This window comes from Mesorhizobium sp. WSM4830 (genome assembly GCF_055811495.1).
The window spans coordinates 219,980-331,886 of record NZ_JBVVQI010000001.1; the positions used below are offsets into that span (position 1 = coordinate 219,980).

The 111,907-nt window shown below is 63.0% G+C and carries 108 protein-coding genes; 52 read left to right on the forward strand and 56 right to left on the reverse strand.

All coding sequences use genetic code 11. The features are described 5' to 3' along the window. Window positions 1-52: 52 nt before the first annotated feature. The 4 genes from AC0L2Y_RS01170 to AC0L2Y_RS01185 all read right to left on the reverse strand — a co-directional run bounded on the left by AC0L2Y_RS01170 (window position 53) and on the right by AC0L2Y_RS01185 (window position 5,875). Window positions 53-1,615, reverse strand: coding sequence for a hypothetical protein (locus AC0L2Y_RS01170; protein ID WP_473553185.1), 1,563 nt, complete (start codon window positions 1,613-1,615; stop codon window positions 53-55). 158 nt (window positions 1,616-1,773) lie between these two features. After that, window positions 1,774-3,756, reverse strand: coding sequence for an ABC transporter permease (locus AC0L2Y_RS01175; protein WP_473553187.1), 1,983 nt, complete (start codon window positions 3,754-3,756; stop codon window positions 1,774-1,776). Continuing rightward, entirely contained in the window at window positions 3,753-4,829 is a 1,077-nt protein-coding gene (locus AC0L2Y_RS01180) for a quaternary amine ABC transporter ATP-binding protein (protein WP_473553190.1), read from the reverse strand. The genes AC0L2Y_RS01175 and AC0L2Y_RS01180 overlap by 4 nt, the downstream gene beginning before the upstream one ends. Window positions 4,830-4,903: 74 nt before the next feature. Then, complete coding sequence (locus AC0L2Y_RS01185) at window positions 4,904-5,875, reverse strand: ABC transporter substrate-binding protein (protein ID WP_352489517.1); 972 nt, start codon at window positions 5,873-5,875, stop codon at window positions 4,904-4,906. A gap of 541 nt (window positions 5,876-6,416) precedes the next feature. Between AC0L2Y_RS01185 and AC0L2Y_RS01190 the strand changes: the two genes are divergently transcribed. Then, window positions 6,417-7,493: a D-alanine--D-alanine ligase family protein gene (locus AC0L2Y_RS01190; protein ID WP_473553193.1), complete on the forward strand. Its 1,077-nt coding sequence runs from the start codon at window positions 6,417-6,419 to the stop codon at window positions 7,491-7,493. 52 nt (window positions 7,494-7,545) lie between these two features. Here the strand turns inward: AC0L2Y_RS01190 and AC0L2Y_RS01195 are convergent, their stop codons facing one another. The 5 genes from AC0L2Y_RS01195 to AC0L2Y_RS01215 all read right to left on the reverse strand — a co-directional run bounded on the left by AC0L2Y_RS01195 (window position 7,546) and on the right by AC0L2Y_RS01215 (window position 12,865). Next, window positions 7,546-8,331: an SDR family oxidoreductase gene (locus tag AC0L2Y_RS01195; RefSeq protein ID WP_473553195.1), complete on the reverse strand. Its 786-nt coding sequence runs from the start codon at window positions 8,329-8,331 to the stop codon at window positions 7,546-7,548. Window positions 8,332-8,339: 8 nt separating this feature from the next. After that, window positions 8,340-9,104, reverse strand: coding sequence for an SDR family oxidoreductase (locus tag AC0L2Y_RS01200; RefSeq protein ID WP_473553200.1), 765 nt, complete (start codon window positions 9,102-9,104; stop codon window positions 8,340-8,342). Window positions 9,105-9,223: 119 nt separating this feature from the next. After that, window positions 9,224-10,732 carry a sugar ABC transporter ATP-binding protein gene (locus AC0L2Y_RS01205; protein ID WP_473553202.1) on the reverse strand — a complete coding sequence of 503 codons (1,509 nt, stop codon included), beginning with the start codon at window positions 10,730-10,732 and terminating at the stop codon, window positions 9,224-9,226. A 33-nt stretch (window positions 10,733-10,765) separates the two neighbouring features. Beyond that, window positions 10,766-11,704 (reverse strand): sugar ABC transporter substrate-binding protein, encoded by a 939-nt coding sequence (locus tag AC0L2Y_RS01210; protein ID WP_352484098.1) that lies wholly within the window; start codon window positions 11,702-11,704, stop codon window positions 10,766-10,768. A 150-nt stretch (window positions 11,705-11,854) separates the two neighbouring features. Further along, window positions 11,855-12,865: an ABC transporter permease gene (locus AC0L2Y_RS01215; RefSeq protein WP_473553205.1), complete on the reverse strand. Its 1,011-nt coding sequence runs from the start codon at window positions 12,863-12,865 to the stop codon at window positions 11,855-11,857. A 267-nt stretch (window positions 12,866-13,132) separates the two neighbouring features. On the opposite strand from AC0L2Y_RS01215, the gene AC0L2Y_RS01220 reads away from it, so the two are divergent. After that, the gene (locus AC0L2Y_RS01220) at window positions 13,133-14,095 is read left to right on the forward strand and encodes a sugar-binding transcriptional regulator (RefSeq protein ID WP_352466100.1); all 963 of its coding nucleotides are present in this window, start codon (window positions 13,133-13,135) and stop codon (window positions 14,093-14,095) included. Here the strand turns inward: AC0L2Y_RS01220 and AC0L2Y_RS01225 are convergent. From AC0L2Y_RS01225 to AC0L2Y_RS01240, 4 genes are all read right to left on the reverse strand, one after another. Beyond that, window positions 14,092-15,588 carry a xylulokinase gene (locus tag AC0L2Y_RS01225; protein ID WP_473553208.1) on the reverse strand — a complete coding sequence of 499 codons (1,497 nt, stop codon included), beginning with the start codon at window positions 15,586-15,588 and terminating at the stop codon, window positions 14,092-14,094. The two genes, AC0L2Y_RS01220 and AC0L2Y_RS01225, sit on opposite strands and share 4 nt — an antisense overlap. 20 nt (window positions 15,589-15,608) lie before the next feature. Next, the gene (locus tag AC0L2Y_RS01230) at window positions 15,609-16,931 is read right to left on the reverse strand and encodes an NAD(P)H-dependent oxidoreductase (RefSeq protein WP_352489525.1); all 1,323 of its coding nucleotides are present in this window, start codon (window positions 16,929-16,931) and stop codon (window positions 15,609-15,611) included. Between the two features lie 215 nt (window positions 16,932-17,146). Further along, complete coding sequence (locus tag AC0L2Y_RS01235; RefSeq protein WP_473553211.1) at window positions 17,147-18,253, reverse strand: mandelate racemase/muconate lactonizing enzyme family protein; 1,107 nt, start codon at window positions 18,251-18,253, stop codon at window positions 17,147-17,149. A 16-nt stretch (window positions 18,254-18,269) separates the two neighbouring features. Further along, entirely contained in the window at window positions 18,270-19,028 is a 759-nt protein-coding gene (locus AC0L2Y_RS01240; protein ID WP_473553213.1) for a GntR family transcriptional regulator, read from the reverse strand. A 255-nt stretch (window positions 19,029-19,283) separates the two neighbouring features. Here AC0L2Y_RS01240 and AC0L2Y_RS01245 point away from each other — a divergent pair, with 255 nt between their 5' ends. Together AC0L2Y_RS01245 and AC0L2Y_RS01250 are read left to right on the forward strand one after the other, a co-directional pair. Beyond that, the gene (locus AC0L2Y_RS01245) at window positions 19,284-19,895 is read left to right on the forward strand and encodes a TetR/AcrR family transcriptional regulator (RefSeq protein WP_473553216.1); all 612 of its coding nucleotides are present in this window, start codon (window positions 19,284-19,286) and stop codon (window positions 19,893-19,895) included. A gap of 59 nt (window positions 19,896-19,954) precedes the next feature. After that, on the forward strand, window positions 19,955-20,365 hold the full coding sequence (locus AC0L2Y_RS01250) for a cupin domain-containing protein (protein ID WP_352564771.1): 411 nt from the start codon (window positions 19,955-19,957) through the stop codon (window positions 20,363-20,365). Between the two features lie 320 nt (window positions 20,366-20,685). On the opposite strand, the gene AC0L2Y_RS01255 is transcribed toward AC0L2Y_RS01250, so the two are convergent. From AC0L2Y_RS01255 to AC0L2Y_RS01265, 3 genes are read right to left on the reverse strand one after another with little or no spacing between them, the layout of a single operon-like run. Continuing rightward, complete coding sequence (locus AC0L2Y_RS01255; RefSeq protein ID WP_352489529.1) at window positions 20,686-21,840, reverse strand: efflux RND transporter periplasmic adaptor subunit; 1,155 nt, start codon at window positions 21,838-21,840, stop codon at window positions 20,686-20,688. A 16-nt stretch (window positions 21,841-21,856) separates the two neighbouring features. Beyond that, window positions 21,857-25,036, reverse strand: coding sequence for an efflux RND transporter permease subunit (locus AC0L2Y_RS01260; RefSeq protein ID WP_473553220.1), 3,180 nt, complete (start codon window positions 25,034-25,036; stop codon window positions 21,857-21,859). Continuing rightward, window positions 25,030-25,305: a hypothetical protein gene (locus AC0L2Y_RS01265; protein ID WP_352720687.1), complete on the reverse strand. Its 276-nt coding sequence runs from the start codon at window positions 25,303-25,305 to the stop codon at window positions 25,030-25,032. Before AC0L2Y_RS01265 ends, AC0L2Y_RS01260 begins: the two co-directional genes overlap by 7 nt. A 253-nt stretch (window positions 25,306-25,558) precedes the next feature. On the opposite strand from AC0L2Y_RS01265, the gene AC0L2Y_RS01270 reads away from it, so the two are divergent. Next, complete coding sequence (locus AC0L2Y_RS01270; RefSeq protein ID WP_023716803.1) at window positions 25,559-26,140, forward strand: TetR/AcrR family transcriptional regulator; 582 nt, start codon at window positions 25,559-25,561, stop codon at window positions 26,138-26,140. A gap of 536 nt (window positions 26,141-26,676) precedes the next feature. Here AC0L2Y_RS01270 and AC0L2Y_RS01275 read toward each other — a convergent pair. From AC0L2Y_RS01275 to AC0L2Y_RS01300, 6 genes are all read right to left on the reverse strand, one after another. Next, window positions 26,677-27,699 carry a LacI family DNA-binding transcriptional regulator gene (locus AC0L2Y_RS01275; protein ID WP_473553223.1) on the reverse strand — a complete coding sequence of 341 codons (1,023 nt, stop codon included), beginning with the start codon at window positions 27,697-27,699 and terminating at the stop codon, window positions 26,677-26,679. A gap of 57 nt (window positions 27,700-27,756) precedes the next feature. Then, window positions 27,757-28,551, reverse strand: coding sequence for an ATP-binding cassette domain-containing protein (locus AC0L2Y_RS01280; RefSeq protein WP_473553227.1), 795 nt, complete (start codon window positions 28,549-28,551; stop codon window positions 27,757-27,759). A gap of 3 nt (window positions 28,552-28,554) precedes the next feature. Next, entirely contained in the window at window positions 28,555-29,541 is a 987-nt protein-coding gene (locus AC0L2Y_RS01285; RefSeq protein WP_352489534.1) for an ABC transporter permease, read from the reverse strand. A gap of 107 nt (window positions 29,542-29,648) precedes the next feature. Then, entirely contained in the window at window positions 29,649-30,581 is a 933-nt protein-coding gene (locus AC0L2Y_RS01290) for a substrate-binding domain-containing protein (RefSeq protein WP_352489535.1), read from the reverse strand. A 251-nt stretch (window positions 30,582-30,832) separates the two neighbouring features. Then, window positions 30,833-31,627 carry an SDR family oxidoreductase gene (locus tag AC0L2Y_RS01295; RefSeq protein WP_473553230.1) on the reverse strand — a complete coding sequence of 265 codons (795 nt, stop codon included), beginning with the start codon at window positions 31,625-31,627 and terminating at the stop codon, window positions 30,833-30,835. Between the two features lie 73 nt (window positions 31,628-31,700). Continuing rightward, on the reverse strand, window positions 31,701-32,858 hold the full coding sequence (locus AC0L2Y_RS01300) for a fumarylacetoacetate hydrolase family protein (protein WP_473553234.1): 1,158 nt from the start codon (window positions 32,856-32,858) through the stop codon (window positions 31,701-31,703). Window positions 32,859-33,083: 225 nt separating this feature from the next. Here AC0L2Y_RS01300 and AC0L2Y_RS01305 point away from each other — a divergent pair, with 225 nt between their 5' ends. The 7 genes from AC0L2Y_RS01305 (at window position 33,084) to AC0L2Y_RS01335 (ending at window position 40,594) form a co-directional block, all read left to right on the forward strand. Next, window positions 33,084-34,367, forward strand: coding sequence for an NAD(P)/FAD-dependent oxidoreductase (locus tag AC0L2Y_RS01305; RefSeq protein WP_473553237.1), 1,284 nt, complete (start codon window positions 33,084-33,086; stop codon window positions 34,365-34,367). An 84-nt stretch (window positions 34,368-34,451) separates the two neighbouring features. Beyond that, window positions 34,452-35,339 carry an ABC transporter permease gene (locus AC0L2Y_RS01310; protein WP_473553239.1) on the forward strand — a complete coding sequence of 296 codons (888 nt, stop codon included), beginning with the start codon at window positions 34,452-34,454 and terminating at the stop codon, window positions 35,337-35,339. Beyond that, complete coding sequence (locus AC0L2Y_RS01315) at window positions 35,336-36,214, forward strand: ABC transporter permease (protein ID WP_473553242.1); 879 nt, start codon at window positions 35,336-35,338, stop codon at window positions 36,212-36,214. Before AC0L2Y_RS01310 ends, AC0L2Y_RS01315 begins: the two co-directional genes overlap by 4 nt. Continuing rightward, window positions 36,199-37,269, forward strand: coding sequence for an ABC transporter substrate-binding protein (locus AC0L2Y_RS01320; protein WP_473553245.1), 1,071 nt, complete (start codon window positions 36,199-36,201; stop codon window positions 37,267-37,269). Before AC0L2Y_RS01315 ends, AC0L2Y_RS01320 begins: the two co-directional genes overlap by 16 nt. A gap of 179 nt (window positions 37,270-37,448) precedes the next feature. Next, the gene (locus tag AC0L2Y_RS01325) at window positions 37,449-38,057 is read left to right on the forward strand and encodes a cupin domain-containing protein (RefSeq protein WP_473553248.1); all 609 of its coding nucleotides are present in this window, start codon (window positions 37,449-37,451) and stop codon (window positions 38,055-38,057) included. After that, the gene (locus AC0L2Y_RS01330) at window positions 38,047-39,132 is read left to right on the forward strand and encodes an ABC transporter ATP-binding protein (RefSeq protein ID WP_473553251.1); all 1,086 of its coding nucleotides are present in this window, start codon (window positions 38,047-38,049) and stop codon (window positions 39,130-39,132) included. The genes AC0L2Y_RS01325 and AC0L2Y_RS01330 overlap by 11 nt, the downstream gene beginning before the upstream one ends. A 34-nt stretch (window positions 39,133-39,166) precedes the next feature. Next, the gene (locus AC0L2Y_RS01335) at window positions 39,167-40,594 is read left to right on the forward strand and encodes an aldehyde dehydrogenase family protein (protein ID WP_473553253.1); all 1,428 of its coding nucleotides are present in this window, start codon (window positions 39,167-39,169) and stop codon (window positions 40,592-40,594) included. 126 nt (window positions 40,595-40,720) lie between these two features. On the opposite strand, the gene AC0L2Y_RS01340 is transcribed toward AC0L2Y_RS01335, so the two are convergent. Further along, on the reverse strand, window positions 40,721-41,206 hold the full coding sequence (locus AC0L2Y_RS01340) for an SRPBCC family protein (RefSeq protein WP_473553256.1): 486 nt from the start codon (window positions 41,204-41,206) through the stop codon (window positions 40,721-40,723). Then, the gene (locus AC0L2Y_RS01345; protein WP_352489544.1) at window positions 41,203-41,553 is read right to left on the reverse strand and encodes an ArsR/SmtB family transcription factor; all 351 of its coding nucleotides are present in this window, start codon (window positions 41,551-41,553) and stop codon (window positions 41,203-41,205) included. Before AC0L2Y_RS01345 ends, AC0L2Y_RS01340 begins: the two co-directional genes overlap by 4 nt. A gap of 172 nt (window positions 41,554-41,725) precedes the next feature. On the opposite strand from AC0L2Y_RS01345, the gene AC0L2Y_RS01350 reads away from it, so the two are divergent. Then, window positions 41,726-42,079 carry an ArsC family reductase gene (locus tag AC0L2Y_RS01350; protein WP_473553674.1) on the forward strand — a complete coding sequence of 118 codons (354 nt, stop codon included), beginning with the start codon at window positions 41,726-41,728 and terminating at the stop codon, window positions 42,077-42,079. 191 nt (window positions 42,080-42,270) lie between these two features. Here AC0L2Y_RS01350 and AC0L2Y_RS01355 read toward each other — a convergent pair whose 3' ends face one another. The 3 genes from AC0L2Y_RS01355 to AC0L2Y_RS01365 form a co-directional block, all read right to left on the reverse strand. After that, window positions 42,271-42,627 (reverse strand): DUF488 domain-containing protein, encoded by a 357-nt coding sequence (locus AC0L2Y_RS01355; RefSeq protein WP_473553259.1) that lies wholly within the window; start codon window positions 42,625-42,627, stop codon window positions 42,271-42,273. Between the two features lie 57 nt (window positions 42,628-42,684). Continuing rightward, window positions 42,685-43,941, reverse strand: a complete 1,257-nt coding sequence (locus AC0L2Y_RS01360) for an aminopeptidase (protein WP_473553261.1) — start codon at window positions 43,939-43,941, stop codon at window positions 42,685-42,687. Between the two features lie 81 nt (window positions 43,942-44,022). Beyond that, window positions 44,023-44,937: a LysR substrate-binding domain-containing protein gene (locus AC0L2Y_RS01365; protein WP_473553263.1), complete on the reverse strand. Its 915-nt coding sequence runs from the start codon at window positions 44,935-44,937 to the stop codon at window positions 44,023-44,025. Window positions 44,938-45,034: 97 nt separating this feature from the next. Here AC0L2Y_RS01365 and AC0L2Y_RS01370 point away from each other — a divergent pair, with 97 nt between their 5' ends. From AC0L2Y_RS01370 to sbmA, 3 genes are all read left to right on the forward strand, one after another. Then, entirely contained in the window at window positions 45,035-45,238 is a 204-nt protein-coding gene (locus tag AC0L2Y_RS01370; protein ID WP_473553265.1) for a hypothetical protein, read from the forward strand. A 123-nt stretch (window positions 45,239-45,361) separates the two neighbouring features. Then, on the forward strand, window positions 45,362-46,516 hold the full coding sequence (locus tag AC0L2Y_RS01375; protein WP_473553269.1) for a YbfB/YjiJ family MFS transporter: 1,155 nt from the start codon (window positions 45,362-45,364) through the stop codon (window positions 46,514-46,516). A gap of 118 nt (window positions 46,517-46,634) precedes the next feature. Then, a complete protein-coding gene (sbmA, locus tag AC0L2Y_RS01380) occupies window positions 46,635-47,912 on the forward strand; it encodes a peptide antibiotic transporter SbmA (RefSeq protein ID WP_473553271.1) in 1,278 nt (425 codons plus the stop codon). 26 nt (window positions 47,913-47,938) lie between these two features. On the opposite strand, the gene AC0L2Y_RS01385 is transcribed toward sbmA, so the two are convergent. Next, window positions 47,939-48,931 (reverse strand): polysaccharide deacetylase family protein, encoded by a 993-nt coding sequence (locus tag AC0L2Y_RS01385; RefSeq protein WP_473553675.1) that lies wholly within the window; start codon window positions 48,929-48,931, stop codon window positions 47,939-47,941. Window positions 48,932-49,135: 204 nt separating this feature from the next. Between AC0L2Y_RS01385 and AC0L2Y_RS01390 the strand changes: the two genes are divergently transcribed. Both AC0L2Y_RS01390 and der read left to right on the forward strand, forming a co-directional pair. Next, on the forward strand, window positions 49,136-49,801 hold the full coding sequence (locus AC0L2Y_RS01390) for a tetratricopeptide repeat protein (RefSeq protein ID WP_023674063.1): 666 nt from the start codon (window positions 49,136-49,138) through the stop codon (window positions 49,799-49,801). Window positions 49,802-49,807: 6 nt separating this feature from the next. After that, window positions 49,808-51,241, forward strand: a complete 1,434-nt coding sequence (gene der / locus AC0L2Y_RS01395) for a ribosome biogenesis GTPase Der (protein ID WP_473553274.1) — start codon at window positions 49,808-49,810, stop codon at window positions 51,239-51,241. A 252-nt stretch (window positions 51,242-51,493) separates the two neighbouring features. On the opposite strand, the gene AC0L2Y_RS01400 is transcribed toward der, so the two are convergent. Next, entirely contained in the window at window positions 51,494-52,249 is a 756-nt protein-coding gene (locus AC0L2Y_RS01400) for an SDR family NAD(P)-dependent oxidoreductase (protein WP_473553278.1), read from the reverse strand. A gap of 189 nt (window positions 52,250-52,438) precedes the next feature. Between AC0L2Y_RS01400 and AC0L2Y_RS01405 the strand changes: the two genes are divergently transcribed. The 6 genes from AC0L2Y_RS01405 (at window position 52,439) to AC0L2Y_RS01430 (ending at window position 56,532) form a co-directional block, all read left to right on the forward strand. After that, window positions 52,439-53,011 (forward strand): L,D-transpeptidase, encoded by a 573-nt coding sequence (locus tag AC0L2Y_RS01405; RefSeq protein ID WP_473553281.1) that lies wholly within the window; start codon window positions 52,439-52,441, stop codon window positions 53,009-53,011. Window positions 53,012-53,209: 198 nt separating this feature from the next. Continuing rightward, complete coding sequence (locus tag AC0L2Y_RS01410; RefSeq protein ID WP_352503875.1) at window positions 53,210-53,344, forward strand: ABC transporter; 135 nt, start codon at window positions 53,210-53,212, stop codon at window positions 53,342-53,344. Window positions 53,345-53,492: 148 nt separating this feature from the next. Beyond that, a complete protein-coding gene (locus AC0L2Y_RS01415; protein ID WP_473553677.1) occupies window positions 53,493-54,065 on the forward strand; it encodes a hypothetical protein in 573 nt (190 codons plus the stop codon). Between the two features lie 201 nt (window positions 54,066-54,266). Then, window positions 54,267-54,854 carry a protein-S-isoprenylcysteine O-methyltransferase gene (locus AC0L2Y_RS01420; protein WP_473553678.1) on the forward strand — a complete coding sequence of 196 codons (588 nt, stop codon included), beginning with the start codon at window positions 54,267-54,269 and terminating at the stop codon, window positions 54,852-54,854. An 11-nt stretch (window positions 54,855-54,865) separates the two neighbouring features. Beyond that, window positions 54,866-55,645: a hypothetical protein gene (locus tag AC0L2Y_RS01425; protein WP_473553284.1), complete on the forward strand. Its 780-nt coding sequence runs from the start codon at window positions 54,866-54,868 to the stop codon at window positions 55,643-55,645. After that, window positions 55,642-56,532 carry an SDR family NAD(P)-dependent oxidoreductase gene (locus tag AC0L2Y_RS01430; RefSeq protein WP_473553286.1) on the forward strand — a complete coding sequence of 297 codons (891 nt, stop codon included), beginning with the start codon at window positions 55,642-55,644 and terminating at the stop codon, window positions 56,530-56,532. Before AC0L2Y_RS01425 ends, AC0L2Y_RS01430 begins: the two co-directional genes overlap by 4 nt. 197 nt (window positions 56,533-56,729) lie before the next feature. Here the strand turns inward: AC0L2Y_RS01430 and AC0L2Y_RS01435 are convergent, their stop codons facing one another. Continuing rightward, the gene (locus AC0L2Y_RS01435) at window positions 56,730-57,650 is read right to left on the reverse strand and encodes a LysR substrate-binding domain-containing protein (RefSeq protein ID WP_473553289.1); all 921 of its coding nucleotides are present in this window, start codon (window positions 57,648-57,650) and stop codon (window positions 56,730-56,732) included. Between the two features lie 120 nt (window positions 57,651-57,770). Here AC0L2Y_RS01435 and AC0L2Y_RS01440 point away from each other — a divergent pair, with 120 nt between their 5' ends. From AC0L2Y_RS01440 to AC0L2Y_RS01470, 7 genes are all read left to right on the forward strand, one after another. Further along, window positions 57,771-59,090, forward strand: a complete 1,320-nt coding sequence (locus AC0L2Y_RS01440; protein WP_473553291.1) for an MFS transporter — start codon at window positions 57,771-57,773, stop codon at window positions 59,088-59,090. Between the two features lie 107 nt (window positions 59,091-59,197). After that, window positions 59,198-60,382 carry a cell wall hydrolase gene (locus tag AC0L2Y_RS01445; RefSeq protein WP_473553295.1) on the forward strand — a complete coding sequence of 395 codons (1,185 nt, stop codon included), beginning with the start codon at window positions 59,198-59,200 and terminating at the stop codon, window positions 60,380-60,382. Window positions 60,383-60,637: 255 nt separating this feature from the next. After that, the gene (locus AC0L2Y_RS01450; protein ID WP_023716852.1) at window positions 60,638-61,036 is read left to right on the forward strand and encodes an AtpZ/AtpI family protein; all 399 of its coding nucleotides are present in this window, start codon (window positions 60,638-60,640) and stop codon (window positions 61,034-61,036) included. A gap of 70 nt (window positions 61,037-61,106) precedes the next feature. Then, window positions 61,107-61,865, forward strand: a complete 759-nt coding sequence (locus tag AC0L2Y_RS01455) for a F0F1 ATP synthase subunit A (RefSeq protein ID WP_352476629.1) — start codon at window positions 61,107-61,109, stop codon at window positions 61,863-61,865. Window positions 61,866-61,931: 66 nt separating this feature from the next. Next, entirely contained in the window at window positions 61,932-62,156 is a 225-nt protein-coding gene (locus AC0L2Y_RS01460) for a F0F1 ATP synthase subunit C (RefSeq protein ID WP_006206606.1), read from the forward strand. 81 nt (window positions 62,157-62,237) lie between these two features. Continuing rightward, the gene (locus tag AC0L2Y_RS01465) at window positions 62,238-62,819 is read left to right on the forward strand and encodes a F0F1 ATP synthase subunit B (protein ID WP_352469058.1); all 582 of its coding nucleotides are present in this window, start codon (window positions 62,238-62,240) and stop codon (window positions 62,817-62,819) included. Window positions 62,820-62,829: 10 nt separating this feature from the next. Next, the gene (locus AC0L2Y_RS01470) at window positions 62,830-63,321 is read left to right on the forward strand and encodes a F0F1 ATP synthase subunit B (protein WP_023674071.1); all 492 of its coding nucleotides are present in this window, start codon (window positions 62,830-62,832) and stop codon (window positions 63,319-63,321) included. A 203-nt stretch (window positions 63,322-63,524) separates the two neighbouring features. Here AC0L2Y_RS01470 and AC0L2Y_RS01475 read toward each other — a convergent pair whose 3' ends face one another. Then, window positions 63,525-64,220 carry a ribonuclease HII gene (locus AC0L2Y_RS01475; protein ID WP_473553299.1) on the reverse strand — a complete coding sequence of 232 codons (696 nt, stop codon included), beginning with the start codon at window positions 64,218-64,220 and terminating at the stop codon, window positions 63,525-63,527. A gap of 166 nt (window positions 64,221-64,386) precedes the next feature. Then, window positions 64,387-65,541, reverse strand: coding sequence for a PA0069 family radical SAM protein (locus AC0L2Y_RS01480; RefSeq protein WP_473553302.1), 1,155 nt, complete (start codon window positions 65,539-65,541; stop codon window positions 64,387-64,389). A 151-nt stretch (window positions 65,542-65,692) separates the two neighbouring features. Here AC0L2Y_RS01480 and AC0L2Y_RS01485 point away from each other — a divergent pair, with 151 nt between their 5' ends. Both AC0L2Y_RS01485 and AC0L2Y_RS01490 read left to right on the forward strand, forming a co-directional pair. After that, complete coding sequence (locus AC0L2Y_RS01485) at window positions 65,693-66,196, forward strand: glycosyltransferase (protein ID WP_352661321.1); 504 nt, start codon at window positions 65,693-65,695, stop codon at window positions 66,194-66,196. 184 nt (window positions 66,197-66,380) lie between these two features. After that, a complete protein-coding gene (locus tag AC0L2Y_RS01490) occupies window positions 66,381-67,355 on the forward strand; it encodes a phytanoyl-CoA dioxygenase family protein (RefSeq protein WP_473553304.1) in 975 nt (324 codons plus the stop codon). Between the two features lie 31 nt (window positions 67,356-67,386). Here the strand turns inward: AC0L2Y_RS01490 and moaB are convergent, their stop codons facing one another. The 6 genes from moaB to AC0L2Y_RS01520 form a co-directional block, all read right to left on the reverse strand. After that, complete coding sequence (gene moaB, locus AC0L2Y_RS01495) at window positions 67,387-67,929, reverse strand: molybdenum cofactor biosynthesis protein B (protein ID WP_352489568.1); 543 nt, start codon at window positions 67,927-67,929, stop codon at window positions 67,387-67,389. After that, window positions 67,916-68,818, reverse strand: a complete 903-nt coding sequence (locus AC0L2Y_RS01500) for a 4-(cytidine 5'-diphospho)-2-C-methyl-D-erythritol kinase (protein WP_473553307.1) — start codon at window positions 68,816-68,818, stop codon at window positions 67,916-67,918. Before AC0L2Y_RS01500 ends, moaB begins: the two co-directional genes overlap by 14 nt. A 26-nt stretch (window positions 68,819-68,844) precedes the next feature. Further along, on the reverse strand, window positions 68,845-69,030 hold the full coding sequence (locus AC0L2Y_RS01505) for a hypothetical protein (protein ID WP_473553309.1): 186 nt from the start codon (window positions 69,028-69,030) through the stop codon (window positions 68,845-68,847). A gap of 81 nt (window positions 69,031-69,111) precedes the next feature. Continuing rightward, a complete protein-coding gene (locus AC0L2Y_RS01510) occupies window positions 69,112-69,969 on the reverse strand; it encodes a S49 family peptidase (RefSeq protein WP_352456850.1) in 858 nt (285 codons plus the stop codon). A gap of 87 nt (window positions 69,970-70,056) precedes the next feature. Beyond that, on the reverse strand, window positions 70,057-70,857 hold the full coding sequence (locus AC0L2Y_RS01515) for a tRNA1(Val) (adenine(37)-N6)-methyltransferase (protein WP_473553313.1): 801 nt from the start codon (window positions 70,855-70,857) through the stop codon (window positions 70,057-70,059). Continuing rightward, window positions 70,857-71,081 carry a putative signal transducing protein gene (locus tag AC0L2Y_RS01520; RefSeq protein WP_023674082.1) on the reverse strand — a complete coding sequence of 75 codons (225 nt, stop codon included), beginning with the start codon at window positions 71,079-71,081 and terminating at the stop codon, window positions 70,857-70,859. The genes AC0L2Y_RS01515 and AC0L2Y_RS01520 overlap by 1 nt, the downstream gene beginning before the upstream one ends. Before the next feature lie 160 nt (window positions 71,082-71,241). On the opposite strand from AC0L2Y_RS01520, the gene AC0L2Y_RS01525 reads away from it, so the two are divergent. Then, a complete protein-coding gene (locus tag AC0L2Y_RS01525; protein ID WP_352489572.1) occupies window positions 71,242-72,258 on the forward strand; it encodes a polyprenyl synthetase family protein in 1,017 nt (338 codons plus the stop codon). A 37-nt stretch (window positions 72,259-72,295) separates the two neighbouring features. On the opposite strand, the gene AC0L2Y_RS01530 is transcribed toward AC0L2Y_RS01525, so the two are convergent. Beyond that, a complete protein-coding gene (locus AC0L2Y_RS01530) occupies window positions 72,296-73,732 on the reverse strand; it encodes an MFS transporter (RefSeq protein WP_473553316.1) in 1,437 nt (478 codons plus the stop codon). A 104-nt stretch (window positions 73,733-73,836) separates the two neighbouring features. Here AC0L2Y_RS01530 and AC0L2Y_RS01535 point away from each other — a divergent pair, with 104 nt between their 5' ends. Then, a complete protein-coding gene (locus AC0L2Y_RS01535; protein WP_473553318.1) occupies window positions 73,837-74,433 on the forward strand; it encodes a TetR/AcrR family transcriptional regulator in 597 nt (198 codons plus the stop codon). Window positions 74,434-74,460: 27 nt separating this feature from the next. On the opposite strand, the gene AC0L2Y_RS01540 is transcribed toward AC0L2Y_RS01535, so the two are convergent. From AC0L2Y_RS01540 to AC0L2Y_RS01550, 3 genes are all read right to left on the reverse strand, one after another. Beyond that, complete coding sequence (locus AC0L2Y_RS01540) at window positions 74,461-75,051, reverse strand: hypothetical protein (protein WP_473553321.1); 591 nt, start codon at window positions 75,049-75,051, stop codon at window positions 74,461-74,463. Window positions 75,052-75,136: 85 nt separating this feature from the next. After that, window positions 75,137-76,444: a YadA-like family protein gene (locus AC0L2Y_RS01545; RefSeq protein ID WP_473553323.1), complete on the reverse strand. Its 1,308-nt coding sequence runs from the start codon at window positions 76,442-76,444 to the stop codon at window positions 75,137-75,139. Window positions 76,445-76,676: 232 nt separating this feature from the next. Further along, entirely contained in the window at window positions 76,677-77,777 is a 1,101-nt protein-coding gene (locus AC0L2Y_RS01550; protein ID WP_473553325.1) for a helix-turn-helix transcriptional regulator, read from the reverse strand. A gap of 321 nt (window positions 77,778-78,098) precedes the next feature. Here AC0L2Y_RS01550 and AC0L2Y_RS01555 point away from each other — a divergent pair, with 321 nt between their 5' ends. From AC0L2Y_RS01555 to glyS, 3 genes are all read left to right on the forward strand, one after another. Beyond that, window positions 78,099-79,874 carry a tetratricopeptide repeat protein gene (locus AC0L2Y_RS01555; protein ID WP_473553680.1) on the forward strand — a complete coding sequence of 592 codons (1,776 nt, stop codon included), beginning with the start codon at window positions 78,099-78,101 and terminating at the stop codon, window positions 79,872-79,874. Between the two features lie 245 nt (window positions 79,875-80,119). Beyond that, on the forward strand, window positions 80,120-81,187 hold the full coding sequence (locus tag AC0L2Y_RS01560; RefSeq protein ID WP_473553328.1) for a glycine--tRNA ligase subunit alpha: 1,068 nt from the start codon (window positions 80,120-80,122) through the stop codon (window positions 81,185-81,187). A 447-nt stretch (window positions 81,188-81,634) separates the two neighbouring features. Further along, on the forward strand, window positions 81,635-84,223 hold the full coding sequence (gene glyS / locus AC0L2Y_RS01565) for a glycine--tRNA ligase subunit beta (protein ID WP_473553331.1): 2,589 nt from the start codon (window positions 81,635-81,637) through the stop codon (window positions 84,221-84,223). 29 nt (window positions 84,224-84,252) lie between these two features. Here the strand turns inward: glyS and AC0L2Y_RS01570 are convergent, their stop codons facing one another. Beyond that, window positions 84,253-84,684, reverse strand: a complete 432-nt coding sequence (locus AC0L2Y_RS01570) for a hypothetical protein (RefSeq protein ID WP_473553333.1) — start codon at window positions 84,682-84,684, stop codon at window positions 84,253-84,255. Between the two features lie 159 nt (window positions 84,685-84,843). Between AC0L2Y_RS01570 and AC0L2Y_RS01575 the strand changes: the two genes are divergently transcribed. The 3 genes from AC0L2Y_RS01575 (at window position 84,844) to AC0L2Y_RS01585 (ending at window position 88,025) form a co-directional block, all read left to right on the forward strand. Further along, the gene (locus tag AC0L2Y_RS01575; RefSeq protein WP_473553336.1) at window positions 84,844-85,824 is read left to right on the forward strand and encodes an L-threonylcarbamoyladenylate synthase; all 981 of its coding nucleotides are present in this window, start codon (window positions 84,844-84,846) and stop codon (window positions 85,822-85,824) included. 18 nt (window positions 85,825-85,842) lie between these two features. After that, a complete protein-coding gene (locus tag AC0L2Y_RS01580; RefSeq protein ID WP_473553338.1) occupies window positions 85,843-87,273 on the forward strand; it encodes an FAD-binding oxidoreductase in 1,431 nt (476 codons plus the stop codon). A 185-nt stretch (window positions 87,274-87,458) separates the two neighbouring features. Next, window positions 87,459-88,025, forward strand: coding sequence for a DUF6101 family protein (locus AC0L2Y_RS01585; protein WP_023674094.1), 567 nt, complete (start codon window positions 87,459-87,461; stop codon window positions 88,023-88,025). Between the two features lie 172 nt (window positions 88,026-88,197). Here the strand turns inward: AC0L2Y_RS01585 and ubiA are convergent, their stop codons facing one another. After that, the gene (gene ubiA, locus AC0L2Y_RS01590) at window positions 88,198-89,181 is read right to left on the reverse strand and encodes a 4-hydroxybenzoate octaprenyltransferase (protein ID WP_473553341.1); all 984 of its coding nucleotides are present in this window, start codon (window positions 89,179-89,181) and stop codon (window positions 88,198-88,200) included. A 156-nt stretch (window positions 89,182-89,337) separates the two neighbouring features. Between ubiA and purD the strand changes: the two genes are divergently transcribed. Then, window positions 89,338-90,615 carry a phosphoribosylamine--glycine ligase gene (purD, locus tag AC0L2Y_RS01595; RefSeq protein WP_473553343.1) on the forward strand — a complete coding sequence of 426 codons (1,278 nt, stop codon included), beginning with the start codon at window positions 89,338-89,340 and terminating at the stop codon, window positions 90,613-90,615. A 21-nt stretch (window positions 90,616-90,636) separates the two neighbouring features. Here the strand turns inward: purD and AC0L2Y_RS01600 are convergent, their stop codons facing one another. The 3 genes from AC0L2Y_RS01600 to AC0L2Y_RS01610 all read right to left on the reverse strand — a co-directional run bounded on the left by AC0L2Y_RS01600 (window position 90,637) and on the right by AC0L2Y_RS01610 (window position 92,720). Further along, entirely contained in the window at window positions 90,637-91,794 is a 1,158-nt protein-coding gene (locus AC0L2Y_RS01600) for a glycoside hydrolase family 25 protein (protein WP_473553346.1), read from the reverse strand. Window positions 91,795-91,932: 138 nt separating this feature from the next. Further along, window positions 91,933-92,424, reverse strand: coding sequence for a GNAT family N-acetyltransferase (locus AC0L2Y_RS01605; protein ID WP_473553348.1), 492 nt, complete (start codon window positions 92,422-92,424; stop codon window positions 91,933-91,935). A gap of 8 nt (window positions 92,425-92,432) precedes the next feature. After that, entirely contained in the window at window positions 92,433-92,720 is a 288-nt protein-coding gene (locus AC0L2Y_RS01610; RefSeq protein WP_352863215.1) for a type II toxin-antitoxin system TacA family antitoxin, read from the reverse strand. Between the two features lie 219 nt (window positions 92,721-92,939). On the opposite strand from AC0L2Y_RS01610, the gene AC0L2Y_RS01615 reads away from it, so the two are divergent. Further along, window positions 92,940-94,703, forward strand: a complete 1,764-nt coding sequence (locus AC0L2Y_RS01615; RefSeq protein ID WP_473553352.1) for an acyl-CoA dehydrogenase — start codon at window positions 92,940-92,942, stop codon at window positions 94,701-94,703. A gap of 53 nt (window positions 94,704-94,756) precedes the next feature. Beyond that, window positions 94,757-95,509, forward strand: coding sequence for a crotonase/enoyl-CoA hydratase family protein (locus tag AC0L2Y_RS01620; protein WP_473553354.1), 753 nt, complete (start codon window positions 94,757-94,759; stop codon window positions 95,507-95,509). A gap of 71 nt (window positions 95,510-95,580) precedes the next feature. On the opposite strand, the gene AC0L2Y_RS01625 is transcribed toward AC0L2Y_RS01620, so the two are convergent. The 3 genes from AC0L2Y_RS01625 to pdxH all read right to left on the reverse strand — a co-directional run bounded on the left by AC0L2Y_RS01625 (window position 95,581) and on the right by pdxH (window position 97,431). Then, window positions 95,581-96,039 (reverse strand): hypothetical protein, encoded by a 459-nt coding sequence (locus AC0L2Y_RS01625; RefSeq protein WP_473553357.1) that lies wholly within the window; start codon window positions 96,037-96,039, stop codon window positions 95,581-95,583. A 106-nt stretch (window positions 96,040-96,145) separates the two neighbouring features. Beyond that, entirely contained in the window at window positions 96,146-96,775 is a 630-nt protein-coding gene (locus AC0L2Y_RS01630) for a LysE family translocator (RefSeq protein WP_473553360.1), read from the reverse strand. A gap of 38 nt (window positions 96,776-96,813) precedes the next feature. Further along, window positions 96,814-97,431, reverse strand: a complete 618-nt coding sequence (gene pdxH / locus AC0L2Y_RS01635) for a pyridoxamine 5'-phosphate oxidase (protein WP_473553362.1) — start codon at window positions 97,429-97,431, stop codon at window positions 96,814-96,816. A 39-nt stretch (window positions 97,432-97,470) separates the two neighbouring features. Between pdxH and AC0L2Y_RS01640 the strand changes: the two genes are divergently transcribed. Both AC0L2Y_RS01640 and AC0L2Y_RS01645 read left to right on the forward strand, forming a co-directional pair. Then, window positions 97,471-97,932 (forward strand): RT0821/Lpp0805 family surface protein, encoded by a 462-nt coding sequence (locus AC0L2Y_RS01640; protein WP_473553364.1) that lies wholly within the window; start codon window positions 97,471-97,473, stop codon window positions 97,930-97,932. Window positions 97,933-98,032: 100 nt separating this feature from the next. Next, the gene (locus tag AC0L2Y_RS01645) at window positions 98,033-98,959 is read left to right on the forward strand and encodes a DnaJ C-terminal domain-containing protein (protein ID WP_473553366.1); all 927 of its coding nucleotides are present in this window, start codon (window positions 98,033-98,035) and stop codon (window positions 98,957-98,959) included. Window positions 98,960-99,035: 76 nt separating this feature from the next. Here the strand turns inward: AC0L2Y_RS01645 and AC0L2Y_RS01650 are convergent, their stop codons facing one another. Beyond that, on the reverse strand, window positions 99,036-100,211 hold the full coding sequence (locus AC0L2Y_RS01650; protein WP_473553367.1) for a YcaO-like family protein: 1,176 nt from the start codon (window positions 100,209-100,211) through the stop codon (window positions 99,036-99,038). Window positions 100,212-100,433: 222 nt separating this feature from the next. Here AC0L2Y_RS01650 and AC0L2Y_RS01655 point away from each other — a divergent pair, with 222 nt between their 5' ends. Next, on the forward strand, window positions 100,434-102,164 hold the full coding sequence (locus AC0L2Y_RS01655) for an adenylate/guanylate cyclase domain-containing protein (protein WP_473553369.1): 1,731 nt from the start codon (window positions 100,434-100,436) through the stop codon (window positions 102,162-102,164). Between the two features lie 10 nt (window positions 102,165-102,174). Here AC0L2Y_RS01655 and AC0L2Y_RS01660 read toward each other — a convergent pair whose 3' ends face one another. Then, window positions 102,175-102,753 carry a hypothetical protein gene (locus AC0L2Y_RS01660; protein ID WP_473553370.1) on the reverse strand — a complete coding sequence of 193 codons (579 nt, stop codon included), beginning with the start codon at window positions 102,751-102,753 and terminating at the stop codon, window positions 102,175-102,177. A 173-nt stretch (window positions 102,754-102,926) separates the two neighbouring features. Between AC0L2Y_RS01660 and AC0L2Y_RS01665 the strand changes: the two genes are divergently transcribed. From AC0L2Y_RS01665 to AC0L2Y_RS01680, 4 genes are all read left to right on the forward strand, one after another. Then, complete coding sequence (locus tag AC0L2Y_RS01665; RefSeq protein WP_473553372.1) at window positions 102,927-104,294, forward strand: S8 family serine peptidase; 1,368 nt, start codon at window positions 102,927-102,929, stop codon at window positions 104,292-104,294. Continuing rightward, complete coding sequence (locus tag AC0L2Y_RS01670; RefSeq protein ID WP_473553373.1) at window positions 104,285-105,454, forward strand: DUF1501 domain-containing protein; 1,170 nt, start codon at window positions 104,285-104,287, stop codon at window positions 105,452-105,454. Before AC0L2Y_RS01665 ends, AC0L2Y_RS01670 begins: the two co-directional genes overlap by 10 nt. Window positions 105,455-105,959: 505 nt before the next feature. Further along, entirely contained in the window at window positions 105,960-106,778 is an 819-nt protein-coding gene (gene fabI / locus AC0L2Y_RS01675) for an enoyl-ACP reductase FabI (RefSeq protein ID WP_352489596.1), read from the forward strand. A 31-nt stretch (window positions 106,779-106,809) separates the two neighbouring features. Next, window positions 106,810-107,412, forward strand: coding sequence for a histidine phosphatase family protein (locus AC0L2Y_RS01680; protein ID WP_473553375.1), 603 nt, complete (start codon window positions 106,810-106,812; stop codon window positions 107,410-107,412). 300 nt (window positions 107,413-107,712) lie between these two features. Here AC0L2Y_RS01680 and AC0L2Y_RS01685 read toward each other — a convergent pair whose 3' ends face one another. The 3 genes from AC0L2Y_RS01685 to AC0L2Y_RS01695 form a co-directional block, all read right to left on the reverse strand. Next, the gene (locus AC0L2Y_RS01685) at window positions 107,713-108,750 is read right to left on the reverse strand and encodes a GlxA family transcriptional regulator (RefSeq protein ID WP_473553376.1); all 1,038 of its coding nucleotides are present in this window, start codon (window positions 108,748-108,750) and stop codon (window positions 107,713-107,715) included. A 169-nt stretch (window positions 108,751-108,919) separates the two neighbouring features. After that, window positions 108,920-109,633 (reverse strand): haloacid dehalogenase type II, encoded by a 714-nt coding sequence (locus tag AC0L2Y_RS01690; RefSeq protein ID WP_352807798.1) that lies wholly within the window; start codon window positions 109,631-109,633, stop codon window positions 108,920-108,922. A gap of 29 nt (window positions 109,634-109,662) precedes the next feature. Next, a complete protein-coding gene (locus tag AC0L2Y_RS01695) occupies window positions 109,663-110,424 on the reverse strand; it encodes a class II aldolase/adducin family protein (RefSeq protein WP_352489600.1) in 762 nt (253 codons plus the stop codon). Window positions 110,425-110,549: 125 nt separating this feature from the next. Here AC0L2Y_RS01695 and AC0L2Y_RS01700 point away from each other — a divergent pair, with 125 nt between their 5' ends. Beyond that, the gene (locus AC0L2Y_RS01700) at window positions 110,550-111,443 is read left to right on the forward strand and encodes a LysR substrate-binding domain-containing protein (RefSeq protein ID WP_473553378.1); all 894 of its coding nucleotides are present in this window, start codon (window positions 110,550-110,552) and stop codon (window positions 111,441-111,443) included. A 165-nt stretch (window positions 111,444-111,608) separates the two neighbouring features. On the opposite strand, the gene AC0L2Y_RS01705 is transcribed toward AC0L2Y_RS01700, so the two are convergent. Further along, window positions 111,609-111,872, reverse strand: a complete 264-nt coding sequence (locus AC0L2Y_RS01705; RefSeq protein WP_023716902.1) for a DUF1344 domain-containing protein — start codon at window positions 111,870-111,872, stop codon at window positions 111,609-111,611. Between the last annotated feature and the right edge of the window lie 35 nt (window positions 111,873-111,907).

Genomic DNA, 111,907 nt, shown 5'->3' on the forward strand with positions numbered 1-111,907 from the left:
ACAACGAATTCTCACGCATTCCCGCTCTTCGAATGCGATAAGAGCTTCGCTTTCAGACGAACAAAAAGTCACTCGTCGTCAGCGGGTTCGTAAAGTTTGCGAGAGTAACTTGATCGACTCCCGCGGTAATGATGGTGTCGGTTCCACTTTGCGCAATTGTGAGATCATCGAACGATTGCACGCCCTCCACGCCACTAAACACAATGGTGTCGCCTTGGGTCTGGCTGAAGTCGTAGATGGTGTTTTGGGTTCCGACCGTCATTGAACCATCGTCCTTGAATATGAACTGGTCTCTGCCGCCCTGAGCCAGTTCGCTCAGTTGTCCGTCACCCCACATGTCGTTGATGACCGTGCAGCCGGGTGCCGCGCTCCCGGCGTACAGGGTATCGTTTCCACCCTTGGCCGAACCGGACATTTGCAGGGCGTCGCCGCACAGGAAGTTGCGGACCTGGCCGGTTTCGTTGTTGTCGCCCCCGGTAAGAATGTCGTTGCCGCCCTGGCCGGAACCGGACATGGCGAGGGCATCGCCGTACAACTCGCTTAGAACATCCGGACCGGAGCTCCTGTCGCCGCCGGTCAGGGAATCATTGCCGCCCACAGCGCTGCCGAGCATCGTGCCCGCATCGCCATACCCTAAGTTATGAGTGCCTTGCAGCACGGCCGTGTCGTCGCCGCCGCGAGCGTGGTCGGACATGTTGGCGCCCGCGTCACCGTAGAAACTTGTCTGGGACCCACCAGCGCTCGTGAAGTTGTCGTTGCCGCCTTTGGCAAAACCGGAAAGATCCCCGCCCGCGTCGCCAAAGAGGGTTTTGTTCGGGATCGCCCCACCCAGATCCGTGTAATGGTCGTCGCCGCCCTGAGCATGGTCCGACATGTCACCGCCGGCATCGCCGAAGAAAGTGCTGGTGGAAAAGAAGGCGCCCGTGAACGTGTCGTCGCCGCCCTGAGCATGGTCCGACATATCGCCGCCGGCATCGCCGTAGAAAGTGTTGAGCGAGTCGGTCCGGCTCGTATAGCTGTCGTCGCCGCCCTGGGCATTGCCGGACATGTTGCTGCCGGAGTCACCGAAGAAGGTGTTCGTGGCCTGCCTGGAGCCTTGGAAGGTGTCGTTGCCGCCCTTGCTGTGATCTGACATTTCGCCGCCCGCGTCACCGTAGAAGGTGTGGGTAGCTCCTTGTACAGTGCTGGTCAGGAAAGTGTCATCCCCGCCCCGGGCATAGCCGAACATCTTGCCGCCGGCGTCACCATAGAAGGTATCGACTACCTGCCTTGCCACTCCACTGTTGAAGATATCGTTGCCGCCCCTGCTATGGTCCGACATATCGTCGCCCGCGTCACCAAAGGCAGTGGTGGTGGAGGATGACAGCCCCGTGGTGAAGGTATCGTCACCGCCCCGAGCAAAATTGAACAAGCTCCGAGCCGCGTCGCCGTAGAAGGTGTAGGTCGACGGTGCGGTTTCCGTAAAGGTGTCGTTGCCGCCTCTTGAGAAATCGAGCAGGCTGCCGCCAGCATCGCCTGTCAAGATATTCGTATTCGGATCACCTGTGAGGGCGTCATCGATACCCCACTGATGATCTGCTAGATCACCGGTAGTAAAGGGAACGCGTTTAGACATAATCCGCTCTCCTGTTTAGCCTACCCGTCCCATGACAGCCGTACGATGTGAGGCAAAGCCGAGCAATAATCCCGAATGGCTATGTCTTTAGGCGTAGGGATCGGTGCCTCGTTACTGGCGCGCTTGGCGGCAGCTTACTGAGGCCGTCCTGTTCCGGACTATCCCAGCCTTGCCCGAGCCTTCGCCGTCCAGGCGTTGAACAGCCGGTCTGCGACGATGCCGATGAAGGCGATGGCCAGGCCGGCGACGATGCCGCGGCCGGAATCGGCCTTGGACAGGGCGATGAACACCTCCTGGCCGAGATCGCGGGTGCCGACCATGGCGCAGATGATGATCATCGCCAGCGCCATCAGGATCGTCTGGTTGACGCCGAGCATGATCTCGGGCAGCGCCAGCGGCAGCTGCACGCGAAAGAAAGTTTGACGCGGGGTGCAGCCCGAGACCTTCGCCGCCTCGATCAGCGCCGGCGGCACCTGCCGGATGCCGTGATTGGTGTAGCGGATCGCCGGCACCACGGCGAAGGCGACGGTGGCGATCATCGCGGTGACGTCGCCGACCCTGAACAGCATCACCACTGGAATGATGAAGCAGAACGACGGCAGCACCTGCAGCGTGTCGATGACCGGCGTGACGATCTTTTCGAAGCGGTCGCTGCGCGATGCCATCAGTCCGATCGGAATACCGATCAGGCAGGCGATAAAGGCCGAGATGCCGCACAAATAGACCGTCGCCATGGTCTTTTCCCAAAGGCCGGTGACGGCGCAGAACGCTGTCAATGCCGCGACCAGGGCGGCGAGGCGCAAGCCGCCGAGCTGGTAGCCGGCAAGGCCGAGGAGACACACCGCGCCGAGCCAGGGGAAACCCTCGCAGAAGGCGCGCACCGGGTTCAGCACATTGAGGATAAGCGCGACGCGGAATGCTTCGATCGTGTCGAAGAAGTTGATGGTGATCCAGTTCACCGCCGCCTTCCACAAAGGCGCGGTGGTGAAGGTGATCGCTTTCGGCACCGCGGCGAAGGCCGGCACGAACAGGCCGAGCAGCGTGCTGACGGCGAGGATGGCAACGGCCAGCGTCAGATTGGGATAGCGCCGCCAGAAACTGGTGCCGGGCTGATGGCGGACATTGCCCTTGGCGTGATTGCGGGCGATCGCCTGGCTCAGCCGGTCGAGGGCAATTGCCAGTGCGACGATGGCGAGGCCAGCCTCCATGGCCTCGCCGACCTTGAGCGCGCGCAACGCCAAAAGCACGTCATAGCCGAGCCCACCGGCGCCGATCATCGAGGCGATGATCACCATATTGAGCGCCAGCATGATGACCTGGTTGACGCCGACCATCAATGTCGGCCGCGCCGACGGCAACAGCACCCGCCACAGCTTCTGCCGAGCCGTGCAGCCGGCCATCTCGCTGAAATCGTCGATCTCCGACGGCACCCGCGACAGGCCGAGCATCGTCGCCCGCACCATTGGCGGCGTCGCGAAAATTGCCGTCGCGATCATTGCCGAGACTGGGCTGTTGCCGAACAGAAGCAGCATCGGGATCAGATAGGCGAAGGTCGGGATCGTCTGCATCAGATCGAGGGCAGGGGAGATCAACAGCCTCTCGGCCCAAGGCTTGCGCCATGCCCAGATGCCGGCGAACAGCCCGGTGACAATGCAAAACGGCACGGCGATCGAGATCAGGCCCAGCGTCAGCATGGCGCTGGTCCACTGCCCGAACAGCGCGATGTAGAGAAAACAGCCGCCGACCAGCGCACCCAGCTTCCAGCCGCCGGCGGCGCGCCCGGCAAGGTAGGCGGAAGCGCAGACGCCGACCCAGGACAGGCGCGGCAAGACGATCATATCCGCGCCATGGCCGATCTTGAAATTCTTGGCCAGAAGACCGAGCGCGAAATCGAGCGGCACGCCGAGCACCGCGGTGATCGAGCGGGTCAGCCAGGAGAAGTTCGACTTCAACCAGTTCATCAGCGCACTGACCCAGTCGGCGACAGGAACGGTCGCGCCGGCCGGGTAATTGACCGCCCAGGGCAGGCTTTCCTGCAGCCGGAAGACAATAAGCACGGCGGCGAGCGCACAGGCCCAGATCGCCAGCCAGGTTTGAACCGGCCGGGGCCTCGCTGCGCTGGCGCTTGCCGCGACCGTCATGCGCCGGCCCCACGACGTTCTATGCCGGCCAGAAGATCGATCACCGCCTGCGGCGTGACTTCGCCGATAGGCTTGCCCGTGCCGTTGACCACCGCGAACGGTTTGCCGGCGGAGACGATATCAGCCGAGAAACTGGCGATCTTGGCATCCGGCGCGACCGTGCCGCCGTACTCGGCGCCGTCGCAGGCGCGCATCAGGCTGCGCGCCGAGATCACCTTGGCGCGGTCGACGTCGCGGGTGAATTCGGCGACATAGTCGGTCGCCGGGTTGACCACCAGCTCTTCCGGCGTGCCGATCTGGATGACCTCGCCGTCCTTCATGATGGCGATACGATCGGCTAGCCGGATGGCCTCGTCGAAATCATGGGTGATGAAGACGATGGTCTTGTGCAGCATGGTCTGCAGCCGCATCAGCTCGTCCTGCATCTCACGGCGGATCAGCGGATCGAGGGCCGAGAACGGCTCGTCGAGGAACCAGATTTCCGGCTTCGTGGCGAGGCTGCGGGCGATGCCGACACGCTGCTGCTGTCCGCCAGAAAGCTCGCGCGGATAGAAATGCTCACGGCCGCGCAAGCCGACCAGCTCGATCACTTCGCGCGCGCGAGCCTCGCGCGTCGGCCGGTCCTGCCCCTGTATGCCGAGTGGGAAGGCAATGTTCTCCAGTACGTTGAGATGCGGCAGCAAGGCAAAATTCTGGAACACCATGCCCATGCGGTGGCGTCGCAGCTCGATCAGCGCGGCATCGGAAATCTTGAGCAGATCCTTGCCCTCGAATTCGACCTTGCCGTGGGTCGGCTCGATCAGCCGCGACATGCAGCGCACCAGCGTCGACTTGCCGGACCCCGAAAGTCCCATGATGATGAAGATCTCGCCCTGGCGGATTTCGAGATCGACGGCGCGCACCGCGCCAACCAGTCCGGCCGCGGCGATGTCCGCCAGGCTGGCCTTGCCGTCGCGCCGGCGGATGAAATTGGCCGCGTCCGCCCCGAACAGCTTCCAGACATTGCGACAGGCAAGCTTTATCGGGCGGGCATCGTTGCCCGCTTTCGCCGCCTGTTCAATCGTATCGGTCATGCAATCGTCCTTCTGGAACACGAGATCGAGACCCGGCCACGAATGGCCGGGTCGTCGGATTTCCAGTCAGACGGTCACTCGGCCCAGGCTTTCCAGTCGGCTTCGTGGGCGGCGATCCAGGCGGCGGCGACGTCTTCCGGCGTCTTGCCTTCGAGATCGATCTGGCCGCTCATCTTGTTGAGCTCGTCGGTATCGACCGTGTAGTTTTTCGCGACCTTGTAGGCGACCGGCCATTTGTCCTTCATGCCGGCCCAGGAATATTTCCAGATCTCGCCATGCGGCTTGCCGCAGTCATATTTCGCGTCGGGGTTCACACCCCATTTCGGGTCGGTGTAGCACTCTGTCGTATAGTCGGGGAATTCGACCCATTCGCCCTTGTATTTGGCCGGCGCCCAATGCGGCGAATAGATCCACAGCATGATCGGCGCCTTGCGCTGATAGGCCGAGTCCAGTTCGGCGAACATCGCCGCATCGGTGCCGGCATGGATGACGGTGAAGGGCAGTTTCAGCGCCTCGACGCGTTCGTCGTCAAAACCTTCCCATGTCACCGGGCCGCCGAGATAGCGCCCCTTCGGTGTGGTTTCGGCCGTCGAAAAGGCCTCGGCGCATTTCGGGTCTTTCAGCGCTTCCCAGTTCGGCAGGCCGGGGCATTTCTCTTTCATGTATTCGGGAAACCACCATTCTTCCTTGGCCTTGGGCCCGAGCTTGCCGAGGCGTTCGGTCTGGCCCGTCGCGTCCGAGGCCTTCATCGCCTCGCCGGCCGTCGTGTCCCAGAATTCCAGGCCGACATCGATGTCGCCATTGGTCAGGCCGGTGGTCAGGCTGGAGAGATAGTCGGCGGTCGGATACTCGACGGTATAGCCGAGCTTTTCGAGGATGCCGCCAAGGATCTTGGCGTTCAGATTGACGCTGGTCCAATCGAACAGTGCGATCTTGATCGGGTCGTTGGATTCCGGCGCTGCCGCATAGGCCGAAGATGTCAGTGCGGCTGCGGCAAGTGTTAAGGCTCCCATTGAGAAATTCGAAATCATGCTCCGAAGTGACATGCTTGTTCTCCTGTCAAGCTCTGGTGGAAGTTATCGTAGTTCCCTTCTTGCGTCTTTTTTTGATTGTGTTGGAAAAGCTGGTCGTTGCGCAAGGCCGTAGGCGCCACAATGCTGCCGAAGCGGATGCCGGCGCAAAACGGGGTGGTGCCCAAATTGGTGAAGATGTGGCGGGACAGGCCGCGTCATGATTGCCGAAGGATTGCTGCCGAAGCAGTCATCCACGGATCGATCGCCGGTCTTGAGGGGCAAACCATCAAAGTCCCATGATCTCGGCTGTTGGCTCGGCAACTCGACCAGAGCCACTTTCATGAGATGAAATTATATATACCAACGTTCACGTCGCGCAACGATTAACGCCGGTGCCGATTTTCACGGCCGTCTTTTTGCATGGACCCGTGGATCGGTTCGAAAAAAGCCAAGGTTGCCAGTCATCGGGTTATCAGCCGCGACGACACAATGCGGCAGACCAAAGCGCCTTACTTCAGCCGATGGGAAACACCTGAGATGACGGTATCGCCGTCCGCTTCTGACCGAGGCTTCCATGACCTCTTCCTTGAACAGACTGCGTATTGCCGTGCTCTTTGGCGGACGTTCCGCCGAGCATGACGTTTCGGTGCTTTCAGCAACCAATGTCATGCGGGCGCTGCTGCCCGCCAAATTCGATGCCGTCCCCATCTTCGTCACGCGCGAAGGACAGTGGCTGCTGAGCAGCTTCCAGGATGGTACGCTCGCAAAACCTGCGGGCGGCATGGAAGTTTGCCTGGTTCCGGGTGGCCGCGGACGGATGATGGCGATCCCGGCCGACGGCACGCCCTATGATCTGCAGAAGATCGACATCCTGTTTCCCGTCCTGCACGGCCTCCACGGCGAAGACGGCTCGGTGCAGGGGGTGGCCGAGGTGGCTCGAGTGCCGCTCGCCGGCTGCGGCATCCTTGGTTCGGCAACCGCGCTGGACAAGGACGTCGCCAAGCGGCTCCTGAAAGCGGCGGGGCTGCCAATCGCGCGCTCAGTGACGATTCATGAAGGAACGGCGCCTGCCCTCGCCACACTGGAAAGCGAACTCGGCCTGCCGCTCTTCATCAAACCGGCGCGTCAGGGATCGTCTGTCGGCGTCAGAAAAGTCCATGCCAGCCAGGAATTCGATGGAGCGCTTGCTGAAGCCTTCCGGCACGATTGCAAGCTGTTGGCCGAGGAATTCATTCGTGGGCGCGAGATCGAATATAGCGTGCTGGAGGACCCGGCAGGTGACCTGTTCGTCTCGCGGCCCGGCGAGATCGTGCCGGCGGAAAGCCACGGTTTCTACAGCTATGATGCCAAATACATCGACGAGAACGGCGCGGCGCTGAAAGTGCCGGCCGATCTGCCGCCGGAGGTCGAGGCAGGCATGGGGGACGTGGCCGCAAGGGCTTTCAGAGCCGTCGGCTGTGACGGGATGGCCCGCATCGACTTCTTCCTGACGCCGGACATGCAATTCCTGGTCAATGAAATCAACACCATCCCCGGCTTCACCGATATCAGCATGTATTCCAAGGCAATGGCGGCAAGCGGCGTCAGCTATTGCGAAATCATCGACCGGCTCGTGGAACATGGATTGGCACGGGCCGGCCGAGCAGCCTGAACGCAGCGAAGCGGCTTTCATATCCGGTCGATGGTACGTTGGCCCGCGCTGCTCACGACATGATCAGGCCGCCATCGACATTGATGGTCTGGCCGGTGATGTAGGCCGCATCGTCGCTGGCGAGAAAGCTGACCAGGCCGGAGACATCCTCGCCGCTGCCGGCGCGGCCCATCGGGATATTCTTCACCCATTCGGCCATCAGCTCGCCGGGCTTGTAATCGCCCATCAACTTGCCCCACGCGGCATCGTTATAGGCCCACATGTCGGTGTCGATGATGCCGGGGCAGATCGCGTTGACGGTGATCTTCTCCTTGGCCACTTCCTTGGCCAGGCTCTGGGTGATGCCGACGACGCCGAATTTCGAGGCCGCATAATGCGGCGTGTAGATAAAACCCTGCCGCGCCTGGCCGGATGCGGTGTTGATCAGCCGGCCGCCGTCGCCATGCTTGCGGATACGCGCGATCGCCTCCTGGCAGCACAGGAACACCCCCTTGGTGTTGACCGCCATCACCTTGTCCCATTCGGCCTCGGTCATCGCCTCGATCCTGGCGATGGTGATGACACCGGCATTCTGTACGGAGATATCGACGCGGCCGAACTCCTGCTCGGCCAGGTCATAGAGGGCGACGACCTCGTCCTTCTTCGTCACGTCCATGCGCAGCGATGCGACCCTGGCGCCCGCAGCCTTCAGGTCGGCGGCAACCTCGTCGACGCGCGCGTCGATGGCGCTGACGACGATCGCAGCACCTTCCGCGGCGAAGCGCCTGGCCATTGCCGCGCCGATGCCGCCGCTGGCGCCGGTGATCACCGCCGTTTTTCCCTGGAATCGCTTCTGCATCTTTTCTCCTACCAGCAGACGAAGCCGCCATCGACGATCAGGTCGATGCCGGTGACGAAACTCGCGGCGCGGCTGGCCAGGAACACGGTCGGGCCGACCATCTCTTCCGGCGCCGCCATGCGGCCCATCGGCGTGTCGCGCTCGAAGATCCTGACCTGGTCGGCGACCTCCGGCCGCTTGTTCATCGGCGTCAGCGTGTAGCCGGGGCTGACGACATTGACGCGCAGGCCGCGATCCGCCCATTCCATGGCGAGGCTCTTCGACATGTGGATCACTGCGGCCTTCGACGAATTGTAATGCGCCTGGGTCAGGCCGCGATTGACGATCGAGCCCGACATCGACGCGATGTTGATGATCGAGCCCTTGCGCCGCGTCAGCATGGCGCGCGCCTCGGCCTGGCAGGACAGGAACACGCCGCTGACATTGACGTCGTAGAGCTTCTGCCATTTCTCCAGCGACAGCGTCTCTGCCGGCTCAGCTCCGGCGACGCCGGCATTGTTGACGGCGACCGTCAGCGCGCCGAGTTCCTTCTCCGTACGCTCGATCGCGGCCGCGAGATCGGCCTCTGAAGTCACCGTGCCGTTCAGCACCAGCGCCTTGCGGCCAAGTGCCGTGATCCGGTGCGCGGTCTCCTCCAGGCCGCCTTTGGAGGCGTGGCCGAAGCAGGCTATGTCGGCGCCGGCCTCGGCCAGGCCAATGGCGATCGCTTGCCCGATGCCGCTGCCGGCGCCTGTCACAAGTGCCACGTCACCATGAAGTTCGAATAGTTTCATCGTCGGTTCCTCTGCTCCAACCGCCGTCCTCCGGAAATAAAGGGGCGCCAACTCTGTTGCTGGCGCCCCGCGCGGTCTGGTGCTTGGGAGGATACCACCTGCTGCGCTTTGTTTCGATCCTAGCTCGTGGCGAGTTCCATCACGGCGATATTGCTTGCTTCGTTGCGGTCGAGAATGCCGCGTTGCCGGCCGCGGCTCAGCACCAGCACGCGATGCGACAGGCCGAGCACTTCTTCGAGGTCGGAGCTCACCACCACCACCGCCATGCCGGAACGGGCAAGGTCGGCGATGACATCATAGATCGCGGCGCGTGCACCGACGTCGATGCCGCGCGTCGGCTCATCCAGGATAAACACCTTGGGCGGGCGCGACACCCATTTGGCGATGATCACCTTCTGCTGGTTGCCGCCTGAAAGCTTGCTGACCGCCTGGTTCGGCCGGCCCTTGACGCCGAGCCGGCGAATGCCGGCCTCGGCGAATTTCTGCACCGCCTTCGGGAAGACCCAGCCATTCGGCGCGACATGGTCGAAATTGCCGATCGCCAGGTTCTCGCCGATCGTCTGGTCGAGCACCACGCCTTGTGCCTTGCGGTCTTCCGGCACCAGAACGACGCCGGCCTTGATCGCCGCCGCCGGGCCATTGAGATGCACCGGCTTGCCGGCGACGCGCACCGAGCCGGATGAGATCGGATCGGCACCGGCGATCGCCCGCACCAGCTCCGTGCGGCCGGCGCCGATCAGCCCGGCAATGCCGAGGATTTCGCCGGCCCGCACCGAAAAGCTGACATTTTGAAAGCTGCGTTCCGGCGAGGACAGGTTCTCGACCTCGAGCAGCGTGTCGTTGCCCGGCGCCGATACCGTAGGGAACATCCGCTCGACACTGCGGCCGACCATTTGCTCGACGACGGTGCGCACCGGAATGTCGGCGCGCTCGTGCCGGGCGACGATGCGCCCGTCGCGCATCACCACCACGCGGTCGGCGATTTGGGCGATCTCGTCCAGCCGGTGGCTGATATAGATGAAGGACATGCCTTCCACCTTGAGCTTGCGGATCTGCTGGAACAGGAGCTCCGTTTCCTCGCCGCCAAGGGCTGCCGTCGGTTCGTCGAAGATCAGCAGCTCGGCATTGAGCGTCAGCGCCTTGGCGATCTCGACCTGCTGCTGGGCGGCGATACGCAGCGTGCGCACCTTGCGCTCAGGCGAGACATCGAGGCCGAGACGCTTCAACTGGGCCGATGCCCGTGCATTCATTGCCGCGCGATCGATGCGGCCGCCACGCATCGGCAGGCGCCCGACATAGACGTTTTCGGCGACCGACAGATCGGGCAAGAGCTTCAGCTCCTGGTGGATCATGCCGATGCCGGCGTCGATCGCCGCGGCAGGATTGGCGGGGGAATAAGCGTTCCCCCGCCAGGTGATGGTGCCGGCATCGGGTTTCGTCGACCCGGCGATGATGTTCGAGACGGTCGACTTGCCGGCGCCGTTTTCGCCAAGCAGCGCCACGACCTCGCCCGGCCGCACCTCGAAGCTCGCATCGGCCAGGACCTGCACCGGCCCGTAGCTCTTGCAGAGGCCGCTGACGACGAGCCCGTTATGGGGGCTGTGCGTGTGGCGAGGATCGGTGGACATCGTTGCGCTCGTCGACTGCCGGACTGGTCTCAATCAGGGATGCTTGGCGATGAACTGCTCGACATTGTCCTTGGTGGTCAGCGTCGCATCCTGCAGCTGTTCTGCGGGAATGGTCTCGCCGGCCACCAGCTTGATTGCCGCATCGACGGCAAGCCGGCCCATGCCCTGGGTCTGCTGCGTCGCCGTCACGTCGAAGACGCCGTCCTTCAGCGCCTTGAGCGCCGCCACGTCGCCGTCGAAGCCGGCAACCCAGACCTTGTGGCCGGGATTGGCGACCTTGACCGCCTGCGCCGCACCGAGCGCCAGCGCATCGGCCTGGCCGATGACGATCGACACGTCGGGATGCGACTGCAACAGATCCTGCGTCAGCTTGAAGCCTTCGTCCTGGTGCCAGCCTTCGCTCCACAATTCGCCGACGACCTTGATGTCGGGATAGCCCTTCAGCGCTTCGCCGCAGCCCTTCGAGCGATCGACCTCGGGCGTCGTACCCTTCTGGCCGTGGATGATGATCAGCTCGCCCTTGCCGCCGGCCTGCTTGGCGATGTAGTCGCAAACCGCTTTCGCCGATGCCACGCTGTTGGTGGCGATGAAGGTGTCGCCGGGCGCGCCGTCGGCGTTGCGGTCGACATTGATGACTGGGATGCTGGCAGCCTTGGCCGTCTTGGTCGGCACGGTGGCGGCGGTGGCGCCGGCCGGAATGTAGATCAGCGCGTCGATATTCTGCGTGATCAGATCCTGCACCTGGCTGACCTGGGTCGCCGAATCGCCCTTGGCGTCGACGGTGACGACCTCGATGCCCTTTTCCTTGCCGTAGGCTTCGACGGACTGCTTGATCTGGTTGAAGAAGTCGGCCTGCAGATTGGCGACGGCGAGGCCGAGCTTCTTGGCTTCCTTGGCCGAGGCCATGTCGGACAGGCTAAGCAGCGGGATGATGGCCGCGGCGGCAAGCAGCAATGAACGTTTGGTCAGCATGTTTATTCCTCCGTTGATGTTCAATCTGTCCTGCCCGCGCATCGCGGCGCCCCTTGGCCGAACAACTCCCAGTTTCGGATCACCGATCCGTTTTCGCCCGAATATCGGGGCGAATCTCATTGAGCCCAATTCTTCATTGTGCCCCATTCTTCATTGTGCTCGGCGCCGCCAGGTGTCGGTGGCCACCGCCAGCGCGATCACCACGCCGATAACCACTTGCTGGATGAAGGGCGAGACGCCGAGCAGGTTCAGCCCGTTACGCAGCACGCCGATGATGAGGACGCCGATGGCTGTGCCGCCGATCGAACCGACGCCGCCCGACAGGCTGGCGCCGCCGATTACCACCGCGGCGATGGTGTCGAGTTCGTAGCCGAGGCCGGAGCTCGGCTGGACGGAATCGAGCCGCGCGGCAAGCACGATGCCTGCGAGACCGGCCAGCACGGCGCAGATCGCATAGACCCAGTTTGTCAGTGACTTGACCGGTATGCCGGACAGCCGAGCGACTTCGGCACTGCCGCCGATTGCGTACAGGCTACGGCCGGTGGTCCGGTAGTTCAGGAAGATCGCGAAAATGACGGCAAGCACGATCATCAGCCCGACGGTGACCGACAGGAAGCCGAAATGGCGGATGATCGACAGGCTGGTGAACCAGTCGGGAAAGCCGACGATCTGCGAGCCGTCGGTGATCATGTTGGCGAGGCCGCGCGCCACCGACATCATCGCCAGCGTGGCGATGAAGGGCGGCAGCTTGGTGACCGTCACCAGCAGGCCCGAAACCAGCCCGCAAAGGCCGGCGACGACGAGGGCTGCGGCGATGCCGGCCGGCAGGCCGAGATTGAGATAGTCCGGATGGGCGACGAAGCCCATCACCATGGAAGCCAGCGCCAGCACCGAGCCGACGGACAGGTCGATGCCGCCGATCAGGATGACCAGCGTCATACCGATCGCCATGATGCCGAGCACGGTGACCTGGTCGAGCACATTGAGAATGTTGCGGACAGTCAGGAAGGTGTCGGTGGTCAGCGAGAGCGCCAGGCACAGCAGAACCAGCCCGATCAGCGGACCCATGGTTCCGGCAAAGACAGCCGAAAACTTTGCGCCCGCCGTAGCCTGCGCACCAGAGCCTGCTTTCAACTCGCTTGCGTCGTTGCTCACAGCCACTTTGTCTCCTCCACAGCAATCCGGCGCTGCATCACCGGGCCACGTTGTTCACCCAGGCCCCTCCCTGTGAACAATTTATCTTTAGTATGCAATTTTGTTCAGCTAAACTGTTCGTCGGAAAATTGTCAAGGCCTGCCGCTTCATTCGACGACGGGTTTGCGCTGTCCGCCGGTTTGCCTTACGCAAGGTCTCCGAAATCTTGGGCATTTCGAAGTCGCCGGATTGGAATATCATGAGCAGAGCCGGCGGCTGCGGCAAGGCAAACAGATGACGATCGTAGAGAACGAAAGAGCCTCGCGCTTCCCAGACGCCGAACTCAAGGCCCGCGCCGCCTGGCATTATTATGTCGAGGGCCTTACACAGGAGCGGATTTCCGAAATTCTCGGCGTCGGCCGCATCAAGGTGCATCGCATTCTCTCCGCCGCCCGCGAAGAGGGTGTCGTTCAGTTTCGCATCCGCGACAGCGTCGTCGAATGCGTGGTTTTGGAGGAAAGCCTCAAGCAGCGGTTCGGCCTCAGCCAGGCCGTGGTCGTGCCGTCCGCGGCCGACCGAAGCAACGCGCCGCTGATGATCGGCCACGCCGCCGCCGCCTATCTGGCCGACCATGTGAATGCCGGCGATGTCATCGCACTCGGCTGGGGGCGGACACTGAAATTCGCCATCAATGAATTGCCGCGGCGGCCCATCGCCAGGACGACGGTGGTTTCGATGCTTGGCGGCCTTACCCATGCACAGCCGCTCAACCCGACAGAAAGCGCCTGGGATTTCGCCGAAAAGATCGGTGCGGAGTGCTTCCTGCTGCCGGTGCCGGTCTACGCCGACAGGCCGGAGCAGCGCGACGCTTTCATGAGCCAGCGCAGCGTTCAGGATGTCGTTTTCCGTGCACGCCGGGCAAACATCGCCGTGCTCAGCGTCGGCTCGTTTTCCAATGACAGCCCGATCGCCAATTACGGCTTCATCAAGCCAAGCGAACTCGAGGAACTGCAGGCGGCCGGTGCCGTCGGCGATATTCTGTGTCATTTCATCGACGCCGAGGGCCGGCCGGTCGACCACGAGGTCAACCGCCGCGTCTGCGCCTATCCGCTGCAGGATCTGTCGGATATCCCGAGCATCATCCTGGTGTCGGGAGGCAGCGAGAAGGTTGCGGTGATGCGGGCGGCGCTCGCCAACACCAAGGTATCGGTTCTGATCACCGACGAAGACGCGGCCAAGGGCCTGCTAGGCCGCTAGATTTCGCTGAGAGCGCCGAGGCGGGTGTGGATGTCGCGCGTCGCCTGATAAAGGTCGCGGTAGATTGCCTTGCGGTCGCGATAGCCGGCGACAAGTCCGTCGACCGGATCGACATGCCTGGTGGGAGCGGCAGCCATTACTTCTGCGGCGGCTTCCGGCGAGGCAAACCAGCCGATAGCCGAGGCCGCCAGCATGGCAGCGCCGAGCGCGGCGGCTTCGTTGACCGGCGAAACCGAGAGCGGCCGCTCGAGCACGCTTGCCATAATCTGCATGAGCAGCGCGCAATTGGTGCCACCGCCGGCGGCAATCATCGCCGTCGGTCTGCTGCCGGCCTGGGCTTCCATGGCCTCGGTGGCGACGGCCTGCTCGAAGGCGATGCCTTCCAGGACAGCGCGGAAGAGATGCTCCGGCCGGTGATCGAGCGACAGGCCGACAATGGCGCCGCGCGCCGCACCATCCCAATACGGACTCATGACGCCGGCCCAATAGGGCATGATGAGCAGACCCTCGCTGCCTGCGGCAACGTCCAGCGCCGCTTTCTCCAGCGCTGCCGCTGACGGCGAACCTGTCGTGCGAACGATCCAGTCGACCAGTTGCATGCCCGAGCGCAGCACGGTCTCAAGCATGAAACCGGAGCCGGTCGGCGAGACCAGCGTGCGAAAGGCGTCCGAGGTTTTCACCTTGCCGCAATAGCAGCCGCTGACCACGCCGGAGCCGAGCGAGAGGTAGCTCTTGCCCTCGCCGTAGACGCCCATGCCGAGACCCATAGCTTGCCCGTCACCGGCTCCTGCCACAACCGGCGTGCCAGCCTTCAGGCCGATCAGTTGCGCCGCGGTTGTGGAAAGCCCGCCGCAAATTGCGCCCGGCGCGACCAACTCGGGCAATTGCTCCATCTGCAGTCCGGCGGCCGCAACGAGGCGGGGATGCCAGGTACCTTTCTCGACGTCGAGCAGCCCGAGCGGATCCGCACTTGCGGTGCTGGTGACCAATCGCCCGGTCAGCCGCTGAACGAAGAAGCCGTGCACGTCGACCAGCGCCGCTGCCTGGCGAAGCACTTGCGGCTGGTGCTCGGCAAGCCAGGCAATGGCGTAGAGTGCCGGCGTCGGGTCCGGCGGCTTGCCGCTCCAGTCGCGGATCGCCTCGCGGCCGAGTTCGGCCGAAAGCCTGATAACCTGCGGCCGGGCGCGTTCGTCCAGCCACAGAATCGCCGGGATGAGCGGCTTGCCGGCGCTGTCCACCAGCGTGAAGGTCTCGCGTTGGTGAGCGATGCAGATCGCCGCCACCCGCGCCGCGCCGACCGCCTCGGTGACCTGCTTCAATGCCCCAAGCAGCGCCGTCCACCAATGTTCGGCGTCCTGCTCGAAATGGCCGGGCTTCGGATTTGAAAGCGGATAAGTCTCGCGCGCCTGGAACAGCTCCGCGCCGGCGCGCGTGAAGGCAATCGCCTTCACGGCCGTGGTCGAGGCGTCGATCCCGATTACGACATCGTCCATCAGGCGGAGATCCGGCGGGGTCAGGCTGCGTTTGTAACGAACCGTCCGTCCGACTGGTCGAGACGGCGGCGGATCTGGGTTATCACCATCGAATCGTCGGGTACACAATTTTCATAGGTCAGGAAGTCGCCTGTCTTGAGCGGCTTGACCACCTTGGCGCGTTCGGCAAGGCCAAGCGGCAGGGCGCCGCGGGCGCGTGCATCGTCCCAGGTCATGGCGAAGCCGCGATAATCGTTTTCGCCGATCATTCCAAGCGACTGGCCAACGCCAAGATCGCTCTTGGCAACCGCCACCGCCTCGGCCACCGGATGGTCGAGCGGCTCCATGTCGGCCCGCTTGTAGACCACGGCGCGCGCCGCCGACAGCGGCACTTCCAGGCTGGTCAGATGATAGGGCCGGAAGATCGTGAAATAGGGGCCTTTGCCGACCTTGAGGTCGATCATGCGCTCCAGCACACGCGGATGCCGGGTCTCGATGATGCAGAACACGCCGGGCGCCACACCCTTGCCGATGGAATAGTCGACCACGCCCTTGCGATGCAGCACGCCGCCATCCTCGCGCGGGCAGAGCACGCTTGCGAGTTCCTCCAGCGTCGCGGTCGGGCCGTGCATGCCCGGCACGTCGGGCACCAGGCCGGTCGCATTGGCGATCGCCACCATTTCGATCGCCGTCTTCGAGCCGTCGACGAATTCGACCAGCATGCGCGCATTCATGTTGCGCTCGGCCGCCTCCTTCTCGTAGTCGGCCGGCATGGCGTCGATCTTCAGCGGATTGTTCTTGCCCTTGCCGGCGGCGATGATGTTGAAGCCGAGGCTTTTGGCAAAGCCGATGATCTCCAGCGTGCAGGCCGGCTCGTCGCCGGCGGCACCCGTATAGACGACGCCGGCCTTGCGCGCTTCGTCCTTGAGGAAACGGCCGATGGTGATGTCGGCCTCGACATTGAGCATGACGATGTGCTTGCCGTTCTTCATCACTTCGAGCGCAAACAGCGTGCCGATGTTGGGATTGCCCGTCGCGTCGATGATGACGTCGATACGGCCGGCCGCCGCCAGCGCATGCAAATCTTCGGTCACCGCGATCTTGCCGGCCTCGATGGCGCGGTCGATCGCCGCGGCATTGCCGGCCTGGACGATGTCGGAACGGTCGTGGCCAGCGAGCAGCGCCGCGTCGATCGCTGCCTGCGGCCTGACTTCGGAAATAGCGCCGATCCGCATGCCCGGCATCAGCGCCACCTGGACGACGATGTCAGTGCCCATCTGCCCGGCGCCGGCAAGCCCGATGGTGATCGGTCCCTGCTGTTCAGCGCGCTGCAGAAGTTCCGCTGCAAATTGCGGATGGGACATGTCGCTTCCTCCAGTTCCGGACGCGCCGCAGCGTCCAAATCAACGTTTTGAACATTTCTATTTCCAAATGAAAAATATTTCAACCGGCAATTGGGCATTGTCGCTCTGCAATCGGCCAAAGACTATTGGATAAGCGGTCAATCCACACGGCCGTGCCTCTGCAGTCAGAAGGACGCGGCATATTCAGGTTGATGGGGGTACAGCGTTATTGCAGCTCAGCTGCCGATTTCGAAGAAGGCCGCACCAAGCAGGTCGGGAACGACATCGATACCGAGTCCCGGCCCGTCCGGAATGCCCATGCGGCTGCCCGAAACCGGCGGCATGTTGGATGCGGTGCGCACCGTCACCCATTCGTGGAAGGCAATGGCGTGCAGCCGGCGCTCCTCCGGCGTCGACAGCGACAGATGCGCCATGGCCGACGTGTCGATCTCGGCGCCGCCAGTGTCCTCGACAGTGATCATGAAGCCGAGGTCGACGGCCAGGTCGCGGATCTGGCGCGTTTTGGTGACGCCGCCGAGGCGCGAGATCTTCAGCGTCAGCCCGTCGGCGGCGCCCTTGCGATGGATGTCGAGCATATCGTCCAGCGAGGCGACGGATTCGTCGAGCACCATCGGCTTGTCGAGCGAGCGGCGCACCGACATGCATTCGTCGATCGTCGTGCAGGGCTGCTCGAACGTATAGTCGATGTTGCGCGTCGCATCGGCGAACTGGCGCGCCTGGTAAGGGGTCCAGCCGGCATTGGCGTCGCAGAAGATGACGGTGCCCTTCGGCACCGCGGCGGCAACGGCTGTGACGCGTTCGATGTCGTCATGGACGTTGCCGCCGACCTTGACCTGAAGCCGGCGAAACCCTTCCCCGACGATGCGCTTGGCGAGTGCGGCCATAGCATCGACCGTGCCGTGGGTGACGACCTTGTAGAGTTCGGCCGTCTCGCTCTCGCGTCCGCCAAGCAGGGTGACCAGCGGCACGTCGGCGGCGCGCGCCGCGAGGTCCGAGCAGGCCATGTCGAGCGCCGACTTGATGTAGGGATGGCCCTTGAACACCGTGTCCATCAGCCTGTTGATACTGGCAAGCCCGCGCGGGTCATGGCCGACAAGATACGGCGCGATCTCGACGACGCCGGCGCGAGCACCGGCGGCGAAGGCCGGCGAATAGAAATTGCCAAGCGGCGCCATCTCGCCCCAGCCGGTGAGCCCGCTGTCGGCGGTGACGGCGACGATCACCGCGTCGAACGCATCGGCGACGCGCCCCTTGGACATGCGATAAGGCCCGTCAACGAAGGGCTGCACGACATGGTGGGCTTTGATGGTTTTGATCTGCACGTTTTCTGTCCGTTGCCTATTTTTCGGGATGACCGCCAAACTTGTCTGGCTCAGCCGCCTTTAGGCGACCGGCACGATTGGCGCCGGCGCCATTTGGGCCGCGTCGCTCCAGCCCGCGCGCATAGACGAGCAATGCTTCGAAATCGAAATCGATGTGCTCCTTGGCATGGCGCTGTGCGGCGCGCATGTCGCTGCCCTTGAGCAGCCGCACATAGGTCTCGTGAGCATCTTCCGCAGGCACCGGCTCGTTGCGGGCCCGCTGGTGCAGCGCGAAATACATCTGCAGCCGGCTGGTCAGCCGTTGCCACGTTTCAAGCAGCACCGAATTGTCGGCCCATTCGTGGATCAGGCCATGCAGTTGCAGCGCCGTCTCGATCTGCCGCGTCGTGTCCAGTTCGCGCGTCGCCTGCTTCACCGCCGCATGGCGCCGGTCGAGTTCGTCGAAGAAGCGCTGGTCGCGAAGCGGCCAGGTCCGCGCGATGGCGAACTCGTCCAGCACCTTGTTGAGCGAATAGGCATCGTCGATGTCCTTGGCGGCAACATCAATGACGAAGGTTCCGGCGTAGGGGATGCTGGTCAGGATGCCTTCCTGCACCAGTTCGCGCATCGCCTCTCGCAGCGGCGCACGGCTCACCCGCATCTGCTCGGAAATCCTGAGTTCGTTGAGCTTCTGCCCCGGCTCCATCTGGCCGGTCAGGATCGCCCGCCGGAGCAGCGCCACGATCTCGGCCCTGCGTGTCGTATCCGCGATCGGATTGAAATCCAGCTTTGCCATCTGGCTGCTCCAGGAGACCAAAAGCAACAGAAGCAGGTTGTCGACAATCTAACAAGACTAATTTCCGGATTCTCAATCCTGCATCACATTGGCGCCCTTCCGACCTCGGCCAGCCCTGGCCACGCAAGCCTGCGCTCCCTCGCTGAGCGGCAGCTGGCTTCTGGCAGCGCGAAACGGACTGGTGCGTAGGCTTAGCAATGTCCATTGACGACTAAGAAATTTTGTGTCACTAGCAGTGACATGAATTCACAAGTGATGACTCAGAAATACGATAGCCCGCTGCGGGCAGAGCAGGCGCAGGCCACGCGCGAACGCATCCTCGCGTCCATTCGAACGATCCTGGAGCAAAATCCGTACAGCCTCCTTGGCTTCGATGAGGTCGCCGAGGTTTCGGGCGTAAACCGAAGGACGATCTTCCGCCACTTCCCGACGAAGGAAGCGCTTTTGGAAGCTTTTTGGGCCAGCACCAATGCCTCCCTGGGAGTGCGGTTCTGGCCTGAGCGGGAGCAGGATCTGATCGATCTTCCTCCCGACCTTTTCGCCTCGTTGGACGCAATCGAAGGCGTAGTCAGGGCCTCGCATGCGAGCGCTACCGGGCGCGAGATGCGCCTGCAAGCCAACGGTGAGCGGCAACGTGCCTTTCGGAGCAGCCTTTCGCAAATCGTAAACGGAATGGACCCGAAGGCGGCGCGCCAGCTTGAGGCCGTGATCCAGCTTCTGTTCAGCGCCACTGCCTGGCAGACAATGAAAGACTACTGGGGTCTTACCGGCCGTGAGGCGGGAGAGGCAGCCGCCTGGGCAATTCGCGCCTTGCTCAATGCGGCAAAATCGCAGCAGGGCGCCGTTCAAAAGGGAAAAAGCAAGTGACTTGGCATAAGACGAAAGCGACGGTCCATCCGGCCGATTCGGTTCAAGGCTTCTGGGTGATGGGCGATCAGGTCGCTGTCCGGGCAAAGCTCGCTGGGACGGCACTCAACGTGATCGACGTCACGGTACCTCCTGGAAGCGGCACGCCGCCCCACACGCATCCTTCCGCGGAAATTTTCCGCATTCTCGAGGGCACCCTCACGATATGGACAATGATCGATGGTGTCGGGCAAGAATATGAGGTGGAACCCGGTGACGTCGTCACCATTCCGGGCAACGCGCCCCATGGCTATCGCAATGCTGGTCCCGTGCCGGTTATGTTCATGGCGATCGTCGACGACGAGATGATCGCATTCTTCGAAGAGGCTGCATCCAAGGACGCGCCCTCCGGCCCGCCGACCGCCGACATGATTAACCGCGTGATCGAGCTTACCGGACGGCACGGAATCCAGATCCTGCAGGCGGCCTGAGCGGCGAAACCGTTGCTCAGGCTCGGGACTTGACCTGGAGGACGGTGCCTTATGCCGCCTAAATCCAGCAGTCCATCCATCCAGGGTCGAAGCGGGCCTTCGCGCGAGTGATACGTGCAGCCGCGATAAGCCGTCGGCTGGACGGATGTCTCGTGCTGATCCACAAACTGCTTTCACAGCTAGAGCGCGCCTCTATGCTGCCATTGTCGCCAGAGCCGCCGCTTGCACGGCTTGAATCGACCGTGTCGAAACTATCAGCAAAAACGGCGCCCTTGGCGTGGGAGCCGAGGGCGCCGCGGGACCGGACCTGATGGGGGTTATCAGGTGGCCGGTTTCTCGGGCAGCGGCGAGATCGGCATTCCCGGGCCGATCTTCTGCAGATTGCCGGTAATCACCCGGTCGCCTTCGACCACACCGCTCAAGATGGCAACCTGATCGCCGTTGGTCGGTCCGAGCGAAACGATGCGCTGGTCGACGGTGTTGTCCTTGCCGACGACATAGAGGTATTTGCCGAGTTGGCCCGAGCCGAGTGCCGTCTGCGGCACCATCAGCGCATCGGGCTGCTCTTTAACGTGCAGCCGGACGCGGACATATTGGCCGGGCAGCAGCGTGAACTTGCCGTTGCCGATCGTCGCCCGTGCCGTGATCGTGCCGGTCGAGCGATCGATCGTGTTGTCTATGAAGGTGAGATCGCCCTTCTGGCGCGGTTCCGTTTCACCGGGAAGCAGGACGTCGACACTGATCGGTCCAGCGGCGCGGGCCTCCTCGATCTGCGTCAGGTCCGTCTCGCTCGGATTGAAGGTGACGTAGATCGGATCGAGCTGCACCAGCGAGTTGAGCACGGTGCCGGCAACGCTGACCAGCGTTCCGACGGAAGCCTGGCTGCGACCAATGCGTCCCGCGAACGGGGCACGGATTTCGGTATAGCTCAAATTGAGCTCGGCGGTCCGCAAGGCGGCCTGGTTCACGGCGAGCGAGGCCTGAGCCTCGCGCAAGGTGCTGGTGCGCTGGTCGAACACGTCCTTGGCGAGATAGCCGCTCTTGGCGAGCTCGCTGCCGCGCCCGAGATTGGAGCGCGCATAGTCGAGTGTTGCCGTGTCGCGCTGGATAAGCGCCTTCGCCTGCTCGAGGGCAGCCTGGAAATCCTCCGGGGCGATCTTGTAGAGAAGGTCGCCCTTTGCAACGTCGCTGCCATCGGTGGCGACCTGCTCCTGCAGATAGCCCGGCACGCGCGCCTGCAGCGTAATGCTGCGGATCGGCTCCACCCGGGCGGCATAGTCGAGATAGATCGGGATCGTCTTCTTGACGACGCTCACCACCGGCACCGGCATGACAAAGGCTTCCGGCTTGGGTGTCGCCGCCCCGGCTGTGCCGGCGTTGAGGCTGAGGCTGCCCATGTCGAGCAGGTGAACGCTCGCCACCGAAATCGCCCCAAGGGCGACGGCCGTTCCCAGCGCGATTTTCCATTTACGCATGATCAATTCTCCAGTCCTATTCAGCCGCTTCGGCCAATGGCTCGAATGCGGGTTCGGCAGTTGGTTGTTCGGTCGCTTTGGAAACCGGTTCGCTCTCGCTGCGGCGCTCGCGCAGCTGCTCGATCACCGCGTAGAAGACCGGCACGAACACCAGCGACAGGATCGTCGCCGCGACCATGCCGCCAAAGACGGTGGTGCCGATCGACTGCCGGCTCGCGGCACCCGCACCTGTGGCGAACATCAGCGGCAGCACGCCGAGGATGAAGGCGAAGGCGGTCATCAGGATCGGTCGCAGCCGAAGCCGCGCCGCTTCCATCGCGGCGTCGACGATGCTGAGGCCTTCTTCGCGCCGGCGCCGGGCAAACTCCACGATCAGAATCGCGTTCTTGGCCGCCAGTCCGATCAGCATGACGAAGCCGATCTGCGAATAGACGTCGATCTGCATGCCGCGCAGCCACAGCACGACGAACGCACCGAACAATGCAAGCGGCACCGCCAGCAGCACCATGAACGGCATCGCCCAGCTCTCATATTGCGCGGCGAGGATCAGGAAGACGAAGACGATCGCGAGACCGAAGACTACGGATGCGATCGATCCCGCCTTGAGCTCCTGATAGGTGATGCCGGTCCATTCGTAGCCGAAATCTCTCGGCAACGCCGTGGCAGCGGCACGCTCCATTGCCGCCACCGCCTGGCCGGACGAAAAGCCGGGCGCGGCGCCGCCATTGATCAGGGCCGACGCATTGTTGTTGTAGTGCGGCACGGTCTCGGGACCGACGATGGGCACAAGCTTGCCCAGCGTGCTGAGCGGCACCATGCCACCCGACGCATTGCGGACATAGAGCCGCGAAATGTCGGCCGGACCCGCACGAGAGTCCTTGTCGGCCTGGATCGTCACCCGGAAGGTGCGGCCGAACAAGTTGAAATCGTTCACATAGAGCGAGCCGAGATAGATCTGCAGCGTATTGAAGACGTCCGGCAGGTTGAGCCCGAGCAGCTTCGCCTTGGCGCGATCGAGATCGTAGTTGAACTGCGGCGTCGAGGTAGAGAAGGACGAGAACAATTGCTGCGGGTTGAGCTCCGGCTGCTTGCGCGCCTCGGCAATCACCGCTTGCGTCGCATCGTTGAGCGCCACGCTGCCGCGGCCGGTCAGGTCCTCGACCTGGAACTCGAAGCCACCAGTGGTACCAATACCCGGGATCGACGGTGGGTCGAAGCTCAGCGCAAAAGCCTCCGGAATTTGCAGCAGCTTGTTGCGCACGTCGGCGACTAGCTTCGAGGCGCTCTGGTCGGGGCCGCGTTCGTCCCATGGCTTCAGGATGGCAAATTCCACCGCCGAGTTCGACTGCGCGGCACTGGTCAGGAAGTTCAAGCCGCTGATCGAGCCGACGATGTCGACGCCGGGCGTGTTCTGCAGGATGTCGCGTGCCTTTTGCGCCACCGCGTCGGTGCGTTCCAGCGAGGCCCCATCGGGGAGCTGGATGACAACGAAGAAATAGCCCTGGTCCTCGACCGGAAGGAAGGTCGAGGGCAGGCGCTGCCAGACGAAATAGGTCGCGACAAGTCCGGCCGCGAACACGCCGAGCATGATCCAGCGCAGGCGGATGAGAATGCGCACACCATTCGCATAGGCATGCGCCAGCCGTTCGAAGCCCATGTTGAACCAGCGGAACAGCACGAACTGCGTTTCCGGCCGGTGGCGCAGGAAGGCGGCGCTGAGCGACGGGGTAAGCGTCAGCGAGACGAAGGCCGAGATGCCGAAGGAGATCGCCACCGTCAGGGCGAACTGGTTGTAGAGCCGGCCGGACACGCCGGGAATGAAGGCGACCGGCACGAACACGGCCATCAGCACGGCGGTCGTGGCGATGATCGGGCCGGTGACCTCGGCCATAGCGGTGCGTGTGGCAGCCAGCGGTTTGAGGCCGGCCTCGAGCTGTCGTTCGACATTCTCGACGACGACGATGGCGTCGTCGACGACGAGGCCGATCGCCAGCACCATGCCGAGCAGGCTGAGCATGTTCAGTGAGAAGCCAAGCATATGCATGACGGCCAGCGTCGCCACCAGCGACACCGGAATTGCGATCGTCGGGATGATCGTGGTGCGCCAGCTTTGCAGGAAGATGAACACCACGGCGACGACCAGGACCAGCGCTTCGCCGAGCGTGATCAGCACGTCGTGCATCGAGGCCGAAACGAACCGTGTCGTATCGTAATGCATGGCGTAGCTGACGCCCTTCGGGAAGCGGGCCGACAGCTCCTGCATCTTGTCCTTGACGCGCTGCTGCAGATCGAGCGCGTTGGAGCCCGGCATCTGGTAGACCGCGAGCACCACCGTCGGGTCCTTGCCGAAGAAGGCCGACGAGGAATATTGCAGCGCGCCGAGTTCGATGCGCGCAACGTCGCGCAACCTGACCAGCGAGCCGTTCGCGGTATTGGCCCGCACGACGATGTCGCCGAACTCCTTGGGATCGCTCAGCCTGCCGACCGCGTTGACCTGCATCTCGAAGGCGGTGCCGGCCGGAGCCGGCGACTGCCCGATCTTGCCGGCCGCCACCTGGACGTTCTGCTCGGCGACGGCGTTCTGCACGTCGACGGCAGTAATGCCGAGATTGGCGAGCTTGTCAGGGTCGAGCCAAATGCGCATCGAATAGCGCCGCTCGCCGAAGATCTGCACGTCGCCGACGCCGGGCAGGCGCTTCAGCGGATCGACCACCTGCAGATAGGCGAGATTGCTCAGCGCGACCGGGTTGACGGAACCGTCCGGCGAGGTGAGGTCGACGATCAGGACGAAGTTCGGGTTCTGCTTCTTGATCGTCACGCCGCCCTGATTGACGATGGCCGGCAACGAGGACGCCGCCTGCGAAACGCGGTTCTGGACGTCGACGGCCGCCGTGCTCAGGTCGTAGCCAACGTCGAAGGTGATGGTGATCGTCGAGGAGCCGTCATTGGAGCTCGACGACGACATATAGGTCATGCCCTGGACGCCGTTGATCTGCTGTTCGAGCGGCGTCGTCACCGTGTCGGCGACGACCTGCGCGCTGGCGCCCGGGTAGTGGGCGCTGACCACGACCTGGGGCGGCGTGATGTCGGGAAACTGCGAGACGGGCAGGAGGAAATAACAGATCCCTCCGGCGAGCACCATGATGATGGCGATCGCCGACGCAAAGATCGGACGATGAATGAAGAAGTTTACCATGAGATGCACGCCTCGCCCGATGCTCTGGCCCGGCCAAAGGCCTTGGCCACCCTGGACAGCCGCCGGCTGCGCATTGAGCCGGAATCTTCGAGAAAGCCGAAATCTTGCAGGGGGCGGCGCGGCGCATTGCGGCGTTCGGCCTGCTCATCCGCCAGCGCACGCAGCATCGCCTCGAAAGACCGCGGGTCGACACGGTCGGCCTTCATCAGCATGCGGATCATCGGATCCCTCACGACTTCATCGATCGTCAGATCATTGCGCTGCGACATCGAAGCGGCTCCTGCTTTTTGGCGATCCGCGGCAGGCCGCGGATCGGGTGTTCTCCTGCTCGTCGGCCGAGGCCGTAAGGTGCGGTTCGTCCCCTTGCCGATCGCGGCGGGGCGGGTGGCCGGCACTTGCGAGTTTGACATGATGCAATGCGGGTGTTACAGGTAAGTAACATCTCTAACGTTACAGACCGGTAACACCCTAGTCAAGAGGTGCACCGAGGGAATTTCGGGAAACGCAATCACGGAGGTTTTGATGACAGACGGTGTTGTGGAGCGTGTTCGCCCCCGGGACAGGATCCTGGAGACGGCACGGGACATGTTTCACAAGCATGGCATTCGCGGCGTCGGCATCGACGCCATTACCGAGGCCGCCGGCACCAACAAGATGACGCTCTACCGGCATTTCGAGTCCAAGGACGACCTGATCATCGAATGTCTGCGGGCGACCGCCTGCAGCGCCAACGCGATGTGGGAAAAGTTCGAGGCCGAGAATCCGGGCGACAAACTCGCGCAGCTGCACGCCTGGGTCCGGATGGCGGCCGATTGCCTGATGTCCGACCGTCGCGGTTGCGACATGGCCAACGCCGCCATCGAGCTGAGCGAGACCGATCATCCGGCAAGGCAAGTGATCAAGGAACTCAAGGAAGCGCAGCGCGAGCGTCTGGTCTCGCTGTGTCGCGATGCCGGTATCGGACAGGCCGAACTTCTTGCGGACACGCTGTCGCTGTTGCTCGAGGGCGCCCGTGTCAGCCTGCAAAGCGTCGGCGCCGAGGGCCCGAGCGCGCAGTTCGTCCGCATGGCGGAAGGCCTGATCACTTCTTTCAGGGCCAGATAATCTCGCGAGCGGCGAAACGATCCGTGGCGTTTCGATTGCGCGCCGCGCCGCCGGGTGATGTCTCGTCCCCTGTGCCATCTCGCGTGTCCCTTGTCGGTCCTCGCATCATTGCCGGCGCGGCGTTGTTTGCTGCTCGTGAGGCAGGATAGGGCCGCCGGCGAACCGGTGCGAGTGACAAGTGTGACAGGATTCTGCCCGCCAAGCCGCGGCGATCGCAGCCAAGCTCACAGACCCGCGGATCAACAGTCGTGTCCTGGTCACGACCCCAAGCGTCGGCCGCTATCCCAGAGCCGGAATAAAAAAAGCCCGCTGCCGGGAGGAGGTGGCAGCGGGCTCGATTTCGAATACGGCACGGGAGGAGGTGTACCGCACTCAGCGTCGGCATCGCATCTGGGAGGAGTAGATGGCCGACACCTGCGAAACTATCGATTGCCCAATGATTCGGCAACCACAAAAGTTGCATAGGTGATGTGCAGATTTGCGGTATCAACCGAATTTTAACGATCGAGGCCCGAGCGCCATCGCCTCGCGCGACATCACTGCACCGGGACATTTTCCTTGAAGATCAGGCGCGGCTCGATAAATTTCCGCGTCAGATAGGGCGCCGACGAGGCGATCGAGCCGAGCAGGCGAATGACCGACTGTTCGGCAATCAACCGCGCATTCTGGTCGATCACGACGTCGAGCAGATCGTCGACCAGATAGCCGCGCGTCTCACGCGTCAGATCATGGCAGATGAACACCGGTTTCTTCCGCGGCCTGGCTTCGAGCAATGCTTTTGCCACGCCCGAGCGCCCGGCGCCGATACAGTAGATACCGAGCAGCTCCGGCTCGTTGTGCAGCGCCTTCATGGTCGCGGTATAACTGACCTCCGGCTCGTCGTTGATCTCGACAGCGCTGGTGACGGTCAGGTTGGGGAACTCCTCGCCGAGCACGGAGCGAAAGCCCATTTCGCGCTCCTCGTGGCCGCGATAGGATCGTGAGCCGACGACCATCGCCAGATGGCCTTGGCGGCCGCCGAGGAACCGTCCCATCAGCAGCGCCGCGGTGCGGCCGGCCACCCGGTTGTCGATGCCGACATAGGCCGACCGGGGCGCGCCGGGAACATCGGACACCAGCGTGACCAGGCGGATGCCGGCCTCGACGATCTCGCGCAGGATGTTGCGCGTTCGCGGATGGTCGATGGCGATGACGCCGACCCCGTCCGCCTTGAGCGAGAGGTTTTCGACGGCCGCCTGCAAGGCACTCGGCGAGATGCCGGCGAGCTTGTGGATGCGGCAGGAGGCGACCAGCGGCAGGCGCGCCGCATAATCCTCGATGTGCCTGGCCAGATCGGCCATGAAGGCATTGCTGCCGATCGGCAGGAAGAATTCGAGATGTGCCGGCCGCGAGGGCAACGCGACCTGGTCGACGACCGGCAGATAGCCGAGCTGCTTGGCCGCCTCCATTACGCGCTGCCGGTTGGCGGCACTGGCTCCCGGTCGGTTGTTGAGCACACGGTCGACCGTCGCGGTCGACAGGCCGCAGCTTCTGGCAATATCCGAAACGGTGGCTTTCATATCGCAACCATGTGGCGATGCGATCCAGTGCCTCGACGATAAGCCCGGCCCGGCTGCTCAGCCGGGCCGTTGCGTGCCCTCGACCAGCGCGTCATGGATCTCCTTGTCCGACATGCCGGTGATGACGCGTTCGACTTCGGCGACGCTGGTCTTCTTCGGGTCGATATCGTCGGCGACCACCTTGCCGCGGCGCATGACGACGATGCGGTCGACCACCTGGAAGACATGATGGATGTTGTGGGCGATGAAGATGCAGGAATGGCCGGAATCGCGGGCGTTGCGCACGAAGCTCAGCACGCCTTGCGTTTCGGCGACGCCGAGATTGTTGGTCGGTTCGTCGAGGATGATGAGGTCGCTGTCGAAATGCATGGCGCGCGCAATCGCCACCGCCTGCCGCTCGCCGCCGGAGAGCGAGCCGATCGGCGTCGTCGGCGGGATGTTCTTCGAGATGCCGACCTGCTTGAGCAGGTCGCGGGCAACTACGTTCATCGCCTCCTGGTCCATGCGGTTGAGGAAACGCGGCGGCTTGATCGGCTCGCGTCCGAGGAACAGGTTGCGGGCGATCGACAGCTGCGTCACCAGGGCCGAGTCCTGGTAGATCGTCTCGATGCCGTGGGCGATGGCGTCGCTGGTGCTACGCAAATTCACCTTCTTGCCTCGGATGAAGATGTCGCCGCTGGTCAGCGGGACCGCGCCCGATAGCACCTTGATCAGCGTCGACTTGCCGGCGCCGTTGTCGCCGAGCAGCCCGACGATCTCCCTTTCGTTGACATGGAAATTGGCATCAACCAGCGCCTGTACACGGCCATAGGACTTGCGGATGTTTTCCATGCGGACAAGCGGTTCGGCCATGGTTCAAGTCCCTGCCTGATGCCGGCGTTCCAGCCATGAGTGGAGCGCCATCATGCCGAGAATGATGGCGCCGATGAAGATATTGTAGGCAAGGCCGGGCACGCCGATCAGCACGATGCCGTTGCGCATCACGCGCAGGATCAGGATGCCGAGCACAGTGCCGATGATTGTGCCGCGCCCACCGGTCAGCGCCGTGCCGCCGATCACCACCATGGCGATGACTTCGAGCTCGTAGCCGGTGCCGCTGTTGGGGTTGGCCGCCGAGGTGCGTAGCGAGGAGATGACGCCGGCAAGCGAGGCCAGGATCGACGACAGGATGAACAGGCCGATCTTGACGCCGCTGACATTGACGCCGCGCGCCCTTGCAGCACTCGGGTTGCCGCCGGCCGCCTGGATCCAGTTGCCTGTCCGGCTTTGCGTCAGCACGTAGCCGAGCGCGATCGCGGCGGCGATGAACCAGAACAATGACATGTAGATACGGAACGGCCCGATGAAGAAATCGCCGACCAGCGCTTCCGCCAGCCAGCTGCCCTCGGCGCTCCAGGTCCGCTGCGGAAATCCGTTGGTGACGAACAATGCGGTGCCGCGCACCACCAGCAGCATGCCCAGCGTCACCAGGAACGACGGGATCTTGAGCTGCGTCACGAACCAGCCATTGACCAGTCCAATGAACGCAGCGACCACCAGCGCGATGACGAAGGCGGCTTCGAGCGAGGCGACGCCGCTGTTGAAGAGGGTCCACATCAAGACCGGCGAGAAGCCGAACAGCGACCCGACCGACAGGTCGAATTCGCCCGATGTCATCAACAGCGTCATCGCCAGCGCGATCAGCCCGAGCTCGACCGTGAACGCCAGCGTGTTCGAGATGTTTTGCGGCGACAGGAAGTCGTGGTTGATGCCCCAGAACACAGCAATCTCGACGACGAGCAGCACGAACGGCCCGAACTCGGGCCGCGCGATCGAGCGTTGGATAAGAGAACGATTTTCCACCTTGGACCCGCGATAGGATTGGATTTGGCCGAGACCGCAACCGGCTTCGGCGGAATGATGAGACGGTCACGGCCGCCGAAGCGGCCGTGACCAACTCGATCGCGGATTTATTTGCCGGACAGGATCTTGTCGTAGACTGCCGCGGTGTCCTTCTCGTAGAGCGCGCCGGTGATCACGTCGAAGCCGGGCGGAATACCGCTCGCCGCCATGTTGGCGAGCGAGAGCGCGACATAGCTGGTCGCCTGCGGATCCTGCCACTGGCCGGCATTGACGTAGCCGTTCAGCACCTCCTGGGTTGTGTCGAGCGAGTTGCCCCAGCCGACGACCGGGATTTCGCCCGGCTTGACGCCGACCTGGTCGAACACCCGCTTGATCGAACCGGTGACAAGGTCGCCGAGGCCGATAACCGCCTTGACCTTGGCCCTGTTGGCGGTGAGGTAATCGACCATGCGGTTGATCACTTCGGCCTGGTCGAGCGTCGCTTCGGTGATTTCGTAGGTGATGCCGAGCGGCTCGAACACGCTCTTGATGCCTTCCTCTTCCTGGACGCCATAGGTGGCGCCGGGAATTTCGACCGGCATCCAGACGAAGTCGCCCTTCTTCACCAGGCCCTTGTCGACCAGATATTGCGCCCAGTGCTTGCCGAAGGTGACGTTGTCGCCACCGACATAGGCGTTGAAGTCCGCCTTCGGGTCGGGCGTGTTGAAGTTGATGATCGGGATGTTCGCCGCCCGCGCTTCCTTGACGATCTCGACAAGGCTGCCCGGATCGGGGCTGGTCGTGGTGATGCCGTCGGCCTTGGCGGCGATTGCGGCGCGGACGGCTTCCTGTTGCGACGCCACGTCGCCGTTGTGGAACGAGGTGTTGACGGTATTGCCGGTGTCCGCCGCCCATTGCTTGGCGCCGGCAAGGAAGTAGGTCCAGACCGGATCGGCTGGGCCGCCATGCGAAATCCAGTAGAACGTCTTGGCCTGTGCCGCGGCCGGAATGGCCAGCGCCATCACCAAGCCAAGTACAAGCAGTCTTAGCCTCGTCAGCATTTGATTTCCTCCCATTTGAACCGAACTCCTCCTCCGACGACGATCACCGCGAAAAGCCGTGCGCGGCCAAAACGGTGGTCGCATTTTGCCAGCGTCGACCTGGACGCATTAGAGCATTCCCTTTTTCGATCGATGGCAAGCCTCGATTGCCAATGGACGTTGGCGCAAGGCACCACGCCATCAGCAATCCCATCAGATTGCATCAGTTTGGCTGATATTTTCCAGGCGGCCGACGATCGGCCTTGCGACCGTCATGCAATGCCGCGCGGCGGCGCGCCGAGCACGGATTGCTCTAGGTCGATAAGCGTCCCGGTCATCAGCCCGGAGGCGTCGCTGAGCAGGAACAGCGTTAGCTGGGCGACTTCGTCCATGGTCAGCAATCGACCAAGCGGCAGGCCGGCGGCGGCGATCTTTGCCCAGTTTTCGCCCTTGCCCAGCGTGCGCGCCTGCATCTCTTGTTCGGCCGGCGTCGCTACCCAGCCCATGTTGATGCCGTTGACGCGGATGCGATCGGAAAGATGCGCGTTGGCAATGTTTCTGGTCAGCGTCGAAAGCGCGCCCTTGGTTGCGGAATAGATGGCAAGGTCCGGCGCACCGCAATGCGCATTCACCGACAGTATGTTGACGATGGCGCCCGCCGCCCGCCGTGTCTTGATGTCGGCTACGGCCGCCTGCATGAGGAAGAACGGCGCGCGCGCATTGACGGAAAACAACCTGTCCCAGTCGTCGATTGTGCCAGTTTCCAGCGAGGCCCGGTCGGTGAGGGCCGCGGCGTTCACCAGACAATCGATGCGGCCGAGTCTTTTGATCGCTTCCGCCATGACAGCTGCAGGCGCGGCCGGATCTCCAAGGTCGGCCTGGATGAAGACGACGGGCCGGCCTGGTCGTGAAAGCTCTTCGGCGATGCGTCTGCCACGCTCGGCGTTGCGGCCGACAATGGCGATCCCTTCGCCGCCGCCGGCTGAGGCCAGCCGGGCGATGGTCTCGCCAAGCCCTTGCGTCCCGCCGGTAACGACAAGGGTCTTGCCCTCAAGAGCGACGATCAATGGACTCTCCCGAATGCCGACGAGCAGGTAATTTCCAATCAGAGAATTCTAGAATCTATCGGATGTTGGGCTGTTAGATGAGGTCGGCCCTTGCGAGGTCGCGCATCAGATGGCTGGCGCCGTAGGTCCAGTGTGGGCAGTCGGGCGACAGCCGCACGCGGTTGACCAGGGCACCGAACTTCTCCGACGAGATGGTGACGATGTCGCCGACCTTGTGGGTAAAGCCCTTGCCTTTTTCGCCGCGATCCTTCGACGGCACGAACATCGTGCCGAGATAGAGCGCCAGCCCGTCCGGATACTGGTGGTGCGGCCCCATGGCGGCGGCGACCAGCTCTTCCGGCGAGCGGCTGATCTCGGCCATCGAACTGGCGCCCTCCAGCGAGAACCCATCCTCACCCTCGACCTTCAACCGTACGATCGCCTGCTTCACGTCGCCGATGGAAAACGCCTCGTCGAACAGCCGGATAAAGGGGCCAAGTGCTGCCGAGGCGTTGTTGTCCTTAGCTTTGCCGAGCAGCAGCGCCGAGCGCCCCTCGACGTCGCGCAGATTGACGTCGTTGCCGATCGTCGCCCCGACAATCCTGCCGCTGCTGGCGGCAATCATGGCGATCTCCGGCTCCGGATTGTTCCATGTCGAAACCGGATGCAGGCCGACATCGGCGCCGAAGCCGACCGAGGCCATCGGCTGGCATTTGGTGAAGATCTCGGCGTCGGGGCCGATGCCGACTTCGAGATATTGCGACCAGGCGCCGCGCGCAATCAGCTTGGCCTTGATCTTCATTGCTTCCGGCGAGCCGGGCTTGAGCTTCGACAGATCGTGGCCGATCAGCCCGGCGATGTCGGCGCGAATGGCGTCGGCCTTTTCGGCCGAGCCGCGCGCCTGCTCCTCAATCACCCGTTCGAGCAGGCTGACGACAAAGGTGACGCCAGATGCCTTGATCGCCTGCAGGTCGACGGGGGACAGCAGGTATGGTTTCCCCGGATCGCGCGCTGTCTCGAAACTGTTGGCGGCAATGGCATCGAGCGGACCGATCGGCCGCCCCTTGGCCGAGCGGACGTGCCCCGCCGGATCCGGGAATTCGCAAACGTCGCGTACGGTCGGCGCCACATTTGACGTGATGTCGAAGACCGTGCCGTCACGCACCGTGACCACCAGCGGATGGGAAGCATCGCTCGCCTGGGCGCGGCCTACGAAGAGGCCTTCGGTGGGCAAATGTGTGGCGTTCGTCATGGCTTACATTTCCTGTTGTCTTGTCCTTCGGCCGCGGCACTTTCAACAAATTCCCGCCAAAGGTCTATCCCGCTTGCAGGGGCGAGCTTTGTCAATTCTTTCAACCAGTCTTCGCATCGCTGGACCTTGATCGAGGCTGACGTGCGCCAACGGGAGGGAAAACGCTCTTTCAAAATAATGAAACCGTCGCTAGGGTTTTCACCTACTGAAATCTCCAGGTGACGCTTGCTCCTACGGTTTTCCGATCCAATCTGGCAGAAGCCGCGGACAGCCACCGCGTTCCAGTCGCTTTTTCCAGCCGGCCAATGCGTCGATGTCGTCATCGTCGGCGGCGGCATTCTGGGTCTGTCAACGGCCTTGCACGCTGCCCGGCTCGGCCTTGCCGTCCAGGTGCTGGAGGCCGGCGAAATCGGCAGCGGCGCGTCCGGCCTGAACGGCGGCCAGGTCATTCCCGGCCTGAAATACGATCCGGACTGGCTGCTGGAGCATTTTGGTCTCGAGCGCGGCGAAGCGCTCGTCAACTTTGCCGCCTCGACGGCGGACGCCGTTTTCGAATTGATCCGCGACGAAAGAATGGCGGTGCCGTTCGTCCGCAATGGCTGGATCCAGGCCGCGCATACCGAGACCGCGCTGAAAGCGGCGGCGAACCGGGATCGGCAGTGGCGCGCCCGCGGCGCCGATGTCCGGCTGCTGAGCGCGACGGAGATCGCGACGATGACCGGCGCGCAGGGCTATCTCGGCGGCTGGCTCGACCGCCGTGCTGGTGTCATCGATCCGCTCGCCTACATATCGGAACTGGCGCGCGTCGCTGCAGCGGTGGGCGTAAAGATCGCCGAGCGCCAGAACGTGATGCAGATCAGCAAGGATGCCGGCATTTGGCACGTTTCGACGGAAAGTGGCGCCGAACTCAAGGCCAAGGCGATCGTTCTGGCGACCAACGCCTATACAGGCGGCCTGCTTCCCGGCCTCGCCGAGACGATCGTCCCGCTGCATTCCTTTCAGATCGCGACAGCACCGCTATCGTCCAATCTCGCGGCGGCGATCCTGCCGGACGGGCAGGCGGTTTCGGATTCGCGCCGCATCCTGGTCTATTACCGCAAGAGTGCCGACGGTCGGCTGGTGCTTGGTGGGCGCGGCCGCATGACTTTGCCGAACGGCCCGGCGGACTGGGCGCATCTTGAACGCGCGCTGCTGCGGCTCTACCCGGCGCTTTCCGATGTGGCCATTGAAAAGCGCTGGTTCGGCCGGGTGGCAATGACGCCGGACCATCTCCCGCATATCCACGAGCCAGAGAAGTGTTTGCTGGCGGTCGTCGGTTGCCAGGGCCGCGGCATCGGTCTGATGACCGCGCTTGGTGAGCGCATCGCCTCCTACCTGTCGAGCGGCGACACCAGGCAATTGCCGTTCCCGATATCGCCGATCCGGCCGATCCCGTTTCACGCGTTTCGGCAGGTCGGCGTTGCCGCGACCATCGCCTGGTACCGGATGGTGGACGCCTTCGAACGCTGACGTTCATGCCCAAGCGTGAAACAGCTTGACAGCTTCACCAATATGAAAAAAGCTTGGTCGATTTCAAATTATGATGGGCAGTCGATGTCGACCATCGCCGCAACGCAGCCGCTGCCGGAAACCCGGTCTTCGCCGGGTTTTCGCTTCGCCATGCTGCTGCCCGGCGGGTTGGTCACCTTCTTGCTGATCCTTTTCGCGCTTGGCCTGGTGTTCTTCCTGGCCTTTCGCGGCAATGACGGCTCGCTGCTGGGGGCCGGTTTCACCCTTGCGAATTTCGTCACGGTGGCCACCGATCCGCTGTACTGGACGGTGACGCTGCGCTCGCTTGGCATCGCCGGCCTGGTGACGCTGGCAACCGTCGTCACCGCCTACCCCGTTGCCTACTATCTGGCTTTCCATGCCGGGCGGCGGCGTGGGCTGCTGCTGTTCCTGCTGACCCTGCCGTTCTGGACCAGCTATCTGCTGCGCGTCTTCGCCTGGAAGATCGTGCTTGCCTATAATGGCGTCCTCAACTCGGCATTGATCGAAAGCGGCCTCTGGTCGGAGCCGACATTGGCGTTCTTGAATACGCCGGCAGCGGTCGTCGTTACGCTTGCCCACGCTTATGCCCCGTTCGCCATCCTGCCCATCTATGTGGCGCTGGACACGATCCCGAAATCGCTGCTCGAAGCCGCTTCCGATCTCGGCGCAAAACCGTTCACCAGCTTTCGCCGCGTCGTGCTGCCCAATTCGATGCCTGGCGTGCTGGCTGCGGCCCTCGTCGTCTTCGTGCCGACCGTCGGCGACTATGTGACGCCGGCGCTGGTCGGTGGTCCGGCCAGCACCATGATCGGCACGCTGATTCAGGCCGAGTTCGGCAAGGCCAATGACTGGCCATTCGGCGCCGCACTTGCCGTCGCCGTCATGCTGGTCATTCTCGCCGTGGTGCTGGTGGTGCGCTTCGCCGACCGCCGATACGGCAGCCGCACATGAACACGGCGCGCCTGGACGCAAAGCAAGGCGGCGGCTGGCTTGGAGCCTACGTCCTTGCCTATCTGGTGTTCCTGTATCTGCCGATATTGCTGATCCCGCTGTTTTCCTTCAACAATTCGATCCAGGCGGCATTTCCGCTGCAAGGCTTCACGCTTGAATGGTATGGCACGCTGGTCGGCAATTCGGCGTTGTCCGGTGCGCTTGCCACCAGCCTCATCATCGGCGCCATTGCCGCCACCGGCGCAACGCTCTGCGGCATCACCGTGTCCTATATAGACCTCTACGGCCGCTCGCCGCTGGCCGCAACGATCAGCGCCATTGCGCGGCTGCCGATCCTGATCCCCGGCGTTATCATAGGCATCTCGCTGTTGATCCTGGTCAATCTCGCCGGTTTCGGGCCGTCGCGCATTGCCATTGTGCTCGGCCACATATTGGTGGCGCTGCCGACGACGGTGGTGGTCATGCGCAGCCGCTTCGCCGCCATCCCGAAGACCATCCGTGAGGCAGCGCTCGACCTCGGCGCCTCGGACTGGACGACCTTCAGACGGGTGATGCTGCCGCTCAGCCTGCCCGCCATTATTTCGGCGTTCATGCTGGCCTTCCTGACCTCGTTCGACGAGTTCATCGTCGCCTTCTTCCTCGCCGGCTCCGAGCCGACGCTGCCGCTTTATATCTGGAGCCAGCTGCGCTTCCCGAAATCGCTGCCGACCGTCATGGCGCTCGGCACCGCGATCCTGGCCGTGTCGTTCGTCATCGCCGCACTCGCTGAAATCCTGCGCCATCGCGGGCTCGCTGCCACCCGGCGGCCAGCGCCCGCCAACCTGTCAAAACCAGAAGAAACCGAAAGAGGAGAACTGCAATGGCATTCGACCTGAAATCAATAACGGCAAAGACAGCGAAAACCGGACTGGCCGCCTTCGCGCTGGCACTTGCGTCGACTGTCGCCTTTGCCGGCGACAAGCTGCAATATTTCACCTGGTCGGGCTATGAACTGCCCGACTTCAACAAGAGCTTCCTCGCCGCGCACCCCGATGGTGTCGAAGCCTCGATGTTCGGCGACGACGACGACGCTTTCACCAAGGTCAAGGCCGGCTTCCGCCCCGACATCGCGCATCCCTGCTATGACAAGGTGGCGCGCTGGAACAAGGAAGGCCTGCTGCAGCCGATCGACACCAAGCGCATCAAGAACTGGGATTCGATCTTCCCGGTCTTCAAGAACCTGCCCGACCTGCAGGCCGGCGACGGCAAGGTCTGGATGGTGCCGTGGGACTGGGGCAACACGTCGATCCTCTACCGCACCGATCTGGTGAAGAATCCGGAAGCCAGCTGGAACCTGCTCTGGGACAAGCAATATGCCGGGCGCATGGCGACCATCGATGCCGTCCACGACACACCGGTGGTGGCGGCCCTCCTCGCCGGCGTCAACCCGTTCGATATGACACCGGAACAGATGGACAAGGTGGCGGAAAAACTGCGCGAGCAGCGCCCGTTGCTCTCGAACTACACCACCGACATGACCTCGGTCGAACAGGCACTGGCGAGCGGCCAGCTGGTCGCCGCCATGACCTGGAACGCCTCGGCCACCTCGCTGAAGAAGCAGGGCGTGCCGGTCGAGTTCATGAAACCGAAGGAAGGCATGCTGACCTGGGCTTGCGGTTTCGTCATGCTCAAGGACGCCAAGAACGTCGACCTCGCTTATGACTTCATCAACAGCCGGCTTGAGGCGGACTCCGGAAAATACCTGATCCAGGCCTACGGCTATGGCAGCTCGACCAGCTCGGCTTTCGCCGCCGTGCCGAAGGAGGAGCTGGAGAAACTGCAGCTGCCTTCCGATCCCGAGGTGATGCTGAAGACCACCATCTTCACCGGGCCGATGAAACAGAATGACGAACTCGCCAAGATGTTCGAGAAGGTCAAGGCAGGCGGCTGAGCCTGGTTCTTCCTTCTCCCCTTGTGGGAGAAGGTGTCGCCGAAGGCGACGGATGAGGGGTGTTCCAGATGACACCGACGGCACTCCGTCCAACACCCCTCATCCGTCTCAGCGCTTCGCGCCGATCCACCTTCTCCCACAAGGGGAGAAGGGAAACCTTACCAAACAAGGACGAACGAATGGACATGCTGGACGAAGCGGCTGAGAAGCCGAAGGACGACGCCGACGTCAGGGTCGGCCGGCGAGTGCGGGCGCTCAGGCTGGAGCGCAATCTCTCGCTGGCCGAACTTGCCGCCAAAGCCGGCGTGTCGATCGGTGCGCTGAGCCAGATCGAGCGCGGCATGTCGTCATTGCGGGTACGCGTGATCTGGCCGCTTGCCGCCGCCCTCGACATCGAGCCGTCGGCGCTCATCGTTGACGGCAACGATGTCGGCAACGACCTCTATTGCGTGCGCGCCAACAGCCGGCGTCAGATCCCGGTCAAGTCGGAAGGCATCGCCAAGGCGCTGCTGTCGCCGCCGGCCGCCACGCTGACCGGCATGCTGGTGACGGTGGAAGCCGGTGGCGGCACCGCCGAAGCCTACGCCCATGCCGGCCATGAATTCGGCTTCGTCCTGTCGGGCGAGGTCGAGCTGGTGGTCGATTCGACCAGATACGGGCTGAAGGCCGGCGACAGCTTCGCCTTCAAGAGCACGTTGCTGCATGCCTTCCGCAATCCGGGCAGCGAGCGTTGCCAGATCCTGTGGGTCAACACCACCAAGCCGTCCGAGGTTCGCGATGGCGCCTGATCCGCTCGTCCGGCTGGACAAGGTCTCCAAGATTTTCCCCGGCGGCATCGTCGGGCTCGACACCGTCGATCTCGATATTTCGCGCGGCGAGTTCCTGACCCTGCTCGGACCGTCCGGCTGCGGCAAGACCACCAGCCTGCGGGTCATTGCCGGCTTCGAGAGCCCGTCGAGCGGCAGGGTCCTGCTCGAAGGGCGCGACATCACGGCGCTCAGGCCCTTCGACCGCCCGGTCAACACCGTATTCCAGGATTACGCGCTGTTCCCGCACATGAACGTCGCCGAAAATGTCGGCTTCGGCCTGTCGCTGCGCAAGCTCTCCGGTGCCGAACAGGCAAAGCGCGTCGGCGCAGCGCTCGACATGGTCGGCCTTGCCGAAAAGCTCGGCGCCCGCGTGTCCGAATTGTCGGGTGGCCAGCGCCAGCGCGTCGCGCTTGCCCGCGCCATCGTCTGCGAGCCGCGTGTGCTGCTGCTCGATGAGCCGCTATCGGCGCTCGATGCGCATCTGCGCGAGCAAATGCAGGTCGAATTGAAGCGGCTGCAGTCGCGGCTTGGCACCACTTTCGTCATGGTCACGCACGACCAGACCGAGGCGCTGTCGATCTCTGACCGCATCGTCGTCATGAACAAGGGCCGCATAGAGCAGATTGCGCCGCCGGCGACCCTTTACGACCGGCCCGCCACCAAATTCGTCGCCAGCTTCATCGGCACCATGAACCTTCTGCAGTCGCGCTTTGTCGGCCGTGACGGCGAGCGCTTGCGGTTCATCGCCGGCGCTCTGCCGCTGGAAGCGATTTCGGATAGAGGAGAATTGCCTGCCGAGGGCACGGTGCGCACCATTGGCGTGCGTCCGGAGGACCTTTTGGCCACGACCGAGGCCGCGGCCGGTACTGCACCGGTGCGGGTGAACAGCATCGTCTTTCACGGCCGCACCTTGCGCCTTCATGCAGAGCTCGGGCAGGGGACACAGGTGGTGATCGACGCACCACGCCGGACAGAGGGTTTTCAATTCAGCGTCGGCGACGTGGCGCATATCAGCCTGCGCCGCGGCGCCAACTGCCCTATGCTGCCCAGCTAGTCTGACTCATTTCCAGAAAACCGGAGCACAGCCCATGAGCAATCATCTCAATTTTTTCATCGGCGGCAAATGGGTCGGCCCCGTGGTTCCGGCAACGCTGGATGTGATCGATCCGTCCACTGAAGAGGTCTACACCAAAATCTCGGTCGGCTCGAAAGCCGATGTCGACAAGGCCGTGGCGGCAGCCAAGGCGGCATTCCCGGCCTTTTCGCAAACGACCAAGGCCGAGCGCCTGAAGCTACTGAAGCGCATCCTCGAAGTCTACAATGAGCGCTACGAAGACATCGCCCAGGCGGTCAGCCAGGAAATGGGCGCGCCGATCAGGTGGGCGCGCGAGGCGCAGGCCTGGGCGGGCAGGGCGCATATGGAAGCCACCATCAAGGCGCTTGAGGACTACGAATTCAGTGAGAAGCGCGGCACCACCATGGTGGTCAAGGAGCCGATCGGCGTCTGCGCGCTGATTACACCGTGGAACTGGCCGCTCAACCAGATAGTCTGCAAGGTGGCACCGGCCATCGCCGCCGGCTGCACCGTCGTTTTAAAGCCTTCCGAAATCGCGCCGATCAGCGGCATCATCTTTTCCGAGGTGATGGACGCAGCCGGCACGCCGAAGGGCGTCTACAATATGGTGAATGGCACTGGTCCCGATGTCGGCCAGGTCATGGCCGGCCATCCCGATGTCGACATGGTCTCGTTCACCGGGTCGACCCGGGCTGGCATCATCGTCGCCAAGACGGCGGCCGAGACCGTCAAGCGCGTCGCGCAGGAGCTGGGCGGAAAATCGGCCAACATCGTGCTGCCCGACGCCGACTTCGAGACGGCGGTGCGCAAGGGTGTCAACGCCTGCTTCGGCAATAGCGGCCAGTCCTGCGATGCGCCGACCCGCATGCTGGTGCCGGCCGCCCGTCACGACGAGGCGCTGACGATCGCCAAGAAGGCCGCCGAACGGCACAAGGTCGGCGACCCACGCTCCGAGGAGACCAAGCTCGGGCCGGTGGTCAGCAACATCCAGTTCGACAAGATCCAACGGCTGATCGAGGCAGGCATCGCCGAGGGCGCGACGCTGGTCACCGGCGGCCCCGGCCGGCCGGAGCACCTCAACCGCGGCTATTATGTGCGGCCGACCGTTTTCGGCCACGTCAGACCCGGCATGACCATCGAGAAGGAGGAGATTTTCGGGCCGGTCCTGTCGGTCATCTCCTATGATGACGATGATGATGCGGTGAAGATCGCCAACGACACCGTCTATGGGCTGGCAGCCTACGTGCAGTCCCGGGATATCGACCACGCGCGCAAGATTGCCGGCCGGCTGCGCGCCGGGCAGGTCTCGATCAACTATCCGGAATGGGACACGTTCGCGCCCTTCGGCGGCTACAAGCAGTCCGGCAACGGCCGCGAATACGCCGACTGGGCCATCCACGATTTCCTCGAGATCAAGGGCATCATCGGATACGGCGCCTGAGCCTTCGACATTGGCATCACGCCAACCGTCAAGTTTGTTGCAATGGTTGGTGCCTTCGGCACCGGCGTTCGCTTGAACGGCCACGACGATTCCGTGGCCGCAATGTGAGTGCGAAGCAGGGTCGCCTCAGATCGTCTTGAGATAGCCGGCCAACTGATCCGCCACCGTGCCCCAGCCGTCGTAGAAGCCCATCTCCTCGTGGCTGTTGCGCGTTGCTTCGTCGCGGTGGATGGCGGTGGCGGTGTAGCGCGTCGTCTCGCCATGCGATTGCAGCGATATGACCGCTGTAATGAATGGATCGCCTGACGGCCGGTAGCCTGGCAGCAGCGCATCGGTCCACACCAGCCGCTCGTTCTGGACGATCTCGAGGTAGCAGCAACGCCTGTCGTTGATCTCCTTGCCGTCGGGCGACTGCATGCGGGTGCGGAACAGGCCGCCGGGCCGCAGGTCGATCTCGCAATCGGTGATGATCCACGGCTTCGGCGTGAACCATTGTCGGACATGCTCGGGCTTCGTCAAGGCCGTCCACAGCAGTTCCCGTGGCGCCTCGATCGTCCGTTCGAGCACGAGGTCGAGCTTCGGATCGGGCTGGAACAACGGCACCATATTCATCTGTCTGTCTCCTTGAGTTTCAGCACGTAATCGTCGAACTGGTCGAGACGGCGCTCCCACAGCGCACGCTGCTCGGACAGCCAGTTTTCCGCGAGCTTCAGCGGCTCCGGCGCAAGCCGGTAGGTCCTGACGCGGCCTGCCTTCTCCGAATGCACCAGCCCGCAGCCTTCCAGAACCCTGAGATGCTCGATGAAGGATGGCAGGGCCATCTCGAACGGCTGCGCAAGCTCGCTGACCGAGGCGGGGCTTCGGTTCAGTCGCTCGACCACGCGTCGCCGGGTCGGATCGGCGAGCGCCCGGAAAACGCCGTCGATCGGCTGGGGGCTTTCGGTCTGCAGGCTCGTCATGGTCGTTTCCTTGCCTCGGCCATTCCGCGTGACAGAGTTGGCTTAGAAAACACTTAGGGAAATTCCTTACTATTGGCAAGCGCGAAAATCGCAGATGCCCGGCGAGGCCGCTGGAAAACCGAGAGGCGCGGTTTTAGGGTGCCGTCAGATTCGACTGGTCCGAGGACGCGTTTTGACGATCACCATGTACGGCATCACCAATTGCGATACGGTCAAGAAGGCGCGTGTCTGGCTGGCGAGCCATGATGTTGCCTATCGCTTTTACGACTACAGGGCAGACGGGCTTGACGCGGATCGGCTGAACGGCTGGTCAGGCAAGGTCGGCTGGGAAATCCTGCTCAACAAGGCGAGCACAACGTTCCGTGAACTGTCGGAGGAGGACAGACTGGGCCTGGACGAGAACAAGGCCAAGGCGCTGATGCTGGCCAAACCAACGATGATAAAGCGACCGGTGCTGGAAATCGGCGACAGGATTCTCGTTGGCTTCAAGCCTGATGTTTATCAGCAGGCGGTGAGTGGGAAATAGGACCGACCCGCCGCGATCCGTCGCGCCCCCCTCTGTCCTGCCGGACATCTCCCCCTCAAGTGGGGAGATTGGCAGCTTCGCCGAAAGCGCCCTTCGTTGGAGACCAGCGAAAGCCGAAGTGACATCCAATCTCCCCACTAGAGGGGGAGATGGCCGGCAGGCCAGAGGGGGGCGCTGTCCCGCCGGCGTGACTAATTGATCCCACGCAAATAGCTCGCCAGTGCCACCGCATTATTGTGGGCCTCGTCATGGGCGCCGTAGAGCAGCGTCACCCGGCCTTTGCCCAGCAGAGCGCGCAGTTCCGCCACCGCCTCGCCGTTCCGGTCGAGCTCATCGCGGTATCGCCGCTGGAACTCCGCCCAGCGCGCCGGCTCATGGCCGAACCATTTGCGCAACCCATCGCTTGGCGCGATGTCCTTCAGCCATAGTGTCAGTGCCGCGTCCTCTTTGCGGACGCCGCGCGGCCATATGCGATCCACCAGCACCCGCTGCCCGTCATCGGGCGACGGCGGCTCATAGATGCGCTTGACCGCGAGCTCCATTGCCAACTCCGCATGGGCCAGCAGGCGACGCTGCTTGCCGGCTTTCGCTTACAGATCCCCGGCCTAAACCCACTCGCCCTTGCGCATCACCGGCACGCGGCTGCCGTCCTTATGGACGCCGTCTATGTCGATCTTGTCCGAGCCGATCATCCAGTCGATGTGGATGAAACTCTTGTTGCCGCCGCGCGCCGCGATCTCGTCCTGGCTGAGCGAGGCCCCGTCGACGAAGCACTTCGAATAGCACTGGCCGAGCGCGATGTGGCAGGCGGCGTTCTCGTCGAACAGCGTGTTGAAAAACAAGAGCCCGCTCTTTGCGATCGGCGAGGAATGCGGCACCAGCGCCACCTCGCCGAGACGGCGCGAGCCTTCGTCGGTATCCAGCACCTTTTGCAGCACATCCTCGCCCTTCGTGGCCTTGGCCTCGACGATACGGCCCGCCTCGAAACGCACCGCAATGCCGTCGATCAGAGTACCCTGATAGGACAGCGGCTTGGTGCTGGTGACATGACCCTCGACGCGCCTTGCATGCGGCGTGGTGAAAACCTCTTCGGTCGGGATGTTGGGGTTGCAGGTGATGCCGTTCTTGGCGGTCGAGGCGCCGCCCATCCACTCGTGGCCATCGGCCAGCCCGACGGTCAGGTCGGTGCCGGGGCCGGTGAAATGCAGTGCGTGGAAATTGTGGCCGTTCAGCCATTCGGTGCGGCTCTTCAACGCCGCATTGTGCGCCGTCCAATTGCCGATCGGGTCTTCGACATCCACCCGCGAGGCGGCAAAGATGGCGTCGGCAAGCTTGGCCACGGCGACGTCTTCGGCGTCGTCCGGGAAAACCTGCTTGGCCCAGGCCTGATCGGGATAGGCGACGATGTTCCAGTTGATGTCGAAACCGGTGATCTTCTCCAGCGCCGGCTGGTAGGCCATCGAATTCGCCTTGTTGGCACGCGCCACCCTTGCCGGGTCTTGAGAAGAAAGCAGCGACGGATCCTCGCCGCGCACGGCAAGCCTCGCCGCATTGCTGGCGAAGGCTTTTGCCATGCCTTCATAGAGCCAGCCGGCGGCGCGGTCGAAACCAGCGTCGGCGCCGTACCGGAAGCGCGCCAGCGTGATCTCGTCATCGTTGAAGATCGGCGTCACCAGGCCCGCACCTGCCTTGTAGGCGTGCTCGACGATCCGCCGCGTCAAAGGCAGCGCTGCAATAGACGAGGTCAGCACCAGATCCTGACCGGGCTGCAATTGCAGCCCGACCTTGACGGCGACCTCCGCCAGCCTGTCGAGCTTTACCGGGTCGATGGTTGCGGAAACGCCGCGCGAATGTGTGGTCATGATCCTGCCTGCCGTGATTGGGGACTGTTTCTTACATAGACCGGCGCTACCGACCTTTCCACCGTGATGATGCCGGCAGCCTCAGCTGGCGCTCTCGAGCGACCTGAACTGCGCCATCGTCCCCTCGATCTCTTCGCGGATCCAGATCTTGAAATCCCTGACCTTGCGGCTTTCGCTCTTGCTGGCCGAGGTCACCAGCCAATAGCCGAGCCCGCTCTGGGCGCGTATGCCGAACGGCGCAACGAGACGGCCGTCGGCCAGCGCGTCGGCGGCCAGCAACTGCCAGCCGAGCATGACGCCGTGCCCGGCAATCGCCGATTCCAGGCACAGCATCGGATCGGTGAAGCGCGCGCCTTTCATGAAGGTGACCGGCTTCACCCCGGCCGCTTCGAACCAGCTCTCCCAACTGATCATCGATCTTTCGTCGGTGATCGCACAGGTCAAAGCAAGGTCCTCTATCGATTTCAGCTTGCTGGCGATCACCGGTGCACAGACCGGAAACACCTCCTGCGCCAGCAGCAATTCGGCCCGCCCGCCGGGCCATTTGCCGTCGCCGAGCCGGATGGCGACGTCGATGTCCGAACGATCGAGATCGGCAAGCCGCACCGAGGCATCGATGCGCAGGAGCACGTTCGGATGCCGGGCAAAATGCCGCGACAGCCGCGGCAGCAGCCATTTCGAGGCGAAAGCCGGCGCCACCGAAACCACCAGCGTGCACTCCGAGCTTTCATCGGCAAGCGCTACCGCCTGTGCGAGCTCGCGAAATCCGGCGCTGAGCCGCGCGGTAAAGACCGTGCCGAACTCCGTCGCCACCAGGCCAGCTGGCGTTCGTTCGAACAGCGCCCGGCCGAGCTGCTTTTCTGTCCGGTTGATCTGCTGGCTGACGGCGCTGACAGAGACGTTGAGCTCGCCGGCCGCCGCTGCGAGCGAGCCCAGGCGGGCGACGGCTTCGACGGCGCGCAAGCCGTTGAGATGGACGCGGTTCAGCATAGCCATACAGTTTTTCTAAACTCGAACGGCTGAAATCTCAATTGCCAGACACTCCCGGATGCCGGATTCTAAGTGGGTTACTCAGAGTGAGGAGGCAAACCTGATGAAGATTTTATCATGGCTCAGCGCCTTTTCCCCGATCGGAACGCAGCCACACTGGCATGACAGCGAGGCCACCAGCTGGGTGACCGATCCGCTGGCGCATCCGGTGCTCGACACCATGTCGGAGCGCGAACTCGCCGACATGCCGTTCAGGCTGACCGCGCGTCGTACCCGCTTCGAGACGGCATCGACCTGCTGCGGCTGAGTTCCTGAACGAGGATCGTGCTTGGCACCTCAGGCGAGCCGGCCGCCGACGTGGCTGCGCAACCCTTCTGGCCCAACAAAAGGCGGATTGTCTCACCGGCAGGCGCACCTATGGTGCACCGCGATGAACATCGCTTCACCCTTGCGCCTGGCAATCGCCGGCATGATTGCCCTGGCCGTCGCCATGGGCATCGGCCGCTTCGTCTATACGCCGATCCTGCCCGGCATGATGGAAGAGCTCGGCCTGTCGCCGGCTGATGCCGGCTGGATCGCATCGGCCAATTATCTCGGCTACCTCGTCGGCGCACTTGCCGCCACCGGCGGCTGGGCGCAAGGCCGCGAGCGCCAGCTGATGCTGGCCGGCCTTGCCGCCACCGCGATCCTCGCCGGCCTGATGGGCCTGACCGGCACCATGCCCGCCTTTCTCCTCATCCGCTTTCTTGCCGGCGTTGCAAGCGCCTTTGTCCTGGTCTTCATGACCAGCATCGTTTTCGGTCATCTCGCCGCGGCCGGGCGAAACGACCTGCAGGCGCTGTATTTCGGCGGTGTCGGCCTCGGCATCGCAGCGTCCTCGGCGCTGTTGGCAGTCCTCGTCACCGAACATGCCGGCTGGGCCGCGGGCTGGCTGTGGTCCGCGGTGATTTCGGCCTGCGGCTTTGCCGCCGTCGCCTTGCTGGCCGGCGGCACCTCGGCCGCGAACAGCACCATCGGGAGCGAGCCGGCACTGCCGAAAGACCGGTCGCTGGTGAAGATCATCGTCGCCTACGGCCTGTTCGGCTTCGGCTACATCGTCACGGCAACGTTCCTGGTCGCCATCGTCCGCCAGGGCGGCGGCGGCCGCGTCTTCGAGGCCGTGGTCTGGATGGTCACCGGACTTGCCGGTTTTCCCTCGGTCTGGCTGTGGCAGAAGCTTGCGCCCAGGATCGGGCTCTATGTCACCTACGCCCTGGGGTGCCTGGTCGAGGTGGTCGGCGTCAGCGCCAGTGTCGTCATGGGCGGGCGCACCGGGCCGCTGCTCGGCGGCCTTCTTGTCGGCGGCACCTTCATAGCCATCACCGCGCTTGGCCTGCAGGCCGGCAGGCAGCTTGCTCCGCAAGCACCACGCAGGATGCTGGCGGTGATGACCGCAGCCTTCGGCCTCGGCCAGATCATCGGCCCAATCGTCGCCGGGCTGCTCGCGCAGGCCTCGGGTAACTTTTTCCTTGCCTCGATCGTGGCCGCCGCCGTCCTGCTGACCTCGGGTGCGATCGCCTGGTCGGCTGCGCCAAAATCGCCATGATTATGGTCTTGCTCGGCGCCGGGCGTCGGGCACGGGCATTTTCTTTCCCACTAATGTGTGACTTTATGCCCGCTGAACAACGCCGCTGATTTGCGCATCGAGCGAGGATTTCCCCACAGTGTTTGTATCCTTCTTCCCGCAGCCGAAGCTGTTCTTCAGTTCGCTGGCCGTCTGGAGCCTTGCCGCTATCCTGTTCTGGTTTTTCGGTGGCGAACAGCTGGGCGCTGTGTTCGGCTTGCCGCCGGCTGCGGCTGATGCACCGCCCATTATTGGTATTGCCGTGCTCTGGTCGAACCCGTTTCTCTGGTTCTATCTCTATTTCGCTTTTTGCGTTGCCGTCTTTTATGCGTTCTGGAGTTGGTATGCACCGCATCCGTGGCAAAACTGGTCGATATTGATCAGCGCGGTCATCCTGTTCCTCATCTATTTCAATGTACAGGTCAGTGTCGCGGTCAACGCCTGGTATGGGCCTTTCTTTGACTATATCCAGGGATTGATGTCGGGGACTATTAAGTCCACCGACGCAGAGTTTTATGCCGGATTGGCCAGCTTTTCGTGGCTCGCGCTGATAGGAATGAATGTGCAGGTCGTCAATGCCTTCATCGTGAGCCACTGGATATTCCGCTGGCGCACCGCGATGAACAATTACTTCGTGGAGAACTGGAGCAGGCTCCGCCACATCGAGGGCGCCTCACAACGTATTCAGGAGGATACGATGCGGTTCTCGCAGATCATGGAAGATCTGGGTTCCAGCTTTGTCCAGTCGATCATGACCTTAATCGCATTCCTGCCGGTGATGATCCAATTGCAGAGCCATATCAGCGAACTGCCAATCGTCGGTGCGATTCCTCAGCCTTTGGTCGTTGCCGCATTGGCCTGGTGCCTGTTCGGAACAATCTCAGTCATGGTTGCCGGATTGAAACTGCCGGGCCTGCAGTTCCGGAACCAGCGTGTCGAGGCAGCTTATCGTAAAGAACTCGTCTATGGCGAAGATCACGAAGATCGAGCTCAGCCTGCAACCACTGCCGAGCTGTTTTCCAAGGTTCGTCACAACTATTTCCGGCTCTATTTTCACTACATCTATTTCAATGTTGTGCGTTACACCTACCTGCAGGCCGACAATATCTTCGCCATGCTGATCCTTGGACCATCCTTTGTGGCTCACAGAATAACTTTCGGAGCCTTCCAGCAGATTTCCAATGCGTTTGGCCGGGTAACAGGATCGCTCCAGTTCCTGCTCACATCCTGGTCGACCATCGTTGAATTGCAGTCGGTGCACAAACGCCTACGCGCCTTCGAGGCGACGCTGGAAGGGGAACCGCTGCCTGAAATCGACCAGCGCTATCTGGAACGTGAGCAAGCCGGCTTGCGCCCTGAGGACCAGCCGGTAAGCTGATGATGGCGGGCGGCGATCACTTGGGCTCAGCCGCCCACCGCCGCCTGCCGTTCGCCTCGCCGCGAAACATAGTCGCGAAAGCTGATACACTCGACTTGTTTCATCACGCAGACCTCGCCGGCAAAGCGTTCCAGCGCGTTCCAGTAGGCGCCGTCGTTCATCAGCGTGAAGTGGAAGCCGAGCTCAAGCGGAATGCGCTTGCTCTGGTATTGCGCATCGAAGGCGGCGCGAAAGGCATGATAGGTCCGCTCAGTGAACTCTTCCGCCATGCTCGGCCGCTCGAAGCCGCCGGAATGCCTGACATAGAGATTGTAGTCCATGGCGACCACCCGCCTTGAGCTCGGTCCTTCCGGGATCTGCGGCAGCGAAAAGCGCGTGACGCCCTTGACGGTCGGCGGCTCGACCGGCCCACGCGAGACGCCGCTTGCGTCGAGCAGGAAGCCGGCCGCGGGCAGCGCCTCGTAGAGCGCCTTGTTTGCCGACAGGTAGGGCGCGCGAAACCCGACCACCGATTTACGTGCGAAATCGCGCCAGCCCTTCGGTTCAGGAGCAATGCCGTTGATCGAATAGGCGTTTTCGAGAATACGCTTGAATGAGCCGAACTCGCTCAGCCAGTCGGCCTTGCTCCAGTCCTTGCCGTCGAAATGGCCGCAGCCATGGCTGCCGACATCGTGGCCTTCCGAGGCGGCGAGGTTGATCTGCTCGAGCCGGTCGGCGACTTCCTGTCTGGAGGCGGCGAAGCCGATATTCGATTTGCCCTCTGTCTTGCCCGGCGCGGTGTATTGCTTGCGTGTCTCGGGCGACAGCAGAAACACGCAGGAGACGAAATAGGTGAAATGCGCACCTGTGCGTGCGGCTAGCGCCCGGCTGCGCTGCCACTGCGAAATGTCGCGGGCGCTGTCGAACGAGATGATGACGACCTGTTTCGGCTTTGCCGGCGCCGCCGGCGGGTCGGCAAAAGCCGCGCCCGCCGCAAGCGACGCGATCGAAAACGCAACAACGCGGGACAAACGGGGCAAAGGCATCTGACTGGATTGAGGAACGTAGAAGCACCGCCTACCGGTGAAATATGGCACGGATACGATCGACCCGTGCGGCCGCCTTTGGCGGCGACTGCCTCGTGAATAGGCGATTTTCCTGCCGAACCCCTTCCATGCCGGCAAAATTTCGCTAAAACGCGGGCTCATCAACCGCCCCGGCCGGGGCATGAATGGTTTTGATCCATGTCGGACGACAGTTTTATCCGCGAAGTCAACGAAGAGATTCGTCGCGACCAGGCGCATGCGCTGTGGGACCGTTTCGGTCCCGCCTTGCTCGTGCTGGCCGTGCTGGTGGTGCTCGGCACTGCTGCCGTCGTCGGCTACCGCTATTGGGACGAGACCCGCGCTAACCGCTCGGGCGATGCCTTCTCGCAGGCGCTCAAGCTCGCCAATGACGGCAAGAACGACGAGGCGCTTGCCGCTCTGGAGGCGTTGGAGAAGGACGGCTACGGCGCCTATCCGCTGCTCGCCCGTATGCGCGCGGCAACCGTCAAGGCGGACAAGGGCGACGTCGACGCCGCCGTCAAGGATTTCGACGAGGTCGCCGCCGACACCAAGATCCCCTCCGGCATTCGCGACATGGCGCGCCTCAGGGCCGCTCTGCTGCTGGTCGATCACGGTTCTTTCGCCGATGTCTCCAGCCGCGTCGAGGCGCTCACCGCCGACACCAACACGCTTCGCCATACGGCGCGCGAGGCGCTTGGCCTTGCCGCCTGGAAGGAAGGCAAGGCGGCGGATGCATTGAAGCTGTTCGACCAGATCGCCGCGGACGACGGCGCCCCGCGCAACACGCGCGAGCGGGCGACATTGATGTCCGAGCTGATCCGCGGCTCGGGCGGCGTGTCGTGATATTCCATGACTTTCAAAGTCGCCATCATCGGCCGGCCTAACGTCGGCAAATCGACTCTTTTCAACCGGCTGGTGGGAAGGAAGCTGGCGCTTGTCGACGATACGCCGGGCGTCACCCGCGATCGTCGCGTCCATGCCGCAAAGCTCTACGATCTGCATTTCGACGTCATCGACACCGCCGGCTTCGAGGATGCGGCTGCTTCGACGCTGCCCGGCCGCATGCGCGCCCAGACCGAGATCGCCATCCGCGAGGCCGACCTGATCTTTTTCACGATCGATGCCAAGTCCGGGCTGATGCCCGACGACAAGACGTTCGCCGAGATCGTGCGCAAATCCGGCAAGCCGGTTGTCGTCGTCGCCAACAAGGCTGAGGCGCGCGGCGCCCAGGGCGGCATGCTGGAGGCCTGGGAGCTCGGCCTTGGCGAACCGATCCCGGTCTCGGCCGAACACGGCCAGGGCCTGCCCGATTTGCGCGACGCGGTGATCGCAGCACTTGGCGAGGCGCGCGCCTTCGGTGAGGACGAAGAGGCCGGTGACGAGGAGATCGCCGCCAGCGAGGTGCTGATCGGCGAGGACATCACCGACCCGGACGCCGAGCCGAGCTATGACGACACCAAGCCGATGCGCATCGCCGTCGTCGGCCGTCCCAACGCCGGCAAGTCGACGCTGATCAACGCGCTGATCGGCGAGGAGCGGCTGTTGACCGGCCCCGAGGCCGGCATCACTCGCGATTCCATCTCGGTCGACTGGGACTGGCATGGCCGCCGCTTAAAATTGTTCGACACCGCCGGCATGCGCCGCAAGGCGAGGATCCACGAAAAGCTCGAAGTGATGTCGGTGCAGGACGGCTTGCGCGCCATCCGCTTTGCCGAGATCGTGATCATTGTACTGGACGCGACCATTCCCTTCGAGAAGCAGGATCTGCAGATCGCCGACCTGATCATCCGCGAGGGCCGTGCCCCGGTGATCGCCTTCAACAAATGGGACCTTGTCGATCATCCCCAGGAGCTGCTGGCCGAGCTGCGCGAAAAAACCGAGCGGCTGCTGCCGCAGGCGCGCGGCATGCAGGCGGTGCCGGTTTCGGCCGAGACCGGGCGTGGCCTCGACAAGCTGATGGATGCCGTCATCCGGACGCATCGAGTTTGGAACAGCCGTGTCTCGACCGGCAAGCTCAACCGCTGGCTGGAAGGCATCCTGGCGCATCATCCGCCGCCCGCCGTCGCCGGGCGTAGGCTGAAGATCAAATATGTCACGCAGGCCAAGACGCGGCCGCCGGGCTTCGTCGTCTCCTGCTCGCGCCCCGATGCGATGCCGCAATCCTACGTCCGCTATCTCTCGAACAGCCTGCGCGAGGCTTTCGACATGCCCGGCGTGCCGATCCGCATCGCCTTGCGCACCTCGGACAATCCTTTCGCCGGCAGGGCGAAGAAGCGCCGCTGAGCTGCGCGTCTTCTGGGCGCCAGCATCAGGCTACGCTCCGCAGGCCGCTCGCGGGCAGCGCCTGCACATTTTCGGGGAGGCGATTCCACCGACACCTGCAGCAGGATGTCGGCAAGTCGCGCCGCCACCGGGTCTGGCTCGGCCTTCCTTGCGATGCGGCAACAGCGCCATCTCAGGCAGTGCGGGCAGCCCGGCGATCTCCGGCGTCATCGCCCTGACGGTGGCCGGCGCGAGTGGGGGCAGCCTCTGCATCTAATGGGCGGTGTAAGCTCCGTCCACCAGATGGTAGCTCCCAGTGATAAAGCTGGCCTGGTCGGACAAGAGGAAGCATACAAGAGCCGCTACCTCTTCCGGTTTCCCGCGCCTGCCCATCGGCTGAAGACCTGCCATGCGCCGGCTGGCTAATGCCTCCATTTGCTCCGATAAAAGAGGCGTTTCGATCCAGCCGGGGCCGACGACATTGATCCGGATGCCCATCCTAGCATATTCAATCGCCGCAACCTTGGTTAATCCAACGACCCCGTGTTTCGCTGCCGTGTAAGCGGACGCAGTTGGCAAGCCGACGGAACCGAGAACGGAGGACATGTTCACGATGGCACCTCCGCCTCGATCCAGCATCGCGGCGATTTCGTACTTCATGCTGTAGAAAACGCCATTGAGATTAACGTTTATCAGTTTGTGCCAGTTGTCGAGCGGATAGTCTGCCGTCGCTTTTCGAATGCCGTCGATACCTGCATTGTTTACCGCCATATCCAGTCCGCCGCATTTCTGGACAGTGAACTCGATCAGCTTTTCCACGGCTGCCGCATCCGTGACATCTACCGCAAAGTCGTAGGCCCTGCCTCCTTGCGAGCTTATTTCGGCGGCTGTGCAGTGCGCGGCCTCGGCATCAAGGTCGGCGACAACAATCTCGGCTCCTTCTTGCGCGAGTTGCCGTGAAACAGCCGCCCCTATTCCTGAGCCTGCGCCGGTCACAATCGCGACTTTACCTTGGAAGTCAGGCTTCATCGGCTCTGTCCTATGCCCATTTTTGACATAACCGAACAGAGGCAGACGGTCATCGCAAGAAGTTTCACTCCAATTCGCTTGTCAATCCTGTGAATTCATTTTGCCACCACACAGCGAGACTTGGCCCGCAGCCCTTGGAATGGTAGAGACGAGGGCGGCGGTAGATGACCAGTTTCCTAGCAGGTAGAAATGGAAGAACACCACATTGCGCGCCGGGGGCTCGTGCTGGGTAGTCTGGCTCTGATGGTCTCCGGATGTACGTCGATTTCATCCGCGTTCGGACCAAGGCTTGGCCTGAATCCTCGTTACCGACGGCAGCATGTGCGGTACGACGGAAACGAGCCGGCCGGAACGATCGTCGTCGATACTTCGCAACATTTTCTCTATGCCGTCGAGACGGACGGGTGGGCGACGCGCTACGGCGTCGGCGTCGGCGAGCAGGGACTTTCGTTCAAGGGTACAGCGACCGTCGGCCGCAAGGCGGACTGGCCGTCGTGGACACCCACCGCCAGCATGATGAAGCGCAAGCCGCGCCTGGTGCAGTATGCAGGGGGGGTTCCTGGCGGACCAAACAACCCGCTTGGTGCGCGTGCTCTTTATCTCTATCAAGGCGGGCGCGACACCCACTTCCGGATACATGGTACAAACGAGCCATGGACGATAGGCACAGCGGTATCGAACGGGTGCATCCGTATGATAAATGACGACGTCATTGACCTCTACGACCGTACTCCTTTGGGCACGACGGTGGTGGTTGTTTGATGGTGGGCAGGCCTGATCTCCGTTGGATGGTGAACTCTGCCAGCACGTCACCGCAAAGGTGCCGCCGGCAACTGGGTGCCAACTGTGTCATTTCTGCACTAGGCGTTGGTGTAGATCGCAGCTAACTTTGTGAGGCTGCATATCGTTTATTTGTGGCGATTCTATAGGCTATTCCGCCCCCGGGGAAAGGATTGCTTGATGAACAGGATATTGATTGCAATGGTTGCTGTGCTCGCCGTTGCCAGCCTGAGCGGCTGCGCGAACGACTGGATCGGCAAAGGAAAGGGTAAAGCTCCGGCGCCCGCTCCGGTAGAGCAACCAGTGATTAAGTAAGGACCGGCTTGTATGGGGAAGGGGTGCCAAGCCCTTCCCCATACATACGCAGCCGGGGCTTTGGCCGGCTTCATAGCCTAGGGCGCGGTTGGCGGGCATAGGCCGTTATTAAGTCTGTGCTTTGTGAAGTTCGGGAATGGACGCGGCGATGACGCTTGTAAATAGCCGTCTCTTGCTTGTGGCGTTGGTGGCCCTCCCGGCAGCGGCATGTCAGACGAAAGACCTGCCGCCCCAGCCGAATTTCGTATCTTATGCCGATGGCGGAGCTGCGCCTCAAAAAAACGACGAGCGGTACTTCATCGAGTTCCGCTCCCGCTACGCCCTAAGCTACGGCCACACCTACGCAGTTTTTGGGCGCGTGGACCGGGCCGGGAGAATGATCGATCCCCAAGTCGCGGGCCTTCACCCGGCTTCGAACAGTGCGGTTCCCTATGTTCTGGGCCATGTCGTGCCGGTGCCAGCCGAAACCGGGTGGAGCGACGGTGATCTGGAAGAACCATACAGATCCGCAAGCTGGCAAATCATACTGACCCGGGCCGAATACGACAAAGTCGTTGCCTACATCCGCAAGCTGCAGGCGAGTTCGCATGTCTGGCAGGCGACGGTCTTGAACTGCAACGGCTTCGTGGCGAACATCGCTCATTCCATGGGATATAAGACTCCCGCCATTCAGCTCCGGCCGCAACAATTCATAACCGAGCTTCGGGAGATGAATACATAACCAAGATTCGAGGGATGAATGGGACCGAATGCGATCGGTACTGCCCCTCCGGCTTTCGCGTCTGCGGACTAACTCGGAGAGGATCGCTGCGCCTGAAGGTCGGCCGGTGACGAAATCGAGGGCGATGGGTGAAGTGGCCATACCTAGGGGCAGCTGCTACAGTCGCGATCGCAGAAAGGGCGCTGGTGACCTGAAGTGAGCATTGCGGCAGCCTCACTTGGCGAGGTCATCTGGTTGATCGGCATCGTTGCTTGGTACGTGATCCGGTATCCCTTCGAGCGCCGGGCAAGGCGCGTGCGAATTGTAACTGGCTACCGCTCACGTTCCGACATCGTCGGGCTTGCATCTGCTCTGTTTGGCCTCGCAATCCTGCCTGCCTTCTATGTTGTCACCGGCATGCCCGCAGCGGCTGACCACCCGGCCAGCGCGTGGGCCGTGGCTCTCGGCACAATCATCTTCTGCTCCGCGCTATGGGTTTTTCGCAGGTCCCACAAGGAACTTGGCCGTAACTGGTCGATTACGCTGGAGATCCGCGAACGGCATGAACTCATCTGCGCCGGACCATACGCTTTGGTCCGCCACCCGATGTATACCTCGTTCCTGCTCATGGGCCTCGGCCAGCTCTTTCTGCTGCCGAACTGGGTTGCGGGCATATCGGGTTTGATTGGGTCCGCAGTCCTTTTCCTGCTGAGAGTGGACGAGGAAGAGCGTATGATGCTGGAGAATTTCGGCCCGCAATACCGTGCCTATATGGAAAAGACCAAGCGAATATTCCCTTATCTTTATTAGAGGTACGTTTGATGCGAGGCCGAGCCCTCAAGCTTTCCGCGCCCCGGCGCCTTGTTGGCGATCTGATGAGGTTTTCGATCGGCGTGCCACGGGTCGCGGTGCAGCGTCAGATGAACCTCGGCCCACTCGTAAGGGCTAGAATGGCGCAGCAGACCAGGCCTTCGTGGACCGCGATCTTCCTGAAAGGATATGCGCTTCTTGCCCTAGAGATGCCGGAGCTGCGGCGCGCCTATGTCAAGTTGCCCTGGCCGCAGCTTTACGAGTATCCGGCAAGCGTAGCCTCGATTGCCCACGAGCGCGAATATGATGGCGAGCCGGCCGTTCTGCTGAGCTGCATCAAGCGCCCGGAGCGCTACTCCATCACGGAACTTGAGGAATCCATCCACGCGGCTCGATCACGGCCGATCCTGGAGGTCCCGGAGTTCCGGCGCGCCTTGCGGATGGCAGGTGCGCCCGCGCCAGTCAGGTGGCTGCTTATGTGGCTAGGGTTGAACATCGCCCGGCAAAGGTCAAATTACTTCGGTACCTTCCAACTGTCCGTCTATTCTGGTCTCGGTGCGGAATCACTCAACCCGCTGACACCATTGACCACGCTTCTCAACTACGGTCCGATCGGCAAAGACGGATCGGTGAATGTCCGCATCCACTACGATCACCGGGTAATGGATGGAGCGAACGTCGCACGTGCACTGGAGAGATTTGAAAAGATCCTGAACGGCACTGTCGCCAATGAAGTGGTGCTGCTCGGTCAAAGTGTTGCCGCTCCTGCAAAACAGAGGAACGCGACATGATTTCGCACTGTGAATTCCGGCCAGCTATCGTCGTGATTGGCGGCTCGGGTGGAATTGGCCGGGCAATTGCGAGCGTCGCTGCACAGGAGCGCGGTGCGGTTGTGCTGGTTGCCCGCTCGCCCGAGGGTTTGGCCGCTGCGGCGTCTGAGGTTCGGGAGAGGGGCGGCGAGGCATTCACGCTCGAGTTGGATCTCGTGGCAGGCGATGCGCCAACGCGCCTGGAGGGCTTTCTGTCGGCACACGGCCTAGTCTGTGATGTCCTGGTCAACAGCGCCGGCTATGGCCTGCGGGGCGCGACGACGGCGCTGCCTATTAATGGTCAACTCGGCATCATCGATCTCAACATACATTCCCTCACAGAACTGACCCTCCATTTTCTGCCGGGAATGGTGGCGCGCCGACGGGGCGGGGTGCTCAATCTCAGTTCCGTGGCCGGGTTCGTTCCCGGGCCTTATATGGCTCTGTACTTCGCTAGCAAAGCTTTCGTGCGCTTCTTCTCAGAAGCGCTTCACCAAGAATTGCGCCGAACCGGTGTGACGGTCACATGCGTTGCACCAGGCCCGGTGTCGACGGAGTTTCTCGCAAGGTCAGGCGCCAATCAGACGGTGCTCTTCAACATCTTGCCCAAGGTGGATCCGGAGTATGTGGCCGAACGGGCGTGGCGAGGGTCCAAATCCGGTCGTCGCCTCGTCGTACCGGGAATCTCGGGCAAGTGGGCTGCCCTTGCGGCAGCGCTCCTGCCTTCAGCAGCGCTGCTGCCCCTGGTCGGCCGGCTGCAACGCGGCGGCAATGATCAATGTCCTTGCGGTTCAGGTATGAAGTTCAAGAAATGCTGCGGTACCCGCCAGTTTCAGCTACGCCGGGGCCCTCGGGGAATTAGCCCCTGACCGCAGCGCGCCACCGAAAAACCTCATCGAAGCAAGAGACCGCTCGCCGATGAAGGGCGTTAAGCATGTTGGTAGCATAGAGGCGAGGCTTTCGACATGCCTGGCGTGCCGATCCGCATCGCCTTGCGCACCTCGGACAACCCGTTCGTCGGCAGGACAGAGGGGGTGTGACGGAACGCGACGCTGGTATCTGGTGTCTAGGCGACTTCTCGTAGCACCTCTTTCCCCCGAGCACTTCCCGGCAACGCTTCCAGCGCCGCCTGCAGCAGGATGTCGCCAAGCCGCGCCGGTGCCGGGTCGGGCTCGGCCTCCTTGCGATGCAGGAACAGCGCCATCTTGGGCAAGGCGGGCAGCCCGGCGATCTCCGGCGTCATCGCCCTGACCGTGGCCGGCAGGCCGATATCGGTGCGGATCGTCAGTCCGAGCCCGGCGGCGACGGCTGCCCAGATGCCGCCAAGGCTCGGGCTGGAGAAGGCCATCCGCCATGCCAGGCCGGCACGGTCCAGCGTTTCAGTCGCCACGCTGCGCAGCAGGCATGGCGCCTCGAGTGCTACCAGCGGCAACGCCTCGCCTTCGCGCAGGCTGGTCTCGATCTGTTTTGCCGGGCCGACCCAGCGCATCTGGACGTCGGCGACATGCCGGCTGTAGGGCAGCGTCGCGCCATTGTGCCAGGCAAGCGCGATATCGAGGCTGCCCGACATGATCCTTTCGGCAAGCTCATGGCTGCGTGCGATCCTGGCCTCGATCTTGACCTTGGGATGGGCGCGGGCGAAGCGCCCGAGCACCTCCGGCAGCACCGCCTCGCCGAAATCCTCCTGCAGCCCAAGCCGTACCCAACCCTCCAACTCGACATCGTGGATGGCGGAGGCGGCCTCGTCATTGAGCTCGATCAGCCGCCGCGCGTAGCCGAGCATGGTCTCGCCCGCGTCCGTCAGCGCCAGGCCACGCCCAGATTTGCGGAAGATCGGCGTCGCCGCCTGCTCCTCCAGCTTCTTCAATTGCGCACTGATTGCCGAGGTCGAGCGGCCGAGCCGGTCGGCGGCCTTGGCGAAGCTGCCCAGCTCCATGCCGGTGACGAAGCTGCGCAGGACGTCGAGATCGAATGTCACGCGTCGCATGGCAATAATCCTGATATTTGGGACATTACGTCAAAAACTTCCCGATATTCAGTACGAAGCTATGGCGGTAGAGACAGCGCGTCAAGACCGAATGCAACCAGCCCATGCAGGAGCTGAACCATGTCCGCTGTCGCCACACGAGCAGATTGCAAACCGCTTCGCCCGGGCGCCATTGCCGCCCCGTCGGAAGCGGCGGCACTGCGAGCCAATCATCGCTGGAAGGTGCTGGGCATCGGCGTCGCCGCCAATGCCTGCTTTTCCGCAACCTTCTCCGGCATTCCGGCGACGGCGGTGTTCCTGCGCTCGGGCTATCATCTCTCCAATGGCGAACTCGGCCTGGCGCTTGGCCTTCTCGGCCTGGGCGTAGCGCTGAGCGAATTGCCGTGGGGACTGCTGACCGATCGCTGGGGCGACCGCCGCGTGCTGCTGACCGGGCTCGGTGCAACCGCGGTTTGGCTGCTTGTCATGGCCGCGCTGATCGTGCCGTCACCGGCCCACATTCCCGGCATCGCGCTTCTCGCCGCTGCCCTGCTGGTCACCGGATTGCTCGGCGGCAGCGTCAACGGCTCCAGCGGCCGCGCCATCATGGCCTGGTTCGGCGAAGGCGAGCGCGGCTTTGCCATGAGCATCCGGCAGACGGCGGTGCCGCTTGGCGGCGGGCTTGGCGCGCTCGTGCTGCCGTCGCTCGCTTCAGCCCATGGCTTCACGGCGGTCTTCGGACTTCTGGCGGCTGCATCCGCCGTCTCGACCTCGCTCGCCTGGCGCTGGCTGCATCAGCCGCCGGCGCATGACGATGCCAATTCGGCCGGCACGGCATCGCCGGCCGGCACGGCGCCGCTGCGCAATCCGGCCGTCTGGCGCATCGCAACAGCCATCGGCCTGCTGTGCTTTCCGCAGGTGGCGGTGCTCACCTTTGCTTCCGTCTTCCTGCATGATTTCGCCGGCATGGGAACAGCCGTGATCAGCGCCAGCCTCGCTGCCGTGCAGGTCGGCGCCATGGTCATGCGCGTCTGGAGCGGCCGCTACACCGACCGTCACGGCAACCGCCGGCCGTTCCTGCGTCTGTGCAGCATGCTGAGCGTGGCCGCCTTCACCGTGCTTGCGGCGCTCGTCTTGTTTTCGGCCCAATTCTTGTCAGGCCAAGCGCCGATGCTTTCGCCGACGATCGTTGCGGTGCTGGTCGTGGCCGGCATCTGCGTCTCCTCCTGGCACGGCGTTGCCTACACCGAGCTTGCGACGCTGGCCGGCGCGAGCCAGGCCGGAACGGCGCTCGGCCTCGCCAACAGTCTGGTCTTCATTGCCTTCTTCCTGGTGCCGATCGCCATTCCGGGGCTTCTCGTGCTCTGCTCATGGGCAGGCGTCTGGCTGGGTGCGGCTATTTGCGCGCTGATCGCCTGGCCGATCTTTCTTCCGTCAACGGATAGCCGCAAAAGCGCCTGACTTCGACATGAGATGGGAAAACAACGTTCTAAGCTGTTAACGCCCCATCAAGGTTAATGCATCATTGTAGCTCTCCAGTGGGGTCCGTCGCGTTTCTGGAGAGTTCCGTGCATCGACGTGTTTTGACGCGGCTTGTCGCCGCCGCCGGTGAAAAAAAGCGTTCGTTCCTGTCTCCGCTCGTTGTTGGCCTTGGTATCTGGATCGGCTTTCCGAGTGTCGTTGCCTATCAGGACATGACCAGCTTGGTCTCCGGCCTGGAGGCGCCGAGCGTCCGCTGGAACGCCTATGTCGAGAAATCCGTCGCCGGCTCGGTTCACGCCGCCGAAATGCCCTTCCTCGATTCCAGCAGCACCGGCTCGCTCTCAGGATCCGGCGTCCAACTGCCCGGCATCGGCGCTGTCTCATTTCGTGGCAAGGGCAGCATCGCCGGCACGACGCCGGACGAGGACCGCATCATGCGCGCCGACAAGAAGGGCCGCATCATCCAGGTCTCGCCCGTCTCGCCGCCGAAGAACTTCAACGCCGGCTCGATCTTCGAGCGCACCTCCTCGCTGCTCCGCCCAAGCATGGACAGCGGCCTGAGGATGGCCTTCGCCAAGCCCGAGATCAAAGGCAAGGAAATCCAGATCGCCGCGGCCTTCCACGCGCGCGTCGACAAGAAGCCGGATCCCGGCGTGCCGGCGATGCTTGCCGCGCTGGTCAACAATGATCATCCCGACGTGCTGGCGACCGCCTATGCATCGTCCGCTCCCGATTACGCGCAGGCATCGCCTTTCGAGGCCTTGCTGCAGGACGAGGACCCGAACGATGGCCGCTTCATCCCGCCGCTGAGCAAGGGCGATCATTCGTGGATGCAGACGCCCCTGCCGGCGAGCGTCTTTTCCAAGCCGGAGCAGGCCTGCCTCGCCAAGGGAATCTATTTCGAAGCGCGCGGCGAATCCGTGCGTGGCCAGGCCGCCGTCGCCCAGGTCATCCTCAACCGGGTCCGCAACCCGGCCTATCCGAACTCGATCTGCGGCGTCGTCTACCAGAACGACAACTGGTTCAACCGCTGCCAGTTTTCCTTTGCCTGCGACGGCAGGAAGAAGCGCATCGACAACCCCGCCGCCTACCAGACCGCACAGGATGTCGCCATGGCCGTCACAGCCGGCAAGATCTTCATTCCGGAAGTCGGCTCGTCGACCCATTATTACGCCAACTACGTCCATCCGGGCTGGGCGCGGACGATGCAGAAAATGACCAGGATCGGCCTGCACATCTTCTACCGTACCTATGGCGGCGGCTGGAGCTGAGCGCTCGGGCAGCGCTTGCGTCTTTCCCGCGAGAGCGGCCGATCGAAGGCGCATCGCCGCGGGGATTCGGCCACAGTCCGCCAGAGACTGTGTCGGGCACGATGTCGCACCCAGGCAAGTAGCTGATTTATAACGAAAAAATACTTGAGCTTGAACGTCGGCCCGTGGCTTGACGGGCGCGGACCCTCTAACTATGTTGCCGGCGACTTTAAGAAGCGGACGGACGGTGACGGTCTGACCGGGCAGGGGGGTTGCGTGGCCGACAAGAATGGGCCAGACGGAACCGGCAAAACCGGCCGCGGCAAGCAGCATGAAGCCGACATCCGCGACGACGATCTTGAGCGCCGCCGGCGCGACCTTGAAGCATCGCTTGCGACAAGGCGGCCGGATCGGCTCGAGGGGAAAGACGACGCGAAAGCGGGCAGCGTGGCCGGGTACGGCCAGGCGCTCAAATTGTCCAGCGAGTTCATCGCCGGGATAGTGGTCGGCGCGGCTCTCGGCTGGTTTATCGATCGCGTGGCGGGGACATCGCCATGGGGTCTGATAGTCGGGCTGCTGCTGGGTTTTGGCGCCGGCGTGCTCAATGTCCTGCGTTCAGCCGGGCTTGTGTCGGAATTCGGAACGGGCGACAAGCCGCGCGATCCGAAAGAATGAATTGAGGCGCCGCATGCCGGCGCATTGAACAGGATACTGAAGCCGTCTGCGGCTTTGATGGGGATTTAAAGTGGCTGCTGACAAGGTCGATCCGATCCACCAGTTCCAGATCCATCCGATCATTCCGATTCACATCGGCGGCTACGACCTGTCTTTCACCAATTCGGCTCTGTTCATGCTTGCGACGGTTGCTGTCGCAGCGGCGTTTCTCTACCTCAGCACGTCGAGCCGCAGCCTGGTTCCGGGCCGCCTTCAGTCGGTCTCGGAAATGGCCTACGAATTTGTCGGCAATATGCTGAGGGACGCCGCGGGCACGCAGGGCATGAAGTTCTTCCCCTTCGTGTTCTCGCTGTTCATGTTCGTGCTTGTCGCCAACCTGCTTGGCCTGTTTCCGTATTTCTTCACCGTCACCAGCCACATCATCGTCACCTTCGGCCTCGCTGCGCTGGTGATCGGAACGGTCGTCGTCTACGGCTTCACTAAGCACGGCCTTGGCTTCCTGAAGCTGTTCGTCCCGCATGGCGTGCCGGTCTACCTGCTGCCGCTGGTGGTGCTTATCGAGGTGATTTCCTTCGTCTCGCGTCCGGTCAGCCTCTCGGTCCGTCTGTTCGCCAACATGCTCGCCGGTCACATTACGCTGAAAGTGTTCTCGGGCTTTGTCGTCAGCCTGAGCGCGCTCGGCGCGGTCGGCGTGGCGGGCTCGGTTCTGCCGCTGGCGATGGCCGTGGCGCTGACTGCGCTGGAGCTGCTGGTCGCGTTCCTGCAGGCCTACGTCTTTGCCGTGCTGACCTGCATGTATCTCAACGACGCCCTGCATCCCGGGCACTGACAAGGTTTCCGGCATTGCCGCCGGATGGAATCGCAACGGAATTTTAGATCCAAAGGAGTTGAATAAATGGACGCAGAAGCAGCAAAGTACATTGGCGCCGGCATCGCATGCCTCGGCATGGGCGGCGCGGGCATTGGCCTCGGCAACATCTTCGGCAGCTATCTGGCGGGCGCGCTGCGCAACCCGTCGGCCGCCGACGGCCAGTTCGGCCGCCTGATTTTCGGCTTCGCCGTGACCGAAGCGCTTGGTATTTTCTCGCTTCTCATCGCTCTTCTCGCCCTGTTCGGCTGAATACTTGTTCGGCTGAACATTGGGAAGAATTGAACAGGCCGGCCGCGATCCTGCGGCGGGTCTGAATTTCGGGGATAGTCCATGTTTGTGACATCTGCCTTTGCGCAAGAGTCCGCGCCCGCCGCAACGGAAGGCGAAACGCACGCCGCCACCGGCGTGCCTGCCGAGGCGCATGGCACGTTCCCGCCATTCAATCCGGCGACGTACCCGTCACAGCTGCTGTGGCTGGCAATCACTTTCGGGCTGTTCTATCTGTTCTTGAAACGGGTAGTGATGCCGCGCGTCGGCGGCATCATCGACGTTCGCAACGACCGCATCACGCAGGATCTCGATCATGCTGCCCGGCTGAAAAGCGAGGCCGATGCCGCCGTTGCCGCCTATGAGCAGGAATTGGCGGAAGCCAAGGGTAAGGCCAATGCGATCGGCCAGCAGGCCAACGATGCGGCCAAGGCGGAAGCCGAAGCTGCCCGCAAGACGATCGAGGCAGCGCTTGACCAGAAACTTGGCGAGGCCGAGGCACGCATATCTTCCATCAAGGCCAATGCCATGAAGGAGGTCGGCACCATCGCCGAGGACACCGCTTCGGCCATCGTCGAGGCGCTTGTCGGCGGCAAGGCCAGCAAGGCCGAAATCGCGGCCGCGGTCAAATCCGTGGCCGGGTGAGGAGCGCATCATGGACGCCACATCTCTCGCGACGCTTTGGGCAACCGTTGCCCTCGTAATCTTCCTCGGCATTGCCATCTACATCAAGGTGCCGGGCATGATCGCCAAGGCGCTCGATGCGCGGGCCGACAAGATCAGCTCCGAGCTCGAGGAAGCGCGCCGGTTGCGCGAAGAGGCCCAGCAACTGCTCGGTCAATACCAGCGCAAGCGTAAGGAAGCCGAGCAGGAGGCCGCGGCCATCGTCGCCGCCGCCAAGCGCGAAGCCGATATGCTTGCCGCCGAGGCGCACAAGAAGACCGAGGACTATGTCGCCCGGCGTACCGCCTTGGCCGAGCAGAAGATCGGCCAGGCCGAGCGCGAAGCAATCGGCGAAGTGCGCGCCAGCGCCGTCGACATCGCGGTGGAAGCCGCGCGCGCGCTGCTGGCCGGCAAGATCGACGCCAAGGCCGGCGCCGACCTGTTCAACGCCTCGCTGCAGGATTTGAAGTCGAAGCTGAACTGAACGGAGCGTAATCTCCCCCCTTGAGGGGGAGATGGCCGGCAGGCCAGAGGGGGTCGGCGCGCGTGAAGCGCCAACCTTCTCTTTCGTGCCAAATAGCGTCGCGCCAGGACGTACCGACCCCCTCTGTCGCCTTCGGCGACATCTCCCCCTCGAGGGGGGAGATTACAGCTAGCCGAATCGCTCAATCCAAGCAGCCGGATCGCTCAATCCAGGCCCGAAAGGCCCTCCTCCTCAACCACCTCGGTGCCGCCGAACCGGAACGGCGCGAAGGAGGCGCGGTGTAGCCGTGCCACTGGCCCGTGCAGATCGATCGCCGTCCGATGGCGCACAGTGGCGTAGCCCATATGCAGTTCGAAGCCGTAACGCGCATGATGGCTGCCGCAGCCGCACATCATGCGGTCGCGCAACACCTTGGCGACGATCGAGGCTGCGGCGATCGACTGCGAGCGCTGGTCGCCCTTGATCAGGGCTTTGCCCTCGCAGGGCAGGCCGGGCGGCACGTCGCGGCCGTCGGCCAGCGCCAGCTTCGGCCGGATCGACAGGCCGGCCACGGCACGGCGCATCGCCTCCAGGCTGGCCTTGAGGATGTTGGAGGCATCAATGCCTTCGGCGCTGACCGAGGCCATCGATACGGCGAGTGCGGAGCCGAGGATTTTCAGGAACAGCGCCTCGCGCTGCAAATGCGTTAGCCGCTTGGAATCGTCGAGGCCGTCGGGGATGTTGGCGGGATCGAGCACCACCGCTGCCGCCACCACCGGCCCGGCGAGCGGGCCACGGCCGGCCTCGTCCATCCCCGCCACTGGCCAAAGGCCTTCGGCCATCGCCTTCGTCTCGAACGAGAAGTCGGGTCTCTCGACGATTTCGAAGAGAAGCGGAGAATCGGAACGCGGGCGAGCCATGGTGCGGCGAGGTTCGCATCGGCTCCGATTCTCCGCAAGTCCCTCCGGGTCGGGCGGGGCACCGGACCAGGAGGGGCTACCGTCTGCAAGCCCGGGGACAGGACAGGCCGGACGGGATTTTTCGCCTGTTGCCGGCCGCTTCGAGCGGCTGGCGCGAGACGCTTTGTCACAGCAACATCAGCTGCTCTGTTGCCTTGGCAGCCGGGACGAACTGGTCGGTCCTGAGCGAGCGCCGCTCGGCATTGAGGCCGAGCCGTTTGGCGGCGATCTCGAAGCGCCGGCCGATCTGCCAGGCATACGGGCCGGAGCCTTTCATGCGCTTGCCCCATTCCGAATCGTAGTCCTTGCCGTCGCGCATCGAACGGATCAGCGACATGACGTGGCGATAGCGGTCGGGATAGTGGCGCAGCAGCCAGTCCTTGAAGATCGGCGCGACCTCCAGCGGCAGGCGCAGCAGCACATAGCCGGCTTCACGCGCGCCCGCTGCCTGCGCCGAATCGAGGATGCGCTCCATTTCCGGGTCGGTCAGTCCGGGGATGATCGGCGCGACCATCACCGAGGCCGGAATGCCGGCGTCCGAAAGCTGCCTGATCGCCTCCAGCCGCTTGGTCGGCGTCGACGCGCGTGGCTCCATGGTGCGCGCCAGCATGCGGTCGAGCGTCGTCACCGACAATGCCACCTTGGCCAGCCCGCGTTCCGCCATGCGTGACAGAATGTCGATGTCACGTGTCACCAGCGCCGACTTGGTGACGATGCCGACCGGGTGCCCGCGCGCCTCCAGCACTTCGAGGATTTCGCGCATGATCCGGTATTGTTTCTCGATCGGCTGGTACGGGTCGGTGTTGGTGCCGATGGCGATGGTGCGCGGCTGGTAATTATCCCTGGACAATTCCTTGTCGAGCAGCCGCGCCGCATCCGGCTTGGCAAACAGCTTCGATTCGAAATCCAGCCCCGGCGACAGGCCCATGAAGCTGTGCGTCGGCCGCGCGAAACAATAGACGCAGCCATGTTCGCAGCCGCGATAGGGATTGATCGAGCGGTCGAAGGAGATGTCGGGCGATTCGTTGCGCGTGATGATGGTGCGCGGCTTCTCGACCTGTACCTCGGTCTTGAACGGCGGCAGCTCCTCCAGCGAATTCCAGCCATCGTCGAACACATGCCGGCTGACCGGCTCGAACCGGCCGGACGGATTGATGCCCGCCGACCTGCCGCGATTGCGTTCCGGACGGACGCGCATGCCGCTCTGCTCGATCATCGCATTCGCCATCTCGGCCCTGCCGGCACCGAAGGCGGCAATGTCGGCACGCACGATCTGTTCCATTTTGGCCCTTTCCCAGGGACTGTCCGCCCGCTGTCGAATCGCTCTGCTCATGAATGTATTCCTATCGTATCGATGAGAACAAAGCAAGAACTTTCTCGCGGTGCGCCGCAAAAACTGGCGCTGCCCACCGCTTTCCGCTATTCGGCTAGACATGCTCAGCGTCCTGATCGAAACCCTGAATGACGAGGAGGGCCTTGCCCGCACGCTCGCCTCGCTGATCGGTGGCGCCGTCGAGGGCGTGGTGCGCGACGTTCTCGTCTGCGACACCGGCTCGACCGATCAGACGCACCGCGTCGCCGAACACGCCGGCTGCCACTATGTCAGCGGCGGCATCGCCGCCGGCATCAGGCAGGCCAAGGGTGACTGGCTGCTTTTGCTGGAACCGGGCGCGCGGCTGGGGGAGGGCTGGATCGATGAGGTCGTCGCCCATACCGCAAGGCAAACCATGGCGGCGCGGTTTTCGCGGGCACGCGGCAGCCGCGCGCCGTTCCTGTCGCGCGTCTTTGCCGGAAATCGCGCTCTCGCCGAAGGCTTGGTGATCAGCAAGCGTCAGGCCGCGGCGCTGTCGAAGAACGCCCGCAGCGCCGAAGCGATCGCCCGCGGCCTGGCGACCAGGAGGCTCCAGGCCGAGATCTGGGTCGCTCCGCGGAAGTGACGGCTTACCGTGACGGTTCAGGGGCTCAAGCAAATTTTCCGGCGGGTCGCCGTTTATTGTGCATTGCACAAAATCTGCCCGGGAGTTACCATTCCCAGCGACACGGGCGAATGGGTTTGGGGTGTGCCGGAGCGGTGACGACGACTAACGTCGATGCTGTTCCCTCGATATTTTGAGGACCCCGATGACCCTTTCAAGCCCTGACAAGTCCGGCGCTGCAAGCCTCGAGGCGATCGCACGCAACGGCGGTACGCTGCGCCGCATCGCTGCCCGCATCCCGACCTATCTGTCCGACCTTCGCGAGAATCCGGCATGGCTGCCGATGTTCATGCTGGCGCGAACCATGCCGGCGCGGCGGCTGCACTGGCGCGGCGCAAAGCCCGTTCGGCCGGCGCGCAATGTCGGTGAAACGATGTTCGCCGGCGTCGATCGCGATGCCGTCGTCGGCGCGCTGAGGACGGAGGGGCTCTATTCGGGCCTGATGCTGCCAGCCGCCATCCATGAGGAGATTGGCCGCTTCGCCGAGCGCACGCCATGCTTCGGCAATTTCGACCGCCGGCTGGAATTCCTCCCCGAAAAACACGCCGATGCCGAAAAGCATTTCGGCCGCCCGCTGCTCAGCGGCCATTATTTCGAGCGGGTCCTCGACTGCAACGCTGCGGTCGCCGTGCAGCGCGATCCGCTGCTTCTCGATATCGCGGCGCACTATCTCGGCAGCCAGGCCAAGCTGATCACCACCAGCGTCTGGTGGAGCTTTCCGACCGGTGGCGTCTCGGACGCCGACAAGAACATGGCCTCGCTCGGCAAATACCATTTCGACCTCGACGACTGGCGCATGCTGAAGTTCTTTTTCTACCTGGTGCCGGTCGACGCCGACACCGGGCCGCATGTCTACGTCCGCGGCTCCCACAACCGCCGTATCCTGAAGCACCAGCTGACGCTTCTGGTCGGCCATTCGGCGGAAGAGGTGCTGGGCGTCTATGGCGAGCAGAGCCCGGTCACGCTGACCGGGCAGGCCGGCCTCGGCTTTGTCGAAGACCCGTTCGGATTCCATATGGGCACCGTGCCGACGCGCACGCCGCGGCTGATGATGGAAGTCGGCTTCGGTGTCTCGCCGCCGTCGCGCCGGCGTTTTCACGGCGAGCCGGTCATTCGCTGAAGGGATCAGCCGGCTGACCCCTTGGCTCGCCTCAGCCGCGCCGCAAATGTTCGTCCAGGCGCGGCATGATCTCGACGAAGTTGCAGGGCATGTGCCGGTAGTCGAGCTGCGGCTTCAAGATGCCGTCCCATGCGTCCTTGCAGGCGCCGGGCGAGCCCGGCAGCACGAAGACGAAGGTGGCGTTGACGACGCCGCCGGTTGCCCGGCTCTGGATCGTCGAAGTGCCGATCTTGTCGTAGGAGATGCGGTGGAACACTTCGGAAAAGCCGTCCATGCGCTTTTCGAAGATAGGTTCCAGCGCTTCCGGCGTCACGTCGCGGCCGGTGAAGCCGGTGCCGCCGGTGGTGATGACGACATCGATCGCTTCGTCCCTCGACCAACCCAGGACCTTGTCGCGGATCTTGTCGCGATCGTCGGTGACGATGTCGCGGGCGGCCAGGACATGGCCGGCCTCGGCAATGCGGTCGGCCAGCGTCTGCCCGGATTTGTCATCGGCGAGGCTGCGCGTATCGGAAACGGTCAGTACCGCGATGCGCACGGGAACGAAGGGGCGGCTCTCGTCAATCCTGGCCATGGGCATCAGCCTCCGATGTCACGCTTCGCGTCGCTGCGACAAACCAGTCAGGATGGCGGCCGCGGATATCGGCGGCCGCGCGCTTGGCCACATTGCCGGTCTCGAACAGGCCGAAGCAGGTGGCGCCGGAACCCGACATCCTGGCAAAACCGGCTCCGGCCTTGTTCAGCACGGAAAGCGCCTTGCCAATGGCGGGCTGGATTGCTCGCGCCGCAGGCTCGAGATCGTTGCGGGTGATCTCCAGCCAGTCGCGGATGCCGTGGAAGTCTAGGTTGCGCGGCAGCGGCGGCAGCCCCGCATTGTCGCGGCGGCCAAGCGCCTCGAACACGTCGGCCGTCGAGACGGCAGTGCCGGGATTGACGAGCACCAGACCCAGCGCCGGGAAACCCGGCACGAGCGTCAGCTCGTCACCGATGCCACGGGCGATCAGCGGCCTGGCGGCGAGGCACATCGGCACGTCGGCGCCGAGCGACAGGCCGATCCGCGCCAGTTCGGCATCGCCGACATCAAGTCCCCAGGTCTGGACCAGGGCGCGCAGCACCGCCGCCGCGTCGCTCGATCCACCGCCGACGCCGGACGCGACCGGCAGGTTCTTTTCGAGCCTGATGGCGACAGCCGGCGCGTGCTGGAGACCGGCCTCGCGCCGTAGCGCGTCGCGCGCTTTCACGACCAGATTGCCGTCGTCGGCCGGCACTGCGGAGGCGTATTTGCCGGACACCGAAAACCCATCGCTGTCGGCAAGTTCCGTCTCGATGCGGTCGCCAAAGCGCGTGAACACAGCCAGGCTTTCGATCGTGTGATAACCGTCGGCGCGCCGGCCGGTGACGTGCAGCGCGAGATTTATCTTGGCGTGCGCATGCGACGCCCGGATGCTGGCCCCGGAATTCATTGGCTCGGCCGCGAGGGGGACGACGGTCAATCCTTGGCCAGATGGTATTCGCCGGTCTTCGGATCCTTGACCAGTGTTCCCATCGTGCCGTTGGCCGTCTGCTTTTCGGCCCGACGTACCTTGGCGGTCACCCGCTCGGCTTCCCTGACGAAGGAGCGGTAGCCGAAATAGGCGGCAATGCCGACGACGGCGAAGAAAATGATCTGCGGCATGTCAAACTCCTCCCTCGCAAGGCCGGCAAGGCGGCCGGTCGGGTCGGTTGATGGTTTATGCTAGACGCTTTCACCGGCTTTTCAAAGCCCGAAGCGCGCCCACAGCGCGCGCTCTTCCGCCGCATCGATGACGCCGCTTGCCGCGGCGGCGGCGATATCGGGCGCCGAAAAGCTCGAGCCGAACAGGCCGAAGCGGCCGAACAGGCCGCGCGGCGCGGTGATCAGCTTGAGCTGGGTCTTCGGCCCGAAACGGCTCTTCAGCACGCTGCGCATGTCGCCGAGCGCATCGACCAGCCCGAGCTCGAGCCCCTTCTTGGCCGTCCAGAACAGGCCGGTGAACAGGTCGGGATCGTCCTTCAGCTTGCTGCCGCGCCTGTCCTTGACGAGATCGATGAAGGTCTCGTGGACCTCCAGCTGCAGCGCCTTCAGGCGCTCGACGTCTTCCTTCTTTTCCGGCTTGAACGGGTCGAGCACCGCCTTGTTCTGGCCGGCGGTGTGGACGCGACGTTCGACGCCGATCTTCTTCAACAGCTCCGGAAAGCCGAACGAGGCCGACACCACGCCGATCGAACCGACGATGGAGGACGGGTCGGCAAAGATCTCGTCGCCGGCAACCGCGATCATGTAGCCGCCCGATGCCGCCACGTCCTCGACGAAAACCAGGACCTTCTTGTTCTTCTCGCTCGCCAGGTCGCGGATGCGCCTGAAGATCAGCCGCGACTGCACCGGCGAGCCACCTGGCGAATTGATCGAGATGGCGACCGCCGGCGCGTCGAAGGAAAACAGCTTTTCGAGAAGACCGGCGGTCGACGCCAGCGACAGGCTCGGCCGGAACTGGCCGCCGCCGGGCATGATGGTGCCGTGCAGCCGGATGACCGGAATGGTGACGACGGTGGAGCGCCAGGATTTCGGCAGCAGGCGGTTGAAAAGGCGTTTCACGAGGGGGCGGTCTCCGGTCGATTTGCTTGAGGCATGTAGGAATTCGCCGGCCAACGGCAATGCCGTCACCCTGGCAATCAAAATGGATCAGTCTCCGAACAGCGACGCCAGCCCGTTATTGATCAGCTCTGCCCGTTCCGAGGGGCCATTGCCTGAATAGGCATGCAGCATCAGCGGCGGCTGGATCGACAGTTTGCCGCGTGCGCCGAGTGCTGCTCGGACGACGATGCGGATCGCTGCCGCTTCGGGGCGAGGGTGGACGGCCAGCATCTCGGCGTCGCCGAAGCGGCCGGCAACGGCATCGAGGATGGCGCCGAGCTGCTCCGGCCGCGCGATGACGGCCAGCCCGCCGCCCGGTCTGACCACCGCGGCCGCGCTGCGGATCCAGCTGTCGAACAATCCATCCTCCGAGACATGCGCGGCCTTTCTCAGCGGATCGGGCGTCGCGCGATCCACGGCGGCATTGAACGGCGGGTTCATGATAACGAAATCGAAGCTCTTGTCCTCGAGGCCGGCGGCCGTTCGCGCCCGGCCGGACAGCGCGACATCGGCGACGAGCACCGAAGCGCGATCGCTGAGATGCGCATTGCCGGGATGGGCAAGCGTGGTGGTGGCGAAGGCCGCCATTTCCGGGGAACGCTCGACAAGCACGGCCTCGGCACCGGGGCAGCGCGACAGTACCGCCAGGCCGGCGGCACCGGCACCCGCGCCAAAGTCGGCAAGCCGCCCGGCGAAGGAGGACGGCACGGCAGCCGCCAGCATCATCGCATCCATGCCGGCGCGGTGGCCTGCCTTTCTCGGCTGCACCAGCCAGAAGCGACCGCGATGGAAGGCGTCGACCGTATGAGCCGGCATGTCCGGGACAAGGGCAGCGGGCGACGCGGACATTATTTTTGGCGGATCTCGTTGGCGATGCCGGCATCCGTCAGGATGCGCCGTGCCGCATCGGCCTTGTCGGCGTCCACCATGACGCGGCGGGGCAGGATGCCGATCGAGCCGTCGAGCACGCTCATGTTCTGGTCGGCGACGAAACAGCCGATACCGGCATCGCGCATCAGCGATTCGACAAACGAAATGATGACGGCGTCGTTGGTGCGGATGAGCTCTATCATCGGATGAAACTCGCAGTTTGCGGCGTTGATGTAAACGTAGGCGTGATCATGTACCAGAGCCGGCGCGCCAATTCGCCTCTTGCCGCGCCGGTGGGTGACACCCTAGAGTCTGTCCAGGGACCATGTTGCCGTCGTGCATATCGAGGTTGGGAGTTTTGCCGTGGGTGTCGTTCTCAACATTGAAAACGGGAAGCGCGAAGCCGCCTCGATCAAGGACCTCATCGACCTGACTGCTGCCGATATGGGGCGCGTCAACAAATTGATCCTGTCGAAGGCCGGCTCCGATGTCGAGATGATCCCGGAGATTGCCAACCATCTGATCTCGTCCGGCGGCAAACGGTTGCGGCCGATGCTGACGCTCGCCGCCGCCCAGATGTTCGGCTATTCCGGCGACGGCCATGTCAAGCTCGCCACATCGGTCGAATTCATGCACACGGCGACACTTCTCCACGACGACGTTGTCGACGAAAGCGGCATGCGGCGCGGCAAGAAGACGGCGCGCATGATCTGGGGTAACCAGGCCAGTGTTCTGGTCGGCGATTTCCTGCTCGGCCAAGCCTTTCGCATGATGGTCGATGTCGGCTCGCTGGAGGCGCTCGACATCCTGTCGAGTGCGGCCTCGGTGATCGCCGAAGGCGAGGTGATGCAGCTGGCCGCCGCCAAAAACCTCGAGACCACCGAAGACGAGCATTTCGCGGTGATCAAGGCCAAGACCGCGGCGCTGTTCTCAGCCGCCGCCGAAGTCGGCCCGGTCATCGCGCTGGCGACGCGCAACGACCGCGCAGCACTCCGCTCCTACGGCATGAATCTCGGCCTTGCCTTCCAGCTGATCGATGACGCGCTGGATTATGGCGGCACCAGCAAGGATCTCGGCAAGAATGTCGGCGACGATTTCCGCGAGGGCAAGGTGACGCTGCCGGTGATTCTTGCCTATCGGCGCGGCACCAAGGCCGAGCGTAGCTTCTGGAAACGCGCCATCGAGGACAATGCTGCCGACGATGCCGGGCTGGAAAAGGCCATCGGCCTGATGCTCCGCCACGGCGCGATTGCCGACACCATTGGGCGCGCCCGCCATTTCGGCGAAATCGCCCGCGACGCGCTGGCGCCGCTCGAGGCGACGCCGCAGAAATCGGCGCTGATCGACGTCATCGATTTCTGCATCAGCCGGGTGAACTGAGAGGCGTCGGCGCCGCGACACCGGGGAGGGGCCGTTCTCATCGCGCCTTTGCCGGAAGCACCATTGCTGCGAGCAGGCTGACGACGATGCCCGCCGCCGCGAGCCAGAAGGCGACGCGGATGCCGTCGGCGACGGCGATTTTCAAGGCACCGCCGGACAGTTCGCCGATTTGGTTGTTCGCAATCGCAATCAGCACGGCCATGCCGATGGCGTTGCCGACATTGAGCGTCGTCGAAGCCATCCCCGAGGCGACGCCTTGCTGGTCATGGGCAACGCCGGAAGCGGCGGCAATCCACATTGCGGTCCAGACGATGCCTTGTCCGACGCCGGAGACGATCAGGCCAGGTACGAGGGACAGATAGCTGCTCTCTGCGGTCGCGCCTGATACCATCAATGCTGTGCCTACCGCGCCGACGATCATGCCGCCGACCAGCGTGCTGCGCGTCGAAAAGCGAGTCGCCAGACGCTCGCCGGCTTGCGTGCCGGTGGCGATGGCGACCGACGGCACGAGAAAGGCGAGGCCCGTCTGCAAGGCAGTGAAGCCGTGCACGTTCTGCAGCAGCACGGTGAGGAAGTAGGGCAGCGCGCCGAAAGTGGCCATGTAGAGGAAGGTTATCGTCATGCCGGCGACAAGGCTGCGGTTGTGGAACAGGCGCAGCGGCATGAGCGGGTCGGCGCTCTTGGCCTCGATCACGGTGAAGGCAATCAGAAACAATGCGGCCAGTGCTGCACTGACGATGATTGCGGTCGATCCCCAGCCATATTCGGGCCCCTGAACCAGGGTGAAGACAAGCAGCGTCGCGCCGGCGGTGACGGTCAGTGCGCCCGGAAGATCGAAGCTGCGGTGCTCGTGCCGCTTGCGATCGCGCGGGATGATGGCGAAAGCCGCGATGATGGCGATCCCGGCCAACAGCACGTTGACGTAGAAGACCGACGGCCAGCCGAAGGCGCTGGTCAGAAACCCGCCGGCAAGCGAACCGAGCGTGAGGCCGCTGGCGCCTGCGCCACCCCAGACGGCGAGCGCCCGGTTGCGTTCCGGCCCTTCGGCGAACAGGCGGTTGATCAGTGACAGCGTCGCCGGAAACAGGAACGCGGCGCCGATGCCTTGCACGGTGCGGGCCGCAATGATGATTTCCGGCGACCAGGCGAGGCCGCCGACCAGAGATGAGAGCGCGTAGAGCCAGAGCGCGAAGATGAAGACGCGGCGCTGGCCGATCAGGTCGGCGGCCCGGCCGCCGAACAGCAGGAAGCCGCCGGTGAACACGGTGTAGGCGCTGACCACCCACTGCAGGGTCTGGCCGGAAAATCCGAGGCCGGCGCCGATCTCCGGCAGCGCCACGAAGACGATGTTGAGGTCGAGCGAGATGATGAGCTGCGCGAAGGCGAGGAGCGCCAGCGTTGCGCCATGTTTCGCTCTGCTTGCTCCTTGCGCTGCCATTGCCCCGAGCGGCGCGCCTTGATCCAGTGAACTCATGTGGGACTCCTTGTCGATAATTATTTAATGATCGACAAAGAATTGAGATTTGCAATCCGAAGTCAAGCGGATTATTTGTTGATCGACAAAAATTGGAGACCGCCATGGCAGGCAGGCCAAGGGAGTTCGATCGCGACCATGCCTTGGAGAAAGCCCGCGACGCTTTCTGGAGGCGCGGCTACGAGGGCACTTCGATGGCCGATCTCGTATCGGCGCTTGGCCTCGCATCGGCGCGCATTTATGCCGCCTTCGGCTCGAAGGAGGACCTGTTTCGCGAAGCGGTGGCGCTTTACGAAGCCAATGAGGGCGGCTTCGCCACGCGGGCGCTGGAGCAAGAACCAAACGTCCGGCGCGTCATCGAGCGCATGCTTCGCGACGCCGTCGAAATCTATACCAGGCCGGGGCGGCCGCAGGGCTGCATGGTGGTGACGGCCGCCACCAATTGCGCCGTCGAAAATGACGCCGTGCTGCAATGGCTGGCGGAGCACCGGTTGGCGCGTACCGCATCGATCGTCGAGCGGTTGAAGCAAGCGGTGCGCGATGGCGAATTGAAGCCGGATACAGACGCCGAGACGTTGGGTGACTACTACGCCACGCTGATGCACGGTCTTTCGGTGCAGGCACGCGACGGCGTGCCGAAAAAGCGGCTGCACGATCTTGTCACCGTCGCCATGCAGGCGCTCGACACAAGCCTCTCGTAAACGTCCTGAGTTCGGGGCCGTGACGCCTCATTTGCCGGCTTGTTCGGCGGCTCTTCTGGGATTGACCTCCGGCGTCGGCGGGTCGGGTATTTCGGTGGCGACAGGCTTTGGTGGTTCCGGCTCCGTTGCCGGCGCTTCCGGGCCGGCCTTGCCGAGCGCAACCGAGATGCCGAACACCTTCCATTGCCGCTCGACCGGCGCAAACAGAAGCTCGAAATTGACCTGCATCGGCACCGAGGGAAAGAAACCGGCCATATGCAGCATGCCGTTCGGCTCGATCTGCGGCAATAGCGTCAGTTGCGGCTCCAGCACCGCGACGCCGCCAAGGTCGATGCCGTCATTGCGGTGGCCGGCGAAGATCTCGGCCAGCTTGGCCGCATTGTTGGCCTGGAAGCCCGGCGCGCCGAGGTCGCGCAGCACCGTGTAATTGCCGGTCTTGTTGGCCTGGTCGAGCGCCAGCAGAGAGGTGCGCACCAGGATCAGCACGCCGTTGCGGTCGATGTTGGCCGGCTTCGGCGCTTGCGGCTTGGCCGATTTCTGGGTCTTCGACGTTTGCGCCAGGGCAGGCGGGACAAGCTGCGGAACGGCCGTCGCCAGCACCAAGGCTGCCAGCAACATTCTACCTGCCGATCGCACCGATCCCGGCAACATTCTACGTGCCGATCGCACCGATCCCGGCAGTATTGGGCTCACGCCGGCCGCATCAGTTCAGTGTCCATGATGCGCCGACGCTGACACCGACATCGCCGCGGTTTGTCGAGGCCGACACGGCGGCGTTGAGGCGGAAATCCAGGCTTGTGCTATAGCCGAAACCGAGCGCCAGGCCCGACTGGCCCTTGAAATGGCCAAAGCCGCCGGCCAGCGACAATTTGCCGGGCCTGTCGTCATAACGCAGTCCCGCCGTCGCCAGGGCAAGCGCCGTTCCGGCACGGGCTTCCGAGCGGTTTTCGCTGACCTGCTCGCCAAGATCCTGCAAGCCGCCTTCCAGCGCACCGACACGGCCGTCGAGCAAGGCGATGTTGTTCTCGTTGACCGTCGTGCGGCTGTCGAGACTGAATATCTGCGCGGTGTGCAGGTTGAGCATGTTGGTATTGTTGGTGATGCGCGTCTCGTGGTCGGTAAGCTGTGTCGTGTGATTGCCGACTGTGGTGTTGAGCGCGTTGATCTGGTTGGTATTGTTGGTGATGCGCGTCTCGTGATCGGCAAGCTGCGTCGTGTGGCTGCTTACCGTGGTGTTGAGCGAGGCGATCTGGGTGGTGTGGGCTGCAACGTCGTCCACCAGCCCTTCGATCTCGTCGATGTTGACGGAAGCCGTCGCCAAATTGCCCGCGGCGTCGGACGTCACCAGATACTTTGTTCCGCTCTGCGCGTCCTTGCTGGCCTGGCTGTTGACGCCCGCGAGCGTGTAGGTAGCGCTGCTGTTGCCGATAGCCACCTGATTGGCCCGTGTCGTAGCCACGCCCTGGCCAATGGCGACTGAATTTGAATAATTGGCGCCAGCTTGCGCGCCCAGCGCTGTGGCGTTCAGGGCGTTGGCCTCGCTGAGATAACCTAGAGCAGTAGCATTGGCTTGATTCGTGTTGGTTGTGCCGGCTTCAGCGCCGTAGCCGACGGCCGTTGTGCCCCCATTTGAAAAACCGTTAGAAACTGTTCCACCAGCATTGGCGGAACGGCCAACAGCCACACTCTCATTTCCATTAGCGCGGCTAAACATACCGATGGCTGTAGAGTTGTTTCCGGGGGCCTTGGCGAAGTCGCCGCATGCCATGCCCGTGGGCGACGCTCCGGCGAACGCCGCTCCATCGTCAACGTCCTCGCAAACGAATGCCGCAGCCGGCGCCGGCGTCAGCACCGTACCCAGCATCAGGCCAGCCAGAACTGTACCGGCCGCCAGATACTCTTTCCTGGAAAGCATCGGCAAACCGCGCCTCTCCGGCCCGCCCGATCCCACAAGAATACTGTTTCGCCCTCGACCTGCCATTGCATACACCCCCTGTTCCGAAGCCGCCACATCGGCGGCAAGCCCAGTCATGGTGGAGCTTGAGCGTCCGCGACTTACGAATTTACGAATGGCACAGTGCGACGTAGCGGTAAGTCCCCAACATTTGGAAAGCATGCATGACATTGGCGATGGCGGGACAGTCGGCAAATGCCTACAATGCGCGGAAAATCCCCTGGTTTCGCAGCGCTTCCGACGCCTGCTGTTGTCATTGTGCAACACCGACACGAGGCGGTAGCCGCGATCACGGGAATGGCCGTGCGCTTTTCAGCAATGCCATCAGCTGACTTTGGCGGCTGGTGCCGGTTTTTCGGAAAATTCGCTCGAGATAGGTGCGGGCCGATTTGACGGTGATGCCGATTTCGGTGGCAGCCTCCTGTACGGAACGGCCGGAGGCAAGCTCGGTGGCGAGCCGGGCTTCGGCCGGTGCCAGATCGAACACGCCCGAAAGAATGTTGGGCGACGGCACAGTCGCGCTGATGCTGACGGCAGTTGCTGCAACAAGGATATCCGCGCCCGAAAAGATGTCATGTGCGGCACGGCGCAGCGGTAAAAGGTGAACGATCAGCGCAGGCCGCCCCTCGACGGCTGGAACAGGAATGGACCGCACGACGCGATTATCCTCGTTGCGCGCGATGGCCTGTTGGAAAAGCGCGTTCGCCGGTCCATCCGCAAGCGCCATGCCGCCATGCGCCAAGGCAACGAACACGTCTGCCATGTCTTCCAGAAGGCGGTTGGCCGTCAGTACGCGGCCCGCTCCGCTCATGACTGCCGCAGGCAGCCCGATTTCGCTCAGAATGGACACGGCTGTCCTGGCCCGCTCCGTGCCGAGGCGCGCGGCAACAAGGCCGGCCCGCGCCAGGTGCGGACGCAGCCCGTTCAGCAGGTCGATTGCCGCCTGATCGTATTTGCCGTCCTTCAACCAGCGCTGGAAGACGAACAGGACAAGCTCTCCGCTTGGCATGGAGATCGACGTGCAGACAGGCGATCCGACGCCGAACGCTCTTGCCCACGCATAGATCGGATCGCGCTCGATCTCATCGCCCGTCATGAAATCGTCGACCCGCACGAAGCTTGCCGGCTGGGTGCTGCACATGCGCTGCACGCTCTCGGAAAATTTCCAGTTGTCCCCGGCTATAAAAACATCGATCAAAGGCTGGGCTCGCGCCTCGCCGATGGCGCGAAGCGGCGAATGATCGCTGATCATGAAGATCGCGCCGCTTGCCGAGCGCGAGATCGCACTGGTCGCCTCCAATGCATCCGGCCACAGCTCGGCGGCGAACGCCGCTTCGTAGATACGATCGACGATTGCGAAGGTTTCTTCGTTCCGCAGCGTTTCCAGCATCGGCACCCCCTGTGGCTGGCGAAGCAAGATTTTACTCTCATCCTGCCACGCAAAGTTGCATGGCGGAAGCTTCAACCGCGGGCGCTTATGGATCGCTTACGGCATCGGGAAGTAGCGCCGCGCAGGCAGCGCCAAAGCTGACGCCACGCGGTCAAGGGTCGCAGTTCAGGCCCTTTCGGCATGGTTTATTAATTGCTTGACCCGATTGTGAATTCGGGCCGGGTTGAAGCACGACCCCAAAAAGGCCATGCTTTACCTGTAAAGATCGAGTCTACGGCGATCCCGCTGACGCGGAGATGGCGTTTGGCTGAAAGGGATATGATGCGGCAAGGATATGCGCGCTGGCTGACGGGGCTGGCAATCGCGACGGGCATGGCGATCTCGGCTTTGCCGGCGCATGCCAAACAGACCGCCGAGCCGGTCAGGATCACATCCTTCTCGGGAGCCTATCTCGCCGCGCGGATTGCCGAAGGCGACAACGACCTCGACAGCGCCATTTCCTATTACAAGCAGGCGCTTGCCTTCGATCCGAACGATACCGGACTGCAGCAGAGTCTGATGCTGTCGCTGATCGCGCAGGGGCGCTTCGATGAATCCCTGGTCTATGCCGACAAGCTCAAGGCGGTTCCCGACGTCGAGCGCTTCTCGCGCCTGGCGCTGGCCGTCGATTCCTTCCACAAGAAGGATTTCTCCAAGGCCGAATACTGGCTCAAGCTGTCGCTCGAATCCGATCTCGACCGGCTGATCTCCGGCGTCATGACCGGCTGGGCCAAGCAGGGTGCGGGCGACGCCGGCGAGGCCATGGCTTCCATCGACAAGCTGCAGGGCCCCGACTGGTTCAGCCTGTTCAAGTCGTTCCACCGCGCCTTGATTGCCGACGCCTCGGGCCTGCCCGACAGGGCGGATGCGCTCTACACCGCCACCGTGCAGGACACGGCGGCAGGCAGTGCGGCCCCCGAAACATGGATCCGCAACGCGCAGGCCTACGCCTCTTTCCTCGCCCGCAAAGGCGACAAGGCCAAGGCACTGTCGGTGCTCGACAAGGCCGAGGCGTTTGCGCCCGGCAAGGTCGAGATTGCTGCCCTTCGCGACAAGATCAACAAGGGCGAAAAGATCGAACCATTCGTTGCCGGTCCGTCGGACGGCGCCTCGGAAATCCTGCTTGATCTCGCCACCGCGCTCAACCGCGGCGGCGGCGAGCCGTTCGTGCGGCTTTATCTGCAATATGCGCTGGCGCTGCGGCCCGACAATGACGCGGCGCTCGTTCAGCTTGCCGCCGTTGCCGAGCAGTTGAAGGACGGCGAGGGGGCCATCGCGCTCTATCGCCGCATTCCCGCCGGCTCGCCGCTGAAGGAGCTTTCGGACCTGCAGCTTGGCCTCAACCTTGCCGATCTCGACCGCAACGACGAGGCGATCACCCACCTCAAGGCAATCGTCGATGCGCATCCCGACGACATGCGCGCCTATCTGGCGCTCGGCGGCGTCTATTCCTCGAAGGAGGATTTCCGCTCCGCCGCCACTCTTTACGACAAGGCAGTCGAGGTGCTGACGACGCCGACCGCCGCCAACTGGAACATTTTCTACCAGCGCGGCATCGCCTATGAGCGGCTGAAGGAATGGCCGAAGGCCGAGCCGAATTTCCGCAAGGCGCTGGAGCTCTACCCCGACCAGCCGCAGGTTCTGAACTATCTCGGCTATTCCTGGGTCGACAAGAACATGAACCTCAAGGAAGGCCTCGCGATGATCCAGAAGGCCGTCGACCTGAGGCCGAGCGACGGCTACATCGTCGATTCGCTGGGCTGGGCCTATTACCGCCTTGGCCAGTTCGACGACGCGGTGCGCGAAATGGAACGCGCCGTTTCGTTGAAGCCGGAGGATCCGGTGCTCAACGATCACCTCGGCGACGCCTACTGGCGCGTCGGCCGCAAGCTGGAAGCCACCTTCCAGTGGAACCAGGCCCGCGACCTGAAGCCGGATCCGGACGTGCTTGCCGCCTTGCAGCAGAAACTGATGAAGGGCCTGCCGCCGATCGAGTCCAACACGGCGCAGGAAACCCCGAACGTAAAGCCCGTGCCGGCGCCCGCGCCGAAGGGGTGACGGGCGCCGCCCTTTTTCCTTCTCCCCTTGTGGGAGAAGGTGGATTGGCGCGTAGCGCCAAGACGGTTGAGGGGTGTTGGAAGAAATGAGGCGTTGGCGTTCCCTGGAACACCCCTCATCCGACCGAGCTTCGCTCGGCCACCTTCTCCCACAAGGGGAGAAGGGAACAATTGCAGTGCCGCCCCGTTGCCTTGACGCTCGGAGGCCGGGCATCTACGAGGTGCCGCATCCTGCCGGAGGCCGCCGTGACCGTTGATATCCCTGCCCACATGCATCCCAGCCGCTCATTCCAGGGGCTGATCCTGACCTTGCATAATTACTGGGCGGACTATGGCTGCGTGGTCCTCCAGCCTTACGACATGGAAGTCGGCGCCGGCACCTTTCACCCGGCAACGACACTGCGCGCCCTCGGCCCAAAACGCTGGAACGCGGCTTACGTCCAGCCCTCGCGCCGCCCCAAGGACGGCCGCTATGGCGAGAACCCGAACCGACTGCAGCACTATTACCAATACCAGGTGATCCTGAAGCCCAATCCGCCCAATCTGCAGGAGCTTTACCTCGGCTCGCTGGCCGCGATCGGCATCGATCCGCTGCTGCATGACATCCGCTTCGTCGAGGACGACTGGGAAAGCCCGACGCTGGGCGCCTGGGGGCTGGGCTGGGAGTGCTGGTGCGACGGCATGGAGGTGTCACAGTTCACCTATTTCCAGCAGGTCTGCGGCATCGAATGCGCCCCAGTGGCGGGCGAGCTCACTTACGGGCTGGAACGGCTGGCCATGTATGTTCAGGGCGTCGACAACGTCTACGACCTCAATTTCAACGGCCGCGAAGGCGCCGAGAAGGTGACCTATGGCGACGTCTTCCTGCAGGCCGAGCAGGAATATTCGCGCCACAATTTCGAATTTGCCAACACCGCGATGTTGTTGCGCCATTTCGAGGACGCCGAGGCCGAGTGCAAGGCGCTGCTACAAGCCGGCGCGCCCATCTCCCCCCTTGAGGGGGAGACGCCCGCGAAGCGGGCAGAGGGGGTCGCGTCAGAAGGCACCGCAGGTCAGGCGTCGGGCACTGCACGAGCGACCCCTCCCGACCAGACCTTGTCTGGCCACCCTCCCCTCAAGCGGGAGGGATACCACCGCATGGTCTTCCCTGCCTACGACCAATGCATCAAGGCCAGCCACGTCTTCAACCTGCTCGACGCCCGCGGCGTCATTTCGGTCACCGAGCGTCAGAGCTACATCTTGCGGGTGCGCAATCTGGCCAAGGCCTGCGGCGAGGCGTTTCTGCTGACGCAGGCGGGCGGAATGGCGGCTTAGCTCCAGGCGATTTCGACAGGGGCGCTGATTGGCAACGTGCCTTGGCCGCTTGCACCCGCTATTGTCCGCAGCGCTTGCCTGACCCCCGGCATCGTGAACGTGCCATGGGCCTGCGCTGCAAAACAGGCGCTTAGCGCGAGGATCTGCAGGAATGTCGATGCCGTTTTCATGCTCGTTCAGCCAATAGCTCTCTGCCTGAGCGTTGGTCGCTTCAGCGCTGCGTTGGGTTCATGGAAATCTTTGATCCAAGGACGGGCGGACCGGCGCGTGTCCGACAGGCGGCTGAATTTTTTCGGAAATCGCCGTTGGACGCATTGATCGTGCTGGCCCGATCTTGCTGGGAAGGGTGACAGCAGCCGACCGAGTTGCTATGCCCCGCTTACCTCCGCCTCGATGGGGGAGGACGCCGCCAAGCGGCGGCTGTTTTTTGTCGCGTGAGCTCTTTCAATGCCTGACCTGCTTCTAGAACTTCGTTCCGAGGAAATCCCCGCGCGCATGCAGCGCAAGGCGGCCGGCGATCTCAGGAAGCTGTTGACCGACGGTCTGGTCGAAGCCGGGCTGACCTATGAGGCGGCGCGCGAATATTGGACGCCGCGCCGGTTGGCGCTCGACATTCGCGGCCTGACCGCGCGCTCGAAGGACATCAGCGAGGAGATCAAGGGCCCATCGACCAAGGCGCCCGAGCAGGCGGTGCAGGGTTTTCTGCGCAAGGCCGGCCTTGCCTCGATTGCCGAGGCGCATGTTCATTCCGATCCGAAGAAGGGTGATTTCTACGTCGCCCATATTTCCAGGCCGGGCAGGCCGGCGGAGCAGATCATCGCCGAGCTGGTGCCGGGCATCATCCGCAACTTTCCCTGGCCGAAATCGATGCGCTGGGGGCCGGCTTCGGCCAAGCCCGGCTCGCTGCGCTGGGTGCGGCCGCTGCAATCGATCCTGTGCACCTTCGGCCCCGAGACCGAGGAGCCGGTGGTGGTCGATTTCGAGATCGACGGCATCCGCTCCGGCAACATCACTTACGGCCACCGTTTTCATGCGCCGGGCGCCATCACGGTGCGCCGCTTCGACGATTATGTCGCGAAGCTTGAGGCGGCCAAGGTCGTGCTCGATGCCGACAGGCGCAAAGAGATCATTCTTGCCGATGCCAGGAACCTCGCCTTCGCCAGCGGGCTCGACCTCGTCGAGGATGAGGGGCTGCTGGAGGAAGTGTCGGGCCTGGTCGAATGGCCCGTCGTGCTGATGGGCGAATTCGAACAGGATTTTCTGGCCATTCCGGCCGAGGTGATCCGGCTCACCATCCGCGCCAACCAGAAGTGTTTTGTGACGCGGCCGCACGGCGCGGGCGAAGAGCTCTCCAACCGCTTCATCCTGACCGCCAATATCGAGGCCAAGGATGGCGGCAAGGAGATCGCCCACGGCAACGGCAAGGTGGTACGCGCCCGGCTGTCCGACGCGCTTTATTTCTGGAAGACCGACCAGGGCGACCTGCCGGATCTCGACCAGCTGCAGGCATCGGCGCAAAAGTTTGGGCTTGATCTCAAAAAGCCGCTCGACCAGCGCATGGCCCGCCTCGACCATCTCAATGTGACGTTTCATGCCAAGCTCGGTACGCAAGGCGAGCGGGTAGAACGGATTGCGCGCTTGGCCGAAGAACTAGCACCAATCGTGGCGCAGTCGATCTCCCCCCTTGAGGGAGAGATGGCCGGCAGGCCAGAGGGGGTCGCTTCGGCTGACGCGACGCGATCTGGCCTTTCGAAGCAAGAGGAAGTTGGCGCTCCACGCGAGACGACCCCCTCTGTCGCCTTCGGCGACATCTCCCCCTCGAGGGGGGAGATTACCGCGCTCGCCCGCCGCGCTGCCGTGCTCGCCAAGGCCGATCTCACCACGGAGGTGGTCGGCGAGTTCCCGGAACTGCAAGGCGCCATGGGCCGCAAATACGCGCTGCTGCAGGGCGAGCATCCTTCCGTCGCCGCCGCGATCGAGGAACACTACAAGCCGCAGGGACCGTCAGATCGTGTTCCCACCGATCCGGTTTCGGTGGCCGTGGCGCTCGCCGACAAGCTGGATACGCTGGTTGGATTCTGGGCAATCGATGAAAAGCCGACCGGATCGAAAGATCCCTATGCGATGAGAAGAGCGGCGCTGGGGGTAACGAGGATACTGATTGAGAACGGGATTAGGTTGTCCCTAAAATCTGTGGCCAATGTCGCGTCCGAAGATATTGCAGATCACATACGCGATCCCAAACTCGACCGGCAGTTCGAAATTGCTGCGGAGCTAGAGCAGCAACTCGGCGGGGATTCGCTTACCGATCTCGTCATCGAACGCGATTCCGCAATCTCAAACAACTCCTTTGAGCGTTCCGGAGAAAGGCAGCAGCAAGAGATCAAGGACCTCCTCGCCTTCTTCCACGACCGCCTCAAAGTCTATCTCCGCGACCAGGGTGCACGGCACGATTTGATTGACGCGGTGCTGGCGGGTGGCGCTGCCCCCTCATCCGGCCCTGCGGGCCACCTTCTCCCCGCTGGGGAGAAGAAGCTGGCACCGGCGTTGGCGACCTCTTCTCCCCTCGGGGAGAAGGTGGCCGCGAAGCGGCCGGATGAGGGGGCTTCGCAAAACGACGACCTGCTGCAAATCGTCCGCCGCGTCGAAGCGCTCGGCTCATTCCTTGACACCGAGGACGGCAGGAACCTGCTTGCCGGCACCAAGCGTGCCGCCAACATTCTCTCCGCCGAGGAGAAGAAGAAAACGACGATCGCCGACCATGTTGAGCCGGCTCTATTCCGGGAGGACGCAGAAAAAATACTGTTCGCGGCGGTGAATCAGGCCGAGAGGCAAGCCGGCGAAGCAATTCAAAACGAAGACTTTTCCGCCGCCATGCTGGCGCTTAGCGTGTTGCGCGAGCCGGTTGATTCATTCTTTGAGAAAGTCCTCGTAAACGATGAGGACCAGGCGGTGCGCGCCAATCGCCTGGCGTTGCTCGCCCGCATCCGCGCGGCAACCGACCGGGTCGCGGATTTCTCCAAGATAGCCGGCTGACGTCCGCGAAGAAATCTTCGCTTGTTGCGCTATTTGGGCTGGTCGGGAGCTGCTAGCGGCGCCGGCTGCGGCGCCGCCGGCTCGGGGGTTTTGCTGGCGACCTTTGGGTCGGCCTTGCTGTTCGCGGCCGGCGCGGCAGCGGTGGCCGGCGTGGCTTTGGGCGCGGGCGTTGCAAAGGCATCGCCGACGATACCGCCGCGAATGATCATCGGCCTTCCGGTGAAGCCATGACTCGGCTGGCTTGGGATTGCCGCGACCTTTTCATCGGTGACGGTTTCATTGACGTCAGGCAGCTTCTCGCCGAGCGCGACGATCGAAGGTGTTTTCGCCCGCTCGAGCGCGCCGGCACTTACCACCGACGGCGTCGCCGTCGTCTGCCCGACAAAAACCAGCGATGAGGCCTGTGCCGTGCCGGCCATAAAAGCCAGACCCAGCGCTCCAAGGATACGCATCGAAAGCATGACAATTCCCCTTGCCCAACAACGCAGCACCTTTAGCCGAGGGCAATTGATGCCGGCTTGCGGGGAAACATAGCATTTTAACGATTTGCGATTCGCCAACGCCGGGCTTGCTCGCCCGGCGTCGCCGTATTAGGCAGCCGCATCCGTGAGGTGACGACAGTGGCTGAAATTCGTGCCGTCGGCGAGGCGATGGAAAGGGCGTTGGCGCTGCTCGAGAGCGGCGACGTCGTCGCCATCCCGACCGAGACCGTCTATGGGCTGGCCGGCGACGCGACCAATGGCGTTGCCGTGGCTCGTATCTTCGAAGCCAAGGGCCGACCTCGCTTCAACCCGCTGATCGCCCATATAGCCGATCCGGCTATGGCCGGGCGCATCGCGCTGTTCGATCCGCTGTCGGAAAGATTGGCGCAGGCATTCTGGCCGGGGCCGCTGACGCTGGTGCTGCCGCAACGGCCCGGCAACGGCATTCATCCGCTGGTCACCGCAGGGCTGGACACCATCGCGCTGCGCATGCCGAAAGGCTTTGGCGGCGAGCTGATCGCCAGGTTCGGCCGCGCTCTTGCGGCGCCCAGCGCCAATTCCTCGGGCAGGATCAGCGCCACGACGGCCGAAGCCGTGGCCGCCGACCTCGGTCCCAGGATCAAGCTTGTGGTCGATGGCGGCGCGACGCCGGTCGGGCTGGAATCGACCATCGTCAAGGTCGAAGCTGGAAAGCTGCGGCTGCTGCGGCCGGGCGGCATTGCCGCCGAAGAGATCGAAGCGGTCGCCGGGGTGAAGTTGCTGCGCGGCGCTTCGGTCATCGAGGCGCCCGGCATGCTTGCCTCGCACTATGCACCAGGTGCGGCGGTGCGGCTCAATGCTGCGGAGGTCGCACCGGGCGAAGCCTTGCTGGCCTTCGGCCGCAGCCGTGCCGAAGGCTGGCGCGATGCAGCCGCACTGCGCAATTTGTCGCAGACCGGCGACGTGCGCGAGGCAGCAAGCAATCTCTTCGCTCATCTGCAGGATCTCGATCGCAGCGGCGCCAAAACCATCGCCGTCGAGCCGATCCCGGTCGACGGGCTGGGCGAGGCGATCAACGACAGGCTTTCGCGCGCCGCCGCCCCGCGTGACAAGATCGCCTCGCGTGACAAGATGGATTGAGCACCATAGTTTCCACCCATGAACGACATTTCCCCCGACCTCGACCCCGCCGTCGTTACGCGCTTTGCGGCAATCGTCGGTGACAAATATGCGCTGCGCGACCAGCAGGACATCGCGCCTTACCTTACCGAGCGGCGCGGACTTTGGCACGGCAGGACGGCCCTGGTGCTGAGGCCGGGGACCGTCGAGGAGGTCAGCCGCATCATGCGGCTGGCGACCGAAACCGGCACGCCCATCGTGCCGCAAAGCGGCAACACCGGGCTGGTCGGCGCCCAGGTGCCGGACGTATCCGGCCGCGAGATCGTGCTGTCGCTGTCGCGGCTGAACCGCATCCGTGAGATCGATACACTGTCCAACACGGTGACGGTCGAAAGCGGCGTCATCCTGCAGACGCTGCAGGAAGCGGCCGATGCCGCCGACCGGCTGTTTCCGCTGTCGCTTGCCGCGCAAGGCTCCTGCCAGATCGGCGGCAACCTCTCCTCCAACGCGGGCGGCACCGGCGTGCTTGCCTACGGCAATGCGCGCGAGCTCTGCCTCGGCGTCGAGGTGGTGCTGCCGACCGGCGAAGTGTTCGACGATCTGCGCAAGCTGAAAAAGGACAATACCGGTTATGATCTGAAGGACCTGTTCGTCGGCGCGGAAGGCACGCTCGGCATCATCACCGCCGCCGTGCTCAAGCTTTTCCCCAAGCCCAAGGGGCGCGAGGTGGCGTTTGCCGGCCTGTCATCGCCGGAGGCGGCACTGTCGCTGTTCAGCCTGGCGATGGACCGTGCAGGGGCAGCGCTCACCGCCTTCGAGCTGATCGGCCAGAGGCCCTACGACTTCACGCTTGCCCACGCACAAGGCGTGGCGCGGCCGCTGGCCGGCGATTGGCCGTGGTATGTGCTGATGCAGATCTCGTCGGGCCGCTCGGCCGAGGATGCACGGGCGCTGATCGAGGAGGTGCTGGAGGCAGGCCTCGAGCAAGGGATCGTCGGCGATGCGGTGATCGCGGCAAGCATGGCCCAGGGCGACGCGTTCTGGAATTTCCGCGAGGTGCTGCCCGAGGCGCAGAAACCGGAAGGTGCCTCGATCAAGCACGACATCTCGGTGCCGGTGGCGTCGATCCCGCCCTTCATCGAAAAGGCCGCCGGCGCCGTGCAATCGGTCAGTCCCGGCGCACGCGTCGTCTGCTTCGGCCACATGGGCGACGGCAACCTGCACTACAACATCTCCCGGCCGGTCGACGGCGATGACGAGGCGTTTCTCGGCCTTTACCACGTCATGAACAAGGCCGTGCACGACGTCGTTCGCTCGTTTCACGGCTCGATCTCGGCCGAGCACGGCATCGGCCAGTTGAAGCGCGACGAATTGATCGCGACGGCGCCGCCGACGGCGATCGAGCTGATGCGCAGGGTGAAGGCCGCCTTCGACCCGGCCGGCATCATGAATCCTGGTAAGGTTATCTGATCCTTTCGCCGGCCTGCGCCGGTTGGCATTCCGATAACCATCCGCCCCAGATCAGCAAAATTTAACCGACTTTCTTAAGCGCGAGGATAAGAAGCCAGCGCTAATGTTTCTCCACAACGAGGCTGGGAAAACCGGCCCGGAGAACCGGAAACACCGGCTCTCAGGAGAAACAGGAAAGGCACGATATGAACACTGGACTGAAGCCAGTCTGGGCCGGCCGCAATATGCGTCTCGACCCATTCCGCCTGCCGCAGGTGGTGAGCTACGCCACGCGCGACGACTATGGCGACGTCACCTTCACCATCGACCAGCGCGGCGCGGTTATCCGCCGCACGCTGGAGATGAGCGGCGTGCCGGCGATCATCGCTCTGCCCGCCAACGCCTTTCGCGGCGTCGCCGCCCGCGCCATGGAGGATCCGGATGGCAATGTCACAGTGACGCTTGAGCTTCTGCACAACGATCCGATGCTGTCGGTGCCGCTGCTGGTCGCCGACGATCTCGACGACGTCGCCGCCGACTGGCGTGCCTGGGCCGACGCCTACCGCCTGCCGATGCTGCTGATCGAGGCCGACGGCATTGCCCGCACGCTGGAAGAATCGCTCGGCGCCGCCATCAAGGCGCTGCCGGCGCAGGACCGCCGCAAGGGCCGCGTCTCGACCATGCGCCGCCCGCGCTTCCTCGCCCGCCGCCGCGCCGGCGACCTCGGCCTCAGGCTGGTCATCGGCGGCGAAGAGCTCATTTCGCGGGAGTAGGCCTGAGCGCCTCTTCCTTCTCCCCCTGTGGGAGAAGGTGGCCGTGCGAAGCTCGGTCGGATGAGGGGTGTTCCAGGGAACGCCAACGCCTCATTTCTTCCAACACCCCTCAACCGTCTTGGCGCTGCGCGCCAATCCACCTTCTCCCACAGGGGGAGAAGGGAAAAGGCTCCTAAACCAGCGGCTTCAGCGCCACCCAGACCGCGCCGCCGATCAGGCCGAGGAAGATCAGCCAGCCGACCTGGTTGTTCGATCTGAACAGCCTTAGGCACTGGTCCGGATCGTCGATGTCGAGCACGGCGGTCTGCCGTGCCATATGGGCGCCGGCGGCGATCAGCCCGGCGAGCGCCGGCACCGGTGCCTGCGCCGAGGCGAAAGCAATGGCGAAGCAGACCAGCGCTCCGCCATAAAGCCCGGCCAGCCAGGCCTTGGTGTTGTCGCCGAACAGGCGCGCCGTCGAACGCACGCCGACGATGGCGTCGTCCTCCTTGTCCTGATGCGCATAGATCGTGTCATAGCCGATCACCCACAGGATCGAGCCGATATAGAGCATGATTGCCGGCCCATCGAGATCGCCGAACTCGACAGCCCATCCCATCAGCGCACCCCAGGAAAAGGCAAGGCCGAGAACGAGTTGCGGCCAATTGGTGTACCGTTTCATGAACGGGTAGACGGCGACGATGACCAGCGAGCCGATGCCGAGCGAGATGGCGAAGCTGTTGAACTGCAAAAGCACGGCAAGGCCGACCAGTGCCTGCACGACAACAAACATCCAGGCCTGCCGGCGCGTGACCTTGCCGGCCGGCAGCGGCCGCGAGCGTGTGCGTTCCACCTGGTTGTCGATGTCCTCGTCGACCAAATCATTGTAGGTGCAGCCGGCACCGCGCATGGCGAACGCACCGAGAAAAAACAGCAGCAGATACCACGGCGACGGCAGCAGCGAGAGCAGCGGATCCGTCGGACGCGGATAGGCGCTCGCGGCAAGGGCAGCCGACCACCAGCATGGCCACAGCAGCAATTGCCAGCCGATCGGCCGGTCCCACCGGGCAAGCTGAGCATAGGGCCACAACCCCCGCGGCAGCGCGCGATAGACCCAGTGGCCGCTCGGCGCATCGGCGACGCGGCCCTGGGCCGCTTTCGACTGGACGGTTTCCATTTTGCTGGAGTGGCAGCAGAGGCGAATGCCGTCAAGCGTCAAGCAGGCCCCGCACGCTCGCCACGCGCAATCGGCGCTTCGCCAGCCAAATGTCTTGACCCGTCGCGCGCGGCGCAATAGCGCAGTCCTGGTCTTGGAATGACGAGGAATCTGGGCATGCGTGTTTTGTTGATCGGCTCCGGCGGACGAGAACATGCGCTTGCCTGGAAGATCGCGGCGTCGCCGCTGCTGACCAAGCTCTACGCGGCTCCCGGCAATCCGGGCATCGGCCGCGAAGCCGAACTGGTGAAGCTCGATACTACCGATCACGCAGCGGTGGTCCGGTTTTGCCGCGGGAATGAAATAGACCTCGTCGTGGTCGGGCCGGAAGGGCCGCTGGTCGCCGGCATTGCCGACGACCTGCGCGCCGAGGGCATCCGCGTCTTCGGCCCGTCAAAGGCAGCGGCACGGCTGGAAGGCTCGAAAGGTTTCACCAAGGACCTCTGCGCCAAATACGGCATCCCGACCGCCGCCTATGGCCGCTTCGGCGATCTGGCTTCGGCCAGGGCCTATGTCGAGAAGACGGGCGCGCCGATCGTCATCAAGGCCGACGGCCTCGCTGCCGGCAAGGGCGTCACCGTCGCCATGACGCTTGACGAGGCACTTGCCGCGCTCGACGCCTGTTTCGACGGCTCCTTCGGCCAGGCTGGCGCGGAAGTGGTGGTCGAGGAGTTTCTCATCGGCGAAGAAGCAAGTTTCTTCTGCCTGTGCGACGGCACCACCGCGCTGCCCTTCGGTACCGCGCAGGACCATAAGCGCCTCAGTGACGGCGACACCGGCCCGAACACCGGCGGCATGGGCGCCTATTCGCCGGCCCCGGTGATGACGCCGGAGATGATCGACCGCACCATGCGCGAGATCGTCGAGCCGACCATGCGCGGCATGGCTGACACAGGCGCGCCGTTTTCCGGCGTGCTGTTCGCCGGGCTGATGATCACTGATAACGGGCCGAAGCTGATCGAATACAACACCCGTTTCGGCGACCCGGAATGCCAGGTGCTGATGATGCGGCTAAAGGACGATCTGCTCGTCCTGCTCAACGCCGCCGCCGACGGCCAGCTGGCGCATACTTCGGTGCGCTGGCGCGACGAGGCGGCGCTCACCGTGGTGATGGCAGCCAGGGGTTATCCCGGCACGCCGGAAAAGGGCTCGGTCATTCGCGGCGTCGAGGCGGCGGCAGGTGAGGGCGTCGAGATATTTCATGCCGGCACCGCCATCAACGGTGGCGCACTCGTCGCCAATGGCGGTCGCGTGCTCAACATTACGGCGACCGGCCGCACCGTCGGCGAGGCGCAGAAGAAGGCCTACGCCGCGCTCGACCGGATCGACTGGCCGCAAGGCTTTTGCCGCCGCGACATTGGCTGGCTGGCAGTGGCGCGCGAGCAGTCGAACTGACGCTTGAGGCGGCCCTCGAGCTCAATGCAGGCCCCGATCGAATCCGGTCGAGACGCTGCTGACCGCATCGGCGGTGGGGGCAATTCCAGACACCGATGCCAAGCGCTCTTCGTTTCGCGTCCAGGCGACATATTCGGCAATCCCGCGCGGAAGGCTCGGTGCCGTCTTGGCCGTAGACATTTGAAAGCCGCTGCTGAATTTGGCCAAGCGCCTTCTAAATACCGCGACCAGTTGCTCGAGGCTCGGGGGTGCTGCCACGGTGGCGTAGGTCATGGCAGTGCCGGCGAGCCCCGCCTCGCGTGAGAGCGGCACCGGTATCGAGGCGAGATAATCCGGCTGCACGTCTATCAGGCCGCCGAACGGCCACTGCGCGCGCAATTCCGTCGCGTTCATCGGCGCGACGCTGACGTCGATATCGTTGGGTGTGCCCGCAACCCTGTAAGGACAGCGGAACCGGCCGCAATTTGCGCGCGCCGAAAACTGCCAGAGCGCATAACCCTGCCAGTTGCCCATCGGAAAATGCACGCCGATGTCTGGCTTGTAGCGCGCATACCACAGCGGCAGCCGGGACAGGAGCGGGTATTTATACTTGTTGCCGGCGATATGCCTGGCTGTCGTGCCGTTGGTGTAGAGCACCGGAAAGCGGCCAACCCGACGATGCACATGGCGCACGAATTCCTCGGCATCCTCGAGCGACATCCACTGCGTCGGATCATCGTCCTCGATGTCGAGGGCAAGCAGGTCATCCGGCCCGGGTTTCACGAAATTGATGAAATTATTGGCCTGTCCCACGGGGTTGCCGGGGCGGGCGAGATGATAGGCACCCCATTTCAGGCCCAGCGCCTTGGCCACCACCTTGCGCGTCTGGAAAAGTTCCTGTGCCATCGCATGACGCTTCCAAAGCGTCTTGCATAGCCGCATCTCGGTCTCGTCGCCGAAACAGAAATAGGGTGGCGGCATTCCGTCGGATGCCTTGTTGATGAAGCCGACAAGACGCTTGTCGGCGGCCAGCCGGGTCCAGTCGATGGAATTGTATTCGTAGGCGTCGACGACCAGCGCCCGGTCCGCATCCTTCCACGGTTCGGAGAAATCCGAGGCCTTTGCCGGCGTCAGCGCCAGGGTCATCGCGGCGACAAGGAGAAGCGCTGAGCGGACAAGGGGATGCGCCGGCGTTTTCAAACAGCAGGTCCTTGCTGGCCAAAGCCCAATCCTGAGCCGCCATGGTTAAGGAAATGCTTCGGGTGCCGAGGGGGCGAGTTGGAGCGCAGGCGAAGCGACCCTTGGTGCTCCTCTAGAGGAAAGCGATGGTTGCGATTGTCAGCCAAATAGTTTCAACGCTGTTGCTATGGGCAGGAACAGTGATGGCGGGCGGCTCTGAAATGAGGTGAAGCCATGTTTGCGATAAAACGCGACCGCCTGGTCATCCTTTGCATCGACAATCAACACGAAGGCTGCCGGGGCAGCGCCAACGCTGCGTCGTAGCGCATCCACGATCAGCGCCGACCCGATCCGCCGCCCCTGGTATCGGGCATCGACGGCCAGCCTGCCGACCAATATCGCAGGCAGGACCGGGTAGCGTGGCAGATGTCTTGTCTGTTCGTCAGGCAAGGACGCGATTGGTATGCTCGACGCCGCCAAAGTGTAGTATCCGGCGATCGCGCCGCCATCGCGATCCACGGCAACGAAGCAATTGCCGACTCGGCGTTTGACATCTTGGCTGGCTTGCTCCCGGATATAACGGTCGAGCGCCGACACCCCACAAGTGAAAGCCTTGCGATCATGCGATCCGCCGAGCGGTTCGATGATCACGGCGAAATTCACCGGGATTCGATGACAAGGCGCTTGTGGGCGTCGGCAGCTTTGCGCAGTGCTTCATTGGGCTCGGGCGGATTGAGAATTGCCTCCATCATGGCGCGCTGATCCTCGACGGAAATACGCATGATGGTGGTGCTCTCGATGGTACGCTGAGCCGCCTCTTGAGCGGCAGCGACCACGAAGTCGCTGACGCTGCGGCCCTGGATTTCGGCGGCGCGTTTCACCACGTCCAGAATATCCGGCGAAATACGAGCTTCGAGACGAGCGGTACGCGTCTGTTGGTTTGGCATTATCTTCACCCCTGATGGACGACTTGTACGGGAATTAGCCGTACAGATCAAGTGCGTGGTCCGACTTGTAATTTTGAGGCGAGGCAGCAACTGCAAAATCCGCGTGACAAAAGTTGACGTTTACGTAAAAAGAAGATGGGCTGGGAATTCCAAAAGCAGATGGTTTTGCGTCGGCGCGGGTCTTAAGTTGACCCGCTGGGCTGAGGAGGAGCGAACGCCATGTATCGGGCACCGGTCGAGGAAATCGCCTTCACCCTGAAACATGTCGCCGGCCTGAAGCCGGCGCTCGATGCCGCCATTTTTAGCGAACTCGGCGAGGACCTCGTCGACGCCATTCTGGCAGAGGCCGGCCGCTTCGCCAGCGAGGAGGTGGCGCCGCTCTATACGGTCGGCGACCGGCACGGCGCGGTGCTCAGCGGCGCTGCCGTCACTACCCCGCCCGGCTGGAAAGAACTTTATCGCCGCTGGATCGGCGGCGGCTGGAATGCGCTGTCCGCGCCGGAAGCGTATGGCGGCCAGGCGCTGCCGACCATGCTCGGCGTCGCCGCGCTCGAAATGTGGAACTCCGCCTCGATGGCGTTCGGCATCGCCCCGACGCTGACCATGGCCGCGGTCGAAGCACTCGACAAGCATGGCTCGCAGGCACTCAAGGCCAGATATCTGGAAAAACTGGTCTCCGGCGAATGGATGGGCACCATGAACCTGACCGAGCCGCAGGCAGGCTCGGATCTGAATGCCTTGCGAACCCGCGCCGAACCGGCCGGCGACGGCACCTACCGCATCTTCGGGCAAAAGATATTCATCACCTATGGCGAGCACGATTTCACCGACAATATCATCCATCTGGTACTGGCGCGGCTGCCGGACGCGCCGCCCGGCACGCGCGGCCTGTCGCTGTTCCTGGTGCCGAAATTCCTGGTTGGCGACGATGGCGCGCCGGGCGCACGCAACGACGTCTTCTGCTCCGGGCTGGAGCACAAATTGGGCATCCACGCTTCGCCGACCTGCACCATGATCTATGGCGATGGCTTCGAAGGCAGCAGGCCCGGCGCGATCGGCTGGCTGGTCGGCGAGGAGAACAAGGGCCTCGCCTGCATGTTCACCATGATGAACAATGCGCGCCTTGCCGTCGGCATACAGGGCGTCGCGGTCGCCGAGGCGGTGACGCAGAAGGCGCTCGCCTATGCAAACGACCGCCGGCAGGGCAAGGCGGCGAGCTATCGCGGTGCCGGCATGGCGCCGATCGTGCATCACCCCGACATCCAGCGCAGTCTTCTGACCATGAAGGCGCTGACCCAGATTGGCCGCGCCATCTGCTATTCCTGCGCCCACGCCATCGATCTCGCGTCGCGGAGCGAGGATGCAAAGCACTGGCAGGAGCGCGCCAATCTTTTGACGCCGCTGGCCAAGGCATTTTCCACCGATGTCGGCGTCGAGGTCGCCTCGCTCGGGCTGCAGGTGCATGGCGGCATGGGGTTCATCGAGGAGACAGGGGCCGCAGCACTTTATCGCGACGCGCGCATCGCGCCCATTTACGAGGGCACCAATGGCATCCAGGCGATCGATCTGGTGACGCGCAAGCTGCCGCTCGGCGGCGGCCGGCATGTGCATGGCTATATCGCCGAACTCAAGGCCGTCGCCGATGCGGTGCGAGCGTCGAACCTCGAAGGCTTCGGCCGCACCGCCGATCGCCTCGACCAGGCGCTCGACGACCTGTCACAGGCGAGCCGTTTCCTGCAAGACCTGCAAGCCGAAGGCCGTTCGGACGATGCGCTGGCCGGCGCCACACCCTATCTCAGGCTGATCTCGCTTGCCGCTGGTGGGACCTATCTGGCACGCGGCGCGCTTGCCGACCAAAGCCGCATCGCGCTGTGCCGTTTCTTCGCCGAGAACCTGCTTGGCGAAGTGGGCGCGCTGAAGGAGCGCGTCATCGGCGGCGCCGACAGCCTTGCCGTTGCCGCCAAGGCGCTGATTTCAGCCTGACGTTCGAGGAGGCCGAAATTCACAACGGCCCGAAATTCGCAAAGGACCAATCCGTGACAGAGCAAATCCTCGTCGAACGCCAGGGCGCCATCCAGATCATCCGTATCAACCGTCCGGACAAGAAGAACGCCCTGACCCGCGCCATGTACGCGACGATGTCTGCGGCTCTTGCCGGCGGCGACGCCGATCCGGCGATCCGCGTCCATGTCTTTCTCGGCGTGCCCGGCGCCTTCTCGTCCGGCAACGACCTTGCCGATTTCATGGTCGTCGCCTCGGGCGGCGAAGGCGGTACCGAAGTCTGGGATTTCCTGATGGCCCTGGCCAAAGTGGAAAAGCCGATGGTTTCCGGCGTCGACGGCATTGCGGTCGGTATCGGCACCACGCTCAACCTGCATTGCGACCTGACCTTCGCCACGCCGCGCACAATATTCCGGACGCCCTTCGTCGACCTCGGCCTTGTGCCGGAGGCCGGTTCGAGCCTGCTCGCACCGCAGATCCTCGGCCGGCAAGGCGCCTTCGCGCTGCTTGGCCTCGGCGAGGGCTTTTCGGCCGAGCGGGCGAAGGCCGCCGGGCTGATCTACGAGGTGGTCGGGGAGGGGGAACTCGAAGCATCGGCATTGACGGCGGCGGGCCAGATCGCGGCCAAGCCGCCGCAAGCGCTGAAGATCGCGCGCGACCTGATGCGCGGCTCGCGCGAGGCCCTTGTCGAGCGCATCGGCCAGGAAAGCGAGCATTTCCGCGAGCGGCTCAAATCCGACGAGGCCCGCGCGGCCTTGACGGCCTTCATGACCAGGAAAAAGGCCTAGACCATCTGGCCTTGTCTGGCATCGTGGACCCGCCGGCAGCAACCGGCGGGTTTCTTGCCATGATCTCTTTATCACATCGCCATTTTTTTACATTCGGCCTGGGCCTTTGCCGAAGACGTGTCGATCATGAATGTCTTGCCTTTGGCGTCGGTCATCAACATCATGCAATGCTTGATCGGTTTCGCCATTTTCATCATTTCGGCGCTCATCTTCGCGTCGGGCATCATGGTGCCCATATGTCCATCGGGCATGATCGCCATGACCTCCCCACCCTTCATCACTGTCATTGTCCCCATCGCGTCCTCCGCAAAGGCTTGCGAAGCGAAAAGGCAGGCAAGACCGGCCATCGTGACCAACCTGAGTGAATGCATTGCTTCCTCCTGAATTTGCGCCAGCGGCGCGTTGAGCCCTTCCCTGGTTCGTTCCGGCAAGCTGGAACGTTTCACGCACACGAGATCGTGATAGTGGGAATTGGAAGCACAAGGTCTCTGTAGCCCGGGGAGTTCTGGGTTGTTCGGCGCAGGCGCCATGGCCTGACCTGGGTGCCAAGCGACTCACAAGGCCTGGGGCCACCTCTGGGCGGCGTGCACATTCCCTTGGTTCACTATGCATGGTTCGTCAGGAACCATTCAACCGTCACCGGTGCTCGGTCGCGATCCGGATGCCGAGCCCGATCAGCACCATTCCGGTCACGCCCTCGATGACGCGGCGGATCGACGGCCGGCGCAGGAAATCGCCTGCCTTGGCGACGACCGTTGCGTAAAGCGTCAGCCAGGCAAAGGTCATGACGGCGAAGACTGCCCCCAGGCCGAGCAGCGCAGTGAAGATCTCTCCACCGGGGGGCACGAATTGAGGCAGAAGGCTGGCGAAGAACACGGCCATCTTCGGATTGCCGAGATCGCTGATCAGGCCTTGGCGAAAGGCGTTTGCTGCCGTCATCCGCCGTGCTGGTGTGGTGAAAGCCGCCTCGTGCTGTTGGGGCGGCCGCAACGCCTCCTGCAGTGCCTTGACGCCAAGATAAACGAGATAGGCAGCACCGGCATATTTGACGGCAAGAAACAGTGGCTCCGAAGCGACAAGCAGGGCGACGATACCGGCGCTGGTGGCCAGTGCCCAGATCGTCTGGCCGCTGGAGATGCCGAGCGCCGTGAACACGCCGCCTGCGCGTCCGCCAAGCAGCGCGTTGCGAATGGTGATGGCGGTATCCGGCCCGGGTGTTGCGATGACAACAAACGAGACGCCAAGAAATGCCAGGAACAGGCTCATGGGTCACTCCTGCGATTGGAACAGCGCGGCGTCGTCCCCTAGGGATAAAGCCTCACCTTGTCCCAGCCGCTCTCGGCGTTGCGCGAAAACACGACACGGTCGTGCAGCCGGAACGGACGGTCATGCCAGAACTCGATGGTCTGCGGCACGATGCGGAAGCCCGACCAGTGTTTTGGCCGCGGGATGTCGCCGATCGCGTGGCGCGCCGTATATTCGGCGACCGCCTTTTCCAGCGCGAAGCGGCTTTCCAGCGGCCGCGACTGTTTGGAGGCCCAGGCGCCGATGCGGCTGCCGCGCGGACGGGTCGCGTAATAGGCATCGGCTTCGGCGTCTGTGACGATCTCCACCGGGCCGCGCGCCCGCACCTGCCTGCGCAACGATTTCCAGTGGAAGCAAATCGCCGCTTTCATGCTTCCAAGAATCTCGCGGCCCTTGGCGCTCTCGAGATTCGTGTAGAAGACAAAGCCGCCCTCGTCGAAGCCCTTGAGCAGCACCATGCGCACGTTCGGCATGCCCTCGGCGTCGACCGTCGCCAGCGCCATTCCGTTGGGGTCGTTGATCTCGCTCTTCGTAGCGTCGTCGAGCCACGCCGCAAAAAGCCGGAACGGCTCCGCCGCCTCGGTAAAGTCACCGCTTGTTAACCCGGTTTCGCTCATAGTTTTCCCAAATTTGTCGCCGGCTGGGGAGATTGCCGATTGTCGCGTATCGCGCAAGCTTTTGACAGTGGGCAATGGAGCGTTATCGCTTCGGCCAGCGTCAAAGCCATGATCGTGACAATCATTCTTCCGCTTGCCGCCTGTGGCGGGGGCGGCTTCAGCCTGGAGCAGGCGGAGGTGGACCGCTCGATACTGACCTCGAGCACGCCGGCCTCAGTCACGCCGCTCGATCAGGACCGCGCTTCCGACCAGGCCACGATCCGCAACGCCGTGTCCTCGGCCGACGTCGAGCAACTGGCCGGGCAGGCCGTTCCCTGGGCGAATGCCGACACCGGCTCGCGCGGCTCCATCACCGAGCTCGCGGAATTCAGGGCTAACGGCGAGACATGCCGCCGCTTCACCGCGTCACGCGAAAGCTTCGACGGCGTCGCGCTGTTCAAAGGCGAAGTATGCCTGGCCGGCGGCAGCTCCTGGCGAATGCAGGACTTCAAGGCGCTCTGATTTTCCGCCGGTGATATAGTGGTAAGCCACTGGAATTTCTTCCTATGCAAGCGCATATAGGAGGCGATCATGGAACCACTCCTTCTCCAGGGCAGTAAGCATGCGCGACCCCTATGAGGTGCTGGGCGTTGCCAAGAACGCATCGGCCAAGGACATAAAATCGGCGTACCGGAAGCTCGCCAAGAAGTATCATCCGGACCAGAATCCGGATCCCAAGGCAAAGGAGCGTTTTGCCGCCGCCAACCAGGCCTACGAGATCGTCGGTGACGAGAAGAACCGGGCGGCTTTCGATCGCGGTGAGATCGACGCCGAAGGCAAACCGCGGTTCCAGGGGTTCGAAGGCGCGACTGGCGGCGCCGATCCTTTCGCCGGTTTCCGCCGGCAGCAAGGGCCGGGCGGCGCGCATTTCGAATTCCGCACCGGCCGTCCCGGCGGTGATCCGTTCGACGGCAACAGCGACATCTTCAGCCAGATCTTCGGCGATGCTTTCAGCCAGCAGCGCGGTGCCGGCATGGGCGCCGGCCGCCGGATGCCGACGGCAGCCGACCTCAACGTGACGCTGGACGTCACCATCGAGGAGGCCGCAACCGCGGAGAAGGTGACGGCGATGTTCCCTGACGGCCGCAAGATGGCGGTCAAGTTGCCGGCCTATGTCGAGGACGGTCAGACCATCCGGTTGAAAGGCCAGGGTGAGCAAGGACCGGGGCAGCCGGGCGATGCACTGGTCAAGATCCGCTTCCGCCGGCACCCGCGCTACCGCGTCGAGGGCCGCGACCTGCATGTCGACCTGCCGGTGGAACTGGCCGATGCGGTGCTTGGCGCCAAAGTGGCGGTCGAGACCCCGACCGGCAGGATTGCGGTCAATGTCCCCCCTTGGTCGAGTTCGGACAAGGTTCTGCGGCTGAAGGGCAGGGGCCTGCCGGAAAAAGCCGGCGGTCACGGCGACCTCTACGCGCATGTGCGGCTGATGCTGCCGGGAGGCGGCGACGCCGAGCTCGAGGCGCTGATGCGCCGGCGAAAGGGCTGACGGTCGAAAGGCCAGCGCTTGATACCATGTGTGAAAAGCGTGCACTCCCGGGTGAGCATGCCCGCGACCATACGGATCACAATGGAAAGGGAACCTCGTGGATGGCCTGGGAAACTGATGGCATCAAACCTAGGCGCACAGGAACATCATAGAGCCTGCCGCCGCCAAACCGAGGCTTGGTAGGACGAAGTCCAGGTACAAACACTCGTGCAACAGGCGATTCGGCGTTGTGCGTCAGGTTGACCGCGAAGATCTCAAGTTCCTGCTCGTGGCAGATGTCGAGGCAATAGTTCCAATCCAGTCGCAACTCGGCCGACGAGGCCTGAACTGCTGAATTGCCGGAAAGGTGAGGAAGGCGGTGAATGTTCTCGTCCATGTGCCACCGATAGAGGTGCAGCGCGCCGGGGGTAAAGGCCGCCGTGCCGGACGTATCGGCATTCCGTTTGAGCAGGGTAAGGTTCGCCTCACATTCCGCAAGTTCCCCCACCGCGCGCCGGGCCGCCTCCGACATGGATCGTCCGGCCGCGAATCCGAACGCAATCGCGCCACCCCCGATGTGATGAGAAATTGCAGCGACAATGGGGATGGGCAGGTCAAGCGTCAGGAGCAGAAGCCGCAATTCGCGGTTCTGCGTCTGCAGCCAGTCGGCGTATTGGGACGCCAGTCCATCCGACAGCGAAGTCAGGTCTATCCGAGGCAGAACCAGCCGATTGTACCACCATATGGCTGTTGCATCGCGCTCCACGACTTCGCAGAAGCCGCGCACGACCGCGTCCTCTATGCTCGATCCCCTCGCAAGACCATTGGAGTCCGCCGGGGGCAGACCTGATGACTCATTGTTGGGATACCCGAGAAAGCACAATCCCGCAGGCACCCAGGCCTCGCTCGTGCTGAAGCGCGGATCGCTCCGGATCCAGTCCAGCGGCTGCGACCTGTGCCAGCGGATCGGGACCGCGCGGCTATCATCGATGTTTTTGTTCCAATGCAGCCGCTCGCGATACTGCGCATCACTGAAAAGTGTGAGTGCAGGCGGCTCGATCACGCGCCCGCGTAATTCGCCGGCGCGGGCGCGTGAGAGTCGCTCATGAGGAATCATCTGGGCGAAATAGGTTTCATCGGCCTCATACCCGCAGGCGGTTGCCGCCTCCTGGGTGGTGTTGCCCCACCCTGACACAAAACGAGAAGGTCTGGCCCCTCGGACGGGACCGACCGCGACCGTGATCGGGCATCCGAGCGTGGGATCGGTGATCACGATGGGGCCGTAAACCAGGCTTGACCCGCCGGCCCCTGCCTCGGACCCCTGCCGCTCCGGCATTATGGACCCTTCACCCAAGCACGGCCCTCACTGTTCAATCCTCTACACCAAATGCTCATTCGCACGCTGACACGCACTGGAGTATGATGCAAACTCCTGCGAGACGCTTCGATATCGTCAAGCCGACGTTGAACATAATATAACCCGCCGAGGGAGAGAATGAACGCGGGCGACAGCAATCTTCAGCGACGTCTGACGGCTATCCTGGCTGCTGACATGGTCGGTTACTCGTCGCTGATGGCCCGCGACGAAGAGCGCACCTTCGCGCTCGTCAAACATCTCATGCAGGACGAAATAGAGCCTAGGATCACGCAGCACCGGGGACGGGTTGTGAGAACGACCGGAGACGGGATGCTCGCCGAGTTTCCAAGCGCTTTCGGAGCCGTGCAGTCAGCAGTGGAAGTCCAGGAACTGCTTGTCGGCCAGTCTTCGGGGAAGGCTAGCCAGGAAATTTTTCTCCGGATTGGGATCAACTTCGGTGATATCATTGTCGATACCGATGGCGATGTGTTTGGAGATACCGTCAACATAGCCGCGCGCCTCGAACAGTTCGCAAGCCCGGGCGGTATTTGCCTTTCCGGAAAGGTGCACGACGAAGTTCGCGACAAAATTAATCTTCCGTTTGAATATTGCGGCGAACAGCATCTCAAGAACATTCCACGCCCGATTTCCGTATACTCGTTGTTCCAAAAGCCCAAAGGGCTGCCACCTGCATCGACTGCGCAGGTGGCTGGTCCGAGCAAGCCCTCCATCCTCGTTCGCCCGTTCAAGAGCGCGGGCGACGTCCAACCCTATTTCAGTGGCGGCTTCACCGAAGATATCGTCACGGAACTGACGCGCTTTACTCAGCTTACGGTTGCGTCCCATTATACGTCGACGCGGCTCAAGGATGTGGACCTGGTCGCGGATAGCGGCGTGGATTTCGTCATCGAAGGCGGCATCCGCCGCATGGGCCGGCGAATGCGCATTACATGCGAGCTGGTCGACGCAACCTCGGGCGAGTGCTTGTGGGCCGAGCGCTACGACGGGGACGAGCAGGACATCTTCGATGTCCAGGACGAACTGATCGGGAAGATCGTCGGGACCGTTATCGGCCGTCTTACGGCCGCCGGCGCCGAGAAGGCGCGGCGTAAACCACCTGCCAATCTCGCGGCCTATGAGTGCGTGCTTCGGGGCAATGCCCTGCCCCTGGGCGACATCGCGGCCGAAATGGAGGCTCGACAATGGTATCAGCGGGCGATCGAGCTCGATCCATCCTACGGGCGCGCGTACGCCAAGCTCGCCCACTATAAACAGCTTGAATGGTTTCGCGACATGGGGCCGTCGGATGCGGTGCTTGCCGAGGCTTATGACATCGCCAAAAAAGCGGTGGCGCTTTCCCCCAATGATCCAGTCTGCCTGAACATACTGGGCTGGGTGCTCCTCCACCGTCGTGATTTCGACGTCGCATCTCAGCTATACACACGCGCGCTCGAACTCAATCCGCACGATCCCGAGCAGGTCTCCTATCAAGGGACTTATCAAACATTTGCCGGCGAGCCCCAAAGCGCCTTGGACTGGTTCGAACGGGCGCGAGTGCTCGATCCCCTGTACGAGCCTTCATGGTATTGGCCGTTCCGCGGTCTTGCCCATTTCATTGCCCACCGTCCGGACAAGGCAGTTGTCGATCTGGGCCGCTCGTCCACCATGCCGACCTGGGTTAAGGTCTATCTGGCTGCAGCGAACGCCCTGCTTGGCCGAAGCCAAGAGGCGAAGAGCTACACGTTGCTGGTTCTGCGTGGCGCACCGGAGTTCTCCCGGCGGCGGTTCGCCACCAAGGAACCTTACAAGCTGGACGGAGACCGCAACACGCTGCTCAACGGCATGCGGGAAGCGGGATTGCCCGAGTAGGGACTGGCGACTATCTGCAGCCGAAGAGCACGGCCGTGGCTAGCTCGTCATGGTAGTGCCTGCCCTGGGCATATTTGTGATAGTCGTGGAGATAATCGATCAGATCGCCGCGGGTCAGGACCCCCCTCGGCACCTGGGGCACCACCACATTGATCAAGTTCGGTTCGTCCACGTGAACTTCGACAGACACTCCCGTTTCCACGATGTCTTCCAGCACGATCTTGAGATCACGCTTCAGGTCCGCATAGGCGGCAGCATCCGGGATCGCGTCGCCCCCGTCGAGAGGGTCATCCTCGTATTTTATGGGCTGCCCATTCAGATCTTCTATCGTCAGTGTCTGTGAATGTGGCGCTGTTCCGGCGGCGGCGGTCCGGACCCTAATGTTGCCGATGGCACGGCCTGCTTCCGGCCGAAGTCTGATAGTATCACCGACGGCGAAAATCTGCCGATCAATGGTAATTGTTAGGGGATCTGTTGAATCCATGGACAAGATACGTGACGAGGCCGGCAAAAGCTTGAGCCAGGCCCCTACGATCGCTGCGCCGATCTCTTGGACTTGCCGACCTGGCTTCAATTCTGCCCTGGGCATCGCCGAGGCTCCCCTCCGAGGTCAATGCAAATAGCCTAAACGCATTTTGCATCTGTCGCAAGCAATGCGCAGGCGGCATGCTCCCATCGACTCGATGTTTTCATGGACAGAAAGCCGTATTGGGAGCATTCTGATCCTCGCGGTATCAGTAACGACAGCCGGAGGGTGTACGAATGATACTTGCTCAACTTCGTGTGCTGTTGCTCGGCTGTCTCCTCGCCGTTGTCGGAACAGTGAGACCGGAAGCGTCAAGCGAGGAGGGCCTAACCGACAGCGGTGACATCGAAAAGACTTTCATCGTCGACATCGCCAGGGCGGCGGAGTTACGCAAGGATATCGGCGCGCTGAACAAGTTCATCGCAGGCAAGGGCAAGCTGGAAGCGGTGGATATGCCGGATATCGGTATCAGCATCGTGACGGGGACCTTTTCCGAGAGCGAGATCGAAGAGCTGCGCTCCAGGGGATATGAGGAGCCGGATCCTTTCGTGGTGAACCTGTTCGATGGTGCCAGCTGCGAGGGGCCGGAACTCCTGGGCATCTCGCCGACTGCGGACGTTGTCCCTCCCAGCGTCTGCAGGGTCGTCGGGTCACCACAGCCGGTGGCTTCAGGATCGCCCACCGTATGGATCATCGACAGCGGAGTGGATTGGAACGTTGTCACCGCCGGGCTCCTCAAGGTTCAGGAAGCCATCGATTGCACGAGCAGCCCATGCCAGACCGTGTCGAGCCTCGACGACACGGTAGGGCACGGGACGATGGTGGCAGCAATTATCGGCGGAAAGCGTGTCAAGCAGGGCGAACAGTATATAGGTCTGGTTGGTGTCAGCCCCGACGCCCCGCTCAAGATCGTAAAGGCCTTCAGTAAGCTGAAGACCGAAATTTTCGGCCCGCCTCTTCTCGCGCTTCGCTATGTTCGGGACAACGCGGTCGCCGGGGATATTCTGAACGTGAGTTGGGGTGCATTATATCTGGAGAGCACCAGACGCGGAAGCACGTTGCAAGATCTTAAGTTTCTCGACGCCCTTCTTTATCAGATCGCCGACCGTCAGGTGCGCGTTGTGATAGCTGCGGGCAACCCCCGGGAAGACGAAGAGGGTCCTTGGGTACAGTCTTATTTCCCGGCCAATGCGGCGACTTATTTTTCGCCTGTGACGACAGGAAACAAGGTGGGAGCGATATACAGCGCGTCGGCTTCCAACAGCGAATATATTCAGGTGGCAACTCCTGGGAAATGCCAAGGCATCAGCAACGCCTGGTGCGACACGCTATGGCGCAGGGGGGCATTCGGCGCGTCCTATGCTGAACCGGGCGTCAATGTCCTGTCACTGTGGAAGAGCCGAAAGAGCGGCAAGCTCCGGAGGAACATCTGTTCGGGCACATCTTTCGCAGCCCCGGCACTTGCCGGTCTTTTGGTTCGCAATGCGCAGCCGACTAACAAGGCTTTGACAACGGGAAGTCTTATCCCGAATACGGATCTGCTAGGGTATATGACCGCGGGTACGCCGGTGAACCCAAGTTCGGACGAGCCTAAATGCAACTGACCCGAAGGGCAGCGCTGCAAGGTTTGGCCTTGGCGTCCGCGTTCGGTAGCGTGCGTCTGGCCGGTGCCTCGCTTGTGGACGAAGATCCTCGCCTTCTGCTCGTCCACGTGCGTGGCGGACTAGATGCATTAGCTGCCGTGCCGCCCTACGGCGATCCGCATTTTGCTTCGGCGCGCGGGCCCCTCGTGCCTTTCCCGAACTCCGGCGTCGCCGAGATGCTCAAGCTCGATGGGCTCTTCGCGCTTCATCCGGCGCTCAGGCCCCTCCTGCCCTACTACTCGTGCGGCGAGTTGCTCATCGTGCCCGCGACCGCCATTCCGGATGCGGGCCGGTCCCACGCGGCCGCCCAGGCGACGCTGTTCGACGGCGATATCGACGGCGGCAGCGCCGGATGGCTCGACCGGGCTTCGTCTGTACTGTCGCGCCGGCAGAAGCCGGTGTGGCGGGCCAGACCGGCCGATCGATCGATGGACATGCTGGCCGATCTTGCGCTGGCCAATCCTCGGCTCGACTTCGTCCGTCTCTGCACCGAGGGCACTTGGCCGTCCGGCGCAAAGGCCGGCGAAAGCCTTCTGGAACAACATGCCGCATGCGACGCGGCTCGCTTCGGCGACGCGGCCAGGAGCGCGGCGCTTGCCCTGTCAGCTACGGGCGGACCGCGAATCGCGATGCTCGAGGTGGCCGGCTTCGACACGCATGTGGCGCAGGGAGCGGACTTCGGAAGGCTGGCGCGGAGTTTGAATGGGCTGGCGCAGGGTCTCGTTGCATTTGCCCAAGCGTCCGGGCCTGCCTGGAACAGGACTGCGGTGCTGGTGGTCACGGAGTTCGGCCGTTCCGTGGTGCCCAACACCGACGGCGGCACTGATCACGGCGTCGCGAGTGTCACCTTGTTAATGGGTGGCGCCGTTGCCGGCGGGCGAGTAGGCAATCGCTGGCCAGGTCTTGCTCGAGACCTGCTTCATGGCGGCACAGACTTGGCTGCTACGACGGACGTACGATCGATCATAAAGGGCGTGCTGACGGAACACCTGCGTCTTTCTGACCGAGCAGTGGCTAAAATTTTCCCAGGCGCTGCCGGGATACCGGCGATGCGTGGACTGTTTATCAGGAGCCGTTGTCCAGGCGGAGACTGCTTCGATGTGATCTCCAGCGCGGTTTAGCTTCTTATCCGCGTTTTCGTCGGCTACGGGGCACGTCGAACTGCAATACGCGACGCCTAATCTTAAGTGGCCGCTTCTAAGAAGCTTCCGGAATGACGGCTATTGTGAAGGGTTTCGAATGCCGGCCTCCAGCGCGGTCGCCTATAATGTCCAGTTTAAGGCAATGGCCGAGCTGACTTGAATGCCGAGACGAGGCGCAAAGCGGTCGTCCACGGCCCAAACCATGGAAGTTGTCTTGAGTCATGGCGTGACGTCGGCTGACTAACGAACTTCCCCCAAAGGGTCATCTTCCGCCGTGCCACACCGATACCAAGTGTCCGATCTTTCCACTGGCCCACGACTGCAAGGTCAACGTGCTACAGCATTCTTTGCGCGTCCAAAGGATGCGCGGCTCTGTAGACCAACAGCTTTGTCCCCCGAACTGTCCGCTTTGAACGCTTGAAGGGGCACTGTGGCTGTGCGATAGGCACTCCACGAAGTAGAGAACCTTGCGGAGAGCGCTGACATGGCGGGTGGACGGGGCCTTATGGCCGGCAAGCGCGGCCTTATCCTTGGCATCGCCAACAATCGCTCGATCGCTTACGGCATCGCCAAGGCCTGTGTCGACCACGGCGCCGAGATCGCGCTGACCTATCAGGGCGAGGCGTTCAAGAAACGCGTCGAGCCGCTTGCGGCGGAACTGGGCGCGCATGTCGCCGGCCATTGCGACGTGACCGACCCGGCCAGCCTCGATGCGGTGTTCGCCGATATCGCCAGCCATTGGGGCAAGCTCGATTTCCTCGTCCACGCCATTGCCTTCTCCGACAAGGACGAGCTGACCGGCCGCTATGTCGAGACGACGCGCGACAATTTCCTGCGCACCATGGATATTTCGGTCTATTCCTTCACCACCATCGCCAAACGTGCCGAGGCGCTGATGACCGAGGGCGGCTCGCTGCTGACGCTGACCTATTACGGCGCGGAAAAGGTAATGCCGCACTACAACGTCATGGGTGTCGCCAAGGCGGCACTCGAAGCCAGCGTGCGCTATCTGGCCGTCGATCTCGGCGCCAAGAAGATCCGTGTCAACGCGATCTCCGCCGGCCCGATCAAGACGCTTGCCGCATCCGGCATCGGCGACTTCCGCTATATCCTGAAGTGGAACGAATACAATTCGCCATTGAAGCAGACGGTCACGCAGGAGGAAGTTGGCGATTCCGGCGTTTATTTCCTGTCCGACCTTTCGCGCGGCGTCACCGGCGAGATCCATCATGTCGATTCCGGCTATCATGTCGTCGGCATGAAGGCGGTCGATGCGCCGGATATTTCGACCGTCAAGGACTGACGTCGCCGCCTGACCTCTTCCGGAAGACCTGATGTACCCGCTCGTCTATATCGTGCGCCACGGCCAGACGGCGTGGAACGCCGAGGCCCGGCTGCAGGGGCAGGCCGATACCGACCTCAACGAGCTTGGCCGCGAGCAGGCTAGCCGCAACGGGCGCAGGCTGGCCGAACTCATCGACAAGCCCGACGATTTCGACTTTGTCGCCAGCCCGATGCGGCGCACGCGCGAGACGATGGAGCGCCTGCGCGCGGCGATGAAGCTCGATCCGCACGCCTATCGTACCGAGCCGCTGCTCGTAGAATTGAGCTTTGGCGACTGGCAGGGTTTCACCTTTGCCGAACTCGAGGCGAACAATCCCGGTTCGACCAGGCAACGCCGCCTCGACAAATGGAATTTCCAGCCGCCGGGCGAGGGCGCCGAAAGCTACCAGATGCTGCTCGAACGGGTGAAGCCGTGGTTCGACGCGCTCGATCGCCAGACGGTCTGCGTGACCCATGGTGGCGTCATGCGCGCGCTGTTCCGCTTCGTGCTGGGGATGTCCGAACAAGATGCGGTCAGCATGGAAGTGCCGCAGGACCGCCTGCTCAGGCTGGACGGCCGGCGCCTGGAGTGGCTTGAGGGGTCAAACTCTTAACGATCAGCCCCTTCACAGGCATTGAAGGCAAGTCGGGACGATGCAAGGTGACCCGACCTCCAGATGGCGAGCCGCGAATAGCCGCTTTGCGCCGCATATCAGCCGCTCAGCATCCCCTCGCCATTGCCTGAAAGCGGACGTCGTCGACAGCGAAGTTCCGTTCGAGGGTACGCAAGGAGCGGCACTCGGTCTCAACTAATCGGGCGACTGCTGCCAGTTGGATTGCCTTGGCCCGTTCCATTTGCCGCTGGCCGCCAGGTCCAGCAGAGTTTCACGGCATAGGCCTCGACCGTCAGCGATTCAGCTGGCAAGTATCATTCTGTCATTTTGCGGCATCAAGCTCGGCGGGAAAGAGCTAGTTCGGCTGATGCGTGTCTTCTGAGGTGTGCGACCATACGCCTCTCGGTATACCTTCGAAAAATGCGATGCCGATACAAATCCGCACGCGACAGCGATGTCGACAATCGGCAGTTTGGTCTGAATAAGGAGCCCATCGGCATGCTCAAGTCTCAAATTCATGTAGTACCTAGCCGGCGAACAGCTGAACTCATTTCGGAACAACCGCTCAAGCTGCCGACGCGAGAGACGAGTAGCGGCAGCCAAAGCGCCCATTGGAATCGGATCTGCGAGATTTTCTTCCATCCTCCGAACAACATGCAGTACCACCTCGTTACATGGCCCTAGTCGTTTTGACAGAGGCAACCTCTGCCGAGCTGTTGCCCCCCGAATCTGGTCGGCGACGAGATGTTGACATACCCGCGCAAACACATCCTCCCCGAAGTCTCGGCCGATGATGCAGGCCATCATGTCTATCGAAGAGGCGCCTCCCGCCGAGGTGTAAATGTCTCCATCGATCTCGTAGATACCCAGACTGACGTTAACCCAAGTGTTATGCTCAACGAACGCGGGAAAATTCCGCCAATGAATGACGCATCTGCGGCCTTCAAGCAGGCCTGCCGTTGCTAGCACCTGAGCGCCGGAGGATAGCGCAGCGAGAACAACGCCGCGATGACTGCATTCTCGCAGCCACGCATCCACTGCACGATCGCGATACCTGTCAACATTAGGACCTGAGCAGACAATCACTTTGTCTGGACGCTTGCCGCCAACCAGGTAGGATCTCTCGCGATAAATCGAATTGACCGTCTGAATATCCAGACCGCAGCTTGCCCTGACGTCACTCCCGTCTGCAGAGAGAAGCCTCCAACTGTAAGCCTGGTAGCCCAAGACCAGGTTCGTAAGGCGGAACACCTCAAGCGCGCCTCCGAACGACAGAATATCGAACTCCGGTACCAGATAAAAAACTACATCTCGGGGTACGGTGTTTAAGTTGGCCACAGTTTCCCCTGGCATTTAAATCAGTTGGCCTTTTCCAAGCTCGACATAGATCCCGCAGGGTGTCGCTGGCAGCATCCGGTGTCCGCTGCGGCGGTAACAGGACTGGCTCGTCGACCGATCGATGAGCTGGAGCCGGACGGTCAACTTGGAAGGGACGCATACTGCGTGGCTATTGGAGCATGTCGGCGAGTTCGAGCAGGTTCTTCGCTTTGTAGTCCCAGCCGTCCTGTGCCTTCTGGTTACCTACCTTGGATGGGTCTTCAGCATTGGCGCGAACGATGTAGGCGGTCTTCAATCCGCAACGACGGGCCGCTTCCAGGTCGTAGTCATGCGCCGCCACCAGCATGGCATTCTCCGGCTGGACCTCGAGCAACTCGCAGGCCCGCAGGTAGACCTGCGGCATAGGCTTGTAAGCCTGAGACATATCGGCGCCAACGATAAAATCCCACGGCAGATTATTGAATTTCGACACGTTCACCAGAAGCCGGGCGTGTCCATCGGACAGCGGAGCGATTATGAAACGCGACTTTAAGCGAGAAAGACCTTCGCCCAAGTCCGGCCAGGGCTTCAGGCGGTGCCAAGACAGATTGAGGTCTTCAAGTTCCTCCGGTGGCAATGATGCGGAGGACAAGCCGAATTCCTCGAGGCTGGCAACGAGATTTTCTCTGTTTACCTGATCGAGGGAAACGAATGATCGCTCACCTGCCCGGATCGGGTCGACTGAAGCGTCGTAGCGTCCTACCCACGCGTCGGCAAAACGAGCAGGGTCTATGCGGCCAAGGTTGTGGCGTTTCAGAAACTCTCCGACCTCGGCCGTGATGCTGCCACGCCAGTCGACCATCGTCCCCAGGACGTCAAAGAACAGAACTTCAATATTACGCACGTTTTCTCCTTACGCCGTGAAGTCCAGGGCTAGCCGCGATATGAAGGGTCGTTTCTGTCCAATTGCCGCTTCAAGTAGTCGAAGTGCGCGAATGCCTGGTCATTGTAGGGAAGCCAGCCATCGGCTGTCTTCTGGGCGAGGTCGTCGGACATGACATTCAGAGGCTGGCCAGTTGAATATGCGAGCACAAGGATCTTGGCCGCGCGCTCTACGAAATAGAGGTCTTCAAAAGCCTCGGCGACTGTTCGGCCCGTGACCGTGACACCATGGTTGCCCATGATGATGACGCTCTTGTTGCCGAAAGCAGCCGCCAAGCGTTGCCCTTCGGCGGCATCGTCAGCAATACCGCCGAAGCCGAGATCAAACCCGAGCTTGCCAAAGAAACGGGCCGTGTTCTGGTCGACAGGCTTCATGTCAGGATCTTTCAGGCTGGCTAGCGCCGTCGTATACGGCGGATGGCAATGCAGCATAACCCTGACTTCCGGGCGCGCGCCGTGCACGGAACCGTGGATCGTCCACGCGGAAGGATCTGGAGCGTCAGGCCGAGTCATCACCTCGCTGTCGCCAGCGTTAAGAACCAAGAGATCGCTCGCCCGAATCTCCCCGAAGTGCCGCCAGCGTGGGTTCATGAGAAATTTCTTCCCGTCAGCGGAAAGTGCGGCACTGAAATGATTTCCCACCGATTCATGCCAATCGAACTGAGCTGCCAGACGAAAGGCTGCAGCAAGATCGACCCGAAGCGACTGTGTTTCTTCCGCAGTCAGTTCGGAGGGATGGGGATGGGCGTTCATGAACTCGCTCTGGTTAAGGTGTGCTTATATTGTAACTGTGGATCGGCCCTCGCTAGTTGCGATAATTGCGTTATTTGATTAGGTTTGGAAGATCTGAAAGTCTAATCTGACATAAGCAAGGGATTATGATATTGCGTCGACATCTCCCTCCCCTCCGGCTTCTGACAGCCTTTGAAACCGTGGTTCGTGCCGGCGGTGTCCAGAGCGCGGCGGCGGAGTTGAATGTCACGCAGCCCGCCGTCAGCCAAGCGCTTCGGAATCTCGAGGACCACATCGGCACGAAGCTGCTCGATCGACGGATGCGTCCTTCTGCGTTGACAGACGCAGGCCGGGTTCTGCTTCACGCAGTTTCGGACGGAATGGATCGGATCGAGAGCGCAATCGGAAAAATTAGAGCACTAGAGCGAAGCGAGCAGAACGTCGTTACGATCGCTTGCACCGTCTGTACTGGCACATATTGGCTAATGCCACGTTTGGCGACGTTCTACGCTCGACACCCCGACATTATTGTCCGGGTTGTACCAACATCCGGCAGCCCGCAGTTTACGCCCGAAGCCGACCTGGTGATTCGCTATGGGGCGGGCGACTGGCTTGATGGCAAATGCGAACCGCTGTTCGATGAGCGCTTGATCCCAGTCTGTAGCCCGAAGGCCGTTGAACGGCTCGGCTCTGGCAATTTCGGGCAAGCTACCCTCCTCCACGTTAATGCCGACGAGGAATTTTCGCCAGGCTGGGACGAATATTTCGACGCGGTCGGTCTACCGCATGACCGGGAAGGAGATCTCTCATTTGACAATCACGTTCAGGCAACTCAGGCTGCGCTAGCAGGGATGGGAGTGATGCTCGGATGGATTGCGAACACCGGTGACCTTGTCCGGGAAGAGCGGTTGGTGATCTTCCGCAATCAGTCCATCATCCCCGGTGGCGCCTACTACTTAATGAGCCCGTTGCAGAGCCCGAGCAAGCCCGCGTCCGAACTATTGGCGTCTCACCTGCGGACTTGCGTGGCCGCCTCGTAAATACGGTCATGAGCTGAATGGCTACTTTGCCAACTAGATGCTCGAAAGATGCCAGTCCGCTCCCGGCTCATTTCAGCCGTTCAGTGACAAGCATTCCTATGCCGTTCAGAGCGCTATGTGCTCGTTTCCACCCGCCGGCTTCGGGATGGATCGGCCGGAAAGACTCTACTCGGTCGATCCGGTGTCCGGCAGTTCCATGTCGGTGACGACGTTCTCGCCATTGGTCACGTCATAGGCGAGGACGATGTCCATGCCTGGCTTCAGCGCATCGAGATCGGTTTCGGCGTTCAGCTTGTAGGACTTGCCGTCGTCCAGCGTCAGCGTCAGCGCGTCCTTGTCGACCTTCTTGATCAGGCCTTCGGTCTGGCCGGCGAAGGCGGCGGTGGAAATCAACAGCGTGGCGGCAACAGCGCCAATCAGGATACGCATCATCGTCCTCTTTAATCATTGCCGGTACAGCGGCT

Coding starts and splice junctions, on each gene's coding strand:
- AC0L2Y_RS01170 (WP_473553185.1), bottom strand. CDS start 1,615: ATGTCTAAACGCGTTCCCTTTACTACCGGTGATCTAGCAGATCATCAG.
- AC0L2Y_RS01175 (WP_473553187.1), bottom strand. CDS start 3,756: ATGACGGTCGCGGCAAGCGCCAGCGCAGCGAGGCCCCGGCCGGTTCAA.
- AC0L2Y_RS01180 (WP_473553190.1), bottom strand. CDS start 4,829: ATGACCGATACGATTGAACAGGCGGCGAAAGCGGGCAACGATGCCCGC.
- AC0L2Y_RS01185 (WP_352489517.1), bottom strand. CDS start 5,875: ATGTCACTTCGGAGCATGATTTCGAATTTCTCAATGGGAGCCTTAACA.
- AC0L2Y_RS01190 (WP_473553193.1), top strand. CDS start 6,417: ATGACCTCTTCCTTGAACAGACTGCGTATTGCCGTGCTCTTTGGCGGA.
- AC0L2Y_RS01195 (WP_473553195.1), bottom strand. CDS start 8,331: ATGCAGAAGCGATTCCAGGGAAAAACGGCGGTGATCACCGGCGCCAGC.
- AC0L2Y_RS01200 (WP_473553200.1), bottom strand. CDS start 9,104: ATGAAACTATTCGAACTTCATGGTGACGTGGCACTTGTGACAGGCGCC.
- AC0L2Y_RS01205 (WP_473553202.1), bottom strand. CDS start 10,732: ATGTCCACCGATCCTCGCCACACGCACAGCCCCCATAACGGGCTCGTC.
- AC0L2Y_RS01210 (WP_352484098.1), bottom strand. CDS start 11,704: ATGCTGACCAAACGTTCATTGCTGCTTGCCGCCGCGGCCATCATCCCG.
- AC0L2Y_RS01220 (WP_352466100.1), top strand. CDS start 13,133: ATGACGATCGTAGAGAACGAAAGAGCCTCGCGCTTCCCAGACGCCGAA.
- AC0L2Y_RS01225 (WP_473553208.1), bottom strand. CDS start 15,588: ATGGACGATGTCGTAATCGGGATCGACGCCTCGACCACGGCCGTGAAG.
- AC0L2Y_RS01230 (WP_352489525.1), bottom strand. CDS start 16,931: ATGTCCCATCCGCAATTTGCAGCGGAACTTCTGCAGCGCGCTGAACAG.
- AC0L2Y_RS01240 (WP_473553213.1), bottom strand. CDS start 19,028: ATGGCAAAGCTGGATTTCAATCCGATCGCGGATACGACACGCAGGGCC.
- AC0L2Y_RS01245 (WP_473553216.1), top strand. CDS start 19,284: ATGACTCAGAAATACGATAGCCCGCTGCGGGCAGAGCAGGCGCAGGCC.
- AC0L2Y_RS01250 (WP_352564771.1), top strand. CDS start 19,955: ATGGGCGATCAGGTCGCTGTCCGGGCAAAGCTCGCTGGGACGGCACTC.
- AC0L2Y_RS01255 (WP_352489529.1), bottom strand. CDS start 21,840: ATGCGTAAATGGAAAATCGCGCTGGGAACGGCCGTCGCCCTTGGGGCG.
- AC0L2Y_RS01260 (WP_473553220.1), bottom strand. CDS start 25,036: ATGGTAAACTTCTTCATTCATCGTCCGATCTTTGCGTCGGCGATCGCC.
- AC0L2Y_RS01265 (WP_352720687.1), bottom strand. CDS start 25,305: ATGTCGCAGCGCAATGATCTGACGATCGATGAAGTCGTGAGGGATCCG.
- AC0L2Y_RS01270 (WP_023716803.1), top strand. CDS start 25,559: ATGACAGACGGTGTTGTGGAGCGTGTTCGCCCCCGGGACAGGATCCTG.
- AC0L2Y_RS01275 (WP_473553223.1), bottom strand. CDS start 27,699: ATGAAAGCCACCGTTTCGGATATTGCCAGAAGCTGCGGCCTGTCGACC.
- AC0L2Y_RS01280 (WP_473553227.1), bottom strand. CDS start 28,551: ATGGCCGAACCGCTTGTCCGCATGGAAAACATCCGCAAGTCCTATGGC.
- AC0L2Y_RS01290 (WP_352489535.1), bottom strand. CDS start 30,581: ATGCTGACGAGGCTAAGACTGCTTGTACTTGGCTTGGTGATGGCGCTG.
- AC0L2Y_RS01300 (WP_473553234.1), bottom strand. CDS start 32,858: ATGACGAACGCCACACATTTGCCCACCGAAGGCCTCTTCGTAGGCCGC.
- AC0L2Y_RS01310 (WP_473553239.1), top strand. CDS start 34,452: ATGTCGACCATCGCCGCAACGCAGCCGCTGCCGGAAACCCGGTCTTCG.
- AC0L2Y_RS01315 (WP_473553242.1), top strand. CDS start 35,336: ATGAACACGGCGCGCCTGGACGCAAAGCAAGGCGGCGGCTGGCTTGGA.
- AC0L2Y_RS01320 (WP_473553245.1), top strand. CDS start 36,199: ATGGCATTCGACCTGAAATCAATAACGGCAAAGACAGCGAAAACCGGA.
- AC0L2Y_RS01325 (WP_473553248.1), top strand. CDS start 37,449: ATGGACATGCTGGACGAAGCGGCTGAGAAGCCGAAGGACGACGCCGAC.
- AC0L2Y_RS01330 (WP_473553251.1), top strand. CDS start 38,047: ATGGCGCCTGATCCGCTCGTCCGGCTGGACAAGGTCTCCAAGATTTTC.
- AC0L2Y_RS01335 (WP_473553253.1), top strand. CDS start 39,167: ATGAGCAATCATCTCAATTTTTTCATCGGCGGCAAATGGGTCGGCCCC.
- AC0L2Y_RS01340 (WP_473553256.1), bottom strand. CDS start 41,206: ATGAATATGGTGCCGTTGTTCCAGCCCGATCCGAAGCTCGACCTCGTG.
- AC0L2Y_RS01345 (WP_352489544.1), bottom strand. CDS start 41,553: ATGACGAGCCTGCAGACCGAAAGCCCCCAGCCGATCGACGGCGTTTTC.
- AC0L2Y_RS01360 (WP_473553261.1), bottom strand. CDS start 43,941: ATGACCACACATTCGCGCGGCGTTTCCGCAACCATCGACCCGGTAAAG.
- AC0L2Y_RS01365 (WP_473553263.1), bottom strand. CDS start 44,937: ATGGCTATGCTGAACCGCGTCCATCTCAACGGCTTGCGCGCCGTCGAA.
- AC0L2Y_RS01370 (WP_473553265.1), top strand. CDS start 45,035: ATGAAGATTTTATCATGGCTCAGCGCCTTTTCCCCGATCGGAACGCAG.
- AC0L2Y_RS01375 (WP_473553269.1), top strand. CDS start 45,362: ATGAACATCGCTTCACCCTTGCGCCTGGCAATCGCCGGCATGATTGCC.
- AC0L2Y_RS01390 (WP_023674063.1), top strand. CDS start 49,136: ATGTCGGACGACAGTTTTATCCGCGAAGTCAACGAAGAGATTCGTCGC.
- der (WP_473553274.1), top strand. CDS start 49,808: ATGACTTTCAAAGTCGCCATCATCGGCCGGCCTAACGTCGGCAAATCG.
- AC0L2Y_RS01400 (WP_473553278.1), bottom strand. CDS start 52,249: ATGAAGCCTGACTTCCAAGGTAAAGTCGCGATTGTGACCGGCGCAGGC.
- AC0L2Y_RS01405 (WP_473553281.1), top strand. CDS start 52,439: ATGGAAGAACACCACATTGCGCGCCGGGGGCTCGTGCTGGGTAGTCTG.
- AC0L2Y_RS01410 (WP_352503875.1), top strand. CDS start 53,210: ATGAACAGGATATTGATTGCAATGGTTGCTGTGCTCGCCGTTGCCAGC.
- AC0L2Y_RS01415 (WP_473553677.1), top strand. CDS start 53,493: ATGACGCTTGTAAATAGCCGTCTCTTGCTTGTGGCGTTGGTGGCCCTC.
- AC0L2Y_RS01425 (WP_473553284.1), top strand. CDS start 54,866: ATGCGAGGCCGAGCCCTCAAGCTTTCCGCGCCCCGGCGCCTTGTTGGC.
- AC0L2Y_RS01430 (WP_473553286.1), top strand. CDS start 55,642: ATGATTTCGCACTGTGAATTCCGGCCAGCTATCGTCGTGATTGGCGGC.
- AC0L2Y_RS01435 (WP_473553289.1), bottom strand. CDS start 57,650: ATGCGACGCGTGACATTCGATCTCGACGTCCTGCGCAGCTTCGTCACC.
- AC0L2Y_RS01440 (WP_473553291.1), top strand. CDS start 57,771: ATGTCCGCTGTCGCCACACGAGCAGATTGCAAACCGCTTCGCCCGGGC.
- AC0L2Y_RS01460 (WP_006206606.1), top strand. CDS start 61,932: ATGGACGCAGAAGCAGCAAAGTACATTGGCGCCGGCATCGCATGCCTC.
- AC0L2Y_RS01465 (WP_352469058.1), top strand. CDS start 62,238: ATGTTTGTGACATCTGCCTTTGCGCAAGAGTCCGCGCCCGCCGCAACG.
- AC0L2Y_RS01470 (WP_023674071.1), top strand. CDS start 62,830: ATGGACGCCACATCTCTCGCGACGCTTTGGGCAACCGTTGCCCTCGTA.
- AC0L2Y_RS01475 (WP_473553299.1), bottom strand. CDS start 64,220: ATGGCTCGCCCGCGTTCCGATTCTCCGCTTCTCTTCGAAATCGTCGAG.
- AC0L2Y_RS01480 (WP_473553302.1), bottom strand. CDS start 65,541: ATGGAACAGATCGTGCGTGCCGACATTGCCGCCTTCGGTGCCGGCAGG.
- AC0L2Y_RS01485 (WP_352661321.1), top strand. CDS start 65,693: ATGCTCAGCGTCCTGATCGAAACCCTGAATGACGAGGAGGGCCTTGCC.
- AC0L2Y_RS01490 (WP_473553304.1), top strand. CDS start 66,381: ATGACCCTTTCAAGCCCTGACAAGTCCGGCGCTGCAAGCCTCGAGGCG.
- moaB (WP_352489568.1), bottom strand. CDS start 67,929: ATGGCCAGGATTGACGAGAGCCGCCCCTTCGTTCCCGTGCGCATCGCG.
- AC0L2Y_RS01500 (WP_473553307.1), bottom strand. CDS start 68,818: ATGAATTCCGGGGCCAGCATCCGGGCGTCGCATGCGCACGCCAAGATA.
- AC0L2Y_RS01505 (WP_473553309.1), bottom strand. CDS start 69,030: ATGCCGCAGATCATTTTCTTCGCCGTCGTCGGCATTGCCGCCTATTTC.
- AC0L2Y_RS01515 (WP_473553313.1), bottom strand. CDS start 70,857: ATGTCCGCGTCGCCCGCTGCCCTTGTCCCGGACATGCCGGCTCATACG.
- AC0L2Y_RS01520 (WP_023674082.1), bottom strand. CDS start 71,081: ATGATAGAGCTCATCCGCACCAACGACGCCGTCATCATTTCGTTTGTC.
- AC0L2Y_RS01530 (WP_473553316.1), bottom strand. CDS start 73,732: ATGAGTTCACTGGATCAAGGCGCGCCGCTCGGGGCAATGGCAGCGCAA.
- AC0L2Y_RS01535 (WP_473553318.1), top strand. CDS start 73,837: ATGGCAGGCAGGCCAAGGGAGTTCGATCGCGACCATGCCTTGGAGAAA.
- AC0L2Y_RS01540 (WP_473553321.1), bottom strand. CDS start 75,051: ATGTTGCTGGCAGCCTTGGTGCTGGCGACGGCCGTTCCGCAGCTTGTC.
- AC0L2Y_RS01550 (WP_473553325.1), bottom strand. CDS start 77,777: ATGCTGGAAACGCTGCGGAACGAAGAAACCTTCGCAATCGTCGATCGT.
- AC0L2Y_RS01555 (WP_473553680.1), top strand. CDS start 78,099: ATGCGGCAAGGATATGCGCGCTGGCTGACGGGGCTGGCAATCGCGACG.
- glyS (WP_473553331.1), top strand. CDS start 81,635: ATGCCTGACCTGCTTCTAGAACTTCGTTCCGAGGAAATCCCCGCGCGC.
- AC0L2Y_RS01570 (WP_473553333.1), bottom strand. CDS start 84,684: ATGCTTTCGATGCGTATCCTTGGAGCGCTGGGTCTGGCTTTTATGGCC.
- AC0L2Y_RS01580 (WP_473553338.1), top strand. CDS start 85,843: ATGAACGACATTTCCCCCGACCTCGACCCCGCCGTCGTTACGCGCTTT.
- AC0L2Y_RS01585 (WP_023674094.1), top strand. CDS start 87,459: ATGAACACTGGACTGAAGCCAGTCTGGGCCGGCCGCAATATGCGTCTC.
- ubiA (WP_473553341.1), bottom strand. CDS start 89,181: ATGGAAACCGTCCAGTCGAAAGCGGCCCAGGGCCGCGTCGCCGATGCG.
- purD (WP_473553343.1), top strand. CDS start 89,338: ATGCGTGTTTTGTTGATCGGCTCCGGCGGACGAGAACATGCGCTTGCC.
- AC0L2Y_RS01610 (WP_352863215.1), bottom strand. CDS start 92,720: ATGCCAAACCAACAGACGCGTACCGCTCGTCTCGAAGCTCGTATTTCG.
- AC0L2Y_RS01615 (WP_473553352.1), top strand. CDS start 92,940: ATGTATCGGGCACCGGTCGAGGAAATCGCCTTCACCCTGAAACATGTC.
- AC0L2Y_RS01625 (WP_473553357.1), bottom strand. CDS start 96,039: ATGGCGCCTGCGCCGAACAACCCAGAACTCCCCGGGCTACAGAGACCT.
- AC0L2Y_RS01630 (WP_473553360.1), bottom strand. CDS start 96,775: ATGAGCCTGTTCCTGGCATTTCTTGGCGTCTCGTTTGTTGTCATCGCA.
- pdxH (WP_473553362.1), bottom strand. CDS start 97,431: ATGAGCGAAACCGGGTTAACAAGCGGTGACTTTACCGAGGCGGCGGAG.
- AC0L2Y_RS01645 (WP_473553366.1), top strand. CDS start 98,033: ATGCGCGACCCCTATGAGGTGCTGGGCGTTGCCAAGAACGCATCGGCC.
- AC0L2Y_RS01655 (WP_473553369.1), top strand. CDS start 100,434: ATGAACGCGGGCGACAGCAATCTTCAGCGACGTCTGACGGCTATCCTG.
- AC0L2Y_RS01660 (WP_473553370.1), bottom strand. CDS start 102,753: ATGCCCAGGGCAGAATTGAAGCCAGGTCGGCAAGTCCAAGAGATCGGC.
- AC0L2Y_RS01665 (WP_473553372.1), top strand. CDS start 102,927: ATGATACTTGCTCAACTTCGTGTGCTGTTGCTCGGCTGTCTCCTCGCC.
- AC0L2Y_RS01670 (WP_473553373.1), top strand. CDS start 104,285: ATGCAACTGACCCGAAGGGCAGCGCTGCAAGGTTTGGCCTTGGCGTCC.
- fabI (WP_352489596.1), top strand. CDS start 105,960: ATGGCGGGTGGACGGGGCCTTATGGCCGGCAAGCGCGGCCTTATCCTT.
- AC0L2Y_RS01680 (WP_473553375.1), top strand. CDS start 106,810: ATGTACCCGCTCGTCTATATCGTGCGCCACGGCCAGACGGCGTGGAAC.
- AC0L2Y_RS01695 (WP_352489600.1), bottom strand. CDS start 110,424: ATGAACGCCCATCCCCATCCCTCCGAACTGACTGCGGAAGAAACACAG.
- AC0L2Y_RS01700 (WP_473553378.1), top strand. CDS start 110,550: ATGATATTGCGTCGACATCTCCCTCCCCTCCGGCTTCTGACAGCCTTT.
- AC0L2Y_RS01705 (WP_023716902.1), bottom strand. CDS start 111,872: ATGCGTATCCTGATTGGCGCTGTTGCCGCCACGCTGTTGATTTCCACC.